Genomic DNA, 115343 nt, shown 5'->3' with positions numbered 1-115343 from the left:
GTCAAACGCCGTCTTATGACATTAATCCGCGTTGTTACAAGCTTTAATTTGATTCTCACCCTTTAACACATCTTTTCCGATGAATTGATCTATTCTATGAATCAAGTTACGTAAATGTCCATAGAATAGGATTATCCATATGTATAAATGACTAAAACCGCAGAAATACCGCATCTCTTCAATACGAGTAACCCCCGTTACCTATGGCAAGCGGGGGTTAGGATACGTATGAACTCGAATTATCTTGTGGTAGGCGGAGGGTTGCCGATTACACCTGGATATTGATACGTAAGCGGCTCATCGAATACGACGTAATCAAGATTTACCATGAGCAGGATAATGCGACGCCCTGTCGACCGTTCGCTGATAATGATATGGTCGCGTCCGGCGGCTTCAATGACACCCGTGAACACTTTTGCATTCCACTGTGAATTGTTTTCGTATGTCATGTAGAAGGTTCCTTGTTTCCCCAGGTTCAAACGAAGAATATTCTCGACATAGGATTGCTCGAATTGGGGAGCGGGAACCACGGTACCTCCTTGCGTCATCGGACTCCCACTTGGTACTTGCGGGGGAACGTTTGCGGTATAGCCTGCTGTCCCGCGAGCGGGTATTCCCGGATAACGCACACCATTCATAAAGTTCACAGGCGGCACACCTTGATTGTACATAAGTATTTTTCCTCCTTTAATGTATAACTCCCGCATATGCGGCTGTAACACGTAATCAATAGACTCCCGGGCAATCCTCATAGGTTGGTGTGAAGAAGCAATGTGCTTTGAAACGACCTGTGTTTTGTTGATCGTACCAGGTTGGGGGGCAATCTCCCGCTGGACGGAAAAACCATAGCGCGTTGCTGGCCGGCCATATGCGTTCCCCGTTAATTACCCTTTGGGCAAGCCGACGATCTCGATCCCTGGCCCGCTGATAAAAGTAGCCTTTCTGTGTTGCTTCGAACCCCCCCGGGCTCTGGAACACCATATCATTCATATTGCGGATGTTGCGAAAATCCAGGCAGTTGCCTAAAATGCGATTTACACCGACATTCCCTACCATGAGCATGCCCTGCTCGCCTTCCCCTTCTGCCTCTGCGCGTATTAATCTTGCCAGAAGATCCACATCACTCGAATTCGTTCTGATGACTGCCACAGAGTTTCCCCTCGCTTCCTTAAGATCACGTTGTATCGTATGTGCATTAGCCCAGAAATGTGACTGATGATATTAAAAAAATTCAAAAAAAAAAGATCCCGCCGGTTAACCAGCAAGGATCTTTAACTCAAGTAGATATTTAAACCGCAGTGACCGAGAACATCAGCCCACAATAGATCAAGACAACGCTGCCTAGCCCGCTTAAGAGCGCACCTGCCGCAGCTCGGTTCCTCCGAAATACATGTACTACATTCCAGAGAAGAACCAGTCCAAGACACAGACTGAGGATGCCAATCCAACTCCATGTGAATGTCAGTTCACCAATTGTAAATCCGGGATGGAACCATACAAAGGTTGTTGCAGGACCGTAAATAGCCAAAGAATCCGTCACTTCATGCGGGGCCGGTTGCTGGTTCATGTAACCAGTGAAAACATAAATCAACCAGATCAGAACACCTTCCATTCGAGCCCATGCTGCAGGATGATACAGGTCATCTCGCTGAAGCTTACGCTTGATTAGAAAGCCGTTAACAAAAGCAAATACCAACAGCGGCAGAATTAAAATATGCTTTACTAGCAGCGCTTGCCCGTAGGACAATGTCCAGCTGTTCACCGGTTCAGGCGTTACCGCCGTCATCAGGAGCAGGCCTGAACCAATCACCACGATGACACAGGCAACGGCCACGGGGTGGAACCATCTTAGAAACGCCCCCCAATTCACCTGATTAATACTGAACCATCCAGTAAGCAGCAAAGTACCCGTCCAGACTGCCATCGCTGTGAAATGACCGATGAATGCAAGTTGCCCCACGCCATCTAACAAAGAAGCTGCGTGATTAAACGAGGACATTGCTACCGCAATGCCTAATAGCGCAATAGGCATAATCCAGCGTAATACGGAGTTAGGCTTTCGGCGAACGATCACAGTCAAGATGGCGAGCAATATCGAAAGCACCAGAACCCAGGCATACCGTTCGCCTTCGCTGAATTTGAACATCACGCTCTGAAAAGACTGCCAGAACCCGATATCATTCTTAAAAAACATAATGATCTTCAGCAAGGGAACAAATCCAGCTACGATGATGACCACTGCCGCCAACGGTCCAAGCCAGGCCGGAACGGAAATGGAAGGTTTCTTGGATTTCGGCACCATAGACAACACCGTGATACCTGCCAAATAGGCATAGGCTAAATAAAGAAACGGCTCACTTAACCAGTAGAAGGACATTATTTTTTCTTCCGCGATGCTTTAATACCAAAATAACTTGCAACAAAAGCTACGACTACAATGATGATAATCCACACGATTGTCCCGCTACCCGGGGATTCTTCGTTTGTTGAAGATTTTTCCTCCTGCTGGTTCTGATCAGTCTTCTGATCCGTGTTGTCCGCAGTGTTATCATCCGCAGGGGCCGTTTCTTCCTGAGCATTTCCTGTATCTGCAGGCGTTTCCTCATTATCGGCAGGTGTTTCAGCTGGTGTCTCCGGGACTGTCTCTGCTTCAGGTGCATCAACCTCGAAGTTGTATGTACCGTCTACGGGATGTCCATCACCGCCTACGATTTTCCATTCAACGGTGTAAGAACCGGTAGGAAGTGGTGCCGCCAGCGTACCTACCATATTGTTCTCGGTTACGTTGACCTCGGATACTTCAACTGCTTCACCTTGTTCGTTCTTAATTTTAATCGTACTCAAATTCTCGTCGATATTCTCATTAAATGACAAACTGACTTCTTTCACATTTTCCGTCAGCTTGGCATCAGCGGCAGGCGTACTGGTCTCCAGCTTTGAATGGGCCCAAGTTGCTGTGGGGAACGCCAGCACTAGCAGCATAATCAAGGCCAGAAAAACTGAACTCTTCACATGTTTCAACACGAAAATCTCCTCCAAACCAATTATCTCAAATTTGAATCTTCCTCATCATAACAAAGACATTCTGACAATGCTAATGAGATTATTGTGAACAATGCTCTTCTAGCATTTTACACAAAATAAGGGAAGCTGCATAGCATGCAGCCTCCCTTATATATCTCGTTTATCCCAGTCTACTACTCTCGCTCATACCAGTAGCCGGGCACTCCTTTTGACAGACGCAGCAAGGCTTCGAGGTAATAATAATCCCCCCAGATCATATAATCATCTGGTCCAATCCCGCCTCGGACGAAATAGGATCCATGCTTAATCAAGCCTTCCTCGTCGTCCTCACCTATAGTAGAATATTGGTTTACAAGAGAAATCATGGATTTCTCGACGGTCTCTGTCAATAGCCCTTTATTGTCATCTTCCGCATCCAGATGCTCAAGAATCTCCAGCATGCCGCATATGGCGATCGCAGAAGCAGAGCTGTCGCGTGGCGTGTCCTCTTCGATTGTGACATCAAAGTCCCAATAGGCCACATGATCCTCCGGCAGTTGTTCAATGAAGAACCGCGAAGCTCGAATCGCTGTCTCCAAATATTTAGGATCACGAGTATATCGGTAGGATAGTGCAAAACCATAGATTGCCCACGCTTGTCCACGTGACCAGGTGGAGCCATCATGATATCCTTGATGCGTACCTCCTGAGATGGGCTTTCCATCCTCAGGATTGAAGTAGAAAGTATGGTAAGAGGAGTCATCGCCGCGCATCAAATAACGGCGGCTTTTATCGGCATGTGCAATCGCTGCTATCCGATATCGCTCATCACCGGTTTGATCGTAGGCCCAGTACAGCAGTGGAATGTTCATCATACAATCAATAATGATGCGCCCGCCATTCTGCTCATCATCCTTTGGTCCCCACGCCTGGATATACTGACCTTCCTCACGCCAGCGCAGCATCAGATGGTCTGCTGCTTGCAGTGCAAGCTGTTTACCATCTTCATTCTGATCTACAATCCACGCTGCAAGAGCAGAGGGCAAGTAGAGGAATCCGATGTCATGATGATCCAGTTCCCGCTTCTCCTCAAGCCGCTGTTTATAATCCTCTAAATGGGCCATTGCCGTTTCCTTAAACAAAGGCTCCTTTGTATATTCATAGCATAGCCAGATCATCCCCGTATAGAACCCTTCAATCCAATCAACACTGTCCCCCCACTCGTAACGCTTCTCTTCCGTAATGTGTGGAAAAAGATTTGGGAATTGTTCGATATTTCTCTTTGTCTTGGCTACTGCATCCATAATTGCTCGTTCCCACATGATCAAATAACCCTCCTAGTCTTTGTTAGCAGTGATCATAACTTCTCTCATGAATGTTGCATGATTCATTTGATTCGCCAGCCATCATAAGATCTCCTTTGCATTCCGAATACTCGACGTAAAAATACAACACGATCGGAAAAGTGCAAAAACAACGCAATAGCCTGTAGAATTGCTGAACAATAAAGTATGCGAAAATGACGAACAACAGCTCTACATTTGCTCGATTATAAACTATAAGAAAGAGCATCTCCCTTAGTGAAGACGCTCTTTCTCCAACCTTTATCTGATCTATTTACAGGCTTCTTATTTATTTGGCGGGGCCTGCCCCGTCTCTTTATTCAGAATGGTCATAACCTTGGACTACGCGCAGATGTGCTCTGGGATGCCTGGCAAATCCATAATACCGGGTGCCCTGAAAACGCAATATTCCCTCGTCTCCTTCCGCACACATGCCAAACTCCTCTCCATTCACTACAAATTCCATGCGATCTCCACTTTCAACTTCGAATGTAAGATAATAGGTGGTACGTGTGCGGCTTGACATCGTATCATCTGTCTGTTGAATATGTTTTACTTCCGTTCGCTTACTTACAATCTTGGAATCAACCGCTAGCAATGGCTGCCGATTATTTCGACTCCACTGCAGGAATCCTTTCCCGACCGACAGCAATATGATCCCGATGACGACGATGAAAAACACGGGCATAACACTGCCGAAAAAATCGAACATCCAAACTGATCCCGATCCCATACGGCTCCCCCCTCCACCTTGTCTTGAAATATGTATATGCTTTATGTCGGACAATTTAACTCCTACAATGCGAAAAGTTTATAGAAATTTTGAAGTACTTGTCCTTTTTTGAACACCAAAAAACCGATGTCTGTACTTTGACAGTCATCGGTTTTATGGGGAGCTGGATACCACGGATGTTCCCTTACCCATTCCTATTTTCATGTTAAGCGTGAACCATTCTCAACCATTTCGTTGTTTCATCTTCCCCTGCCAGTTCATGATCCTGTGGTGTTTCTTCCTGTTCCTTCCAGCATGCCAGGCATTGCTCTTCCGTGTCACATAAACAAGCATCATCGCAATGGTAGCACAAGCGGAGGAAATTAATAGTCGTTTGATCCGTAAACATGATTATCGTCCCCTTCAGGTCATTTTGAGTTATCTTTATTACATCTTCATAGTAGCATATATAATCGATAATTATTGTGATTTATTTCACAATATTGTGTCTAAAAAGACTTTATCGATCCTGATGCCCTCAATCGATAAAGTCTTTGCACAAATCATCTCCACATTATGCTGCCATTAGGCGCATTCTTTCTTTAAATACCTTGCCAGGTTCTTCCGCCGTCACTGCTCTTCATGAGGCGCGAGCGTTTTTTGTCTGTCGTTTCAATTAGCATCCAACCCACTTTGGGTGATGTAAATTGCAGTTTTACCACATTTGGATATTTGGCTAGGTTATTGGTCAACAGCTTGCTCTTAGGGAAAGGCGTCCAAGTCTTCCCCATATCCTTGGAATGATAGACAATGCCATTCACCATTCTAAACCCGTCATGGATCCGGTAAAAAACAGGCTGTATGGTCCCTTTACCAGGATTACCTTTCATAGGAAAGGAGACCAGATTCCATGACTTCCCTGTATCTGTCGTAAAGTAACCCATATAGCTCGCCTGATCATCTTTTATACAGCTAACAGGGATATAGACTTCTTTACCCTTACTGCCATTTCCGAGGAACTTAGGGGCTCCGGCGAATACCGATCCACATTGATCTAAAAGTTTACTTTTAAATACTTGTCCGGAAGACTTCCACTTTTGGCCACCGTCACGGGTAATATATAATTTGGAATATTGCATTTCTCGAATCGTCGCAAAACCGACGAGCGTGTCCGTAAATGTTAAACCAATGATTGAGCCTGTTCGTGGGATAACACTGCCTGGAATACGAGAAGCCGGATAATCGGTGTTCTGCATGATCTCGTCCCACATTTCTCCATTGTTGCTGGTATGGAATAGCGTTTTCTCTTCAGCACCAAGTGAAAGATCCCCCTTTGCCATAATCCATCCTTGTTGGGATGATACAAAAGACATCGCTGAGACGATCCCTGTTTTGGGCAACGATGACAGCTTCCAGGTATCTCCCCCATTCGTCGTATTGAGCAGAATCGTCTCGGCAGATCTCTGTTTGTTTCGAATGATCCAGCCATGATCTTTATCCGTAAACACGATATCTTTTCCATACTCCAGCTTATCAACAAATTGAACGTTGGAGGAAGGCGAAATATCAACCCACGTCTCCCCATAGTCTTCGGTTATATATAGACGCAGTGCAGTATCCGTTATCCCCCACGCAATTCCTGTCGATTCGCTTAAGAGATGGAAATCCGTCAGCCGTGTATGTATCTGATACTTGCTTTTTTCTTCAGGTGCTTTCTTGGCTGTGTCAGGCGTTACAATTGTTATGGTTTGACCTTCTTCTACATCTTCAACCGTTTGGGGAGGGGCTTCTGCAGGAGCCGTCTGCTGTTGTTTTACCGGTTCTGAAGTACAGGCAGCTAATATCAATGTCAACATCATTAGCATACCAAGCCGGAATATAAAACGACTTGATCTCAAGAATTCTTCCTCCTCATTATCATATCAACATCAATGCTTTTCATTTACTATTTCGACATTATACCACATTCCCTCTAACGGATTTGTAAAGAACTGACTTGTAGAATTTACAATAATGTATCTTTTTTGCACGTTTTAATTATTTATGCATAAGGAAGATACCATTATGGAAAACTTTGAGATGTGAATTGATTAGCTAATTAATTAAGAATGAAGGAGGTGAAAATTACGTGGCTAAACCCGATAATCGCAAAGACAATGTAGAACATTTGCAACAAGCAGTTCATAATACCATTGAAAACTACCGCGAAGCAGAAGATTATCTCGAAGAGTTCGGAGATGAGATCCCTGCAAGTGAGAAGGAACAAATTCAAGATCGTAACGCTCGTCGCGAACACAGTATTTCCGGCTTCCGGGAAGAAATCAAAGACGAGGCAGCTCATCAGCAAGGAGAATAATTCACGAATAGCAAAATAACAGGGAGGAGCTTCATAGCCCCTCCCTGTTATTTTGTCATGTGAAAGCAGTGCTTCCATTATGGACTCTGTCTGACAATGACGCCTACATAATCCTTTAATTCCTGGGGCGCATCCGTAATAAAGTGTCTGATCGCCTTCACCCTTGACTCCAATTCCATCATATCGTTTGGACCTAGCTGCACAACCGATGAAGATGCTGTCGTTATAACATCCAGGCATCCCACATGAATCGCTTTAAAGTCTTGTATAACGTCTAATTCTACTTCTGACGGCAGCTGCCAAGCAGGTATGGATCTTGAAAATATCGGGTAGTCCTCATATTTACCTTCGTCTTCAAAAAAAACCGGAACTTGACGTTGAACCGCCAATGCTCGCGTATAGGCATCGATAAGCCCCGATTCACCGCAAATGCATGCTGAACTATTTGAGATATTGATGATATATACGTTATCAACAAGAACATGGCGTTTCATGACGGCGTGCCCGGAGATAACGGAACGAGCGGGGTGGTCAGCAGAGATTCAGCAGGAGTGTCATAGATGGAGCTACTATTAATGACCCGGGTATCACCGATCAACAGCACGGATGAGCTTGAGATCGCCGTGATGCGGATTGATCCCACCCGGAGCTCTTTATTAATGACTGTTAATTTCATTAGTAATCCTCTTTCCTTGTTGTAATTGATCAAGGTGTTGTTCAACTGCCTTATCGATTTCTTTTTTCATTTGATTGGCGATCGTTTGCTCAACTTCAACAGGATTCATGGCTGAACTGTTATTATGGTATTCCTGCAGATAAATGTTGATTCGATCTCCAAGTTGTTTGCGAATATCTTCTATCATCACTGTAGCATACGGATCTCCAAGTACAAGGTTGGACTGGGGGACCATTCGCTCGATCAGCGCTGGTACTGCATGTTCCAAGTGGCGAGAAACCTGCTGATGTATATTCGAATAGAGCTCTCCTCCGGCGGCTTCAGTCTGGAGTTGTTCTACCGACTGGCCATTGACGGAGATATTCTCTAATGGCTTGCCATCCGAAGGTGTCAGCCCGATGTTTAAGGTCCCTTCCAATTTTTCGATTTTCAATAAATCAAAATTATATTCGACGTGATCCGTCGTCTTTTGATTGCCTTGCTGTAATTGATTTATTTCTTTACGCATTTCCTTTAGCATTTGTTCCATTCTGGTAAGCTGCTCTGACTGGGATTGAAGGCAACAGAACAATTGCTGTATATGGTGCTGGTACATAGAAATCCCCCCTCCCCTCCCTAATAATTGTATGCGCATGATATAAACCTCATTCTTGTCAATAGAGACCTTCAATCGGAGCAGGTAAAGGAACCAGAGGTGTCGTATTGTTCGGGGGTTCAAATTCTGGAGCAGGGCCCGTAAAACCACCCGTGTTATATACATTGGATAGTGCACGGATCTCACCGGCGGTTCCAATTTGAAGTACCGAGGAGTTGGTCACCGCGTTAATCCTAAGCTGTTGAATATTAATGCATTGATGTACCGTAAGATTCAATGTCACTCACAACCTTAATTAAGCATTAGGCGAATCAATAAGATCCGGATCAAATGTATTCGTACTGCTGGCTTGGTTGTTTGTAATATTTATACCAATCGTGTCTCCGGTGGTGAACGAGTTGGCTCCAGCATAAGCTTTTGAAGTGCTGTTTAAATCAACTACTCCTGTATTTCCAACCAATACCGTAGAACTGGGGCCCACATTTACGATTTTCATATTACCGATAATTGAAACCACAATTCCACCTCTTTATTCAAAATCTCCGTTTGGATATATTCTATGTAGTCGGATGCCCAGATGTCACTTCAATAATCCTTCGCCCATACAATGGATATATAGAAGGTAGGAGGGATTATCGTGAGCTCAAGATCCAAAAAGCCAGACTGGTTGACACAGGATTCTTTCTTTAGCAACAATTCTTTTCCATTTAAAGACCTGAATCATCTTAATGAGGATTATCAGCTGGATCCAACGATCATTGAGGAGTATGTCAAGGATACGATACGACGAGCGTCAGCCGGAAATGAAAATCTGCCTGATCCGAACACACTTCGTTATGAAACGTTAGATACTCATAACTTTCTTGTCGTGAAATGTTATGTACCCAAACGCATACATCCGGAAAAGTTATGGATTCAACTGAACCGGACGCAGATCAAAATCAATGGCTTGCCAAAAGAGCAACACCAGACCATAGTATTACCCGTTCCCATTTTGCCAGCAAAAGCCATTGCAACTTATAGACAGCCTACGCTTCAAATTAAAATGCCGAAAATGTCGCCAGGTCGACTTCATGATATTAATATTCGTTTCTTGTGATATCATACTAATATTAACAAAGACATCAACCAGAAGTACCATTCATATCAACCTGCATGCAACGGATCGAATGTTGTATGCAGGAAATTTTGGACTCTATTTGATTAACTATATACAGATGCCAAAGGTTGCGATATTAAAAAATAAGAGGCTCCCCTCATTTAGACCTTTTTAGTAGTTTCTATGTGAGTGGTTGGGTTGTGTATAGTGAAATGTGAGTAGATGTGGACAAAGGTTTTCCTATTGTGAATTTTTCATATGTTGAAATAATCATATTGTTCAGATACAAATAGATATTCCTTGGCACTAGTGTCAAAGTGAAATCTCTCAACGTTAACTACACTTCATGTAAAATGGAGGAACGATATGTCTGCTCTGTTGTGGAATTTTATATTTTCTGAAGTGTGACATTAATTGGTCAGTTATACACCTAAATATAACAACGAATAGGCAAGTCAAACAGGTGACGAATCGTCCCCTCTTGACTTGCCTATTCGTTGGATTTGCCGTTCTTATGATTAACCTTTGACGGCTCCTTCTGTCAGACCTTTCTGGATATACTTCGAAATGAACAGATAAACAATCAGCACAGGAATAACGGTCAACGCTACTGCCGTAGCCATCAAACCAAAGTCCGTTCCATACTGAGAGCTGATCTCATTCAGTAATGCCACGATCGGTCGGACGTTCTCTTTGTTAACGAAAATCAACGCGGAGAACAAGTCGTTGTATGACCACATAAACACGAAAATACTTGCCGAAGCGAACACCGGCTGCGAGATGGGCACAAAGATTTTCACAAACATCTGCCAACGGTTACAACCATCCATAAATGCAGCTTCTTCCAGTTCCTTCGGAATGGTTGCCATGTAACCAGCAATAACTAAAGTCGCAAATGTTAGGTTCCCTGCAGTCTGAGGAAATATTAACCCCCAATACGTATTAACCATGCTGGTTTTAATGAGAATTTCGTAAACCGGAACTACTGTAGCAAAAGCCGGAATCAGCAAGGTTGCATACAGGATGGAATAAATCGTTCTTCTGCCTCTAAAATTGAATCTGGAGAGCACATAAGCTGCAAGTCCTCCAAGTAATAATACCAAGAACACAGTTCCAAAGGACATTACCAAACTATTGATATAACTTCGACCGATGTTAATGCGGTCAAATGCATTTACATAATTTGAGAATACCGGTTCCCATGCAATGCCAAATGAATTGTTCATGACATCACGAGAAACCTTAAACGAATTGTTCACAATCCAAAACATAGGATAGATGGTTGTTAAGGACCACGCTGTCAAAATCACGTACATCAACGTGGTGCCTAAACTAAACCGACTTTTCCTAACGCGCTGAGTTTTGTGTTCAACGACGATGGTTGGCTCCATAACAGTACACCCCTATAATGCTTAGTATGTAATCTCCTCTTTTTTCAATAAACGATTAGCAAACATTGCAAGCAGTACACCAAAGACTACCATGTATATTGCAACCGTCGATCCATATCCAAAGTTCTGATCTACCATAGCTTTTTTGTACATATAAGTACCCAATACTTCCGTACCATTCTGGCCGCTTGTAATCAGCCACACGAAATCAAATACCTTCATTGTACCTGTTATCGCTAGGGTAATAACTACTTTGACATCACTCATAATCAGCGGAATAGTAAGCATTGTGGTTTTCTTGAACCCTGTGATTCCTTCTAATTTGGCCGCTTCATAATAATCTTGAGGGATCTTGGACATGGCCGTCAGGAACAGGACGAAATAGAAGCCCACATAGTGCCAAACCGTTGGAATCGATACTGCTTTGAGTGCATTTTTCGCATCGAGCCACAGAATTTTCTCTATATTGAAGCTTGCGAGCAAGTTGTTCAACAGACCAAAGTTGTAGTTGTAGAACAACACGAACAACAAGGATATAGCTGTTCCTGAGATAACAACCGGGAAGAAAAATACTGTTCGATAAAAACCTTTTAACTTGGAAATGTTATCCACCATGACGGCGAGCAAAAGTGCTATTCCCACCTGGAATACGATAACATATAACATAATTTCTAATGTATGCAGCGTTGCAGCTCCCAACAGCTTATCCGTAAAAAGTCTCTCATAGTTAGCCCATCCCACAAACTTTTTGTCAAAGAATCCTGAGGTGCGATAAAAACTCAGATACAAGCTTTTAAAGAATGGATAATATAAAAAGACTGTCATGATGGCGGCTGTGGGTAATAAAAACAGCAATATATACTTGCGATCACCCTTCATATTAATCACCCTTGATGTTTATTTTATCGTCCATGTCCAAATGACTACGCCGCCCGAAAGGAAACTGAAGGGCGGCGTACGTCACTTTTAATCTACGGTTACTGATGAAAACTATTTTTTATTATCGTCTTCAGTTTTCTTCGCTTCTTCGATTGCTTGTGTAGGAGTTTTCTTGCCTTCCACTACAGGCTGAACGTTAGCACGAAGATTACCGAATGTTTCCTGCGAAACTTTGCTGTCAACAGGTGCAACGATGGCATCTGCTTTGGCAGCCATAGAGAAACCGTCAAGCGCAACTTGAGCCAATCCAGTCACTTCTACATCAGCTGCAGGTGTACCACCGTTCGCAGAAGCGATTTTTTGGATCGAAGCCGGAGAAGTCAGATGTTTCAACAATGCGATAGCAGCATCTTTCTTGCCTGCATCGTCATAAGTAGCTTTGGAAAGATAGAATCCGGAACCGAATCCACCAATGATTTCGTTACCTGTACCAGCGCCGCCAGGAACCGTAGGGAACGGAATAACCGTGGAGTTGTTACGAGTATCTTCGTTCCAACCACCTACTGCCCAAGATCCTTCGAGCGTCATCGCAGCCAGTCCTTCGCTGTAGTAGTTACCGGACATGCTGAGATCAATTGTTGCTGCATCTTTAGGGAATGCACCCAGATCATACAATTCTTTCATAGCGGTGTAAGCTTTTTCCCAGTTTGGATCAATGCCATCAAGTAGACCTTTGCTCTGGCCAGCCTGACCTGCAGCAGACAAGATCGTATGCTCGATCAGGTAGTGAGATTGGTCAAATGGGACAGACAATGGAATGATACCCTTTGCAGAGAGCGTTTTCACAGCAGTGGTCAATTTATCCCAGTCTGTTGGAAGCTCAAGACCATTCTCTTCGAAAATCTTTTTGTTAACGAACAATCCTTCATAATAACCAGTTAAAGGAGCAGCATAGATATTGCCATCTTTTTGCTTGGCAAGCTCAAGCGCATCTGGAATAAATCCATTTTTCCACTCAGCATCGCCATCAACAATTTCGTTCAGAGGTACAACTTTACCAGCATTTACGAAGCCTTCAGCATCAGCACCGATGAAGTAGAACAGCAAGTCGGGCTCATTGCCGCTGTTCATGTCCGTGTTAACTTTGGTTCTGAAACCATCATCGTTTGCAGACATGGTATCGTTATCAATTTTTACATTCGGATGAGCTGCTGTAAACTCATCCAGCACGGATTTGAACGCTTCACGAGCTGCGTCAGTTCCGCCGAATGTCGAGAACACACGGAGTGAAGTCGGAGGGAAATCTTTTTCCTCTTCTGGTTGAGCCGTTTCCGTTGGCTTTGTTTCTCCTCCTGGAGCAGGCTCAGATGTGCCGCTTTTACCGCCGCCGCATGCCGCGAGCAGCATGGAAAGCAACAGCATGACACTCATGAGTAACATGGAAGTTCTTTTCATTTGTAATCCCCCTAAGTATTTTTTAGAACCTATGTAAATCTTGATGTCTACCAAAATTTTATTCCAACCCCTACCGGTTTCAAAGGGGGACATTCATATTTGGGAGGGGTAAATTCCTCCAAGCTACTTACTATATGCCCATTTCAACCAAAAAATACCAAAATGATTGCCGGGAGAACTGAATGAAGGGTAAAGTGCGAAATGGCTAAGCAAGACGGATCAATTTTTCTATTGTGAATTTTTCATATGATGAATTAAGCTAATATGTAATCTCTCCTTTCCTTAAACAAGCAAGGCCCATCCATGGCAATATGGATGGGCCTTGCTTGTTTAATTATATCGCTCTCATGATTAGCGCTGTTCTAAAAATCGGCTCGTTCCAAGCCTCTTCAAGAATTAAAAAATTGCGACGGGTTATTACGAACCGGATCTATAAATTCATCATAACGGCCACCGGTATACGATTCGATCACTTTGCGCCAAAAGGCTTGGGCGGGTATATTATTGCTTACTTGGGTAACCTTCCAGCGCCCCCGATATTGATCGAATAAATGAGTAGCCGCCCAAGTTCCCAGGCCCGTTCGCCGATATTTCCGCATCACGAAAAATTCCGTCATATAATAGTCCGCTTCCGCTGCATTTTCCATCCTTTCGATCAAAGCAAATCCTGCCGGCCGTTGATCGAATGTAATTAAATGAGGGTATTTTCGTTCGCGCTTTTTCCAGAATTCATCCAGATCGGGATAAGGTAAGAACAAGCCCTGATCCGTTACCGATATATCGAGATACTCCGTAAAATCATAGAGATACAACTGCATGAGATTTACGATAACCGCTTGCTTTCTCTTGGGAACCAGTTCAATTCCCATACGTTTTAATGGGTCTAAGACCATGCTGCTGCCTCCCTTGGGGACATCCATTGTCGATTTGAGCGTAGTGCGTGCATTCACTCATTACAAAAAGCCAATTGCAAGTTACGGTTTCTCAGCATGCAGGCACGATGGTCATTCCATATGTTACACTAGAATATAATTATGCCGATCATGACAATCATTGAGGTGAAACATGAATATACAAAAAGATATAGACCGTACCAGACTCGATGAAAAATCACCATCCATGCCATGGTTCGTACAACAATTTATAGACTATAAGCTTCCGGATCTCTCTCCCTCAACACTACTTGAATATGTAAGAGATTATGAGACATTCTTTAATTGGCTTCGCTCAGAGGGGTTATCACAAGCCGCCTCAAACCGTGAAGTGTCATTGCTGGAGCTGGAAACACTGCGCATGGAGAGCATCACCAGTTATAGATTATATCTCACGACGCGGCGCGAAGGGACTAACTCCAGAATTACGGTATCCCGCAAACTGTCATCGCTGCGCTCCTTATTCCATTATTTAAGCCAAATTGCGGAGGATGAAGATTTCTATCCGCTTCTGAAGCGCAATATTATGGCCAAAGTAGAAATCAAGCGAATTCATAAGCCCAAGGATACGGCAGCCAAATTAAAAGGAAAAATACTGGAGGAAGATGAACTCCAGGATTTTATTACTTACATTCACGAAGGATACGCGCTCGATGTAGAGAAGAATAAGCAGGCGCTCTATGCGCATGAGCAAAATAAAGTCCGTGATGCCTGTATCGCCAGCCTTATCCTAAACTCCGGTCTCCGCGTATCCGAGGTAGTCAATTTGAATCTTGCAGATATCGACCTCAACAACAAAATGCTGCATGTATACCGTAAGGGTAACAATGACGAAAGCTTCAAAACCCCCGTCTACTTTCGGGCGCAGGCCAAAGACGATCTGGAATATTACATGCAGATTCGGCAGGCTCGATATAAGGTACCAAAAAAAGAAAAGGCTCTCTTCGTCGCGCTGCGAAACGGACAAAGTGAAGGACAGCGAATGACCAAGCGGGCGATTCAGGCAATGATCATCAAGTATGCCAAACGTTTCGGCAAACCTTCCCTGACTGTACATAAGCTACGCCACTCATTTGCAACCGATTACTACCTGCAGAACGATATTTACAAAACCAAGGAACAATTGGGCCACGCTTCGACCGAAACGACAGAAGTCTATGCGCATTTGACGGACAAAACCATGTCCGAAGCCATTGAACGCCGTGCCGATGAATGAGACTAAACATCTATCTATAATGACAGTAGCAGCGAAGTAATTGGCTCCGTGTCATTCCAGGTAAACAAGGGAACCGCTGTCCGCAGCTGTATGGGATGCAGGGCAGACGGTTCCTTTAGCATGTCAGGACGTACCACAAGTCCTCTGATTTCCTCGACTTGATCCACTAGCTCGATATCCTCGGGTCCGCGCAGCAGTACGAGCTTCGGATATGACTGCATCTTATAGCCTTCGACGATAACCAGATCATAGTCACTGTATAACTGGATCAGAGACGCCAGTTCCATCTCCGTTTCCCGCAGCATCGCTGTCCGTCCTGGTGAAGCGATCGCGATGCCCTCCGCGCCAGCTTCACGAAATTTGTACGTATCTGTTCCTTCGTGATCCATCTCAAACCCGTGCCTATCATGCTTGATGACGGCAACCCGAAGGCCTTGCTGTTTCAATAAGGGGATCAATGCGGTTATCAACGTGGTCTTGCCGCTATTCTTATACCCGCATAACTGGATAATCTTCATATCCATGCTCCAGGCAGTACAAGCACCTGCACATTTTGACCTTTGATTGCCCCTCTAAGCTCAGGCGGTATCACGATCAAACAATCGCTGTCTTTAATCGTAATCATAACACTTGATTCATCAAGAGATGCAGGCGTAGCTACAAGTTTACCATTTTGAACATCAAGACTCCCTCTAACATAACGAGTGAAGTTATTCACCTTGGAATAATCAGCGCCGAGCTCTGCCGTCCATTCAGTTAAATATAGCCGTTCCATACCGAGCATCTTTCGAATGGCAGGTCTGACAAACTGCAAAAACCCTATAAAACATGCCCCTGGATTGCCCGATAACGCGAAGAGCAGCTTCCCCTCTTTGACCGCAGCCGTTGTGACACTGCCCGGACGCATCGTCACTTTGTTAAACAGCATGTCCAGTCCGCCGGATGTCACCAATTCCCCCATAATATCGTAATCGCCAACAGAGACACCGCCTGTAGTGACGACCATATCGTAGAGCTGCAGAGCTTCCTCCACCTTCTCCCCGGCAAGCTGTACATCATCCGGGATTGCCTCCATTATCATCGGTATTCCGCCGGCTTCCCGGATTTGGGATGCCAGCATATAGGTATTGCTGTTCCGGATCTTGCCTGGCTCAAGCGGCTCGGTAATGTCCAATAATTCGGTTCCCGTTGAGAAGATGCCCACCACAGGCTGACGATATACTTCTACTGTATGTATACCGAACGTGGCCAGAACTGAGATTTCTCCCGGTCCAATCACTGTGCCGCGGCGAAGAATCAAATCGCCTTCCTGCAGCTCGAAGCCGAGCGGCGTGATATTCTTTCCCTTCTCAATCGGTTTCTTCAAGCCGACATAAGTCGTGCCATTCTCAGTACGCAGTTCTGTAGCTTCGAGCATAACGACGGCGTCTGCGCCTTCAGGTACTTGGGCACCTGTCATGATACGAGAAGCCTTTCCCTGCTCAATTGGGATGGACGATACATACCCGCAAGGAATATGGTCGACAACTTCCAGCCAGAGTGGCTTTTCCGGATCGCATGCTGTGGTGTCTACTGACCGCACAGCATAACCATCCATACCCGAACGTGCAAAAGCCGGAAACGGGTGGGGCGCAATGACGTCTGAAGCCAGTACCCGGCCATCACTGTTCTGCAGCGCAATAGACTCCTCATGAACACGTTCTACGTACGATATGGACAACGTTTGTGCATCTGAAACTTGTAATGCTCGTCTGTTAAATGTATCACGGCGGCTCTCGGCCGAAATCGGATCTCTATCTTTCACAGCAAGTCCTCTCCTTCTGACAAAATGCCTTTGACATTCTTACTGTACTACATTCTGGAGGTACGTTAAACCTGACTCTCCTTCCTTCACTTCCATGGACTATATTAAATTGCAGGATAACCGGCCTCATCCGTCAATCGATTCATTACATCTGTTTTTTTGGCCAAAAAAAGCGTACGGTTTCAAAACCGTACGCTGTTTTATGCTTACCTTCGCCCTCTACGGGTTATTTTCCCGGAACCCCTTCGTGTTTTCGGCTTGGTGTATGATTTCTTAGGAGAATCAAACAATCCTCCGTCACTCTCTCCACGCTTGATGGTGCCGCGGTCCCCACTGGAAGACGGATTGCGTTGAAATAGGCCTCCGCCCTTGCCAACTGAGTCCTGGCCCCGTCTCGTAATCTTACCACTTCGATCCACTGTCAGTGGTGGGGCAACCTTTTTATCACGGCTTGTTGGCTTTTTGTAATTACCCTGAGCCGGTTTGTATACATCTTTACTCGTATAACCCCGATAGCTGCCGCCACCCATTGAATCAAATAAGTTCCCAATCAGGACGGCTGTTAAGTATCCCTGCAGAAAACTGGAGTCATAATTGCGCTGAACATACTCCTTCGAGTCGATTTCAATCAGTGTATCCCCAGGCTTTTGCGGATCTTGCTGCAAATGATAGTAATCATCTCCATACACCAAGAACATCCGCTCGGCATTCTCTGGAGATGATTGGTCCGGCGTTTGAGCTGCTATTAATTCGTCTGCAACTTCGGGAACGCTTTTACCCTCCGCCCGATAAACATAAGAGGTCGCATTGCCGTCCCGGTTAACGGATTCAAGCGGATACGTATCTTTAATATTCGGAGCGCCGCATCCACTCAATAAAGATACGAATAAACTCAGTACCAGTATGATTTTGATTGATAAAAAAGAGCGTTCCTTCATGCCACCACTCCTAAGTCGCCCGGATAACTCGAACGTCCCCCGGTATCACTTTCTCGCCTTCATATAACATAAACCGTCCATTCTGCCATTCGATCCGTAGCAGCTTGTAATCATCCGATTGATATTGCCAGACATGCTGCTCGCCGCTTTGGGTAAATGCCGTGCGTCCGGTTATTGAGACATGCCCGCCATATTCCTCCTCCAAATGAAAAACATGATCGTCCAGCTCAAGGATGGATGGTACCTCATCCAGGGAATCCAGCCGGCCGTCGATTGGAGTATATAATGCGTATTGAATGTTTTCTCGCTCTTCGATATGAAGATACGCGATGGTGCTTCCATCTTGGAGCGTTAAGACTACCGCATTGCGACCGCGATTATGTACACGGCCCGTCACTTCATACGTAACCAAAGACACTTCGCATATATCGCCGGGAGCCAGCTGGAGCATACTTTTCTCTGCTTTAGGCGGCTCGGGTTTGCTAAACAAATTGCTGATCCTTTTCCACATACTCATCTTTCCTGTCCCCTATCTTCATTATGCGTTCTATAGGCAAGCGGTAATAATTAACGCTCCGACTACGTGCAGCGAGCCTGCGAACAGTCCGTAGCCTGTCTTGCCTTCGCGGGTTCCTTTATCCAGATTCAGCTTCCCGAAATTTCGCAGCATCAGTTCAGTCAGTGCCTCAAGAGCGAGCAAGATGATGAACGAAACGACCGACACCACGATCGCTTCAAGCAGATGATACGAAGTACTGATCGACACGGATAAAATATAACCCTGAGCGAACAGCTTCAGAATCAGTCTAGTGGTGACTGCCATATTTCCCGCTTTAACTTCCTCAAGATCGTTATATTTAGTAAAGAGGGAATCCACAAACATTAGAACAAACAACAGCAATCCCCCGACAGCTGTCCATAGTAAAACACGTAAGATCATATCAAAATCCATCTTCTTAAGCCTCCACATTCAACATTCAAACTTTACTCATATCCTGCTGCTCCAATAGAAGCCAGACCCCAAAATATTCCTTACGTCCTCTTGATGTTCCTTATCAAACAAAAGCGAAGGAGATGCACAGCTTAGGTACTAACCTGCTGCTTTCTCCCTCGCCCATCAAACCGATTTGCCTGTCAGATTTCGAAAATCATTACTTGTTTTCGTATTGCTTCATCAAAGCTGCAAGCTCATCCTCAACCACTTTGTCTTTCCCAAGACTCTCAAACTCTTCATCCAGGGATTTTTCACGCGACGACATTTCATTGCTTGCCTCGGCGCGGGCTTCCATTGCCAACATTTTCTCTTCCATCCGCTTTAATCCGGCGGAAGCTGTGTCGGATCCAAAGCCGCTCATCGCTTTGTTGATTTCGGTCTGTGCTTTAGCTGCATTATAACGAGCAACCAAAGTTTCACGTTTATTCTTCATCGCTGTGAGCTGCTTGCGCATTTCTTCCAGCTTGCTGCGAAGATTGTCAGCTGCCAGTTTATTCTGGTCATAGCTTGCTTTGTATTCATCACGTTTTGCTTCAGCAGCCTTCTTCTCTTCCAATGCACGGCGGGCAAGGTCAACATTTTGTGCTTGAGCAGCTGTATGTGCTTGCTGCATACGTTTCTCCACCAGTGCTTCCTGCTCTTCGTAAAGGGCTTTAAAGCGCTTCTCGATGGCAATTTGGGAAGCTACAGCCTTCTCAGCATCCTCGAGATCCTCGGTCATATCCCGAATGTATTGATCCGTCATTTTAATTGGGTCTTCGGCCTTGTCGATAATGGCGTTAATGTTGGACATGGTTAAATCGCGCAGTCTTTTAAATATGGACATCGTTCTCTTCCTCTCGCTTTCACTATTAATTACGGTATATGAAATATATTTACGTTACATGATCCAAGACGGTTTCATTTTTTTTAATATCCTCGTTCATATGGCTTGGGTACCTTCTGTTCCCCATCAAGAGCCTTGGATGCATGTACGGCCCAATACGGATCACGCAGCATGCCTCTGCCAATCGAGACCATATCTGCTTTGCCTGACAAAATCACCTCTTGAGCTTCATGGTAATCGTCCAGCAGTCCGACAGCAATCACAGGCACCTTAAGCAGCTGTTTGAACTCTGCTGCCAGATCCACTTGATATCCAGGCTTTGCTTCAGGCCCGCCGTTCGAGCCGACCTGCCCTTCTCCACCGGAGGAGATATGAAAAATATCTACACCGGCATCCCGATATCGTTTGCAGACCTCTGCGCAGTATTGAACATCATAACCGCCGTCCACATATTCTTTGGCAGATACACGCATGATGATCGGCATGCCTTCAGGCAGCACTTCCTTCACGGCTTGGACAACCCGCTCGCCAAACAGGGGGAGGTCCTGACCATATTCATCGTTGCGTTGGTTTGTTAAAGGCGAATGGAACTGATGAATCAGATAGCCATGGGCCCCATGAATCTCCACTGTGTCAAATCCGGCTTCTACCGCACGGCGGGCGCCTTCCCTGAAGGCATGAATGAGCTCTTCCACTTCGGGACCTGAAAGCGCCCTCGGCATTTTGTAATGAGAGCTGAACGGAATCGGTGAAGGTGCTACCGAAGGCTCTGCATCCTGAGCTTTTCTTCCTGCATGTCCAAGCTGGATGCCAATCTTCGTTCCGTATGCATGTACGCTGTCCACAATACGGCGATATGCCGGGATTTGATTATCGTCCCATATCCCTGTATCCTGATTCGTTATGCGGCCGTCAGGGTGAACGCCTGTCATCTCTACAATAATTAAGCCGGTACCTCCTACGGCACGGCTGACATAATGGACAAAATGCCAATCATTCGGAACTCCGTCCTCAGCTTTCACGGAATATTGACACATCGGTGGCATAACAATCCGGTTCTTGAGAGTCAAATTCTTGAAATTGTAAGGTGTAAACAAGTCAGCCAAGCGATTATCTCCTTCCATATCCAAATGATCCAGATGTAATAAAATCCGTTACGGGTTATTATACACCTTTCCAAAGAAAAACTAAAAATCATTGCTTTCCCAGATTGAGGATAATTGATGACTCAGTGGGGTATACCATACTTAAATGCGAAAGGGGCTGATCGTGATATTCAATCGATTCCACACAGGAAGCTGCTTTCTGTGGATCATGTTATTCCTTCTCATGGTGCCGGGCATGCCGGCAAACGCATCCGATCTACATAACCAAGCAGGTCAACCATATGATACCTCTACCTCCGTCATATCGGAAGCTGATCAAATCCGGGATCTGTCCAAACATAACCATGACCGATCAAGCCGGAAACCGCTAAGCTTAAGCCAATTGCTGAGAAAATACCCCGATACCTTTCGTTCCAGCGGTCCCAAGATCAAACAGGTGGCTCTCACCTTCGATGATGTTCCTGATCCGCGGTTTACCGGTAAGGTATTGGATATCCTCAAGCAGCATCAGGTAAAAGCAACCTTTTTTGCTGTTGGAGAACGCGCCAAGAAACACCCCGATCTGATGAAGCGAATCCATGAAGAAGGGCATGCCATTGGTAATCACTCCTATAACCATGCACAACTGAATAAGCTGAGTCTCGAGAAGTTCAAAGGTCAAATCGTAAGAACCGACACAATTTTGAAGTCTTTGACCGGAGTCAATCCTCGCGTAATTCGTCCACCCTATGGGGATATTAATGAAGAAGAACTTCAATGGGCGCGAAAAAATGGCTATAAAGTTGTCAACTGGAATGTCGACTCTCTCGATTGGAAAGGGCTCAAAAAGGAAGAGGTCGAGCATAACATTTTGTCAACGGTCGGGCCTGGCTCCATTGTGCTCCAGCATGCTGGGGGCGGTGTAGGCTCCGATTTAACGGGGACGATTGAAGCACTGCCAGATATCATTGCCGAGCTGCAGAGGAAAGGATTCAGCCTCGTCACACTGCCGGATATGCTGGGGGTTTCTGAGTCGCGTTAGTGTGGAATAGAAAAGACGGCCAGCTGGAATAACTCCACGCTAGCCGTCTTATTGAATTATGATGGGTACGGATTAATCAATGATATACAATTTAATATCCTGAATGCCAAATTGTTTCACAGAAGCTTGGGAACCAGGGATATAAATATCGATTCTACTTCCTTTAATGGCACTGCCGATATCGCGAGCCACTGCCACAAATGCTTTCTTCGGTAGCCCTGGGTGTTCATGGCCGGTTACCAGCACCTTCGTGCCCAGCGGGATGACCTTGGGATCTACGGCAATGGTGCCGAGCTCCAAGGAATTACCGAAGTAATCGACAGCTCCCCATTTGCCATTCTCACTGACAGCAGATGAATAGGCAGTAGCTTTTACCGAAACCGTTTTGCTGTAATTGAATGTTTTACCCCATGCTTCCACCACTTTGTTTTGCGGGAACACATTCAGGCTAGGTGTAAAAACAGATTTTCCTGAGGTGATAGGCGCGGCTGATGCCGTTGAATTTATTGATACCGAACCGGGAATGGTAATTTTGAGCCCCGGATATATATTCGTCGCTTCAATTGAGGGATTAGCCTTCATCAGCTTGTCCAAGTTAACGCCATACTGCTTGGATAAGCGGTAAAAGGTGTCACCGTCCTTTGCGGTATGCAGGGAGCTTGCATGAGCTGTCATGCCTCCACCGGCGAAAGTCAGACCGAGCGTTACCGCTGTAATGGTCAACCATTTTGCTGCTTTTCCAGCGCGTTTAAAGTTTTGATAATATTCACGATTTTTTGTCCAGGATTTCATTTGTTGTAACATCTAAGATGCCTCCTTATATGTACATGGATGATTTCGGATGAATGTCGTATGTCAACGAACATGAATATATCACAACTTTGTAACCTTTACTGCAAGCAATTGTTACCAATAGCCAATACAAAAAGCGTCTAAACCTGATAACACTAAGGTTTAGACGCTTTTTCGTCCGCTTTATTGCATGGTATAAAAGTTACGATTACAGAACTTTACTTAGGAATTCACGTGTGCGTGGATGAGTCGGGTTACCAAATACTTGCTCTGGCGTCCCCTCCTCTACGATATTGCCGCCATCCATGAACAGGATTCGATCACCTACTTCACGAGCAAATCCCATCTCGTGAGTCACAATGATCATCGTCATCCCACCTTCAGCAAGCTTCTTCATTACTTCCAGCACTTCACCCACCATCTCGGGGTCAAGCGCAGAAGTAGGTTCATCAAACAGCATAACATGGGGACGCATGGCGAGTGCCCGGGCGATAGCTATTCTTTGCTTCTGTCCGCCAGACAGATGAGACGGATAAGCATCCTTCTTGTCCAATAGTCCAACCGATTTCAACAATTCATCGGCAGCCGCTTCTGCTTCCTTGGCCTGCATTCCTTTTACCTGAATAGGAGCCAGAGTGATATTATCGATCACCTTTTTGTGGGGGAACAGATTAAACTGCTGAAACACCATGCCCATCTTCTCCCGAGTGGCATTGATATTATGGTTTTTGGCAGTGATCAGCTCACCCTCGAACGAAATTTCGCCGCTGGTGGGCACTTCGAGCAAATTAAGACAGCGCAAGAAAGTACTCTTTCCGGAGCCGCTCGGTCCGATGACCACCACAACTTCCCCTTTGGCGATTTCAACGTTGATGCCTTTCAAGATGTCCAGCTTGCCAAATGATTTATGAAGATCCTTAACGGTTATCACTTGCACTCAACTTCCTTTCCCAGACACCCAGAAGCTTCGAAAGAACGAATGTCAAAATAAAGTAAATCAATGCTGCCACCAGCAGCGGATTCAGGGGTGCGAAGGTAGACCCCCGCAAAATTTGGGCTTGGTACATGATATCGTATACCCCGATGAACGACACGATGGAGGATTCCTTAATAATGACGACAAATTCATTACCGATGGCTGGAAGAACTCCTTTAAACGCCTGCGGCAAAATAATGTGGCGCATCGCTTTGCTCTTCGTCATTCCGAGTGAACGTGCTGCTTCCAATTGTCCACGGTCTACGCCCTGGATTCCTGCACGGAATATCTCGGCCAGATAAGCCGCACTATTAATGGACAGCGTGAGAATACCCGACTGGATTGGAGAGAATTTGATATCAAACGCCGCTAAACTGTAATGAATAATGAACAACTGGACCAACATCGGCGTACCCCGAATGATCTCAATATAAGTGGTCGCCAAAAATTTCAGAATTTTTACACCCGACAACCGCAGCAGAGCAATGATTAAACCGAGAAGGAATCCAAAAAGTACACCCAGAGCAGAGATCAGCAGCGTAAACTGTATTCCTTTAGCATAATAATCACGATACTTCCAAAAAAATTGAAATGTATTCAAATTTTCGCTTTTCCGCCCTGCAGCCAAGTCACTTGCCTCGTCAACAAACTTCTGAATTTGTTCATTTTCCTTCAAACGGGAAAGCGTAGCATTGATATGGTTTAGCAACTCTACGTTTCCTTTGCGAACTCCAATGGCATAGGCATCTACCTCTGCCTCAGGCTTCGCGTCCGTAATGACCATGGTTGCCTCATCCATATTGGTCTTGGCAATCGGATATTCGGCCAGCACAGCATCTACGCGCTCGGAATCCAGTTGCATCAACAGATCCGGTATTTTATCAAGCGATATCACACTGGCCCCTGGAATCGTTTTAGCGATGGTCTCCTGGATGGAGCTCTTCTGAACCCCGATCCGGGCTCCCTCAAGGCTTTCGAATGTATTAAATTTGAGCGCATCTTCCTTGCGGACAACAACGGACTGTTCCGCAGCATAATAAGGATCGGAAAAATCGATACTTTTTCGGCGCTCCTCCGTCGGATTCATTCCTGATATTACGAAATCTACCCGGCCACTTGTCAACTCAGGTAATAACGCATCAAAAGAAGTATCCTTGATTACGAGCTCTGCACCCATATCCTTGGCGATTTCTTTTGCAATCTCGATATCAAAACCGACAATGGTATCCACACCATCAATCGTTTTGTGGAATTCATAAGGCGCATAATCGGCACTTGTGCCGAGTATTACCGTTTTCTTCTCACCTTCTGCATGGACGAGACTGCCAAATGCCAACACAATCACCATGAACAAGGTCATCCACGCCGTTATTTTATGTTTCATACGTCTTGTTTCTCCCCTTACTGTTACGAGTCAATAATAATTGGAATGATGCAACTGAGTCATTATAAAACAGGATGCATGAATATGCAATGAAAAAGTATGGATTTTCATATCGCATAATTGAAGTTGATTTTATTAGACATCTCGGGATTTTTTAATACAACGGTCAATAAGGATTAAACTTGAACCAAATAGACACTACCCAGAACTTACTTTAAAACAATCAAATTTGAAATATTAAGAGATTAGCACAGGAACCACCGTAAAAATTATGGTAAATATATACTCCTCCTTTTCATCATTCGATGTCTACATATAAATGTAGGTCTAGGTCTTAAGAAATATACATAAGCATTCGAATGAAAGCAAGGTATGTATTTTTCACCATATATTCAGTGTACATGCATAAACTTCTCGGTCCCGTCCCATCATAAAATAGGGCACCCTAAGAATTGGGCTGTTCCTGAGACTATTGCAGGCCAAGAAGACAATGATTCATGCAAGCCAGCAGCTGGTTATTAATTAGCTATAGCTTTACTCATATAGGAGGTGTAACCATGCTGTTAGAAGCACTGTATCATGTTCCCCGCGATAAATGGGCTTATGCATACGATACTAATACCATTCATTTAAGAATCCGAACCAAAAAGAATGACATTGATTCCGTTGTTGCCATGACAGGCGACAAATATGACTGGGACCGGACGTACTTCGAGATCACCATGGAAAAAGCCGCCTCTGACGACATGTTTGATTATTGGGAGTGCGGGGTCAAACCTAAATACAAAAGATTATCTTACGGATTCCGTATTCATGCTGGAGATGAGACAGTATATATGGTAGACAGCGGGATCGGTTGGGATTATCCTTATCCGCCAGCAGGATATTTCGAATTTCCGTATATACATGAAGTCGATGTCTTCAAAGTACCGGAATGGGCAAAAGAGGCTGTATTCTATCAAATTATGACCGAACGGTTTGCAAACGGGAACTCGGCCATCAATCCCGTAGGAACTGAAGCTTGGGGCGGTAAGCCCTCAGTGGATAATTTCTTCGGCGGTGATCTGCAGGGTGTGCTGGATCATCTGGATGATCTCGTTGACCTGGGCATAAACGCCATTTATTTCACCCCTCTGTTCCTCTCCCCTTCCAACCATAAATATGACACCGTTGATTATAAACAAGTAGATCCGCAATTTGGTGATAATGAGCTGTTAAAAAAGGTAGTGGATACCTGTCACTCCAAGGGTATAAGAGTCATTCTTGATGCGGTATTCAACCACTGCAGTGAGCAATTCCCGCCTTTTCAGGATGTGCTGAAACATGGCGAGAAATCCAAATATGCGAGCTGGTTTCATGTGAACCAGTTTCCTTGCGAGGTCAAGGACGGCATCCCAAGTTACGATACTTTCGGATTCTTCGGAAATATGCCGAAATTTAATACCGCCAATCCCGAGGTTAAAGCCTATTTGCTGGGTGTAGCGGAGTACTGGATTAAGGAAATCAAGTTGGATGGCTGGCGACTGGATGTGGCCAATGAGATCGATCATCATTTCTGGAGGGATTTCAGACAGGTCGTGAAGAAAGCCAACCCGGAAGCCTATATCGTTGGTGAAGTATGGTCTGACTCCTTAATTTGGCTGCAAGGTGATCAATTTGATTCCGTCATGAATTACCCTTTTGCTGATAAGGTGTTGGAGTTCTTTAACGGCAATATGGACGGGCTGACTTTCGCCAACCACATCGGGTCGATTCTCATGCGGTATCCACAGCAGACGAACGAAGTGGTTTTCAATCTGCTATGCAGCCATGACACACCGAGGCTTCTGACCCGTGTAGGAGGAGATACACGACGCATGAAACTCACCGTAGCCTTCCTCTTTACCTTCATGGGAACGCCTTGCATCTTTTACGGGGACGAAATCGGCTTAGCCGGAGAGGGAGACCCGGATTGTCGCCAATGTATGGAGTGGGACCCTGAAAAACGGAACCAGGACCTGTATTTTTTCTATAAAAGAATGATCGCACTTCGTAAAAAGCATAAGGCATTACGCCAGGGACGCTTCCGCTTCCTGCAGGCGAATTTCCATGATCCATGCATTGTATATGAACGTGCGGATGAAAGGATGCATTTTATCATGTGGATGAACAATAGTGACTCACCTCGAACGCTCTCGCATCCAATCGTGACCACCGACTGGCATGACTGCGAAACGGGTGAGCCTGTAAAGCCGGTTAACGGTACGATGCATATCAATTTGGAGCCTTACGAATTCCGGATGTTGTGCCGCCAATTGAAGCATTAATTTCGCTTGCAAGCCTTTATGATCAAGAAACAGCTACAGGGGTGCAAACGAAAGCAAGTCATTCTTTGCTTTCGCTGCACCCCTGTTTATTGTTAGTGATATGTTGTTAAACAGAAGCTGTACTTTAGTGTACTTCGCTTTCTTGATTCGTAATTTTCCGGTAAATCTCCTGATATGCTTTCGCGGAAACATTCCAGCTGTAATCTCCGCCAAGTGCGTTCTTGCTCACTTTACGCCAATGCCCTGGCATCCGATAAATGGAAGTCGCTCGTCGAATTGTATTCATCATATCATGTGCATTGAAGTCCTTAAAAGAAAACCCGTTTCCTTCTCCGGTAAACTCATTATATGCATGAACCGTATCATTCAAACCACCGGTTTCACGGACAATCGGTACACTTCCATAACGCATGGCGATTAATTGACTGATGCCGCAAGGTTCGAATTTGGAAGGCATCAGAAACAGATCGCTGCCGGCGTAAATGCGCCGCGACAAGGGCTCATTGAACCAGATCTGAGCCGACATTTTACGCGAGTTCCGATTGGCTGCTTCCCGAAACCAATGCTCATAAGACGGATCCCCTGTCCCCAGGACGACGAATTGGATCTCATCATAATAGAGCAGCTCATCCAAAATTCGAATGACCAAATCAAGTCCTTTTGAATCTACCAATCGCGTAACCATCGACATTAACGGGATTTGCGGTGCAACGGGAAGATTTAGTTCTTCTTGGAGAGCTATTTTATTTTGCGTTTTTTTGGTGAGGCCGCTCCGGTACTTCATCGCAATATGCGGGTCAGTCGCCGGATTATAGCTTTTGGTATCGATGCCGTTCACTATTCCGCTCAGTCTTGATCCTTGGGCTGACAACAGCCCATCAAGTCCGTACCCGTAATAACCCGTCTGTATTTCCGTGGCATAGGTTGGACTCACTGTCGTTACATGATCAGCATAAACGATCCCTGCTTTCATGAAGTTCACGTTACCGTAGTACTCCACACCTTCCGTCGTGAAATGCCGGCTGTGGATGCCAAGCAAGTCCACCAGCACCTCGTATGGATATACGCCCTGATACAACAGATTATGGATTGTGAAAACCGTTCGAATCCCGGAATAAAACGAATCATAACGATAAACGTCTTCAAGAAGAAGCGGAATCATGGCGGTATGCCAATCGTGGCAATGAAGCACATCCGGCTTGAATCCGATCACCGGCAGGATTTCTAATACGGCGCGATTAAAAAAGGAGAATCGCTCGCCATCATCCATGTAACCATAAATACCGTCACGGCCGAAATAGTATTCGTTATCCACAAAATAAATCGTTACTCCGTCCTCTTGCAGCGATTCAATTCCGCAGTATTGCTCACGCCAGCCTACCCTTACCCGTGTTTCTCCAATGTGTTCCATACGTTCCTTGTATTCGTCGGGGATGCCGCGATATTTCGGAAGCACAACTCGAATATCCTCTCCCATGCCATTCAGCGATTTGGGCAGCGCTGCAATTACGTCCGCCAATCCGCCTGTTTTGATGTATGGAACGCATTCTGAAGCTGCGAATAGTAATCTCAATCCTGCTTCCCCCTTTTGCTGCGTTTGGTTATCCGTTTGGATGACGCTTTTGACTCTGCTTCCTTCATCTCCAAGCTCTGGTAATCTGCCGATTTTCTGGAACGGGGCGGTTTTTTCTTCAAAACTACCATGCTAAGTGGAGGCAGCTTAATATCCAGGCTGTGGGTTTGCCCATGCCAAGCGATCTTTTCTGCCTTCATCTCTGGCGCATTTAGCAGTCCCGAGCCGCCGTAATCGACATGATCGGAATTCAATATTTCTACATACTGCCCGGCTCTTGGCAAACCGATCCGATAACGATCATATGCCTGCGGCTTAAAGTTAATCACGATGATCAGGGTATCACCTGGCTTTTTACCCATTCTCATATAAGAAATGACACTCTGCTCATGGTCATCGGCACTGAGCCACTGGAAGCCTTCGAATCGGTGATCTTGTTCCCATAGTGCTTTCTCTTCCACATACATATGGTTTAAAGCTGCCGTGTAGGCCAGCTGTTTGCGGTGACTATCATAGTCTAGGAGCAGCCAATCCAGTTGCTCTTCGTCCTTCCATTCAATGAACTGGCCAAATTCTCCCCCCATAAACAGCAGGTTTTTGCCTGGCTGCGTGATTTGATATCCTAACAAAGTTCGCAAACCGGCAAACTTCTGCTCATAAATTCCCGGCATTTTATTAAGCAGCGACCTCTTGCCGTGGACAACTTCATCGTGGGACAGAGGTAATGCAAAATTTTCCGAATAGGCATAACAAATGGGAAAAGTCAGTAAATTATGATGGGTGGGCCGTTCATGGAACTCCTTTTCCACATAGGACAGCGTGTCATTCATCCAGCCCATGTTCCACTTATAGTTAAACCCCAGTCCCCCTTCATGAACAGAGGCGGTGACCCCTGGCCATGCACTGCTCTCCTCAGCCATCATCAGCGCATTCGGGTAATAATGAAATACTGCTTTATTTAATTCCTGCAGAAAGGATATCGCCTCAAGATTCTCCAAACCGCCATATTTATTCGGGCTGAATTGGTTATGGCGTTTCTCAAAATCGAGCCGGATCATACTCGTCACCGCATCGACACGAAGACCGTCAATATGATACACATCCATCCAAAATAAAGCATTGGAGATTAAGAATGAAATCACTTCGGGTTTGGCATAATCGAAAGATAAAGTTCCCCATCCTGGTCGCTCCGCTTTTTGCGGGTCAGCATACTCGAATAGGGGTGTTCCATCAAACTGACGGAGCCCGTGGGCATCCTTGGCAAAATGTGCGGGCACCCAGTCAAGCAGAACACCGATGCCGGCCTGATGCAGCTGATCAACAAGATACATAAAATCATGGGGGCTGCCGTATCTGCTCGTAAGCGCATAAAATCCTGTTCCTTGATATCCCCATGAGAGATCATAAGGATGCTCAGCCAAAGGCATAAATTCCACATGCGTATAACTCATTTCCTGCAAATAAGGAATAAGCAGTTCCGCCAGCTCGCGGTATGTAAAGAAAGTCCCATCCTCTTTTTGCCGCCAGGTTCCGACATGCATTTCATATACGTTCATCGGCTTGGTGTAAGGTGACTTGTTCTTCCTTCTCCATGCAGCATCCTGCCAATGATAACCGGACAGATCGGTAACCACCGATGCGGTAGCAGGCCGTACTTCCGCCTGAAACGCATATGGATCTGCCTTTAAAAAGGTTTCTCCAAAAGGCCCGGTGATCTGATATTTATAAAGAGTTCCAGTTTTTAACCCAGGGAAAAAACGACTCCAAATTCCCGAATCGGGTATCCTATATAACGTATCCCGGGTGCCATCCCAATCATTCCAATCTCCGGCAAGACCAACTTGCCTTGCATTCGGGGCCCACACGGTAAACCGCACGCCGTCTTTCCCATCTTCCAGCGCGGGGTGTGCACCCATACTGTGGTAACTGTGAAACCAGGTTCCTTCATGAAATAAATACATTTGTTCCGGGGTCATATTTCCTTCCCTAACTGCGTGGTTCAATCATCGTCACCTGCTTTATCATAAAAATGCAATATTATTAATGCTATTACCCCATTCTAACCATCATGAAAATAAAAAATGTACCTGAAAAATAATTTTGTAATTTTCATTACACTTTTTCAATATAATCGTTTCAAACCCCGGGAATGTCGTTTATGTAATGAACAACGTGAAAATACATTGGGAGGGAAACGTGATGAAGAAAAAAGACTGTATTGCTATGCTTTTGGCCGGTGGTGAGGGTAAAAGATTAGCCCCGCTCACGTCCAAGCTGGCAAAACCCGCCGTTCCATTTGGCGGCCATTATCGTATAATCGATTTTCCTCTCAGCAATTGTGTGAATTCCGGAATCGATACCGTCGGAGTTCTTACACAATATGAGGCAAAATCATTACACGAACATATCGGCCAAGGTGAACCCTGGGGATTTACACATAGATCAGGATCTGAAGGCATCTCGCTGCTTCCATCCTACAATACGGAACAGGAAGGATACTTAGGTACAGCCGATGCCATTTATAAAAATATCCAGTATATAGATGACCAAAATCCCGAGCATGTGTTGATTTTATCCGGTGACCACATTTATCATATGGACTATCGCCAAATGCTTGAGGCGCATATGGAGCAAGGTGCCGCTGCAACCATCTCGGTAATGGAAGTTCCTTGGGAAGATGCCAGTCGCTTTGGCGTCATGAGCGTTGATGAAAATCTGATTATTACCGAGTTTGCAGAGAAACCGGCGCAGCCTGAAAGTAACCTGGCCTCCATGGGCATTTATTTGTTCCGATGGGACTATTTGAAACAACACTTAATCGAGGATGCTGCTGATCCGAACTCCAGCCACGACTTCGGTAAAGATGTAATTCCGAAGATGCTGTCTGGAGATGAGTCTTTGCTCGCGTTCCGGTTCCAGGGCTACTGGCGAGACGTGGGTACTGTAGAAAGCTTATGGGAAGCCCATATGGATGTGCTTAGCCAAACTGAACTTGTTCTGGAGAGAACGGACTGGCCGATGTATACTCGTGCCTGGAAGACGAAACCTGCAGCTGCACGAGCCCGTCATGCGGAGCATACGGACAGCTTGATCCACGACCAATGCGCCTTTGAAGGAAAAGCCAAAAACTCCGTCATCTTCTGCGGCGCAGAGATTGGCAAATATTCCATCGTGAAGGATAGCGTGATTATGCCGAATGCCAAAGTCGGCAAAGGATCTCATATTGAACATGCGATCATTGGTGAAGGTGCCATTATTAAAGATGGAGCCATTGTAAAAGGCACTCCAGGTAACGTCGTGGTGGTAGGACCTTACGAGACGGTGCTTCCAAAACCAACCGTTCGTACCCAGCCTGCCCGACTGCTGCAGGATGTGTATGAAAAAGGACGTCTACGCGCCAATGTTTCTTCTTCTTAAATCCGAGGTAGTATTGCATAGCTTAGATATACAAAAAGCGATCCGCAAGCGGATCGCTTTTTTCTCATGGATGCCCTACTGTTATGTCTCAAAGCGCATGCACCGTCGGTATGTTTATTGTGAAGGAAACGTCTTCTCATATAAATTCACTTTACGTCCACCCATATCCTGCTCCGCCACGAACTGAAAACCATGGCGCTGGTAATAGTCATTTAGTGTGGGCAAATGAGATACACAGTCCAAACGGAAACCTTTGGCGCCTTTGGATAACAGATAGGCTTCTGTAAACGAAAGCATCTTCTCTCCAAGCCCAAGGCCTCGATAGGAGAAGCGAACGGTTAATCTGTGCAAATATCCAAACCCGGGGTCGTCGCGCTCTCCCCAGTAGGCAGGATCCCCATATTGAAGTGTGAACATGCCTGCGGCCTTCTCTTCATGCCAGAGGATATACACTTCACGCTCTGCCAAGTATTGATTCATCAATTCCAAAGTAAAGAGGGATGGGTGCCACTGTTTGAGACCCTGTTGCTCCATGACTACAGCCGCCTCTGTAAGAAGATGTAACATCTCCTCCGCCTGTTCTGCCCCCGCTTTTCTCAGTTCAAATCTTCCCTGTGGTATCGAAAACGTAGCTGCCGCATCTTTCACTTCCGCTCTCCCCTCTCTTGCCTAAGAATGCTTCCCTTAGAGTTTGTATTGTTTCAAAAGAGAAAGCTTTGCCGTTATCCGGCAAAGCTTAGGCTATCGGCCCTACGCCCTCATCTTCACCGCTCTCCAAGCCGCCGGCCATTGGAATCTTGCCCTCTGGCAGCGGCAGCGTGACGATGACGGCTGTTCCATGCCCCAGCTCGCTGTGCATCTCCATCGTACCTCCATGAAGCTCTACCAGCTGCTGTGTAATCGCAAGACCCAGGCCCGTACCACCGTTTAGTGGATTGACCTGAAAGAACCGGTCTTTTACCCGCCGCAGGTGTTCATCTGATATGCCAATGCCGTGATCTTGGACAGTTATAGCAACAAATTTACCTTCCAGCTTAAAGGATAAATTAATCACACCGTTCTCATGCGAGAATTTGACCGCATTATCGACAATGTTCAGGAATACCTGCTTCAATCTGTTGACATCCCCATAAATAATAGGTTTTTCATCGGATTCCAATTTAATTTGGACGCCTTTCTTCTCAGCCTTGGTCCATAGGTTAAGCATGATCTCCTGCAAAAGCTCCCGGACATTAACAATGCCTTTTACAAGCTTCATCTCGTTCTGCTGCAGCTTCGAGAAATCCAGCAGTTCTTCTACGAGTCCGATTAACCGATCGGTTTCTTTCGAGATGATCTGCATGCCGATCTTGGTTTCTTCCGGATCATATCCGCCAGAATCCAAGGTTTCGCTCCAGCCTTTGATGCTTGTGAGCGGCGTTCGCAGCTCGTGCGATATGGACGAGATGAAATCATCCTTCACTTGATTGCTCCGCACAATTTCCTGAGCCATATAGTTCAGAGTGGATGACAGCTCACCGAGCTCATATTTATAGTCCCCCTTGATACGGACATTAAATTTACCTTTGGCCATTTGGGCCGATACGGTTGTAATATTGTTCAGCGGCTTCACGATCGAGTTCGCCAGCCCAATGCTGAACGCAAGCACGATGGCCAATACCGCCGCACCGATACTAACGGCAAACAGCGTCATTTTCATGAGTTTTTCGTTAATAAACTCAAGAGAGGTCACATAACGAAGAATGTAGGTATTTTCAAATCCGTTAGAAAGCGTCTGAGAGACTGCCATTACAATCTGCCCCGTGCCCTGCTGCTTGCCAATCCATCGGCTTGAATTCCCTGCAAGTGCTTGTGTCACATCGCTGGTCTTGATCGTCTGCTCGATTTCGAATCCGGTTGATGTTGATAATACTTGACCAGCCGGATTCAATATTTGAAGTTCGGTATTATACAGTTCAAAATGGCGAATCATCTCGCTCAATTGATTGGCATTTTCCGAAGCGGACAATCGAAAAGGCTCGTAGAAAGGATTGGCTGTACGGAAATGATTCGTTATATGATTGTAAACCGTATCGTAATAATACGTTCGTAATGCGATTAGAAATATAACCTCGATTAGCAGCAAAGCGATGAACACTACCAAAAAATAGTGCAGTACGATTTGCCGCCGAATGCCTTTTTTGATGATCATTGTCCCTGACCCTTCCACTTATAGCCGTGTCCCCATACCGTCTGGAGGTATTCCGGCTCGGAAGGATTGCCTTCGATTTTTTGGCGCAGTCTCCGAATATTCACATCCACGATTTTGGGATCGCCCATATATTCCTTGCCCCATACATGATCAAGCAGCACATCACGACTAAGCGGCGTATTCTCCTTCTCCAGGAAAAACTGCACCAGAGAAAATTCAGTCGGTGTCAACTCAACAGGTTGTCCGTTCTTCTTGAATTGTTTGGAGATCAAGTCCAGTGTAAACGGCCCCGATTGAAATGAAACCTTGGCAGCTCCCGCACGCTGGACATTCACTCTGCGCAAAAGGGACTGCAGCCTTGCGATTAACTCCGTAGGACTGAAAGGCTTACTTACATGGTCGTCCGCCCCCACGGAGAGAGCATATACTTTGTCCTGTTCCTGGACTTTGGCTGTTAGAAAAATAATGCCAATCCTCTCGTTCGTCTCCCGAATTCTGCGGCACACTTCAAAGCCATCAATGCCTGGAACCATGACATCCAGCAAGGCAATATCGATATCCGGGGTCGTTTGCAGCAATCGAAGCGCCTCGTTCCCGTTTTCTGTCTCCAGAACCTCAAAACCATTGCGTTTTAGGTTGATCACGATAAAACTGCGAATGGATTCTTCATCTTCTAATATAAGTACTTTACTCAAGATCTAGTTCCCCTTTCTTTCGATAGGAGCCACATTATTGTTGATTGGCTTTTTATCTTTTTTACTTAATTTCAGATCGCCATGACTGCGGTAAGCTATGACGCGGCTCTTCTCCTTCACCAACACTTCCCAATCGGATTCAGCTTTTACCCACTGGGCTGATGAGAAGAATTTAATCTCCGCGACGGATTCTCCCGTATCAGTCATTACAAAATTCAGATAGGAATTCTTGTTGGATTCCGGAGTAATGGTAATCTTATTATACATCTCTGGCGGAAAATCCAAATAGAAGCGATTCTTCAGATCGTAGTATCTCTGAAGCACAAATTGAAGCCCTTCTCTTTCGTTGTTCTCGCGTATTTCTCCGTCCCACTGAAAATATGTGGTAAAGAATGGGATCTCATCAATAATAAGTCGATCTTCCCACCCGCTTGGTCTCGTAAGAACACCGATTTCTAATATCCCGTCATCATTGACATCTTCACTCTCGACAGGCAATTCCTTGTAAGTGAGCAGTTCATCCTGAAGCACGTCAATGAACTTGTTATCCTCCATGATGATCAGTTTGGAGTAAGAAGAGTTTGATACAACCGAAGCATCCAAGATGATACCTTCTTTGTCTTTAGCTACTTTACCTGCGACAACATTGTAATAACTTTCAATATTCGGCCCCAAGTCCAGCTTGCTTACCTCTACGAAGGCATTCTCAAATTTATCGTACTGATAGGTGCTGATATACGATAGCTCTTTCTGCTGTAGATAGACAACTGTAATGTCCTTGATCTTGTCTCCATTCATGTCTCCGATATTAAAGTGGGTATAGGGCAGCGCAGGAACTTTTTCCAGCGTATCTCCTGAGAATGAATAGACGGCCAGCAAGTTCTGAAGATTCTCTTCTCCGCGCGAGAAACCTGCTACAATTTCAACGCTGCCATCATTCGTAAAGTCAACAAAATCAAACGACTCCAGCACCGTCCCTTCTCCATCGAAGTCGAGCTTCTTCACCCAAGTATCACCCTGCTGCTGCATGATCATGCCATGGATCTTCACATCCTCATCGGGCGTCTGGTAGAATACGACAGCCTCCATAACTCCGTCATTATCCAGGTCATGAATTCGGATGGAACTGCTATCCACGTCACTTCTTGGACGGATAATGGACCCATTTTCCTTCTGGAGCGCAGACTGAATTGCGCCATTGAGCGTCGCCTTATCTGTCGGCAGATCGGGTTTCTTCATTAGTGAAACCGGATCTTGGATAAAGGAGCATCCGCTTATAATAAATAGTAACAAGCCCGACAACAGGGCTTGTAATATTCTATATTTCAATAAGAATCCACTCATTTCTATTCACTCACCTTCAGCGGGTGATCGATATTTACAGTCTTGACTTCTCGCCATGAGTTAAACGTCTTCCGGTCACATCGACTGCCAGCTGTCCACCGGAAAGTCCCATTATGCGGGTACAATATTTCTCGGCAAGCTCTAATGGAATGACGGTAAATACCGTTAAACGCTCTTCTTCGCACAAGGTTTTAAGCGTCTTTAGCACATTCTCGGCTGAGGCGGGGTCAAGTCCTGTCACCGGCTCATCAGCCAATATCACCTTCGCGCCATGAACGAGCGCACGGGCAATGGCGATCCGCTGCTTCTCTCCGCCGCTTAACTCACTCGCTTTGCGTTTGGCCTTGTCCAACAAGCCGAGATGTTCAATCGTATCCATAGCCCCCATATAATCATCAGATCGGACCATCCCGGTTACCATCCGCCACCAGGGCGTTTGGCTGGATTGCCCAACCAATACATTCTTTAAAGCCGTACGATTTACATTCAAAGCCGGGTTCTGCTCAAGATAGGCCCACTCTCGGCGTATTCTCCGTTTGCCCGCGGGATTCATCATATCTTCGCCATCAATCGTTAACTTGCCGCCGTCCCACTTTTGCTGCATCGACAGGCAGCTCATCAGCAAGCTTTTTCCGCTTCCGCTCGCACCGATCAGACCGATCATTTCCCCGTGCTCCATCTGGAACGTGATATCCTTTAATACCGGAATCCGGTCAGGACCCATCGTTTTCTTTAGCCGATCCACTTTAATCATGTTATCGTCTCTCCCGTCAAGTGCATATTCCTACTCTCTAGTTTAGAAGAAAGCGAAAGCAATTGCCATGAGAACAAATGTTTCTATCGGCCCTGGGATTCTGTTTTGACTTTGAACCATAAACCCGTGCTGACAAACAGAATATATAAACCTCCAAGCAGGATGAAAAAGCCCCCGTTCCACCCGGTTTCCATAATAGCGCCCCCGACATTTGGTCCTGCGATACTGCCCGCATTGAAATGAAAGGAAGCTACGACGTTGGCTGCTGACAGCAGCAGCCTCGGAAGGATGTCTGCCGCGTAGGCCAATCCCAGCGAGAAGAAGGAACCTACCATACCACCGGCTATGGTCAGCAATACCAGAACTGCCCAGAAATTTGTTCCTGCCGCCGGAACAAGCAAGAAACAGCTGCCACCCACAATTCCGGCAATGCTCAGTACCCGTTTGCGTCCCAATTTGTCACTCCATATGCCTAGAGGAAGCTGCAGAAGAAGTCCCCCGATTCCGACAAAGGGCAGCAGCGCTGATATTTCCCCCAATGTGAATCCGCTTCGCAATCCATAAACAGGGAAGTTGCTGTTAATGCCCGCTTCCATATATCCATAGAGAAAAGCAGGGAGCAGGGCAAACCAAGCCAGCCGATAGCTTGTAAGATAACGGCCAGACGGCTGGGTAGACCCACTCTCACTTTTTTCCGGCTTCAGGTTAGGAAGTTTGAACCATACAACCAGCAATATCACCAAAAACAGCACGGCCAGCACCGCAAACGGGACAGCCTCTCCATAATGCAGCAAAGGGATGCCTAGCGGCCCTATACTGAATCCCAGACCATAAGACATGCCGTAAAGCGAGATGCTGCGTCCCCGGTTTTGAGACGTAGACATCATAAGCACCCATAACTGGGCTGCATAATGAAGGGCGCTGTCCCCAATCCCTACAAGCACACGCAGTACGAACCAGATTGCCACGCTCGGGATTAAGGGAAAGGCAACCAGCGACAGCATTACCAGCACCAAGCCGGATACGATCAGTTTTTTGAAGCCGATCCAGCCAAGAAGCCTCTCCGCGACAAGTGTCATAGCAAATGAGCCTACATATAAAGCCGCTGCGTTCAATCCATTCATGGACGAAGAAATGCCCATCCGTTCCAAAAATATGGCCAGCACCGGGAGCAGCAGTCCTTGGCTTAAACCTGCCGCAACCACGACGGCAATAAGTATGAAATAATGTGTTCTCCCTTGACGGGGATTTGCATCTTCTGTCACTGAAATATGGTCCTCCTCTTATATGAATAAACGATGAATTTATTTAGCCAGATGAACATTATAGTGGACAAGCCCAATCGATACAAGCCATAATAATAACAATGCCATCAATTAGGAGGGTATACCTGTAATGAAATATAAAGTTAGCATTGATGTATCCACTGTGTACGAGCTGCTGGGCAGCTTCATGATATATGCAACGAGAAAATGGACCGATAACCTAGACATCGGAAAACAGCTGATCATGGAGATGGACGAACGATTGCCCGAGCAGGTGCGAGTCCAGCTTAGCAAAGCCCGTTCCTGGCCGCTGGCGGATTACGACGTCCTCTATGCCTTGATTATGTTGAGAAAAGAACATAATGCGATCCCCGATTTTCTGAATTGGATCGAATCATCGCCAGCTGAAGAACTTCTGACCCTGCTTCAGCCTCATATACCGTCCCTAACACTGGATGAAATCTCACGCATTCGAGAAAGCTATACTCCTCTTCTCAAACTTTGGCATGCGCACTATTTTTCCAAAGTGGAACAAGACCTGTCCCAGCTGCTGGAAGAAGATGCCGAGGAGAAACGTATGCTTCTCCCAAAAATGGACGACGAGAACTTAATTGAATATGCATCAAGCGGCGTCATACTGGATGATGTGCCACAGGAGAAAGTGGTGTTGTTTCCGGGCACGCATTTTCGCCCGATCAATACCTATTGCTTCTATGATAATGTACTTCTTCTCCAGTATCCGATCGATATACCGGAAGAAAATGAAGATGAGCCGCCTGTTGTTCTCCTGCGCATGACGGAAGCGCTCGCGGACCCCGAACGATTGCGGCTGCTGCGATATATTGCGGATGAGCCAAAGGCTGTATCTGAAATGGCCGCTGAGTTGAATCAGCCTTATGAGGAATTAATGCATCATCTGATGATATTAAGAGCAGCCGGTTTGCTCCGCTCCCATCTGAAGTCTGAGAATAACGAGAGATTCAGCATGCGGCCGGACGGAGCTGCTGAGCTTCAGATGTTCCTGGAGACCTACATTAGAATTTCATAGTAAGAAGGAGCGTATCATGAGTAAAATTTCACAGCAGATTATCTTTGACATGGACGACACTTTAATCCATTGCAATAAATATTTTGACCTCATCCTCGGTGATTATTTTGAATGGATGACCGAATGGTTTCAACAATATGGCGTTACTACGGAAGAAGTTCGAACCAAGCAGATGGAAATCGATGTAGCGGGCGTAAACAAGTTTGGATTCGCAAGTGCCAATTTTCCGCAATCCTTGATAGACACATACCATTACTTTGCTCGTACTCATGGCAGAGACAGCTCACGCAAGGAAGAAGAGCTTCTCCTCCAGCTTGGTCTTAGCGTATATGACCAAGAGATTGAAGCCTATCCCGGCATGGTGGAGACGCTTGAGCAGCTCCGGGAAGAAGGTCATTCCCTTCATCTGTATACGGGAGGCGAAGCGAGAATTCAGAAGCGCAAAATCGAACAGATGAAGCTGACGGAATATTTTGAAGACCGGATTTACATCCGCCAACATAAGAACATCACAGCCCTAGAGGGTATTCTTAAGGATGGATCCTTCTCCCGCTCCGATACGTGGATGATTGGGAACTCCCTTCGTACCGATGTTGTCCCAGCCCTCACTGCTGGGATTAACAGCATATATATCAAGCAACAGCGCGAATGGCAATACAATCTGGTAGAACTCAAACAAGAGCCGCATAACGTGCTGTATACCGTTTCTGCCTTAACTGAAGTGCCAGAAATCATTGATGATCATGTCAATTAACCACAAACAAACCGAGCCGATTCAGGAGTCTTTTCCTTCATTTCGGCTCGGTTTGTATCTTATAGGGCAATGTTATGATTTCAAGGCAGCACCGCTCTCCTCCGTTTGAACGGCAAGCTTTCCATTGCCCTCGGGTAGCAGGATTATCCGGCCTTTATTGGTGCTGCCATCATCTTGTTTAAATGATAATAACTGCGTCTTCCCCTGAGTCAGCAAGGATTTCAGCATCGCATGAGAAATATTCTTGCCGGCAAACTCCTTCCAGATCACAAACTGACAGCCGGATTTGAAATTCGCACAGCCATACCCTTTTCGACCTTCGATAATATGGCCTCCACAACCAGGTCTTGGACAGCGTCCTAGCGAAGAACGTGCAGAAGGAGGCTGTGCTTCGGTTGAGGTGCTGGCTCCAGTTTGGGTGCTTCTCTTCTCTGTACGGCCTTCCTTGTTGCTTTGAGCAGAGGCTGCTTTTCCGGTGCTTCGTTTTCCTTTGCCCTTTTGCTTATCCTCTTCTCCACCGAATAACGACGAAGGTGCTTGTCTCTGCGAAGAAACCTTGTTAATAATCGAAATGGTAAATTTCTGCACGTTTTGCATGAATACGTCCGCAGAAGCCTCTCCCTTGGATATTTGGTGCAAACGACGTTCCCATTGGCCAGTCATCTCTGGCGAAGCAAGCAGCTCAACTCCGGCATGCCGGATTAACTCTACCGCCGTTCTACCTTTTTGGGTTACCGTAATTTTCTTGCCTTGCATTGTAATATAGCCGACCTTTTTCAAGCGCTCGATGGTAGCCGCCCGTGTTGCTGGCGTTCCCAGCCCGCTGTCTTTCATGGCATCCCGAAGGGCTTCATCCTCGATCGACTTTCCTGCACTCTCCATCGCCTTTAGCAAGGTACCTTCTGTATAGCTTTTTGGCGGCTGGGTTGCCTTCTCTTTCACTTCCGAGGTTTTGCAGTGCACAGACTTATCGGGAGAGAGGTCAAATGAACGGTCATTCCATTCCTGACTCTCCTCTTCTTCATCCTCTTTCCCTTTCTTGGAAGACTTGGCCTTCTTCTGTTCTTTGTCCTGCGTGATCAGCACCTTCCAGCCCAGAGACAGCAGCTCCTTGATCCCGGTTTTGAACGTTTCTCCCTCTACCTCGGTAAGCACTGTATGCTGCTTATACATCGCCGGAGGGTAAAAATGCGACAGAAACCGAAGAATCACCAGATCGTAAATATGCTGCTCTTCCTTGCTGAGCGTGCCCGGCCGCTTTAGTGTCGGCAGTATCGCATGGTGATCCTCAACCCGCTGAGGATTGCATACCGCTTTATTGTTGATATGCACCCGTCTGGGATCTGCTCCTTCGGCCTTTGCCGCATACGAAGTCGATTTCAGCATATGCAGCGCCTTATGCATGCCCTCGATATTCTGTTCGTTCACATAGTTGGAGTTGGTCCGCGGATATGAGATCACCTTGTGGCGCTCATACAGTGCTTGGGCAAGGTCCAGCGTTTTCTTGGCAGAATACCCATACTTGGCGTTGGCCTCACGTTGTAAAAGTGTCAGATCATATAATTTAAAGGGGTATTCCTTCGTTTCTTTCACTTCGTACTTGGCGATGATACCATCCTTACCCTTGATCTTTGAAGCGATAACCTCTGCCTGTTCCTGCGAGGTTAATCGCTCCCCTTGCCATGTCCCCATATATTCCAGCTGCTCTTGTTTGAACACTGCCTTGACATCGTAGAACGTCTGCGATTCAAATGCTTCGATCTCCTTCTGCCGGTCATAGATCAGAGCCAGAACCGGCGTCTGTACCCGCCCAACGGACAATAACGTTTGATGACGGGTTGTAAAAGCACGTGAAGCATTCATACCGATCAGCCAATCAGCTTCGCTGCGAGCACGTGCAGCATGCGTCAAATTTTCGAAATCCTCGCCATCCTTAAGCTCAGCGAAGCCTCGCGCAATACTTTCTGCTGTTAAGTCGGAAATCCATAATCTTTTTACAGGTTGTTTCAGTTTTAATTGCTGTTGGATGAGAGCAAAGATATATTGCCCTTCTCTTCCTGCGTCACAAGCATTCACAATATGGCTGCAGCGCTTGGCAACCTCTCCAATGACCTTCAGCTGATCTTTGGTCTTTGGATTCGGGATGATTTTGAATTGTTCTGGAATAATGGGCAAGTCCCTTAAATTCCAGCGTTTATATTTCGGATCATATGCATCTGGCTCCGCCAACCCAACCAGATGTCCGATAGCCCAAGTTATGATGTATTGCTCACCTTCAAGATATGTACGGTTATTCTTGGCCCGCGGCTCAATGACCGCAGCAATGTTCCGTCCCATATCCGGCTTTTCGGCAATGACCAATGTTTTCAAGTGACATTCTCCTCCCCGATTGAGCTGCCCCATATGCAAAGTGGCTAACTCCAAAAAGGACTTCGCTCTCGCGAAGTCCTTTAAACTACTATTATGATAGCATATTTGGAAGAAGGATTAAACCAGTACGGTAGCACCCATCAAATATTTGTCTACCTCGCGCGCAACCTCGCGGCCTTCGTTAATGGCCCATACCACGAGGCTTTGTCCGCGACGCATATCTCCAGCGGCAAATACTTTATCCACATTGGTCGTATATTTGCCATACGGTGCTTTTACATTCGATCGACGATCCGTCTCAAGTTCAAGCTGCTCGATCAGTGTTCGCTCCGGTCCGTCAAAGCCGATTGCAATGAAAGCCATTTGAGCCGGGAAGGCTTTTTCCGTGCCGGGAATAGGGCGGTACACTTTACGTCCTGTTTCATCTACAATCCGCTCGATTTGAACCGTCTGAAGCTCCTTGAGATTGCCTTCCTTATCCCCAATGAATTTCGTTGTCATGATCGAGAATTCACGTGGATCACGGCCAAACAATGCTTTGGCTTCCTGTTGTGCGTAATCGAGTGTATACACGTTCGGGAATTGAGGCCACGGGTTAGAAGCAGGGTCGCGCTGCAGCGGAGCCTGTTTATGCGTACCGAATTGAGTCACACTGCGACAGCCGTGACGCAAGGCTGTGGCAACGCAGTCGGAGCCGGTATCACCGCCGCCAATGACGATGACATCCTTGTCTTTGGATGATATATATTGACCATCTTCCAAGCCCGAATCCAGCAGGCTTTTGATCGTTCCATTCAAATAATCCATCGCATAATGAATTCCTTTAAGATCGCTGCCCTCAATCGCAAACTCGCGGGGTTTGGTTGCGCCGCCGCACAGTACAACAGCGTCATAATCCTCCATCAGCTGCTGGGCTGGAATGTCTTTGCCGATCTCCGTGTTTACAACGAATTCGACGCCCTCAGCCATAAGCAGATCTACCCGGCGCTGAACAATACCCTTGTCCAGCTTCATCGATGGGATCCCATAAGTCAACAGCCCGCCGATGCGGTCCGCACGTTCGAAGACGGTAACGGAATGGCCTGCTTTATTTAATTGAGCTGCAGCCGCCAATCCTGCCGGACCTGAACCCACAACAGCGACGCGACGTCCTGTGCGCTTCTCTGGTGGTTCGGGAACAACCCAGCCTTCTTCAAACCCTTTGTCGATTATCGCTTGCTCGATCGATTTGATCGCGACCGGTTCACCAATCAAGCCAACTGTACAAGAACCCTCGCATGGCGCAGGACATACGCGTCCGGTAAACTCAGGAAAGTTATTCGTTTTATGAAGACGTTCCAGCGCCTCTCTCCATAATCCACGGTATACCAGATGATTCCATTCGGGAATCAAATTATGGATCGGACAGCCTGATGTTCCTCCGAGCATATCGATGCCAGTGTGGCAGTATGGCGTACCGCAATCCATGCAGCGTGCTCCCTGCGTCTGAAGCTCCTCTTCTGCTAAATGCTTATGAAACTCTTCCCAATCTTTAACTCGTTCAAGCGGGCTTCGGTCTCCCGGAAGCCGGCGCTGATATTCCATAAATCCTGTTGGTGTAGACATAATGTTGTACCCCCGTCCGTTTCGTCCATGCCGTTCATCATTAGAAATATAGTAGCATCTCGCTTTTCATCTGATAAATGGAGTATATGCATGATCATTTGTACTATCATGCTGTTTACATCTATGCGATCATGGATAAAACAGAGGTTACAGGAAGATACAACCCTATAGGGGAGCCCCTTAACTACTTTCGTTCATAAATAACAAAGCGGTAGGAGTATGGATTTTTTTCATCAGTAATGCCGGGTATTTCCTCGATGATTTTCCATTCATCCCAATTGACAGTAGGGAAAAACGTATCCCCTTCGAAGGTTTCATCAATAAATGTGCAATACAGTCGATCCGCTTTAGGCAGCAATAATTCGTAGATTTGCGATCCACCAATGACCATCAGCTCTTCATTCTCCGCATAAACGAGCGAATCCTCGATATCGTGAATGACAATACCTTGGTCCTCTGGCAGCTTAAAGTTCTCGTCTCGTGTGAGTACGATATTCTTGCGATGAGGCAGCGGCTTACTGCCAAAAGAATCCCATGTCTTACGCCCCATAAGAATTGGTTTATTCAGAGTCTTCTCCCTAAAAAAAGCCATATCCCGCGGTAACCGCCAAGGCATCGTTCCGTTCAGACCAATTACTTGATCCTTGCCCATAGCCCATATCATAGATATCATGTAAATCGCCTCCCCTTTCCTTGATTTATTATTTGTTAGGAACCCAAGTGGAGAGAAACCTATTTAAACTGCAACCGTTGCTTTAATGGTTGGATGATACTGATAGCCCTCAAATTCAAAGTCTTCAAACGTGTAATCAAAAATACTATCCGGCTTCCGCTTAATAACCAGCTTCGGAAGTTCATACGGCTCGCGTTCGAGCTGTGTTCGTACCTGCTCCATATGATTGGAATAGATATGCACGTCGCCCCCAGACCAGATAAATTCACCAGGTTCCAGGTCGCATTGCTGAGCAACCATATGGGTTAGAAGAGCGTAACTGGCGATGTTAAACGGCAATCCGAGGAAGGAATCCACCGAACGCATCGTAAGCATGCAGGACAGTTTGCCTCCCGCTACATAGAATTGGAATACAAAATGACATGGCGGGAGCTTCATATTCTCGATCTCAGCCACGTTCCAGGCGCTGACGATATGTCGGCGGGAGTCGGGGTTGTTCTTAATTGAATCGATCACCTGGGCGATCTGATCGATGTGGCGCCCGTCCGGCGTTTCCCATGCCCGCCACTGCGAGCCATAGACAGGGCCCAAATCTCCATTCTCATCTGCCCACTCATCCCATATTCTAACGCCATTTTCTTTTAAGTACCTTATATTCGTTTCTCCGCTCAAAAACCACAATAGCTCATGGATTACCGATTTTAAATGAATTCGCTTCGTTGTCATAAGCGGGAATCCTTTGGACAAATCAAAACGCAATTGTCTTCCGAAAACAGATAACGTCCCCGTCCCCGTACGATCGCCTTTCTCTACACCATGATCTAGTATATCCTGCAGCAGCTCCAAATATTGTTTCATCTATAGTCACCTCACTAGAATCTCATACTAACAGTCTACCATGTTCATGGAATGATTGGGATGCTTAAAATCCCCCTGTCGAAAAATGTCGGATTTCACGTCGTTTATCCTCACAAAAACAGGGGACCGAGAGCGCCACTTGCACTCTCAGTCCCCTGACCAAATTATAATGCCCTGAATATGCGTCGTTTAGATTAACGAGCAATGATGTGGATCGGATGACCCATAACCAGTTCCGCAGCTTCCATAACGATCTCACCCAGCGTTGGATGCGCATGAATTGTCAATGCTACATCTTCAAGAGTTGCACCCATTTCAATCGCAAGACCAAGCTCAGCGATCAGGTTGGAAGCTTCCAGACCTACGATTTGCGCTCCGAGAATAAGTCCTGTTCCTTCTTCAGCCACGATTTTCACGAAGCCTTCCGGATGGTTCAAGGATACGGAACGTCCGTTACCTGCGTAAGGGAATTTGCCAGCTTTTACTTTATGGCCTTTTTCCTTCGCTTGAGCTTCAGTATAACCTACGCTGGAGCATTCAGGATCTGTAAACACAACAGCCGGGATACACTTGTAATCCACGACAGATGGCATTCCGGAAATAGCCTCAGCTGCCACTTTACCTTCATAAGAAGCTTTGTGTGCAAGAGCCAGACCAGACACGATGTCCCCAATTGCGAAGATATGAGGAATGCTGGTGCGTCCTTGATGGTCGACTTTCACGAATCCGCGCTCATCCATATCGAGGCCGATCAGGTCCAGACCGAGCTCTCCGTCAGTATTCGGGCGACGGCCAACTGTAACCAGCAGGTAATCTGCTGTTACTTCTTTGGTTTCACCGTTCACGGAGTATTTCACGGTAACTTCTTTATCGTTCTGCTCAGCACTTTCAGCTTTTGCACCTGTGATAATTTCGATACCGGTTTTCTTCATGTTTTTCGTAACGAGGCTTGTCATGTCTTTGTCAAAGCCAGCCAGAACGCTGTCCAGACCTTCAATGATTGTAACTTTGGAACCGAATTTGGAGTACATTTGGCCAAGCTCGGCACCGATGTAGCCGCCACCGATAACGATCATGCTCTTCGGTACTTCAGGCAGATTCAATGCTTCTGTAGAAGACAAGATGCGTCCGCCAAATGGGAATGGCTTCAATTCAATTGGACGGGAGCCTGTAGCAATGATGCAGTTTTTGAAACGGTAACGCGGAGACTCATGATCATTGAATACGCGAGCTTCGTTTTCGTTGATGAACATGCACTCGCCGTTGAATACTTCCACTTTGTTGCCTTTCAGCAAACCAGCTACACCGCCGGTCATTTTCTTGACAACACCGTTTTTGAATTCTTGAGTTTTTGCAAAATCAACGGTTACGTTCTCCACGGAAATACCGAATGCATCGGCATGTTTCGCGGATTCGAACTGATGAGCTGCAGCAATCAAAGCTTTGGATGGAATACAACCACGATTCAAGCAAACACCGCCGAGTTCCGATTTATCAACGATCAGAACCTTTTGACCCAGTTGGGCGGCACGAATCGCCGCCACATAACCACCAGGACCAGCACCAATGACTAGAGTATCAATATCTAAAGAAGCATCTCCAACTACCATTAGTTACACCTCCATAACAAGCAGCTCAGGGTTAGCGAGCAGCTGTTTAATATAGTTCATAAAGTTTTGAGCAGTTGCGCCGTCGATGATACGGTGGTCAAAGCTCAAGGACAATGCCATCACAGGTGCTGCTACAATCTCGCCGTTCTTAACAACCGCTTTTTCGCTGATGCGGCCGGTACCGAGAATAGCAACCTCTGGGAAGTTAATGATTGGTGTAAAGAACATACCGCCTGCAGATCCGATGTTCGTGATGGAAATCGTGCTGCCCTTCATTTCGTTAGGGGACAGTTTACCTTCACGGCCGCGAGCAGCCAGGTCACGAATGCTGTCAGCGATCATCCAGATGCTCTTACGATCTGCATCTTTGATAACCGGTACGATCAGACCGTTGTCCGTATCTGTAGCGATACCGATGTTGTAGTACTTCTTGTACACAATTTCGTTCGCTTCTTCGTCGATCATCGCATTGAGCGCAGGGAATTGGCGACTAGCCGCAACCAGTGCTTTAACGATGAATGGCAGATACGTAACTTTCGTACCTTTCTTCTCGGCGATTGGTTTCATACGAGTACGGAACGCTACCAGTTCAGTTACATCAACTTCGTCCATGATCGTAACGTGCGGAGCTGTGTAAGCCGACTTAACCATAGCATTCGAGATCGCTTTGCGAATACCTTTGAATGGTACGCGCTCTTCTTCTGCACGAGTGTCCACTGCTGCGGATGCTGCTGCAGGAGCTACTTTTGCTTCGGATGCAGCTTCTTGTGCCGGAGCAGCTGCTTGGCCGCCACCGTTCTTGAAGGCTTCAACATCTTCGCGAGTCACTTTACCATTGTTGCCGGAGCCCTGAACTTGAGCGATGTCCACGCCTTGTTCGCGAGCAAATTTGCGCACGCTTGGCGTAGCCAGAACTTCACGGTTAGGTGCTGCTGGTGCTGCTGCCTCACCGTTTCCGCCTTGTTTAGCATCAGCTGGTGCATCTTTAGCCGGGGAAGAAGTCGTATCAGCACTTCCCTTAGCAGCGTCAGCTTCTTGAGAAGACTGCTCTTCAGCAGGTACCTCCTGCTCAGGAATGTCACCTTCTGCATCAATGACAGCAACCACTTCACCGACACGGCATACTTGACCGTCCTTGGCAAAAACTTCTTGAACCGTACCGTTCACGGGACAAGGAACTTCCACGACTGCCTTGTCATTCTGCACTTCCATGATGATGTCGTCGTCTGTTACTTTGTCGCCTGGCTTAATATGCATTTTGATGATTTCACCTTCATGCAAACCTTCACCCAGCTCTGGAAAACGATATTCAAATTTTGCCAACTGTAAAACCTCCCTAGATATTGCTGCTATTAGAAATTCAATACTTTATTTACGGCGTCAATGATACGTGCTGGCGTAGGCAACCAAGTATCCTCAATTTGAGCGAATGGATACACAGTGTCGGGCGGAGTCACGCGAAGCACTGGGGCTTCCAAGTGGAGAATCGCTTTTTCGTTAATTTGAGCGATAACCTCAGCGGCTACACCCGCAGATTTTTGTGCTTCTTGGACCACGATCGCACGGTTGGTTTTCTTAACCGAAGCCAGTACGGTGTCGATATCGATTGGAGCAATGGTGCGCAGGTCGATAATTTCCGCTTTGATTCCGTTTTTCTCGAGCTCATCAGCCGCTTTCGTAGCTGTGTGAACCATCAGCCCGTAAGCGATGATCGTAACGTCAGTTCCTTCGCGGACAACGTTAGCTTTGCCAAGTTCAACGGTGTAGTCACCTTCAGGAACTTCGGCGCGGAACGCATGATACAGGTTCAAGTGCTCCATGAAGAATACAGGATCATTGTCGCGGATCGCTGCGATCATAAGACCTTTTGCATCATAAGGATTGGAAGGCACTACAACTTTAATACCCGGTGTTTGAGCGATCAAACCTTCAAGTGCATCCGTGTGAAGCTCAGCTGCTTTAACCCCTCCACCAAATGGTGTACGGAATACAATTGGAGAGTTATAGCGTCCGCCGGAACGGTAACGCATACGAGCGGCTTGAACAACGATTTGGTCAAGCGCCTCAAAGATAAATCCTACGAATTGAATTTCAGCAATCGGACGGAATCCTTGAATACCAAGACCAACAGCCATACCGCCAATAGCGGATTCAGCCAGTGGTGTATCAAATACGCGCTCTTCCCCGAATTCTTTCTGAAGGCCTTCCGTTACACGGAAAACACCGCCGACATTACCTACGTCTTCACCGAAGATGACAACGTTAGGGTCACGGCTCAATTCAACGCGCATGGCGTCGCGAATCGCTTCTTTCATGTTCATTTGTGCCATTGCTTCATTTCCTCCTTAAGAAATACAGTAAACTTCCAGTGTTATGCCTTATTCGGCTATATGTTCATATGAATAAGCGTCCTTGGAGCCATGAGAAGACCGGATGATTATCGAAAAATACAACTAACGATAATCATCGGTCCGTCATGCTTATTGGAAATCCGCTTTTTGCTCTTCCAAATGCTTAGGCGTTTGTTCGAACATGCTGTCGATCAAACCAGGCACCGTCATTTTTTCCGTTTGCTCGGCTTTTTTGATCTGTTCGTTGACTTTCGCTTTCGCTTCTTCCTTCACGCGAGCTGTATCCTCTTCTGTCCACAACCCTTTGGATTCAAGGTACTTCGCAAGACGCGCGATTGGATCCTTCTCGTTCCACTCGCCCTCTTCTTCCTTCGTACGATATTTTGTAGCGTCATCGGAAAGGGAGTGTGGACGGAAACGGTAAGTTACTGCCTCAATAAGTGTTGCACCTTCGCCATTGCGGCCGCGTTCAGCTGCGTCACGAACTGCTTTAATTACCGCAAGCACGTCCATACCGTCAACCTTAACTCCCTTGATTCCAGCTGCAACAGCTTTATGAGCGATAGACAATGCTGCTGTCTGCTTGGAGAACGGAGTTGTGATCGCATAACCATTGTTTTGAACAAAGAAAATCACTGGTAATTTATATACGCCGGCATAGTTCAAGCCTTCGTAGAAGTCACCTTCGGAGGAACCGCCATCACCGGTATACGTAATAACAACTTGTTTTTGTTTTTTCAATTTGTAACCCATAGCAATACCCATGGCATGCAGAATTTGCGCACCAATGATAATCTGAGGCATCAATACGTTAACACCCTCTGGAATTTGTCCGCCATGCTGATGTCCGCGGGAATAAAGGAATGCTTGATAAAGCGGAAGACCATGCCACACGATTTGCGGCATATCGCGGTAGCCCGGGCAAACAAAATCGTCTTTCTCAAGTGCAAACTCACTGCCTACCATTGTAGCTTCTTGTCCGGATACAGGCGCATAGAAGCCGAGACGTCCTTGACGGCCCAGATTTACGGCACGATCATCCCAAGTACGGGTAAATACCATGCGGTACATAATTTCTTTCAGTTGATCGTCTGACAATTCCGGCAAAAGATCTTTGTTTACGATTTTGCCATCCGGGGAAAGTACTGATAGAGTACCTACTTCCTCGGTATATACTTCATAAGGAACCTTGGTCATTTTTTTCACCTCAATAAATATTTGAATATCAAGTTCCGCTGTTATAGAATTATTATACACCTGTTTCACTCCATTCGTCAAAGAAATACGGGATAAAATTTCACATTTCTCGACGTTTGTATGTATAACAGATCGCAAACAATACTATAACAGAATGACAAACATCATAGAACAACAGACATCTTAGATAGGTCAGGGTAATTTTAACTTATTGTTTACCGCATTTCAAAAACTAACCCGAAAAAGGTGACGATTTATGACGAATGAACGTTTATTGAAGCGAACCATCGTAAAAGAAGTGATTGAAAGCAAGTTTTTGCAAGAGAATCGAACGCTCCGCATCTATCTCCCACCCGGCTACAATGAAATCCTCAGCTATCCTGTCGTTTATTGTCAGGACGGAGAAGAATTTTTCAACTTCGGCCGGATCGCGACGTGGGCCAACCAGCTCATTCTCGAAGAAGGCGTAGATCCTTTCATTATTGTAGGCGTTGAAGTTAATACAAAGATACGCACCGAGGAGTATGCGCCTTTTGGAAATCGTTTCGATGCTTATCTGTCCTGTTTCGCCGAAGAGATTATTCCCTTCATTGAACAGAAATATCCTGTTCGCAAAGAGCCAGCCGAGCGCGTTCTCGCTGGTGATTCCCTTGGCGGAAGCGTCTCTGTCCATCTAGCCCTGCGTTATCCGCATCTCTTCTCACGAATCATTAGCTTGTCCGGTGCTTTCTATGAGAAATCCCAGGATATGATCCGGGAAGAGCAGGATTTGTCCTGGCTCGACATCTATATGATTGTAGGTCTTCAAGAAGACAACTATGCAACCGATACAGGTGTCTATAACTTCGTTGAATTGAATCGTTCAACCAAGGCTTTACTGGAAGAACGAGGTGCCACCATTACTTATTATGAAAAAGACGGACGTCACCTTTGGGGATTCTGGCAAAAAGAGCTCCCTGCTGCCCTTATGTACTTCCTGGGTTAATTCATTACACACAGCAACAACTGATCTGTTATTGGATTAACCTGTTACTATAATTTTCGCCATCTGTCCCACCTGGCCTGGTGGCGTGACATGTGAGCAGTTGGCAAAGCGCATACTCATAATGAGATAAGAGGGGTGAACGGATTCCCTCTTTGTCTCCACTTCAAAAAAAAGATGAACAACCGCGCATTTTTTTAATGGAATGTGCATTGTTCATCTTTTCTGTTTCAACAGCCCGTTCATCTTGGTATCGCTTTCAATTTCCTTCGTCAAAAAAGCGGCTGACTCACCGCTTGTTCGACTCGATTATAGCTTTTCCCGAATGATTTTGTCCAGTAGAATGTCACACCCTGCATTGATAAGCTGATACACCTCTTCAAAATTTCCGGTGAAATAAGGATCAGGCACCTCGCGCAGCTTCTCATCCGGCAGAAGATCCATAAACTTTAGAATCTTGGCTTCATCGTACCCGGCCAATTTGCGCATATTCTCAACATTGGAATTATCCATGCCGATGACATAATCAAAATCCTTGAAGTCTTTGTCTAGCACTTGTCGAGCTACCATGCCTTCATAACTAATTTGCCAATGATCCAACATTTTCCGTGTACCTTCGTGAGGTATGCTTCCAACATGCCAATCCCCTGTGCCAGCGGAATCCACGTGTATCTGATCCTGCAGCCCCCGCTGCATAATTTTATGTCTTAACACCGCTTCTGCCATAGGCGATCGGCAGATATTCCCCAGACATACAAACAAAACGGATATCATGAACTTATCTCCTTTAACGTTTAATAACAATTACATTTACGTCATGTATAAATCTGAATGACTCTCAACCTTCCACTATCACGAGCTGATCTCATTTCCCTGGGAAGGAGAAGGTCTTCCATCGTGCAATGACCTTCTAGGTAATTTCCATTTATAGAGAACGGACAACATTCTGAATACGATCACTACAACGAACAGAGTCAGCAGCTGCCATGTCTTGGTAGCGATGCCCAGCCCAATGGCAAGCCCCGCTGCCATCGCCCAGACAGCATAAATCTCGTCGCGCAGCACAAGCGGTTTTCGTCCGGCTAATAGATCCCGTACCATTCCACCGCCGCTGCCTGTAAGCACGGCAGCTACAATTACCGCACTCATGGGATGATTCATTTGTGTAGCATATAACGCCCCTTGAATGGCAAACGCCGACAAGCCGATCGCATCAAATAATGCTTCTGTCTTCTTCCAGTGCTGTATGAAGCGGAGAGGCAGCACAAATGCGACGAATACCGAAATCATCGCCAGCATGATTAAATCTCCCTGACTCCACAGCGTGGTCACTGGCACACCGATCAATACGTTTCTTATAATACCGCCGCCGAAAGCAGTAACCAATCCGAGAACCACGACACCCAGAATATCATATTCCTCTTCCATTGCTACAAAAGCTCCCGACATCGCGAACGCGATAGTGCCAATTATACTGAATACATCAAACATATGCATGTCCAAAGCATAGTTCCCCCGCTCCCCATCGATTTACATCTTACATTGTAGACGTGGCTGTTTAAATTGTGCAAGCATGAAAACTGCTTTATACTAGAATTCAATGACAATTCGCTCGAAAAAGGAGGAATTTATGATGAATCACACTCGCGTCCTGATATATACAGGCGGGGAGTTGTCACCCACATTTTTGGACGAAATTCAAGAAGGGGACTTCATTATAGGCGCTGATCGCGGGTCCCTGTTCTTGATTGACCATGGCATCAGGCCGGATCTGTCCGTGGGGGATTTCGACTCGATTCCATCCGATCAGTTGGAACATATCCGAGCCATGAGCGGGAAAGTCATCGCTTGCGATCCGATCGACAAAAATCTGACCGACACCGAACTCGCCTTCGAATTAGCACTTGAGCAATCACCCTCCTCCATCATGATTCTAGGAGCGACAGGTACACGTTTGGACCACACGCTAGCCAATATTCATATGTTGATTCGCGGACTTCAGCATCATATACCATGTTCCATACTTGATATGAACAATTATATTATGCTCACAGGTTCAAACTGCCTAGTTGAGGACAGAGGATTTACATACGTCTCACTTCTGCCGCTTACAACCGAAGTTACTGGGATCTATCTAGAAGGATTTCAGTATCCGCTCCAAAATGCCACGCTGCGTTTGGGACAATCACTAGGAATCAGCAATAAGCTTTCCGAGGAGAAAGGTACCGTTCGGATTGAGGGAGGTTTGCTGCTCATCATACAGAGCAAAGATCGCTAATCATGACTATTTTGTCATCTTTAGACCCACAGTTTAACCTTTCATTAACATCTTAGAAAACCCTTGTATTTCAAGGGTTTTTTCTTTTTTCTATCACTGCTCATACGTTTAATTCTTAATTTTTTGTTACTTTTAATGATATTTTAATAATTCGCTTTCATTCCATGCGGCCCAAGGAATTGCGCTGATTATCCAAATTATAGACGGTTTCAAATCTGATATACTCGGTTCATCGCCAAAACAAAAACTACATGGAGGTAATTACAACATGAATCGACAACAATGGATTAAGAAAGCCGTAGTAATCAGCTTAAGCGCAACTTTGGGTGTTGGGGCAGTACTTGCTGTGACACCACCAACTCCTGTAGAAGCAGCAGCAGTTAGCAAAGGCGCTCAAGTCGTTAATTATGGTAAACAATATATGGGAACACCTTATAAATTCGGAGCTTCCACCTCTACAACCAGAGTCTTTGATTGCTCATCGTTCATGAAGCATATCTTTAAGAAATACGGTGTGAATTTGCCCCGTACGTCTGCCGCTCAATCCAAAGTAGGAGTAGCTGTATCGAAATCGAACTTGAAAGCTGGCGATTTGATCTTCTTCTCCAGCGGAAGCCGTGCAAATGGTAGAAATGTAACTCACGTAGCTGTATATATGGGCAACAATAAAATTCTGCACACTTACGGGAAGCCTGGTGTGACGATCTCCACTCTGACTGGCAACTGGAGCAAGACATATCTGAAAGCTCGTCGCGTACTGTAGTCATTAATTCGTTTATTCCATAAGGATTAAATATTATAAGACCGTCTGCCTCTTTAGGGCAGGCGGTCTTTTGGGTTTACATGGATGTCCTTCTGTGACAACAGCTTATAACCGGTCCCCCGAATCGTACGCACCAGTTTCTGTTTGTGTCCTTTATCGATCTTCTCTCGTAAATGAAGAATATAAACATCCACCACATTCGTGCCCGTATGGAAATCATAATCCCACACTTGTCGTAAAATATCTTCACGCGTGCATACCCGCCCTTGCCTCCTGGCTAAAAACAGCAATAAATCATACTCTCGCTGCGTCAATTCGATGGGCATATCTCCTCTGAACACTGTACGGCCCAATGGATCTATCACCAGATCCCCAATTCGGATTATCTCTTCCTCTTCCAAGGGACCTGTCTGAAAGAGTCTCAGTAGATTAGCAATGCGAGCGGCCAGTTCTCTAGGATCTCGATCGTTAGAGATGTAGTCATGGGCCCCGGCCTCCAATGCTGCTACAGCCTCATCTGTACCTTCACTACCAATTACGATGATGGGGATCTGTTCCTTTTTTCCTGCCAGCCGTTCTACGAGATTAAATTGGTCCATCCCCTCTAATCTGCTGTCGATCAGCAGCAAATCTACCTGGGAGTGCTGCATGTAACCGACAACCTCCGAATAACTCGTAACATGCGTAACCTGATACCCCGTTTGCTCTAACATATCGATGAGCATCTGTAGGTGGTCTGTTTTGTCTGCCGCGATTAAAATTGCTTTCTCCACGGGCTCACCCCGCTTTCAGCGCTTAATAATGTAAGTATGTCTGATTCAGCCTGCTTTCACTCCTGCTCTTAGATGATTAACCGCCAGAACTTGATTCCTTTTAATAATTTCAACACAAGGCAAAAGATGCTCGGATCACATACGATTTGCGTAGAATTGCATCTTATCACCATCGTGAGGCCATTTTTATAATGGGATATAGGATGAAGGAAAGGGGGATTTATCACCGGTACAGCTTATTAACAATAATGATCGAGGAGGAATAATAACATGCGCAGCAAGCTCATGGCATGGCCTCTTGTCGTAGCCATGCTGATATCCATTGTGGTCACGGCCGCCGGGCCTCCCGCTCGGGTTTCGGCTGCAGACGGAATCAATCTCTCGCTTGGCAAAGTCGTAACAGCAAGCGGCCAAACCCAGAACTACGGACCGGCTAACGTGAATGATGGTAATCCCGATTCGTATTGGGAAAGCACCAATCATGCGTTTCCTCAGTGGATTCAAATTGATCTCGGGACTGACACAAGCATTAACCGGATCGTTCTTAAACTTCCTACGGGCTGGGAGTCGCGGACTCAATCGCTGATCGTGCAAGGCAGCTCGAACGGTTCAACATTCACAAATATCGTGGATTCAGCAGCGTATGAATTCAACCCAGCCGAAGGAAATTCGGTGACGATCAGCTTTGACGAAGCAAGCACCCGATATGTTCGCCTGAGCCTAACAAACAATACGGTTTGGCCGGCAGCCCAGCTGTCCGAATTCGAAATATACGGACCATCGGCATCCCCGCCAACGTCTCCTGTGGGAACCAATATTGCGGTCGGCAAACCGATCACAGCCTCCTCAAGCACATTCACGTATGTAGCGGCCAATGCAAATGACAACGATATTCATACCTACTGGGAAGGTGGAAGCAATCCAAGTACGTTGACCCTCGACCTCGGATCCGATCACGATATCACTTCCATCCTACTTAAGCTGAATCCGGCTCCGGAATGGAGTGCTCGTACCCAAACCATTCAAGTGCTGGGACATGACCAGAACACCACGCACTTCAGCAATTTGGTATCGGCACAGCCTTATACCTTCAATCCCGTTTCCGGCAACTTTGTGACAATTCCTGTAACCGCAACCGTAAAACGTCTGCAATTAAACATAACGTCCAATTCAGGCGCACCGGCAGGACAGATTGCGGAATTCGAAGTGTATGGCACAGCCGCGCAGAATCCGGATCTGACCATTACAGGTTTGTCCTGGTCACCGTCCTCTCCGATCGAAAACGATGACATTACATTGCATACTACGGTTAAAAACATAGGCAGCGCAGATGCGGGAGCTACGACGGTCAATTTTTACCTGAATGACATTAAGGTTGGCTCCTCCCCAGTAGGTCCGCTTGCCGCGGGCGCTTCCACTACAGTATCGCTGCAAGCCGGAGCCAAAGCGGCTGCATCATATACAGTCAGTGCCAAGGTTAACGAAGAAAAACAAATCATCGAACAGAATAATGAAAATAACAGCTACACGCATACATCCCCTCTTGTAATCGGTGCCATTGAAAGTTCCGATTTGGTCGGATCGGTACAATGGACGCCTGTCACGCCAGTCGCCGGTAATACCGTAGCTTTTACCGTGAATCTTAAGAACCAAGGCAACAAAGCCACGGCAAACGGACCTCATGCGATTTCCGTCGAGCTGAAGAATCCGGCCGGCTCAACGATCCAAACCTTTACAGGAAGCTATCCTGGAACTCTTGCCGCAGGTGCATCCACCAGCGTCAATATGTCCGGCACATGGACAGCGGCAAACGGCAGCTATGTCTTAACAACATCCGTGGCAGCGGATGCCAACGAAGCGCCTATCAAACGGGAGAACAATGTCAGCCATGCCAATCTCACCGTGTATTCCTCGCGCGGCGCCAGCATGCCGTATACCCGATATGATACGGATGACGCAGTACGCGGAGGCGGCGCATTGCTTAAAACGGCACCGACATTCGATCAAGCGCTCACAGCATCGGAAGCCTCCGGCCAACGTTACGTGGCTCTTCCTTCAAATGGCTCCAACCTGGAATGGACGGTTAGAGAAGGTGAAGGTGGGGCTGGCATCACCATGCGTTATACAATGCCGGATTCATCGGACGGCATGGGCTTGACAGGCTCGCTCGACGTTTATGTAAATGGCACGAAGAAAAAGACCGTTCCATTGACTTCGTATTACAGCTGGCAATATTTTTCAAGCGATCATCCTGCAGATGCGCCTGGAAGTGGACGCCCTCTTTTCCGGTTTGATGAAGTACACTTGAAACTGGATGCGCCGCTCCAGCCTGGAGACAAGATCCGTATTCAGAAGTCCAATGCGGATAACCTGGAATATGGCGTAGATTTCATCGAAATCGAGCCGGTGCCAACGGCTATCGCTCGTCCGGCGAACTCGGTATCTGTGACTGACTTCGGCGCAACGCCGAACGACGGCCAAGATGACCTACCGGCTTTTGAAGCTGCCGTTAAGGCTGCCGCTTCTTCCGGCAAAACCCTTTACATCCCTGAAGGGACATTCCATCTAGGTAACATGTGGAAGATCGGCTCGGTCGGAGATATGATTGATGACATCAAAATCATGGGGGCAGGCATCTGGCATACAAATCTTCAATTTACAAACCCGAATGCGGCTTCCGGCGGGATCTCGCTCCGGGTTACGGGCCAACTGGATTTTAGCCATGTCTACCTCAACTCAAATTTACGGTCGCGATATAATCAAAATGCGGTATACAAAGGATTCATGGACAATTTCGGGACCAACTCCAAAATCCACAATGTGTGGGTTGAGCATTTCGAGTGCGGATTCTGGGTAGGTGATTATGCACATACTCCAGCCATTATCGCTGAAGGACTGATTATAGAGAACAGCCGGATCCGTAATAACCTGGCGGATGGAGTCAATTTTGCCCAGGGAACCAGCCATTCAACCGTTCGAAACAGCAGCATTCGTAATAACGGTGACGATGGTCTCGCCGTCTGGACGAGTAATGTGAACGGAGCACCTGCAGGAGTTAACAACACCTTCTCCTATAACACCATTGAAAACAATTGGCGTGCGGCAGCCATCGCTTTCTTTGGGGGAAGCGGTCACAAGGCCACTCATAATCTGATCGTTGACACCGTAGGCGGTTCGGGCATTCGAATGAATACCGTATTCCCGGGATACCATTTTGAAAACAACACCGGTATTCTGTTCTCTGACACAACTATCATTGGCAGCGGAACGAGTAAGGACCTGTACGATGGGGAGCGCGGTGCAATCGATCTGGAAGCATCGAATGATGCCATCCGCAATGTCACCTTCACCAACATCGATATTCTGAACACCCAGCGAAGTGCCGTACAGTTTGGATATAGCGGCGGTTTTCAGAACATCGTATTCAACAATATCAATATTGACGGTACGGGTCTTGACGGAGTAACGTCATCCAGGTTCTCGTCCCCTCATCCAGGTGCGGCGATCTACACGTATACGGGCAACGGGTCCGCAACATTTAACAATCTGACCACGCGCAATATCGCTCATCCTGATTTGTATTTCATTCAGAACGGATTCAACTTGATTTTGCAATAATCACGGCATAACCATGAAAAGGAGGAGTCCGATGTGGACTCCTCTTTTTGAATCTGTGCAACGTTAGACGGATACTTCTTCATTGCCTTCGATTAACCACCGACGTATTGATTGTACAGCGACCTGGCCTTGGCGATATCCGATGTGCCATGTACCAAAGTTCTGCCGTCCCGGAAAATAACTAACCGATGCGGTTTTACCTGATAGATGATCATGTAGGGGGTTACGGTCGCTTTTCCGTAAGGGAGCTTATTCAGTCGGTCAGCCATTTCATCGAGGTCAATGTTCATCGTTCTGGCCGGTCTGATCTGCACCGTATCCCTCCCACATAAAACTTCACTTTTTCCGGCATTTGTCGCAGTTAAGTATGGATATTCCGGATGCTCGCCACAAGTCGGGCATCCCTGTTTCTTAGCACGCTCAACGCCGAATTCTACTCGTTCATTACGCCATAAATCAAAGGTCAGCATTTTTTTTCGAAGAGCTTGCCGGTTTCCGGACAAAAGCTTCATTGCTTCCATCGTTTGATGTGCGGCAACCATCTGTACAGCCTGAGGAAGAATCCCGTTAATGTCACATGTATCTCCACCCATAGGTATCGTTCCAAGCAAACAGTTCAAACAAGGCGTTTCTCCCGGCAAGAAGGTATAGCTCATGCCTGAGCTTCCGACACACCCGCCATATATCCACGGAATCCCTAATTTGAACCCGACATCATTCATAATCAGACGGGTCTCGAAATTATCTGTAGCATCCATCATCAAATCAACGCCCGCGCTGAGTGTCGTTAGTTCTCCGGCGCGAACATCCATCACGATACCATTCACCAAACAATCCGAATTCATCTCAGATAAACGCTTAGCAGCTGCTACAGCCTTCGGCAGTCGATCAATTGCATCCTGTTCGGTGAACAGCTGTTGACGCTGCAAATTGCTCCATTCCACATAATCCCGATCCACGATCGTAACACGTCCGACGCCAGCGCGAACCAAGGTTTCTGCAGAGGCACTTCCCAGCGCTCCAGCACCAAGCACCAGAACGTGACAATGACGGAGGCGCTGCTGGCCCTCTTCTCCAAAGGGAGTAAATCTCTCTTGCCTGGAATATCGATGCTTGCGTTCCACATCAACTTCTTCATGATCGTCCGAAGGCTTAGAAACTGACTCGAAGGATGGCTCATTAATGGTACTTGCCCTATTATCACTTCTATCTGACATGACTTCTCCTCCCATCCTTTGATCGTAAAAGGAGGACGAGCATCCTTAGCCCATCCTCCTTATCTTTATAGAATTTATGCATCTCGCAAGATCAATGGGTTTAGGAATTCTGGTGCGACCAATCCTCAACGTTCCAGATCTTTGTTACCCAATCCTCATAGAACTCAGGTTCGTGGGAAACCAGTAATATAGTACCTTTATATTCTTTTAATGCACGCTTCAGTTCCTCTTTGGCGACAACGTCCAGATGGTTTGTTGGTTCGTCAAACAGAATCCAGTTACTCTCGCGCATGAGCAGTTTGCATAGGCGGACTTTTGCCTGCTCTCCACCGCTAAGTGCTTTCATCGGACGAGTGATATGCTCGTTTTTGAGTCCGCAGCGAGCTAGCGCCGCGCGCACCTCATGCTGGTTCAAATGAGAGAATTCATTCCACACATCATCAATCGGTGTCAAATTGCCTGGACGAACTTCCTGTTCGAAATAAGCAGGCACCAGGAAGTCCCCTTGATATGTTTTGCCTGAGAACGCAGGAATTTTGCCCAATATGGTCTTAAGCAGTGTTGATTTACCTACGCCATTACAGCCTACTATGGCAATCTTCTCTCCGCGTTCGATTAGAATATTCATTTTGGGGAGCAATGGCCGGTCGTATCCGATCTCAAAATCAATTCCCTCAAATACGGTTTTCCCGCTAGCGCGCGATTCCTTAAAGTTGAATACAGGTTTTGCCGCTTCCTCGGGGCGGTCAATCCGGTCCAAACGGTCCAACTGCTTCTCCCGGCTTTTCGCTCGGCCTGACGTCGAGTAACGCGCTTTATTCCGTTGAATGAAGTCCTCTTGCTTCTTGATGAATTCCTGCTGCTTCTCGTAAGCATCAATGTGCTGATTTTTATTAATATCAGCCATTTCCAGGAACTTATCGTAGTTTGCTGTATAACGAGTAAGTTTCGCAAACTCCAGATGATAGATAACATCTACCACCTGATTCATAAATTCTGTATCGTGGGAAATCAGCATGAACGCATAAGGGTACTGCTTCAAATATTGAGTGAGCCATTCGATATGCTCAACATCCAGATAGTTGGTCGGCTCGTCCAGCAAAAGTACATTCGGCTTTTCCAAAAGCAGCTTGGCAAGCAGCACCTTGGTACGCTGTCCCCCGCTTAACGTTGCGACATCACGATCAAGGCCAATAACCGATAAACCAAGTCCATTTGCCATCTCTTCAACCTTGACGTCCAGCATGTAGAAATCACCGATATCCAGCTGTTCCTGAATCTCGCCCATCTGCTCAAGCAGCAGCTCCAGCTCATCGGGATCAGCATCACTCATCTTATTGGTGATCTCCATCATTTCCTTTTCCAGTTCAAGCAGTGGCAGGAACGCATCCTTCAGCACATCGCGAACTGTTTTGCCGGGTGTCAACTTGGTATGCTGATCCAAATATCCATATCGGATTTTTGGCGTCCACTCTACCTTGCCGCTGTCCTTCAACAGCTGCCCTGTCAAAATATTCATTAGCGTTGATTTGCCTACACCGTTTGCTCCAACCAAACCAACATGTTCGCCGGCCAGCAAACGAAATGATACATTCTTAAATAGAGTACGATCTCCGAAATTATGTGATACGTTCTCTACAGTCAATAAACTCATGGCTATAGTAACTCCTGTCTTTATAAAATGAACTTATTTCATGTTAATTTAGCGAAATATGCACAGTCAAGAGTTTATTGTATCACATCACAGAGTCTGGCCGAAACTCCAAGTTTCAAGTTTTACAGGACACCGGGATTAAAACAGCTCTTCTCTTGGTACCCGGCTGCTGCCGCTTCTTTGGCACTTTGAAACACTTCATCAACTCCAACGCTATTATTGCAAACATCTCGATAATAATATTTGATTCCCCTGTTATCCGTCCCTCCGAAATAGACCGGCGCTTTTACAAGCCTCCCGCCCCCGAGCGCATAATTGTTAAAGTATTGATTGCCTATAGGGATGCCTTGTATAAAGGCCATCATCCCGATATCGTCAATCGTATTTACCCACTCTTCCTGGGATATTAGCGGTAGTGTGAACGTGTAGGAGACTCCGTTCCGCAGCGCCATTTGATTATGCCGCTGTATATAATAGGCGAGCTGTTCTTGAACCGTATTTACAATGGTAATTCGCCGGACTTGTTCAAACATATCCTGATTACCCAGCAATGCCACTCCCGTTTTGCCGCTCAGATCCTCCCGAAATCCAGAGTGCCATCGAGAGGCACCTGAATCATACACATGAACGAAGGAATCCAACGTAAATTGGATGCTGTTGCCTGCACCATCACTCCAAGCATAAGGGATTTTGGCTGTCCAGCGGTGTCCCATGAGCTCCTCACCCTTATCATTGGTAAAGGTCTGCGAAACGTACATATAGTAGCCGTCATAATCAAGCACGACGATAGCAGGAATATACCACCACAGGGCAGCCTGTGCAGCAGAATCATCGGCGATTCCCATATTCATATACAACGTCCGGGAGAAGGCCTCCAACGCTTTTTCTTTATCGGCATGCATAAATTTCAATGAATCATACACCGACTCCTTGGCCTGGGTCTCATTCTCATTGAGCATCATCCCGCCGTCTTGAACCGCTGTGCGCAGTGCAGCTGAATATTTCATCTCCACATACCGGACATCCTCCAAGCTCTCGGCACGCATGCCCAGAAGAAAAAAAATGGGAAAGAACACAGCGGTAAATACAATCGCAAGGTCAGTTATCTTCATTCAGAACCAAACCTCCGTAAGGGAATGCGATAGCTGCTTTACCACCTGAATCTGATCCTGTCAAAGCATCAAACATCAGCATTGCGGGAGTGCGATTCAAGCTGCGGACACTTACCTGAAATAAATCTCCAGTCGTTAATCGGTATCGTCGGCTGTCATCTTCCTTGCCCACAGTCGAATCGGGGAACAAGTAACTCATAATATCATCTTGATAATATGCATCATATACGATGGAATAGCGATTCAGAAATGTGCCGGCATCGTTATATTCCGGATGATATTTCTTATGTTGATGCTCCATTTCCACGTTGTAGACATTACCTGTTGCGGCCAACTCTTGTTGGAAGTCATTATACATGGTTGGCGTCACATATCCCTTCGTTCGGACACTGTCAACGAATTTCGTGACGGACTGATAAACAATGAGTCGTGACAAATCATCCTGCCTGCGGGCCATTTCACCTGCCGGAACTAAATAAAGCAGTAAAAGCGCCAAAAATGCTGCAAACCATTTCGATACTGAGTTTGACATGGCTGTTACCTCTCTTTAACAAACTGGATGCTCTCCATTTCCCCATCGTATCTTCGAATATACTCCGTTATATAACGGGCATTTGTGTCAATGATCGAAAGATCCAACTCCTCTGGATTACTGCCTGATCTAAATTCTCTGCCATCTACAAATATATGAAATCCGCCCGTTTGAACTTCTCGTAAGGTGAATAACACTTCGCTCCCCTTATAAGTTAGCTTCATGTTAACATTAGTCATCTCTATCGTGTTGATACCGGCATGCTGATCTTGAGTCATTCGTCCTGCGGCCGTTAGACCGCCGTCTATTGCCGTCTGAATATGGAATGCATACAAGCTGGCGGCAAGGAATATTGCCACTCCCGCCGCCAGTTCAAGCATGCTTACGGTTTGTTCACGCAAGAGCATATCACCCTTCTTTTTATGGACTTCAATTTGCTACCCATATCATTATTGATAGAATTTGATGCCCCTGATCACATTGGAGTCATCCTTTACGATGCTTGCTCTGAATTTTCCGCTTGGATTGACATACTCTGCGCTTTTTTCATTCAAGACATCTTGGATATTCCCTTGTCTTGAGTCCGGATTAGGGATTGAACCATCAGTCTCCAGTACATTACCGTACCATTGCCCTGTTTTATTTTTCCCTGTGGCAATGAAAACCCCGAATTGGTCCTTGTCCTTATATTTGCGCAGCGCATTGGTAACCTGAGAACCACTGATCGTCGTCCCGTCATATACGGTAAATGCAGCCTGAGACAGTTCTGTTTGAATGTCTGAAAAGTTGTTCTGCGCAGTTTTAGTGGCTTCCTGTGCAGAAATAAACAAGATAACTACAATCGTGATCAGTGCGATGGTCAAAAATATTCCTGCCGCGACCTTTAAAGCAGATGATGCATTATTCATTTAAATCTTCCTCTCATTCTATTATTTATATTTTTTAATAGCTGTAATATTTTATAATCGTTGTATCTGCTCGTAATACGTCTCCATCTGTGAGAAGCTCATGCCGATCAGCGGGATCACAAGGTACATAAAGATCAGAGCATACATGGGAGTAAAACCGATCATTCGTGCCCACGCCGCCTTCGTGTCAATCATGGCTTCATATTCTTGCTTGCGCTGCTCAAAGCTAAATATCATCTCGCCATCGAGATCATCGAACACATCCTTGATCGGCACCTTGTCTACCGCAAGAAGCAGCTTGTCCACCAAACGTTGGAATTCCGGAAACCAGACATCATCCTTCAGCTCCAGCAGGGCTGACTCTGCCCCATGCTCATAATGGAGCAAGCTTTTTTGGATAGGAATCTTGAAGATCACCGCGAAGCGGTTAAGCCATTCCAGAATGGATTCTACCGAAATGCGCTCCACTCCGCGCAATATCGATATGACGGTTTGAAATTGGTAGATTTCATGCCGCATTTCCATATTCCGCACTTTTCGGTGAAAATACAGCAGCCACAACGGGGCACTATATGCTGCCAAACCTGCCAGGATGGATAATAACAACTCCCACCATCTCAGGTATTCGCCATTATACAGCTGCAATTTGCCTATCAGTCGGTCGATTGTGCTTTCGATCTGTTCTTGAGCCATTCCAAGCGAATCCGCATCGTTAACTACCTGTCTGACCTGCTCCCGAGTGATGTCCGGTGACATCTCTAAATGCTCCATAAACATCCGGTCCTGCTTTACGGTATCCTCTGCCTGCCGGCGCTCGACTTCATTCATTTGACCGAATAGAGAGTTATTTAAGGAAACAGGAACATACAAGATATGATGCTTGGCCTGTACATGCAGCCCAACTGCCAACGACAGCGATAGGAAAAAGGTAAGGAGAAAGAACATCAGCCTTCTGATATAGAGCCACTCGAATTTGATTCTTGCGTTGCTTTCCTTTAACAATCGGATCTGCCTGTCATATTTCAGGGACCCAGGTGACGGAGACAGCATGCGTACAAGCAAACGGACCGCAGGTAATCTGTACAGTCTTTCTTCCCAGGTCAATTTCTGAATCTCAGAGCGATAATCTGTTTCTCGATTTTGCTGCAGTTTCTGAAGCAGGAGGTAAGCGATTAGGATAATGACATATATCGATATCTTGGTTATAATCCCGAGCTTGCTCATATAGAAATCGTCCATTGATGGGAAACTACTTCTGGCCCAGCGCTCAATCGGCCTAGTGAAGAAGACAGGTGCCAGCGCAATGATGTTTAAGCCCTTCATTAGATAATCCAGCTTGTCTCTTCGCAAAATTTCCAATTGAATTTCCTTCGTTAAGCCGCTTAGCCCATGCAGGTAGATGGACCCTTTTTTTCTTGCATGATCTCCGAACTCCATCACGAGATGTGATATACCTGCGAATGCTTTTAGATAACGATTAGGCGCTACCTCATAGTACTGCTCCAACTCCTCATCCGGATCCTCCGAAACCAAGGCGTTGTATATCCGATGAGCATGTATAGAAATTTCATGTCCAGAAGCTTCCGCTCCCTCATACAAAGCCTCTTCTACCATTCCATGCTGTTGATAATGATGACGAACAAGTGAAAACAGCTCAACTGATTGGACAAGAACTTTACGCTCCAGACGGTTTATGAACATCTCTACGAGCATATTGTTAATCACTGCCGCAGCCAGAATGACTATAACAATAAACCCCAAATCCGGTTGACTCCATATCAGCAGCAAAGCGGTCAAGCCGATAGTTCCGGTAATCGCAATGGTTAGTTTCACTGTCTCATATCGGAGTGCTATCTCATCATAAGGGTGAATAATTGCGATTCGTTGACGGATCCGACGCAGATACGATTTGACAACCGGAATCTTGATGCCATACCTATAAAAGATTTGAAACAACTGCCGGTGAACCCCACGCCATGATCTGCCTCCCATTTCTGCCTGAACGCCAGCTGCCTCGCGATACCCCCGTCTTCGTGACATCCATGATACGATGCCAAAGGTAATGGTAAACAAAATTAAAGACACGATAAGAACGACAATCAATATATCTTTAGAGGTCACCTCGTCCCCCCCAACCCGCTGCCAGAAATCCCTTAAATTCCTCCACGTCTTCCGGGTGCATCTGTTCCATCATCTCTTGAATACTGCGGTCTGATAACTTGGCAGCTGCCAAATACTTTCCATCCCGATATTCGATTACATTGCGGGAAATGTAGTAACTCTCTTCATTCAATCTCCGCATATGCTCCGAACTTAACTCAAAAAACTCACCCATACTTCTTTTCAAGCGGTCCCCTTCGGTTCCATGAAATTCTGGCAATTCTCCCTTCTCGACGGGAATGCACTCTGTAATACGTTCTATGTAACGGTTGCCATAAGCATCTCTTCTTAAGTGGATATCAAAGTTAATGACACTGACAACCTGCTGCTCAGCTATATGTTCTTGTCTGAAAACACCGCTCTTTAGCAGGGAATTGCGGAGGGATTGAACAAGATCCCTGAAAGTTTTGGCATGATGCGTAAATACGGTGAATAGACTTGCCACTTGAGACATTTGTATCATCCATGAAGCTACCTCATCACTTGCAACCTCACCAAGAATATTGACAGTACCATCTGTTTTTTTCTGAAGGTCCAGGCCAGCCTGACCACTAATGTGCTCCGTTTCCTTGAAGCTTAAAATGTTTCTGCGACTGTAAATTTTTCTGAGGTGTAACTCAAAGGCCATCTCCTGAACCCGAAGGGTATAGGTCGCGTATATGTGACCTACCATAGCCATAAGCAGCGTTGTTTTTCCGGATCCCTGCGCACCCGTAATCGCTGTAATTCTGCTGCCTTTCATAAGATATTTCAACATGCCTATTGCCAGTTCCGAACCGCTTCCAGTTATTAACTGATTCAGCGATGCCTTAGGAAGATCGAATTTGCGGACAAAGAAAGCCCAGGATTCAGCAAATGGCGGCCTGACAACAACGACCCTGGAGCCGTCCTTCATCTCATTCACTTTGTAGCCGCTGGCTTCCGATAGCTGCCCCGGATGATTGTATTTGTATATGTTTTGGCATACCCTCTTAAGTTCCTGCATCGTCCCGAAAGAGAGGAAGGCTAGATGCAGCGAGACTCCACGGTAAAAAACCCACACGCTCTCACAACCGGTTGCAGGAGATTCGGTCCCCTTCAAACTGCCTAATCCCAAGAAGTCATTCGGAAAGTGATCGTTCACTTGCTCGCCATCACGCTCAACATGGATTCCGCTAACCCCGCCGCTTATCCCGTCAATCCGTTGGTCCCTGATTTCATCGACGATAGAAAAGCCTTTGTACTGCTGGTATATGCGCTGCACGACAATGTCCAGCTTCTCGGTAAATAACAGCGGCCTTTGCTCGGATTCATAAATATAAGCGATGTCTTCGGCAGTTACCGCATATACACTTCCCTCACCGTAGCCGGGAATCACGCGTGGCCGTGCAAGATCGTAAGTCTCCAGAAGAACCGACAAAGCATCTTCCCCATGTCTCTGTTTATAGAGGTATAAAACAATTTCAAATTGATCCTGGGCAGTTAAACGAGTCAGATTTTCAAAAGGAATGGCTGCATCGATGTTAGACTCATTCAGTCCGAGATCCCTAACAAGGAGTTGTTTCAAGAAATCCTTAACATATGCCTTATCCAGCACATCGCCCGACACGCAGCCCTTCAGCGCACGTCGCAGTTCACTTCGCTTATTCAATCTGCGGCGATATTCTTCCTCATGCAGGCCTAAATCTGACAGCTGGCTATGCGTCAACTGATGAAGACTATTTTTGACAAACGAAGTCATGGAAGTCAGCGAATAGGGATCGGCTCCACGAGTGCTCGTAATCGTTAGTTTTCGGGTATCCAGATAGCGTAGATACAAAAACAGCATCACAAACAAAACGATGACGAAAATCCAAACCGTATTCAATGAGTTACCCCAAAGCATGCAGGCCCCCCGCTTTCGAACCGCCGGTAGGAAGGCCAAGTTGTTCAGCCGCAACATCCGCCACATTACGGATTGCATAATACAATGAATTCACGCGTTTGGCGTCGGTGCCCCCACGACTTCGCTGGATATAGGCCAAAACTGAACGCGTATTCCAAGCATCTGTCATGCCAGAGCTGTAAGGAACACCAAGCACCATCGTCTTCAATCCAAACCGGCGTTTAATATTTTGCAAAGTGCAGTTGCTCTCCCGATCGTATTTTCCAATCATATATAAACATTGCTTATCCCTTAGTTCAGGAGGTAATCGCTGCTGCTCAAGCTCTTCTTCAAGCTTATGCAAATTCTGACTTAAACCCACGACGACCAAATCCGCGGCTTGAAGTATGGCCCGGTCGACGGCTCCAGGTAACCCATTGCCTGCATCAGCTACCGTCACATCATAACTTCGCTTGGAAGATTCCAGGACACTGGACATCAGGTTCGCGCGTGCCTCTTTCTCCTTCATCCTCTCAGTATCGTTTTCTTGAGCACTATATAATTTAGGACCACGTAAAAGATCAAGCCGATCCGATAAGAGCGGCAAAGTATAATTACGCACATTCTCGGGATTCAGTCTCCCGCTAACCTTAAGCCGTTCCAGAGCATCCATCCCGGTATCCTGAAAGGCTGTTATATAATCCAGTGAATCCTTCTTAAACACAAAGGCTTGCTCCAGTCGTTCTCCAGCGCAGCCACCATGGGCCATAAGTACCTTGACTTGATATTCCATTGCCAATATGATCGGTAAACTCGAAGCCAACATCGTACTGCCGCTGCCACTGCTAAGCGGACTCCATACCGCAATCAGGCTCATGCATGCCTCCTCCCCGCTTGTCTGAGAGCACGGCGAATATGCCGCTGTTCCATTTCCGTCAACATACGGATAAGCTCAGTAAGCGATCTTTTGTACTGCCTCGACAAAGATTTGATGCCCAGTCTTCCTGCATGTTCATTTTTAATTTTCAAGGCAAAGAAAAGTTCGTCCCAAGGCATTTTTACCGGAGGGCCCAGCCATTGAATGCGGCTGTCTTCCAAATATCCTTCGATATAAGCTTCATCCGTTAAGTCATCAATGACCTGGACATAGACCCGATAAAAAGGGGGAAGGGAGTCATCGGCTCTCGCAGCCCTCAGCTCATCAAGTAAAGCTGCACTCTTTCGTAGTCCGGTTACTTCAAAGCCGCTAACCCATACATGGGCATCGGCTGTATCCCACTCATGCTTGTTTAGAAACTCTGGCTTCTCCACGTCCATTACGATGTAGTCGTAGTTCTTCTCCTCCATTGCCTCAAGATACTCCGCCAACGCCTGGTAGTTATCAAATCCGGTTGCTACGTCAAATCCAGCAAACTCTTTAACCGGCAGCTGCGGATGCATGACGCTAATGCAATGTTTATACTTGGCGTCAATTGCGCCATCCACAAGTAGAACCCTCTTGTCGCCTGAGGCTAATATCTTGCACATGTACAAGAGCATGTCGCTCTTGTCACATATACCCGTAAATATCCATGTCTTCACATTGATTCCACTCCTTCGTTAATTCCTGTTATACCAATCAACCTCTCCCTACCACCTATGGGCTCGAGAATATGAAATCCGGATCAAGTGATTCTGTATCATCACCCGACTGGGCATCTGATAAATCGGATGATCCCAAAATCTGTTCAGCTTCTGAATCCCGTTCCTCACGGAACGGAGTTCCTATGTATTCCTCATCGTCGGGCGGCGTGTTTGGAGACTCAGCGGTAGAAGAAGCGATTACAGAAGGACCAGCACTATAAGCAGAACTCCATGCATCCGGGCTTCTAGTCTCCGCAGTGGAAGATTCAAACTGCATATCAGATACCTGGATTTGCTGATCTGGAGAAAGCTTGCTTAAGTCGTCTTCCAGAGTGCTGCGAAGCGTAATCTCCAAATGCTTCTCGGCTGTCTTTACGATATTCGGATTGCTTGCGATCAGCTTCGTTACTTCCGCATTCGGAGGATAGTTCGGAATCGCTTTCTCTTGCAACTGAGGCTCAACGTAGGTAAGTGCATAGATCGTAGCTTCATGAAGATAAGCATCGACCAATGCGCTCGAGAGCAATAATATTTCTTGTTCACTGAGCGTTGTCCAGAATGCTGAATTTTGAAGCTTGTCGATGTTTTTCTTGGATAAAATGATGTAATCCTGTCCGGTTGGAAACTGGACCCTTACATCAATAACATCCCCTTGGCGCAAGTTGCTTGGCAAATATACCGCCTTCATCTCCCGATGCCGGAGATCCGACGGTGTCGGCATCTCTTCAAAAAGCATGGTTCGACTTATGGGTGTTCCCTTAAGCAATTCGATCTTCACGCCCTTCCCTGCAATCTCTTCCTTACCGGAGAGAAGATTACCAGAGGACCCGTCATACGGAATACGCACTTCCTTGATGTCCTTCGCCTCTAAGAAATGACCGGGCGGAATATCTCTGACCGGAACCCAAGCAACCTTCATTGAGTTAAGCTGCCGTAGCTGCTCCTCTTCGAGCTCCGTGATCCTCTGCTCATATTGGGTTCGCTCTAAACTCCGCTGCTCTTTATAACCATGCATATAGTACAGCATGGCACCGGCGCACACGGCTCCTGTTACGGCTGCGCCAGCAAGTCCCGCGATGATCAACTTGCGGCTTCGCCTCCTGATTATTGGCATTGCTTCAACTCCTTCGGATCAGATGCATTCAACTCTTGCGAAACCTGAATTTTCTCTTTCTCTCCACCGCTGGCAGGTATTCCCGAAATAATCGGGAGAATGCCTCTCGGCTGCTGTCTTGCACTTCAAAAGGGTCCAATTGCAGCGGCAATGAATGAACATTATTTGTTCCCAGCAATTTCTTCATCTCCTGAATCGTCTCTTCTCCAGCAAGCGGCATGGCATAAACCCGGCCTGGCTGGGGATGTCTGGATAGCATTCGTGCCAGAGTCACCACATCATGCTGCCGCCACTCCGCACCAGAACCGATGACTATCGGCAAATCGGCCCGCAAAAATTCCTCTATACGCTCACTGTCTCGGTATGCTCCCAGATCCAATACAACCGCGTCATAGCTCCCACCCAATAGTGAAATCACTTCGGTTCTAGCTGTTTGGCGCCAAAAATGGATCCCGTTAATTTCGAACTTTCGGATTGATCCCAATCTTCCCCCCTCTGCAATTTCCTGAATACGAGTAAACGCTGAGGATTTGGCGCTCATTTCAACTACTGCCACACGTCCGTAAATAGCAGCAAGGAAATGTCCAAATGCGATACAACTGTGGGTTGTTCCTACACCGGAAGATGCCCCAAGCACAGCGGCGACAAGTGTCCCTGCTACCTTACTTGGCTGACTTCCTGTCCTGTTTGCGGATATTGGCTGCTGCCTGCTAAGCGCTGAGCGTACCTCTGCAGCCGATTGGTATCGATGCTCCGGGGCATATTGCAGAAGCTTACGAATGACAGGTACAAGCTCCCTAGGCAAGTCGCCGCGAATATGACGCTCCACACCGGTTATCCATTCGCTGAATTTGCCGCTGGTCGAGAGATATAGTAAAAGGGCCCCCAGTCCATACAAATCTGATCTGGCATCGCTTTGTCTCCCCCCATACTGTTCCGGCGCCGCGAATCCGACTGTGCCGAGCTTGACCGTATCCTCGCCGCTCTCCTGCTTGTAGCTTCTAGCAATGCCAAAGTCGATGAGCCGTACCTCCAATTGATCGGTCAGCATAATATTGGATGGCTTGAGATCCCTGAAGATGACCTGTGGCTCATGATTATGGAGATATTCCAGTACATCCAATAGCTGCTCCGTCAATTCCATGATGAATTCAGGGTTCACGTTTCCACGAAATCCATGGAAATATTTCTCCAGGGTCATGCCCTGAATGAAATCCATGACCAAATAGATATAACCGGTAGACTGAACGTGGAAATAATCGACTATCCGCGGCAGCCGCGGATGACTGAGTTTAATCAGAAGCTGAGCTTCATCTTGGACAGCACGCTGTGTCCCGGGCTCAGCTAGGCTCTCCTTAACAGCCCACTTCTTCCCGGGGAGCTTCAAATCCTCAGCCAGGTAAACACAGCTCATGCCTCCCTCACCGATCACCCTATCGATAACATAACGTTCGCCTAAAACTTCCCCATGCACCAATCTGCAAGGCTGATTCATGTTTGCGCTCTCTCCTCTTACTTACAAACAACACAACAAAAAAGGGAAAGCAAGCCGCCTTATCATCACAGAATAATGATGAATAGCGGGATGCTTTCCCTATGGTTGTCGTTGGTTAATTTTGGAATCATTATAGAACAACTTACATTAACTTGTAAAGCCTTTTTTAATACTTAATCATATATAGAGTAATCTCGTCCCGATTATGGAACAGCTGCTTGGCTCCCTGGATCTGCATTCGGGATTCTTCGAACGCCTCCATGATCTCCTTCACCAAAGCCATGGGTTTCTTCGTCAGCAGCTTGACTGTAATAACAGCTGTGCCTCCTGCCTGTAAGCTGTACAGCAGCCCTTTGACCATTCGAGCCATAAGTTTAGGGCTCCAGCTCATATCGCACACGATTAGATCAAATTCATTTTCTCTAAACGATACATCCGCTGCATTTTTGTGAATCACTCGAAGATTTTTGTTTCCAGCTAACGAAGGATGCATTTTTGCCGGATCAACCGCTGTAACCTGCAAGCCTCGCTCAAGCAGAAACGAAGTCCATCCTCCAGGCGCAGCGCCAATATCCAGAGCATTGCGGAATGAATGAAACGGGATCCCGAACTGCTTCTCGGCTTCAAGCAGCTTAAATTTAGCCCTTGAGATTTGCCCCTCCTCACGCTGAAAACGAACAGCCCCGCCGTTCCAATCTGACAGATTGTCCTCCGGACGAGACACGCCTACATACCAGACATGATCAGCAGCAAATAAGGAAATGATCCATTCCGGAGAATGAACCGTATACTCAAGCTCAAGCGGTGCCAGCCTACGCTGCAATTCATCACGAAGCGCCGCCGGATTTTCCTTCCATGAGCTATTCTCTGTTTTTCGGATCTGGATAGCTACAGCACTACCGCCTATTTCTTCCCGTTTCAGCACATACTCTTCGACTGCAGGTAATGCGTCAAGATAGGTATCCGCCGCAATCTCCAGATGGACCGGAAACAGATGCCGCAAAAAAATGGGCGCCCTGCTAGTAATAAGACGGTTTGCCTCATATTCCGAGCTGTCGATCGTGACTAAAAACACTTCGCCAGGGATCATCATGGTGCTTTTTAGGCTGCCAAACATCCGCCGCAGCTCTTCCTGTGCATAAGGAGCAAAACCATGATTTGCCGTACACACCCATTTGCTGTGATAATCCCGTTCATTCTGATTTTCTTCCTCAAGCTCTTGCTTTACATTTAATTCGTCCAAACGGATTAACCTCCAGAAATAACTATGATCCAAGGACGTCTGCCATCCTTTTTCAGATGAGCGCCATTATCATAAGTTTGTTAGATGAGTTCTTGATTTCCTTTTTCATTTTCTTGCTGTTTTAGATAAAATCAGAGCTTTGCGCTCCTAAGAAAAGTTATAATATCCTGTACAGAACCCATCCGGTACAGTACCTGCGGTACACTGCGGGGATTCGATGAGACAACCAGCAGCGCAGGAACACTCCGAATTTGATAACGTTCAACGATGCTTGGCAGGAAATTCACATCCGCACTGAGCAAATTCATATCCTGCTCGATATGCTCTACAATATCGATCATCTTCCGCGCAGCAGCACAAGTACCGCATAATGGCGTATGCAAAAATACAATGAGCGGATCGGCCTTCATGTTACGTTTAGCCATACGTTCCTGCCATTCCAGCCGCTCCATCAGTTCACGCTGCGTTACCTCGATCATTTATCTTAACCCCTGCGCGACATCTCGCATAACGGATTCTGACATCGGTCCATTATGGATCTTCACGTCCTCGGGCATATGCGCATAAAGCAGCTCGTACATTTTCCTGCGGCCGGCCGGACTGGAGGTATGCAGGAATATTTCTCTAGCACGCAGCCCTTCCGCAATCATGGAGGCGACTACATCGCCCCCGTTCATTTGATCATAACCTAATTCAAAATCCAGAGATAAAATGTCCACTTCGCATTCACGAAGCATCAATAAACACTCTTCCCCACTTCGTGCCAGCGCAAATCCTTTCGGATTGGGACGCCAGTCATCCAAATACAGATGTATCATCGTACCCTCCCCTTAAACGGACCAGGATAACACCAAGGCAATATCTTCCTGATGGGTGCCGTCCGCTCCCTTTTCACTTTCCAGAATAAAGGCCTTGCCTGCAAGCTCTGGTGCTAAAGCGAAACGCTTTAGCGCGTCTGATCCTATCATACCTTGCCCGATGCGTGCGTGGCGATCTTTTCTTGAACCGGCCCCATGCTTCGAATCGTTCAGATGGACCGCAACGGTGGATTCCCAATAGCCAAGCTCCTGTCCTCTGGCAAGAAGTTCAGCTGTATTCGAAATATCCCATCCGCCCGCCGCAAACAGGTGACAGGTATCCAGACAAAAACCTATTTTTTCGGGATAATCAGCAAGCTGTCTAACCTTCACGCTCTCCTCGAGAGTCATTCCCATGGGGCCATGGTCACCTGCCTGATTCTCAATTAATAGCTTGGCCCTCCCCGTCCAGTCTGACAACACATCATTCAGGCAACGAATGATATTCTGATAGCCTTCAAGCATGTCAGAGCTTTTGAGATGTCCAAAATGGACCACAATCCCCAGCGATCCGCATGCTTCCGCGATGAGGAGGTCATTTTTGAGGGAGTCCACCGTCAGCCGGTAAAACTCTTCTCCTCGAGTGAAGCCCACTGCCATATTCGTTGGATACGGAGTATGCGCAATCGACACCAGTCCTTGTTCCTGGCAGAACTTCGAGCATGCGGCAGCATTTCGCATGTCAGGCGTCTTCAAGTGGAGACTGCGCGGATTTTTCGGAAAATACTGATACGCCGAGGAACCGATCCCGGCTGCATGCTGGGCAGCTGCAAGAAATCCGCCTCTTGTGCTAACATGACCTCCGATTCGGATATCAGGCTTCATGCTGGCAGTTCGGACAAAAGAAAATTTTGCGCGAAGCATGCTCGGCTTTCACGATCGGCGTACCGCAGCGTACGCAGGGTTCTCCTTCACGATCGTAGACTTTGCATTCGTCGTTATAGGCTCCGGTAAGTTCGTCGCCTTCCTGAAACGGCATTTCCATATATCCTCCGCCATCAGTCGCTTCATGCAGCACTTTAACGGTACTGTCATACACCTGTTCCAAAGACTGCTCAGACAAATCCTGAATTTTGGACAGTGGGTGAATTTGGGCATCAAAAGCGATCTCATCAGCATAACAATTCCCGATGCCTGCGATAACCTGCTGATTCACCAGTGTAGTTTTTAAGGCACCCCGCCGTTTACCGAGCAGCTGGATGAAACGCGCTTTGTTCATGCGACGATCCAAGATTTCAGGACCCAGGTCTTTTAAAGTATTTTCCGTTTCCTTAGCCGTTAAGAAATGCAAATAACCGAGCCGCAAACCGATAAAATACAGCACATGGTCACCAAAGGTAATCTCGATCTGGGTCGATCGAGAAGGCCGCTCTTCTCCAACACGTCCAAGATACAGAATGCCGCCCAGCATCAGATGCAGCAGCAGTCTGCCTCCGTTATGCAGATGAAATACGAGATGTTTGCCTCGTCTTTCCACATAGATAACCTTGCTGCCCAATAAAGCAGATGTGAACTCGTCAACCGAAACATTCAGCGATTTCTCACGGTTTACGACGACATTCATAATAGGCACATTCACAATGGTCTGTGATAATAATCTCCGATAATTCTCCATTTCCGGTAGTTCCGGCATGATTCATCTTCCCTTCTGTCAACCCAATAAGTAAAGTTCAGCTGTCGCTCACATTAACATATCAGGTCGATTACTTCGTTTAAATCCTGGCAGACAAAGTCAGGTGTGATACCCGTCTCCCTCATATGAGCTTCCATATTGAGCTTGGTCGTAATTCCGGTCATAACAAGCACTGTCTTACAGCCAGCATGCACACCAGCAGCAATATCTGTACGTATATTATCTCCAACTACATAGGTTTCTTCCGGAGCCAATCCAAGTCGATCCGAAGCGAACTTCATCAAAATGGAGGATGGCTTTCCGATAATCGTCGGTTTTACCCCCGAAGCAGCCTCGATTGCTGCGCCAAGAGAGCCTGCACCGGGCATTAAGCCACCATCCGATGGAAGCAGCAGATCCGGATTGGTCAGGATAGATACCGCTCCTTCCTGTATCCAGCGGACGGCGTGTGTTAACTTATCGTAATGAAAAGCACGGTCAATGCCTTGAACAACATATTCAGGATTATGTTCCACAATGCTCAGTCCTGCAGACAACAACGCTTCCCGCAATCCCTCTTCACCGAGCATAGCCACTTTGGCGCCAGGAGATTCCTCAGAAATATATTTAGCTGCTGCAAGTGAGGAGGTACACACTTCTTCCGGCTTGGCGGGAATTCCCATCTCCATCAAATGCGCAGCCACCTGCTCTGGTGTTCGAGATGAATTATTTGTTACAAACAGGTATGGGGTCTGAAGCGCCATTAGCCGCTTGATAAGTAGATCCGCTCCCTCGATTCGTTGACGGCCGTGATACAAGGTCCCGTCTAAATCGATCAGCAGCCCTTTTGGTTTTTCCATGAATGAATAGCACCTTCTTTATGTTCTTTCATTTATGCCATAAATGATTCATTGGCTGAAGCATTGGCCTTCTCATTCTCTTATAAACAACTATAAATTATTAAATCTATGTATTACCACGGTCTCCACACTTTCAAAGATCATGGGAAAAGGCAGAAACCTCGGCAGTTTAATTGTAAAGAAGAGCTCTTCCGGTTGCAAGATTCAGGTTATAGATGATACATTCGTGCTTAGACGTCGAATGAAATCGAAGCCTGTCCAAGCAGGAACGAAAAATTCACCGCTTTGTCATTTCCTGCGCTTTCCCGGAAAATAATTTGCTAACCCACATATAATTTCCCTTACGTCTCCCTTGATAAGATTAAGCTCTCCTGTTGATGGGATACAAGCCGAAATCCTCTGCCAAACGGGTAGGTTCGAAAACCTCCTGCGCTTCCTTAAGGAGAGGCTGCAAATGCTCAATATCTTTATAACGAGAGCTGAAATGGGTAAGGAACAGGGCTTGCACACCGTTACGCTTAGCTGCTTCAGCCGCTTGTTTAGCTGTGCTGTGGTAATATTCATGTGCAAGATCGCTTAGGTCCTCCATAAATGTGGCTTCGTGCACCAGAACATCTGCATCCTTTGCGAGCAATTTCACACCTTCGCAAGGCCGCGTATCTCCCAGAATCGTAACCACTCTGCCTTTCTTGGGCGTCAGAAGTACATCGGAGGCATGGATCCATTGTCCGTCCTCAAGCTCCACACTCTCTCCTCTTTTCAGCTTGCCATAGAGTGGACCAGGCTTGAGCCCAAATGCCTCCAACCGCTTCAAATCCAAGCTGCCGGGAAGGTCCTTCTCGACAATACGATAGCCATAGCTTTCAGCTCTGTGATCCAGCTTAGCCGATTCCACCTGAAAGCTGCTATCCTCAAACAGCATGCCGCCGGTATGCTCGATAATTTCCATATTGTAAGGAACACGTGATTGGCTGATGTGCAGGGTGGTTTCGATGAAAGTTTTGATGCCTGGAGGGCCATAGATCGTAACCGGCGAAGTTACGCCTTGAGCTCCACGGCTGGACAGCAGCCCTGGCAAGCCGAAAATATGATCACCATGCATATGGGTAATGAAAATCTTATCGAGTTTGGACAGCTTTAGGGGTGATTTTAATATTTGATGCTGCGTGCCTTCTCCGCAATCAAACAGCCACAAGCTTCTACGTTCCTCCAACATACGCAGGGCAATCGAGGTAACGTTACGCTGAAGCGTCGGAACCCCCGCATTCGTTCCTAAAAAATAGAGTTCCATGCCTTTTCTCCCCTTTCGGTTGTAAACCGGAGAAATCCTCCGAAACATCCGGAGGATTTCAAACCGGTCGGACCGGTATTCTAAATGTTATGCTTTATCTACATTAAAATAATGGGCCTCCGGATGGCTGAATACCATCGCGGATACCGATGCCTCGGGTTCCATCATGAAGCCTTCGGTTAGATGAACACCGATATCCTCAGGCTGCATCAATTTAAATAACGGCTCTTGGTCTTCCAAATCCGGGCAAGCCGGATAGCCAAAGGACACCCGAATTCCTTGGTACCGTGCGCCTAATCGCTGTTTCATCGTCATATCTGCTGGATCAGGATATCCCCATGTATCCCGCATCATATGATGAATTCGTTCCGCCAGTCCTTCAGCTGTCTCCAGAGCAACCGACTGAAGAGCATGAGACCTCAGATAGTCTCCCTTCTCCTTCCACTCAGCTGACAATTTGCTGACTCCCCGTCCTGCCGTAACGACCAGGAATCCAACGTAATCCATCACGCCGCTGTCTACGGATTTCAGGAAATCCGCCAGGCACATATAGGGCTCAACCTGCTGTCTCGGGAATGAGAACGTATGCAGCACTTTTGTATGATCATTTGGATCATAGATGATGATATCATTACCTCGAGACTGCGCCGGGAAGAATCGGTATACCGCATTCGCCTGAATGATTCCGGATTCAATTGCTTCATGGAAGATACCATCTACCGTTTCCTTAAGGGAGACGGCTTTAGGATCATTAGCCTTCAACAGCTGTTCCACGGAGCCTTTGAGTCCTAGATGGTGGCCAAGCAGCATCTGCATGTTAATATATGGAAGAATGTGGGAAATCGGATAATTTCGAAGCACATGTCGTTCCATATCTGGCGGCAAATACACCGGTGCATCCGTCGATATTTTGGACCGCAGTCCTTCAGACAGTTTCGGCATCTCTTTGACGGCTTGAGGGGCAGCGCTCTCGGCTTCTTGTTCTGCTTTGATGGCTTCCTCCATTATGCTCCGCTGTTGCGGATCGCTGAGCTGGTTCGCCAATGCGAGACCATCCATGGCATCCTTCGCATACAGCACCATGCCGTCATATTCTGGACGAATACGCGTTTTTGTAAATTTACGTGTAAGGGCAGCACCGCCCACCATGATAGGTACTGCAATACCCGCGTTTTTCAAATCCTGAGCTGTTGAGACCATTTGCTGAGCAGATTTAACGAGCAAACCGGATAAACCGATCGCATCTGGCTGCTCACGACGATAAGCCTCAATAATTTGCTCCGGTGGTACTTTTATACCCAAATTAATGATTTGATAACCATTGTTGGACAAGATGATCTCCACCAGATTTTTACCGATATCATGGACGTCTCCCTTAACGGTAGCAAGCATGATTTTCCCTTTAACAGACGTCTCGTTTTTCTCCATGAACGTTTCTAAATATGCTACGGAGGCCTTCATAACTTCGGCACTTTGCAGTACCTCTGCCACAATCAGCTCATTGTTGTTGAACAAACGTCCAACCTCAGTCATCCCGGCCATCAAGGGACCATTAATGATCTCTAGTGCACCATATTTGGTTAACGCTTGATCCAAATCAGGTATCAGACCCTCTTTAGATCCTTCCACAACATAGGATGCCAATCTTTCCTCCAATGTCATGTTGGATACCTTTTCCTTCTTCTCTACCTTTTTATCCCGAAAAGCTGCAACAAAGGCGGCCAACGTCTCGTCATTGGTTCGATAAATCAAGTCTTCTGCCAAACGTCGCTCTTCTTCCGGAATGGAGGCATACCGCTCCAATTTCTCCGTATTGACAATCGCATAATCCAATCCGGCTTTCGTACATTCGTATAAGTAGACGGAATTCAGCACTTCACGGCCTGCTTCCGGTAATCCGAAGGAAACATTACTGATACCAAGGATCGTATGGACCTTAGGCATTGCTTCTTTGATCAAGCGTATGCCTTCAATCGTTTCCTTGGCAGATCCGATGTACTGCTCGTCCCCTGTACCAACCGGGAATACAAGGGTGTCGAATATAATATCTTCCGGCGGAATGCCATATTTATTCACAAGCAGATCATAAGAGCGCTGAGCCACCTTCAGTTTGTCCTCACGAGTAATCGCTTGACCGCTCTCATCAATAGTACCTACGACGACCGCTGCACCATATTTATGGACAAGCGGAGTTACATGCTCAAATTTTTCTTCACCATCTTCAAGATTAATGGAGTTAATGATTGCTTTCCCTTGGGAGTATTGAAGGGATAAATCAATAACAGCCGGATCAGTTGTATCAATCATCAACGGTACTTTCACTTTTTTGACCACTAGTTCGAGGAACTTTGCCATGTCTATTGCTTCATCACGATCCGGATCCTGCACACAAACATCGATGATATGTGCCCCATTCTTCACCTGAGCCCGTGCAATCTCAGAGGCCTCTTCATATTTCCCTTCAACAATCAACCGCTTGAACTTACGCGATCCGAGCACGTTTGTGCGTTCGCCCACCATGTATGGACGATTATCCTGTTCGATATAGACAGGCTCGATTCCAGACAATGCCGGCAAATGCGTACCACTCAGCGGTCGAGGCTCGAAGGTATCCATCGTATTTTTCAATGCGCGAATATGCTCAGGTGTCGTCCCGCAGCATCCACCCGCAATATTGAGCCAGCCTTTTTCAGCAAAAGCCCCCATCTTTAAAGCGAGTGATTCAGGTGACTCATGATATTGGCCGTTTTCATCAGGCAGGCCGGCATTAGGATAACAACTAATCGCGCTTCTGGACATTTCAGACAAAGAGCGTATATGGTCACGCATAAATTCCGGTCCCGTTGCACAGTTGAGCCCGATTGAGATCGGATTCAAGTGTTCGAGAGAAACATAGAAAGCTTCAATATTCTGTCCGGCAAGCGTGGTGCCCATTGGTTCAATCGTACCGGAGATCATAATAGGCAGTGTTATGCCTGTCTTCTCAAATGCCTGACGTATACCGATACTTCCAGCTTTAACGTTCAAAGTGTCCTGCGATGTTTCGAGCAGAAGTGCATCTACCTCTCCTTCGATCAAGGCGATAGCCTGCTCCTCGTAGCTTTCAATCAATTCTGCAAATGTCACACCGCCAGTAACCGAAAGGGTCTTGGTTGTAGGCCCCATTGCACCTACTACGTAGCGGGGATGATCTGGGGTATTATACTTCTCAACTGCCGCACGGGCTAATTGAGCCGCTTTCAAGTTAATTTCACGGGCAAGCTCGGGTATATCGTATTCAGCAAGCACAACCGAGGTTGCGCCGAATGTATTGGTTTCAATCAGGTCGGCACCTGCTTCAAGATATTGTTCATGGATGCTCTGTATCACATCCGGCCGATGAATAACCAGCATCTCATTACATCCGTCAAGTTCCGGACCGCCAAAATCCTCAGCCGAGAGGTCCACTTGCTGGATCATCGTGCCCATTGCACCATCAAGTATTAATATTCGTTCCTTCAGTACTTCGTGTAAGCTAGGCTTGTTCAACTCTTAAACCTCCCCCGAAAACGTTAAATCTTAGTGTATCAGAATCTATTTCAATAGAAAAGGCGAAATATTGCGTCATAATAGGCATTCATCAACATTTTCAGATGACAAATGCGGTGGAGGCGGCTATAATACATATTAATCCAACGGGAGAAAGAGGGTTAATGCAATGGCAGAGATTGTGATTCGCAACACGAACGAACGTATTACCGGGGAAGAGAATGTACGGGAATTCCTGAATGGCCAAGAGGTTGTTTATGAGCATTGGAATATGGAAAAACTCCCGACCACGCTTCAAGAGAACTTTCAGTTAAGTGATGATGATAAGAAGCGCATTTTGGAAATCTTTGATGAAGAAATTCGCGACTTGGCTGCAAGACGCGGCTACAAAATTTGGGATGTCATCACACTTTCCGAGTCCACGCCCAATATTGAGGACTTATTGAAAAAATTCGAAGAGGTTCATACCCACTCGGAAGATGAAATTCGGGCAATTGTTGGCGGTAAAGGTATCTTCATTATTAAAGGCTCTGATGATGTTGGATACTTCAATGTTGAACTTGAGCCAGGCGATGTCATTTCCGTTCCGGAAAACACACCTCATTTCTTCACCTTGATGGAGAACAAGCAAATCATTGCAGTTCGCCTATTCATTGAAGAAAATGGCTGGGTGGCTACTCCGGTAGAGGATCCTCAATTTCAATAAACTGAAATTATAGTATTGAGTTAATATGGAACAAGGCAGCGTACGCATCCGGTTACGGAGCATGCGCTGCCTTATTATTTGATGTCAGACTTATTCGGTAACAGTCAGTTCCTTTAACGGCATGGAATGCATGCCTCTTGCTGTCACATGCGAAACGATACGATAGGTTCCGGCCTCATCGAAGGTCTTTTCCATTTTGTAAACCCCGTCTTGGTCATGCTTGACCGGTACTTTCGCTTGCACGCCCCCACCTTCTAATGTCACTTCAAACTGCACTTCATTCGCATCTTCCACCGGGGAACCAGATTGGGTCACCTTCGCTTCAATCAGCACTTTCTCACCAGCCTTAATATGGTCTGGCGTAAGGGACAGCTCAACAATAATCGGTTCTGCCATTACGTCATCATTGGGATCTGCCTTGCTGTCATTGCAAGCAGCGAGAGCAACCGCCATCAACACCATCGCCGCAAACAGCGCTATCTTTTTCCTTCTCACGTTATACACCTCTTTACGAGTGCAATGTATGGTTCAGCCACATGATCTATGTCTGTGTTAGTTTCTTATACATTATATCTCAGCAACCTTTTTTTTCGATCTCATTCAGCTTACAATTGTGTGACGTTTATCACCCCTTAAGAAAATCCGGTTGTAGAGCGCATTATCTTGAAGTCTGACAAAAAAAACAGCCAACCAACAATTTCTGCTGTGAAGGCTGTTCGCTATGTAAGTGCATTTACCATCTCATCACGTGCGGTATATCTTTTTTACAAGTCAGCAATAATTGCATGCAGCTCTGATAAATGCTGAATTTCAAACTTCGGCTGAATGGCAGGATCATGCGGCCGATCTACCCGATTAATCCAAACCGTATGCAGACCAGCTGCATTTCCACCCTTAATATCCGTGGTCAGCTTGTCTCCTACCATCAAAGCTTGATCCGCTTCGACCTCTAGCAGTTCAAGTGCATGTTTGAAGATGGAGACATCCGGCTTACCTTTTCCAAAATCACCCGAGATAATGATATGATCAAAATAAGATACCAGCTCTGGAACGCCGTCCAGCTTTTCCTGCTGCAAATCAGGACTTCCATTCGTGAGCAGGAGAAGCTTCACATTCCCATGCAGTTGCTTCAGAACTTCGAAAGTTTCTTCATACACATAAGGTCTGTTTCTGCGCTCAGCCGCGAACTGGTTTGCCAGGGTTTCAGCTAGAGCCTCATGATCAACGCCTAAGCGAAGTAGTCCGCGCCGCCATGATTCCTTCCGATAGACGGGTGCCAGTTCCTCTAACCTTCTAAACTCAGGCTGCGAGCCCTCCGTAAAGTTTGCCCACAAGCCTTCGAAGGGATTAATCCCTATCATCTTAGTGAAAGCGAAGGTGTCATATGACTCATATAATGCTCTGGCCTCTTCCCGAACTGCGCTTAGCAGTTCTATTGCATCAACACCCGTTTCTGCAGTCCCCGCCTGGCATGTCACTTCAAATGCTTCTTCTACACTTCGCTCATCCCACAACAAAGTATCATCAAGATCAAACAAAACTGCTGATATTGGCATACTCTCCCACTCCCCCATACCCATTAATAATCTTTTTATGATTTACCTCTCATTCTCAGTCATGTTCAACCGGAATATGATGAGCCTTTGCAAACTCTTCCATTCGATCTCCCATGGCTTTCGTATCATATAGATTCATCATACGCGAGAAAACCCAGTTACCTGCTTTCCCCTTGCCTTGAATTACTACTGAACCTGTGGCTATTTTTATCTTCTCAATGTCGGATGCAGCCAGCCTGCGTTCCCGGTTGAATTTCATTGTGGACACAGACGCTCGTTCAACTTTCAAGTAAGGTTTGCGAAAGAATATCATGACCGCGAGCAAAATGTATAAACCGACTCCAATCAAATTCAACGTATTGTTACTGCCGCCTGATGCTTCAGATGTGGCACTTCCTAGAAGTGCGTACAAGCCCCCTAAAGCTACAAGCACTAAGGGAAGTACATATTTACGACCTTTAAACACGTCATTATTGTCAGACACAGCCGTTCCTTGATACGATGTTAGCCCTTGCTTCTTGCGCTGCTTGTTGAGTTGAGACATATTCTTGCTGACTTTTCTTTCCCATGAACGTGACATTTGCTTCCCCCTGGAATTATGATCAAAATGATGGCACAACATATAAACTTGGGGCATCCGATGATATAAGTCGTGCGTTTATCGATTCGGTACCCCAAGTATAAAAAATCTATCCTTTTCTCCATTCAAGCGTCCGTTTAATCATCAATGGACTGCTCGGCCGGTCGGCCAGTTAATGCTTTAATCGCGGGCCGCCCTTTTGGTCGTTTTCATCAACCCACTCAATCGATTCAAGCTGATGTCTGAAGTTACTGCGAATATTATTAAGGTATATTTCCCGAAGCTCGGCTCGTTCTATAAGCTCCTCCTCGGTCAACCCTTCACTCTTGTGTTTACGTGCAAGTACATTAATGCGTTCAACCAAAGTATCGATGTCCATTACTTCTCCTCCAATTCCGATATCAATTATAACTTAAACATGTGAAAAAGAGCTTGTCAAGGCAACTGCGCCTCGCAAACTCTTATTGGGAACAAATATGAACTTATGGTGTTCACGAATAGATTCTTACCAACCAAAGAAATCAATGATTATCTATACTACTACAGAGTAAATACGCTAATTACTCTGAAATTGGTCCATAGGAATGGGGTTATCATAAACCATCTCCATAAATGAGTGGCGTGCCAGCAGCCTGATCACCAGACTGGTAAGGATAATACTTCTCCTGCCTGGATATCCGGTCCTCTCAATCCATTGATTCTTCTAATACTATCCATATATACACGCGTATCCATATCCTCTGGCTTATGTAAGGAAGCAATACGCCACAAACTATCTCCATATTGCACAATAACCTGCTTCTCACCCGTTGGCTTATCCATTCCACCGGCAAAAACGGAGAATGCTCCTGTCCAGAAGGAAGCTGCGATAAATAAAATAATGACAAGTCTAAATAAAGGAATAGAATTTATGGCAGATTTCAATGATTGGATCGTCGTTCTTGTAGGTTTCTCCGTTAACACTGGAGCATTTTCATAAATACTGCGGTATGTACTGTATCTCAACATGGAAACATCATCTCCCAAACAAGTGTTCTGTTATGCAGTCATATTAACACGAACATTTGTTTGATTCAATACCCAAAAGAACATTTGTTCTGTTTAATTTAGAACTTATGTTTGTACGAACGGAAGTTCTATGTTATAATTTTCCCAAACGTTACTAAATGGGGTTGATACGGTATGTCGAAAATATCCAGCCGCCAGCTGGCGATCTTAGAGTTTATCCGCAACGAAGTTCGTAGCAAGGGTTATCCCCCTTCTGTCCGGGAAATCGGCGAGGCTGTCGGACTAGCTTCCAGTTCAACGGTCCATGGTCATCTGGATCGGTTAGAGAAGAAAGGGCTTATCCGTCGCGACCCTACCAAACCAAGAGCAATCGAATTGCTTGGCCAGGAAGAATCCGAGAGTACCAGCCTCTTTACCCACACCATTGCCAGAGTACCGGTTGTTGGTAAGGTTACCGCAGGCGTACCGATTACTGCCATGGAGAATATTGAGGATTACTTCCCACTGCCACAGCATTATGTAGGGGACGATAAGGTGTTCATGCTGTCTGTTGTAGGCGACAGTATGATTGAAGCAGGAATTCATAGCGGGGATTACGTCATTGTTCGCCAACAGCAAACGGCTGACAATGGGGACATTGTCGTGGCAATGACCGAGGAAGACGAAGCAACGGTTAAAACCTTCTATAAAGAGAAGGATCACGTAAGATTGCAACCAGAGAATCCTACATATGAGCCCTTGCGCCTGAATCACGTTACGATCCTCGGCAAAGTGATCGGTCTCTTCCGAGACGTACACTAAATCTCAGTTTTTCTACAAATAAGAGGTTACCTCCATAAATGGATGGTAACCTCTTCGCTTATTCATATACAAATGGTTAATTCGCCAATACCATAACTGCATTCTCTATGTCTAATTGATACAGACGTATCGGCTTATATTCAGGTGAACCTTCCCCTCCTGGTCCCTCCGCGGACTCCAGAGCCAGTCTATTGTTTTTTACCAGAGGGATACTTCCAGGTCTGTAATAAGACCTGTTGGAGATTAAGGACTCATCCTGGAATTGAAGCTGGACGGCATGTCCCGTTTCTTGATCAACGGCAAAGGCATAGATTTCGATTCCATGACAGTCTTTATATTCCGGAGCAAGTATAAAAACATCTGCTTCTTGAAAAGACAACCGAATCATTTGGACAGGATCATTCGTCGGTTGAATAAAGGTCATGTCCTTTAGAGTAGCTATTTCATTCGTATCGTCCTTGGAACGGTACTGCACGATATAATCTCCGGTAATGGACAGATCTGTATCCAGACCGAAGCAGCTAGGTGCGCCAAGCTGTTTCATGTTTTCCTTCTCTAATGGAATAACACTTAACTTTCCCTCTTCAGTTATACCTTGAGCCCGAATAGTCTCTGTGGCTGGCTCCATTCCCCCTGCCGCTTGTTGTTTCTCATCGCCTAATGGGAACTGGGCAGCAATAAGTACGAGTAGAAGCAGCAGTCCGCCTGCCGCCCTGAGTCGCACAGTCCCTCGACGTTTCAAGCTTCTCTCTCTTCGGAATACCAATAGCCCCTTTCTATGTTTCATCTCGCAATCATAATTTGCGTCCGAACAAGCGGATTTATGAGAGTTATTGGAATCCTCCGTTTTATTCTGTTTCATCACATTTCTCCTTCACGGGGTTATATATGATAAACGCTTTCGGTCACGTATTTGTTGCTTTTAATATACAATTTTATAACTGAAATAATAGCAAGCTGACAAGGGGGACCATAAACCACTTTCCTATAGACGAGACAAAATCAATCTCAATAACACTCTTATATTTTCGCCTCATGGATTGATTGTTTGGTATAATCTTGTTGAGGTGAAAATCATGAACGGAAAGAAATTTGTTATTATCCTGACCATTGTTCTGCTCATCATCGGAGCATGTTCACTATTCGCCATGAAGTATATCAGTTGAGCTGGCGACCATAGGAAATCTGAAGGCTACATAAAGTTTTCGATAAATTAATATTTTACAGGTGATGCTTTTAACAGCATAAGAAAATGGACATTGTTTTTCCTGATTAAGAATATTGTTATTCAATACTTTGTTATCCCTAATCCGTATAACAGTATTCTGCAAATCATAAGCTTGTTTATCATCATTTTTTTGTCTTTTCTTTTTTCAGCTTTATTGCTTATGCCAACCGCAACAAACGAATGACTGTAGAGACAGACAGATTTTTCTTTACAATCACAAGGAAATTTGAAGCAATCGGAATTTATCTCAATCAGTTCTTCGAGCTGGTGGTTATCCGTAATTAATCCATTTATCCCAAATAATAACCCCCCCCCCACGCCTTACTGGTCAAGACCCCATTTAGTGGACATTGAAAAAAACACCTAGGCTGCGAACTGGCGTCGGTACTCTACCGGCGTCAGTTTATTTAATTTGCGCTGTGGTCGTCTTCGGTTGTAAAATCTTCTGTATTTCTCAATTCGCCTTTGTGCCTCCGTCAAATTTCGGATATCATAGGGATAGAGCCCTTCCGTTTTGAGATGCGAGAAGAAGCTCTCCATGGAGGCGTTGTCTAGGCAATTGCCCCGGCGAGACATGCTGATTTGGGCGCCAACCTTTGGCAGCATGTCGTGATAAGCGTATGACGTGTACTGGAACCCTTGGTCGCTGTGAACGATCAATCCGGTCACGTCTTTTTGCTTGGCAAACGCTTTTGCGAACGTCCGTAGAACCAATTCATTATCGTTACGTTGGCTGAGTTGGTAAGCTACAATCTCATTGTTGAATAAGTCTTTGACTGCCGAAAGATAAAGCCAACGCTCGCCCACCCGGTATTGGGTCACATCCGTCACCCATTTCTGGTTAGGTTTTTCGGCCGTGAAATTACGGTTAAGCAAATTCTCCGCCACACGCTCTGCTGCCTGATACGTCATATTAAACCGGCGTTTTCGGCGAATGCTGGCTTGAAGACCAAGCTTTTGCATGAGGCGCAGTACCTTCTTGTGATTCATCCACACGCCGTCATCCTGCCACAAAAACAATTGGAGCTGACGGTAGCCATACTTTCCATCGTAGCGTTTATAGGCTCTACGGATCAGACGTTTCGCCTCGGCATCCCGGTCGTTCCCTTTTCGCTTCACATACGCGTAGTATCCACTTCTAGAGACACCGAAGAGCTGGCAAAGTTCAGCTACTTGCCCTCGTTTCGCTGCTTGTTCGATAAGTACGAAGCGTTCTTCCTTACCTCCTTCATCCAGATTTCTAAGCACTTTTTTAGCATTTCGTTCTCCCGTTTGAGCTTCTGGACATACCGATCTTGATCCATATATTCTTTTCGTCGTCCTCGCTGATCCAACCATCCAAACTCGCCTTGTTCCCGATATTTTCGCATCCAACGCTTCATCCGGTCTTTGTCTTGAATACCAAGGTGTTCGTTGATTTGCCGATAAGTCCACTTCTCTTCGACATGAAGTCGAATCGCTTCTAACTTGAGTTCTTTTGAATATTGCTTTAACTTTGGTCCCTTCATTACCATAAAAATACACCCCCTAGAATTCATCGGAATAACCAGGGGTTTTTCCAATTTCTATTCTAAGGGGTGCACTTCACATTAACCGGTAGGGTCTTTGCTTAAACTGGAGAAATTAAACCCAAAAAGAACCTAAAATGATGACCAACAAGATAAAAAGAACTAGAACCGCTCCGACTGAGTTTTTAACGCCGTATCCTCCATCGTAACCAACTTCACCCATGATGTCCCCTCCTTTTCTACGTTATCGATACAAAATATTCAAAATCTCATCCAATGCCAGGGCCAATGTGCTTGTTAACAAAAAAAAGACCCCACCAGCCTAAGCCAGCGAAGTTCTTTTTCTGTGTGAAATCGTCATAAATCAAGTCATCTTGGCGAGAAATTATATCCAACCACAGAAAGCACTAGTGATAATAACCAAAAGGATAAATAGAACCAATATTGCTCCAACTGGATTATGGTAACCGTGATGACAATGATGACCGTGTCTTACTTCACTCAAGACGTTTCCTCCTTTATTGGGTTATGCCATAAGGTATTCAGGTTCTTGACTATTGACAAGGCTAATGTCTATATAAATTAAAAAAAAGATCCTGTCAGCATATAAGCCAATGGAGTTTGCTTTAAGATTCTTTGTCTCAATACTGTTAGCCTGGATATTGTTCACATCCAGATTACCATTCACAAGGAACTCTAAATCCTTCTCCATCTTTGCAACCGTATTAGCCAAGTCTTTCACATACCCGAGTATCACGCCGATGTCTTGGGTATCTGGCGGCCCGCTTATCCGTGGAGTATCGGCCCAAATCGACACGCTAACAACCTCCTAATATAGCGGCAGCTGCCGCGATTGTCTTGTGAATTCATGAATCCTTGCCCAGCCGGATTATTCGGCAGCACGCCGCCTCCGTATTCGAAGATTCCGACCTTGTGTAAGAAGCGCATAAAACCCTCTTGGGTGACGGCGCTCTTATGGTTGGAAACGCCCATGTAGTCAGACCACTGGCCAGCGTAGTCCAAGACCCTCCGTTTCAAACCAATCTACTCACAAAAATAAAATCCCCCACGCCTTACGGCGCAAGGGATTTCTCTATTAATACATGGTGATGTACTGATCGCGCTCCCATTGGTGGACTTGCGTGCGGTACATATCCCATTCGATTTCTTTCAACTCGTAGAAGTGAGTCAGCGCATGGTCTCCAAGCGCTTCGCAAATGACTTCGCTGCGAACCATCTCGTTGATGGCTTCCTTTAGGTTAGCTGGCAAACTAGGAATACCTTCCTCAATTCGCTCTTCCTCGCTCATCACGTAGATGTTGCGATCGATTGGAGCCGGCAGTGAAAGCTCACGCTTGATGCCGTCCAGACCTGCCTTCAGTAAAACTGCCAGAGTCAAGTAAGGATTAGCCGCCGGGTCCGGATTCCGCACCTCAATACGAGTGCTGAGACCGCGCGAAGCAGGAATACGAATCATGGGACTACGATTACTTGCAGACCAAGCCACGTAGCATGGTGCTTCGTAACCAGGCACGAGACGTTTGTACGAGTTAACCGTAGGGTTCGTGATCGCAGCAAACGCGCGTGCATGTTTAAGAATACCTGCCATATAATGACGAGCGGTATTGCTCAAGCCAAGTTCATCCTTTTCATCGACAAATGCATTCTCACTGCCTTTGAATAGGGATTGGTTGCAGTGCATACCCGAGCCGTTCACACCGAACAGCGGTTTGGGCATAAAGGTAGCAATCAGACCATGTTGACGAGCGATTGTCTTAACTACTAATTTAAACGTTTGAATCTGGTCAGCTGCTTTGATTGCATTCGCATATTTGAAGTCGATTTCATGCTGCCCGGGAGCAACTTCATGGTGAGATGCTTCGATCTCAAAACCCATCTCTTCCAGCGTCAGTACGATATCGCGGCGGCAGTTCTCGCCGAGATCGGTAGGCGCAAGGTCAAAGTATCCGCCTTGGTCATTAAGTTCCATGGTCGGATTGCCTTTTTCATCCGTTTTGAACAGGAAGAACTCAGGCTCGGGACCAACGTTCATCGAAGTGTAACCCATCTCTTCGGCTACTTTCAGCGCTCTCTTCAAAATACCTCGCGGATCACCGGCAAATGGAGTACCGTCAGGCATATAAACATCACAGATCAAACGAGCTACGCGGTCTTCGGATACCCACGGAAAGATCATAAAGGTATCGAGGTCTGGATACAGGTACATATCGGATTCTTCGATACGCACATAACCTTCAATGGAAGAACCATCAAACATCATCTTGTTATCAAGTGCTTTGGGAAGTTGGCTTACCGGAATCTCGACATTTTTAATCGTTCCAAGCAAGTCGGTAAATTGCAAACGGATGAATCGAACATTTTCTTCTTTGGCAATGCGCAGAATGTCTTCTCTCGTATAACTCACTATATCCTCTCCTTTTTAAATAACACCGATTTTGATGAATTGCAGTATGGCATTCCTTATTTATTAAAAAACCGGGACAGTTCCCCCTGAATTAATGAAACCTGCCCCGGTCTCTTAGCGGTGATCAATTCCTGCTTCAGCAAACGGCGCAGCTGAGATTCAGACATTTCACGACGTCTGTTTTCTGTATCTGGAGTCATAACTGTTGCTTCTTCCGATTCTTTTGTGACAGGGTTCATCACTTGCTTAATGCCAGCAATGTTAACACCTTTTTCGATCAATGCTTTTATCTCTAGCAAACGCTCCACATCATTGAAGGAAAACAGGCGTTGGTTGCCCGAAGTGCGAGCAGGGACAATTAAATTATGTTGTTCATAATAACGAATTTGTCTGGCAGATAGATCCGTAAGCTTCATCACAATGCCTATCGGAAACAAAGCCATATTCCTCCGAATCTCATCACCCATATCTCATCAACCTTCCAAGTGGTCTATTCTGATCCTATTGTACATTTCCTGATCAGCGACGTCAACCACATGTTAGGATAACTCACAACAACTTGCGATCTTTCATATTTTGAAGAGCCATTAGTACCCCATATTTAACATGAGAGTAAGTTAACCCACCTTGCATATAACCAATATAAGGAGAGCGGATAGGCGCGTCTGCTGACAACTCCAAGCTTCCTCCTTGAATAAAGGTACCTGCAGCCATGATCACTGGATGTTCGTAACCGGGCATTTCCCACGGTTCAGGTACCACATGACTGTCTACAGCAGCGGCACGTTGAATGCCCTGGACAAATGCAATTAAATGCTCAGCACCACTAAAAGAAACTGCCTGGATCAAATCGGTTCGTTCATCCTGCCAGCCCGGCTTAGTCGTAAATCCAACAGCCTCGAACATCGCGGATGCGTAAATACTTCCCTTCACCGCTTGACCTACCGTTGATGGGGCGAGAAACAGGCCTTGATATATTCCTCTGGTCGTTCCCAGCATAGCCCCGACTTCGCGTCCAATCCCCGGTGCAGTCAGCCGATTGGCAGCCAGATCCACATATTCTGTCTTGCCACATATATAACCGCCAGTTTCGGCAATGCCTCCTCCAGGATTCTTAATAAGGGATCCTGCCATCAGATCCACGCCTACCTCTGTCGGTTCCAATTGCTCTGTAAATTCACCATAACAGTTATCAACGAAAATAATTAAATCTTCGCGTATAGCGCGGATTCGTCTTACCATTTCCCCAATTTGCGATACCGTAAAGGAAGATCGCCAATCATATCCCCGGGAACGCTGGATACCGATAACTTTAGTAGAAGACTTGATGGCCTCCGTCACTCGTTCCCAATCTATATCCCCCTGTTCTGTCAAGGCAACCTCATGGTAACCAATCCCGAAATCCCGCAGTGAACCCGATCCATCCTTCGTTTCACCAATCACCTTGTGAAGGGTATCATAGGGACGCCCAGAAATGTATAGCAGTTCATCTCCTGGTCTTAGTACACCAAACAGCGCCGTGGATATCGTATGGGTCCCGGAGGCAAAATGAGGTCTTACCAAGGCGGATTCTGCTCCAAAAATGTCTGCGTAGACTTCATCCAGCACTTCACGACCACGATCATTGTAAGCATAACCGGTGGATGCCGCGAAATGAAAATCACTCACCTGATGTTTCTGGAAGGCATCAATCACTTTCCACTGATTAAAATCAACGATAGCGTCTATTTCACGTAATCGTTGACCTATCTTTAATTCGATCTCATTGCTTAATTCAACTATATCTTGCGAAAATCTGGCCATGATAACCTGCTCTCTCCTCTATTACACGTAATGTTTCATATCTTAACACATCAGCTTGCATTGATGTAATTCCAACAAATGAATCAATTCACGCCAAACACGCAATAGAAGCCCCTCTTTGGGGGCTTCTATTGCATCCTATCGATGGCCTGCATCAATTCTGAACATATTCTTGGAGCATATACCCGATCTTTTCATAGTCTGTTTTATGAATTTGGACCGTATAAAGAATATCACTCTCATCAAAAGACTGCTCAAGCACATCACCTACGCGGTATACAAGCGAGTTCAGATCACCGCGATCTGCCGGGATTCGGAATGTTACATTTCCTCCCGAGAGCTGTTCCTGGATCGCTTCGCGTACCGCTTCCAAATCCTGATCATTATACGCGCTAACTTTCAAGTGTCCTTCTCCGTTAGGCAGCATCTCTAACTGCTCAGGCTCGCAGATATCTATCTTGTTGTACAGCACGATCTGAGGCTTATCCGCTGCCCCTAAATCCTGTAGTATGCTCTGTACAACGGCCATCTGGTCGTCACGCATAGGTGAAGAAGCGTCTACTACATGAAGGATCAGATCCGCCTCGTTGGCCTCTTCCAGCGTCGCTCGGAATGCTGCGACCAGATCATGAGGAAGATTCTGAATAAATCCTACCGTATCTGTAAGCACGACTTCTTTGCCGCTAGGCAGTTCAAGCACTCGCGAAGTTGGGTCTAGAGTGGCGAACAATTGATTTTCGATATATACATCAGCAGCCGTTAATCGATTCAACAATGTCGACTTCCCTGCATTGGTATATCCGACAAGAGCAACTTGCACAGCTCCGCTCTTCTTGCGGCGTTCCCGATGAAGCGTACGATGGCGTGTGACTTCATCCAGCTGTCGTTTTAGATCGCTGATTCTATCGCGAATATGTCTGCGATCAGTTTCAAGCTTGCTCTCCCCTGGTCCACGGGTTCCGATCCCGGCTCCCAGCCTGGACAGATTCTTACCATGGCCTGATAGTCGGGGGAGCAGATAAGTAAGCTGAGCCAGCTCCACTTGAATAATCCCCTCGCGCGTTTTGGCTCTCTGGGCAAAAATATCTAAAATCAACTGAGTTCTGTCAATGATCTTCACATCCAGAGATTCTTCCAGATTGCGGACTTGCGCGCCTGACAGCTCCTGATCAAATATGGCTGTTGTAGCCCCTAAACCATCTATCGCCATGCGCAGCTCTTCCACTTTCCCTTTTCCAATAAACCACCTGGAATCCGGCACTTCCCGATTCTGCGTGATAACATCGAGCACTTCAACACCCGCAGTTTCTGCTAACTGAACCAACTCCTGCAGCGAGTGTTCCGGATTGATACCGGAGCGCTTAACCGCATCTGTCACCAAACTGACCAAAACTGCTCGATCATCGATTTCCGTTCGGGTATCATGTGTTATATTTGTCATGTAGCCAACTCCTTCTAACGATTCCGTTTCCTTATTGAACTAAACTGCTGCTGCCTGCAATAAACATTATGATCCAAAGAAGGCAGCGCTACCCTCCATTATGTTCGAAGTTACATTCAATCTCATTGTAATTTTTCGTTTAGCATAAAGTTTTCCGGTGCGCAAACATCGATACGAGTTCCGCTTCGCCCTTCCGCTCTATGTAGATCCATGTTTCCGGGAAACCAATGGTTCCCTTATTATATCTCATAATATGGTCATTCGTCACAACATGACTCCTGCAGCACATCCCCCTACATACTCGATGCAATATTCAAAGCGGATATCCCTGTCTTTTTTCTCTCAATTGATTATTTTGTTCTTTCATTATTAATATCAGGAACGCGTTGCCCACTTACGTGCGCAAAAAACCAATGAATGTTATTCCAAGACCCTCATACAGGCATGAAATTGATTCTTCCGATCTATTGAATGAGATTAACCTTTATTGTAAGTTTTGATTACGGATATAGATTTACTTAAAATGTTAATATTAACAATTTTATGGAATATTTTATCCCTGCTTTAGCAGATTTTCCCCCTACCTTCACCATATTTTGATAACGCTTTCACAATGTAAGATCTTACATATACTTTTCTGAAAGGAGGTGGTCTTGTTTTACGCAGGATAGACGACGGTCTAATTCATTATCATTGAGGAGGGATTTATTGTGAAAACGCAAGTATTCAAAGCACTTGGTCAAAAGCGAATGATGTTGTTGCCTTTACTGGTCGTCATGTCTATGTTAATGAGCTTTTTTCCTCTTGAGGTTTCAGCTGCTGACCGTGGCCCTTGGGCACCCAATGTTTCTTATGCTGTAAACGACACCGCCACGTATAGCGGAAATACGTATAAAGTCATTCAACCTCATACCTCGTTAACCGGTTGGGAACCGCCTAATGTTCCTGCCTTGTGGCAGTTGGTACAAGGTGGTGGCGGTGGTACTGACACTACGGCTCCTACGGCTCCAGCTAACCTAACGGTCAGTGGTGTCACGTCTTCAAGCGTAACTTTGTCCTGGCAAGCATCTACGGACAATGTAGGTGTGACAGGATATGATGTATACCAGGGTTCTTCCCTGGCTGTTTCGGTTACTGGTCTATCAGCTACCATATCAGGACTTACTCCGAGCACAACGTATTCGTTTAAAGTCGTTGCTAAAGACGCTGCGGGAAATCTCTCTCCTGCAAGTGCTACCGTGAATGCAACCACTTCTGGAACAGGCGGTGGTACTGACACTACGGCTCCTACGGCTCCATCCAATCTAACAGTCAGTGGCGTCACGTCTTCAAGCGTAACTTTGTCCTGGCAAGCATCTACCGACAATGTAGGTGTGACAGGATATGATGTATACCAAGGCTCTTCCCTGGCTGTTTCGGTTACCGGTCTATCGGCTACCATATCAGGACTTACACCGAGCACGACATATTCGTTTAAAGTCGTTGCTAAAGATGCTGCCGGGAATCTCTCTCCTGCAAGTAGCACCGTGAATGCAACAACTTCTGGCACAGGTGGAGGTGGCCAGCCTACAACGAAGCATCTTTTGACAGGGTATTGGCAGAACTTCGTTAACGGTGCCACCAAATTAAAAGTAAGAGATATACCGAATCAGTATGACATCATTGTATTGTCATTTGCCGATATGGACCCTGCCAATCCTGGTGGCGTCACTTTTACTGTAGATTCTGCGCTATCCGCTGCTCTTGGCGGTTATACAGATGCCGATCTGATCGCGGATATTCAGGCTAAACGTGCCCAAGGCAAGAAAGTTATTATCTCCATTGGCGGGGAAAAGGGCAACATCAATTTGAATAGTGCTTCACCAAATGTAACGAACTTTGTGAACAGCATGTATGGGGTCATCACTCGATTTGGACTCGATGGAATTGATGTTGATCTGGAGCATGGCATGAATGTACCTAACCTGACGAATGCAATCCGTCAACTGAAGCAAAAAGTAGGCAATGATTTTGTACTTACGATGGCTCCTCAAACCATTGACATGCAAAATCCAAATACTACTTATATGCAGCTGTACAATAATCTGAAAGATATTACAACTGTGATCAATGTACAGTATTACAACTCTGGATGTATGCTGGGCCGCGACGGTAAATGTTATTCCCAGGGAACGGTAGATTTCCTTACTGCGCTCTCGGATTTGACGCTGCAGTGGGTATCGCCTTCCCAATTGGGAATTGGAGTACCAGCTACCTCTGCAGCAGCAGGGGGCGGTTATGTTTCTCCAACGGTCGTGAATAATGCCCTGAATTGTTTGGCAACTGGCAACAGCTGTGGAAGTTATAAGCCCGTTGCTAAATATCCTGATATCCGGGGAGCGATGACTTGGTCCATCAACTGGGATGCGACCACGAATTATGCTCTTGCAAATACGGTAAAACCATTTCTGAACACACTCCCTTAACGGGAAAGCCCCTCCGAAGGACAATTCCTTCTGAGGGGCATTTTTTTACGAAATAATGCTTTCAGACTTAATGCCGTTCTCTATGGAAGACATCATATCGTTAGGAAGAATCAGCATTAAATCCTGTTTTGACAATTTTGTATGGCGGCTCATTAAACGAACGGCCTGATTACGAATTGATTTTTCAATAAGGTTCCGGACAAGTCTGGCATTGCTAAATACCGGTTCGCTAATCTTTTCATCAAGAATGATTTCCCTAAGTCTCCTGCTTGCTGCATCACTCAGCGTATATTCTCTCTCATTTACCATCTTGTTGGCGATCAGAATCAATTCATCGAGCGTATAGTCACGGAACACAATTTTGATTGGAAAGCGCGAAGGCAGCCCTGTGTTCGTTTCCAGGAAGTCCATCATCTCGTCAGGGTACCCGGCAAGAATGATAATGAGATCATCCTTTTTGTCTTCCATCACTTTGACAAGGCAATCTATCGCCTCTTTACCAAAGTCCTTCTCTCCCCCGCGAGCCAGGCTGTAAGCTTCATCAATGAATAATATGCCCCCCATTGCCTTCTTAACCAATTCTCTCGTCTTCTGCGCTGTATGGCCTATATATTCTCCAACGAGATCAGCTCTTTCAACTTCCACCAGATGACCTTTGCTCAACAAGCCCATTTTTTGAAAAAGTTTCGCGACAAGACGAGCAACAGTGGTCTTCCCTGTTCCCGGGTTCCCTTTAAACAACATATGGAATGACTGGGAACCTATTTTCAAACCGGCTTCGCTGCGCATTTTTTCAATTTGAAGAAACGCATAGATCTCATAAATAAGATCCTTAACATTCTCTAGGCCGATCATAGAGTTTAGCTCGTGAAAGATATGATTGATGGATTCATGCTCTGGGTGAACAGGTGATTCCTTGATTTCCTCTACTGCCCGTTTTTCCTCCTCCTGTGCTTTAAAAGTAATATTCATACGGGAATCGTTAATGGTTATTTGTCTAAGGCTCCCGCCCAAAGAAATCACCTCGCAACAACAAGTTTGTGATTGCTCAAGCTCTGAAGGTGGGCTTCGTTTACCTTACCTCCGAAATTGTTCGATTTGCCCGTTTAACAAGTTCATATTATCGCGAATGAATGAGTCACCTTCTTCCTTGGTAGAAACACTTCTTTCAGGGTATAAATCGGTATACTTAAAGGATATTCCGTGCAGCGCCCTTGCGACCGAAGTTCACCTTAGTAACCTGTCTCCAGATCGTCGCTTTGCGGCCGTCAGGCGCCTCTCCTTGCTTCTCGCCTGTTTCAAAAGAATGAACAGTCTATTCCAATATATTCTATTTACTGCCTGCTTATTAGAAGTTTCTTCTCATAGGACACCTATTGCGATTAATACCCGGTCTGCTGTCCATTTCGTATAGGCCAGCACTTCCCTGCTCTTGTGTTTGATCATGGGCAGAACAGTAGATTTCGTCAGTGAAATTGTAGGTTGATTGTAACCAAGCGTTTTTGCTACTTCCAATGCTCTCGTCCCGTGATAATCATGAGTTATGATAATGGCTGTGTTCCATCCGTGCTTTTCCATAATATCTTGGCTATATAGCAAATTTTCATATGTGCTCGTGGCTGCATTCTCCAGAACTATCCGCTCCTCAGGAACGCCTTCGGCGACAAGAAAGTTTCTCATTCCTTCCGCTTCGGTATATGTATATCCGGGCTTATCCAAGCCGCCTGATACGATGAAAGTGTCAAAACGACCTTCATGATATTCCTTCAATGCATGCTCAAGCCGTTCACGAAGGCCGGGGCTAGGATAATCTCCCCACATGGAAGCTCCCAGAATTATGCCAACATCGGCACGATCCGCAGGATTGCTGACCGGGTGTTCGATTTTCCAATACACATAACCCACCCATAGAACTCCGATTACAACAAGAGAGAGCAGGGTATAGATCCCTCGTCGATACCATGCTCTCTTCTGTGTGCCTGCTTGAGGCAGACTCTTATGTATTACTTGTTTTTGACGCATGATTACTTCCTCCTGAATTCTCCGTTATGAAATAACTGGTCACGATGCTTCAGAGACATCATAAAGTAAGGGAATTCATGCGCGTCGATAGCCCTAAGCAAATTTCGTGCAGTCACCTTGGCAAGCCTGTAATCATCCCTGGTAATATCATGTCGGTGCAAGGCATCCTCAAGCTCATCTTCATCCAGCAGGAACACTTCTCCATTCTTAACCACCACCACGTCCAGATACAGATCATCAAACCATGGAACGCCTTGGTCCGTTACCCCTTGTTTCTTGCAAATATCGATGTACCATTGCACGATATTTCGCTTGTCGTCAAACATGGCCGTAACGATAAAGTGGCTGTCCTTTGGATAATACTGCAGCCATGAGTACCCCTTGTCCGCAATTCGGTAAGTATGATGGCCATACGTCTTCCACAAAGGTTCCTTTAGACCATAAATGGTATATAACGTTAAATAGCCAGTAAATTGCTCACCTTCCACATAACGGGAAGTGAAGTGTCTGCGGGTGATACGGCGCCAATTCGCCCGGTCTCCGAATTTACGTTTCATGGAACTTTTCCTCCCCATTCGTATTCCCAGCTTACCACATTTAAGTTTCACACTCAAAACAAAGAAGCCTCCGCATGTATGCGGAGGCTCTGATTCATTATGGGCTCTCTTGAGACCCTTCAGATTCGTTCGGGGTATCAGGCGGCACTACAATCGTTCCCGGTACTGTAGTAACATTGCCAGAATCCGAGCTGTCGTCCCCGGCTCCAGCGTCACCATTGTCAGATCCATCTCCTGATCCATCGGATCCATTGCCAGCACCTTGATTACCATGGCCATTTTCGGCTCCGTTCCCCTGTTCAGGTGGATTTGCTCCATTGCCATTGCCATTGCCGTTACCATTGCCATGATTCCCGGAATTCTCACCATTCCCGTTACCTTGATCGCCAGGACCATTGCCGTTTTCATTCCCTTGATCTAATCCAGGAGGAAGCTCACCTTGCTCGTTATTGTCTTCACCCAACGGAGGTTGCTCCTCCATATCTCCCGGATCCGGTTCTAGGTCTTCAGGCGGCAGTTCCTCCGAGACGGCCACGATCTGAATGATGTTCGAAGGTTCCGATTCCTCATTCGTTGACGGATCTATCGCGGTCACATAGTAATTATAAGCTAAGCCTTCCATAGCACTCATATCCTCAATGGAAGTACCGCTGAGGGCATCCAGAATCGGTGTATATCCCTGCTCCGACGTTTCCTTACGGTATATACGGTATTGAATGTTATTGCCTTGTACAGCATTCCAGCTCAGCGATACCGTTTGAGACTGCCCATTATAGGAACCGGTCAATCCGCTGACTGCGCCTAATTCGGTTTCTACAACGGGTGGTGGCGTCGGCTCCGCATTCGGGAAGCTCTTGGCTGCGTAGCCCTGAACAGCCTTCTCCATCACTTTACCCCAAAGGGAAGCCGAAATAGAGCTGCTTCGTTTCAGCAGATGCTGCCGGTCAGGATTATCGTAGCCCATCCACACGGCCGCCGTCAGCTCAGGCGTATATCCGACAAACCATACGTCACGGTTCGAGTTGACGCCCTTGAATCCACTTTGTGTGGTCCCCGTCTTACCAGCAACCGGGCGGCTGATTCGAGCATTCTTACCCGTTCCTTCCTCTACAACGCGGCGCATCATATCTGTCATTTGTGAAGCTGTCGCAGCGCTCATTACACGCTTTCCTTTACTTCCTTTGTTCTCATACACAATCTTGCCTTTGCTGTCCTTGATCTGTTTGATGGCAAACGCCTCTTTGAATTCCCCGCCATTGGCAAAGGCGCTGAAAGCTTGTGCCATCTCAAAGGTGTTCGTACCCGTATTCATGCCGCCAAGGGCCAAGGACAAGTTCGCATCTCCTTCGGTCATCTTGATGCCAAGGCTTTGAGCGAAGTCAAAACCGGTTTTTACACCGATTTCATTGAGCAGCCATACGGCCGGAATGTTCTCGGATCGCTGTATCGCTTCCGGCATACCGATCGTCTCGGAATATCCATGCAAATTGTTTGGACAATAATTATTTCCAAAGCACTGTTTCTTGTTGCTAAGTCTTGAATCTTTCGTAAATTTGCCAGACTCCAGCGCTGGTGCATAAGATACGATCGGCTTCAAGGAGGAACCCGGCTGACGACGGCTGTCGGTAGCCCGGCTAAATCCGCCGCGCGTATACTCCCGACCTCCGACCATGGCGACAATGCCACCAGTTTCCTGGTTCATGATGACCATAGAGCCCTCTACTGGCACATCATCTGGGCTTTCCTCAAAGTTGGCCGGATTATTGAATTCTTCTTCCATTGCCTTTTGGGCGTTGACGTCCATTGTTGTGTAAATCTGATAGCCACCAATGTTGATATCATCTTCAGTTAGGCCAAGTGTCTCCTCAGCCTCTTCCATAACATAGTCAATAAACGCCGTATACTTCTGTTGTCTTTCAGGCGGCGTATAGGTATAGTCTACTTTCTTGGCTTTAGCTGCCTCTTCTGCCGTAATATAACCCTGCTGCTCCATCAAGGTCAGCACAACCGCCCGGCGTTCTTTGGAAAGCTCAGGGTTCTTAAGCGGATTATAACGGGACGGCCCCTTCGGCATGGCCGCGAGTGTTGCGATTTCCCATAAGTCCAGGTCTTTCAGATCCGATTTACCGAAATAACGCTGAGATGCAGCCTTGATGCCGTAATACGGCCCTCCAAAGTTAATCCGGTTCAAATACATCCCCATGATTTCTTCCTTGGAATGCTGACGTTCGAGCGCCAGTGCAATGGACATTTCTGTCGCTTTACGGAAGAATGTTTTATCCCTTGTCAGGAATATATTCTTCGCCAGCTGCTGCGTGATCGTACTTCCGCCCTCCACCATGGAACGCGCCATGATATCTTTTACAGCAGCACGGCCGATCGACCACATATCCACACCGTTATGCTCCATAAATCGTCTATCTTCTGTAGCTATAAATGCCTGTACTAATTTCTCAGGAATATCCTCGTAGTCCACCGGTTCGCTCTTCTGAAGGGAAAGTTCGCCCATTAGCGTGCCGTTGCGATCATACACTTTGGAAGTTCCATAAGCGCTAAGCTTATCCTGATTCTGGTCCAGCAGCTTCTCACCACTGATCAGGATGAATAAATATCCTGCGAGTGCGCAGAAGATCGCAATGACGGCCGTGAAAAACAATGCCCATGCTATGCGCTTCCCCCTGCCTTTTTTCTTCTTTGTATTCGGCTTCGTCTTTTTCGATGTCTTAGATTCATCTTTATTTTTATTCAATCGCGACATCTGATTATCTTTTCCAGCCATATGTCCCCCTCCTTACTCCCTCTCGGGATAAAGCTTCTTACTCAAGTCCAGCATCCGGAAAGAAAAGAACAACCTTCTCAGGTTGCTCTCTGCACTCCTATAAACACTTAACGAATTATAAACAAAAAAGTTTCAAAATAATCAGCTTGCTCTCTATGAGTCCATTCCAATGTCTATTGATCGCTGTTGTTATCCTGCATCAGGGACACATTACGCTGCGGCATGAACGTGGAGATCGCATGCTTGTACACCATTTGCTGACGGCCGTCGCTGTCAATTACGATGGTAAAATTGTCAAAAGCTTTGATGGTTCCACGGATTTGAAAGCCGTTTGTAAGGTATACCGTGGCCGGAATGTTCTCTTTACGCAGTTGGTTCAAGAACGTGTCTTGGATGTTAATGGACTTGTTCATTAGCCGTACCCCCAATGGTTCAATTAGATTGTTTTGAAAATATATTCAAGATTTCAGTGAAACTTTCCTGCTATTATAGCACGGATTTTTTGATAGTTTGCAGAAAAGTTTCCAGAGTCGGTGACATCAACCCACTCAATGTCTTTCATGTGACGAAACCAAGACAGCTGCCGCTTAGCGAATCGGCGTGTATCGCGTTTGAGGAGCACAACAGCCTCTTCGTAGCTGCACTCGCCTGAGAGGTACGATACAATTTCCTTGTAGCCCAGCCCTTGCATGGATACTAGTCCCGGAGCAAACCCTTTGTCCATGAGTGCTGCCACCTCATCAACAAGTCCTTGGTTCAGCATAAGATCAATTCGCTCTTCAATACGGTTATATAGCATTTGCCTGTCCATTGTCAAACCGACCAAGCACAAGTCGTAAGCAGATTGCTTCGTTTGGGGCGCCAGCTGGGCCGAAAGTGGGATGCCCGTCAGATGGAATATTTCCAAAGCACGAACGACGCGGCGTAGGTCATTAGGATGAAGCCGCTCGGCACTCTCAGGATCAACAGTCACGAGTTTCCTATGGAGGGCTTCAGCTCCGTACTCATTGGCGAATCGAAACTGCTCCTCCCGGAATGCCTCGTCTGCTCCGCTCTCACTGAACTGATAGCCATAGCACACAGACTCCACGTAAAGCCCGGTTCCCCCGACAATAAAAGGAAGTTTTCCCCGATCCTGAATCTCCTTAATCAACTTCTGGCTTTGTTCCTGAAATTCTGCCACTGAATATGGATGATCGGGATCATGGATATCAATGAGATGGTGAGGAATACCTTCCATTTCTTCCCGAGAAATCTTGGCCGTGCCAATATCCATGCCCCGGTATACCTGCATTGAGTCGCCGGAAATGATTTCACATCCGAATTCTTTTGCCAGCTCGATACTCATTTTCGTTTTACCTACTGCTGTTGGCCCGATAAGAACAAGCAGTTTCGGTTTGGTTTCATCTGTCAATGGAAATCACTCCGTACGTTATTTTCGATTTTCCCCGTTCAGGCATGGTAAAGCCAAGCCGCTCAAACTCTCCGCTGGACCTGGCTTCCTTCATAACAACCGTTTTACGGGCAACCCGGACCGCTTCCCTCACACTTTCCGTATCCAGCGGTTCTCCATTTGCATAATGTCTAAGCGGATTAATGGATGCCGAATCCGTGATCGGTTCACGGAACATGGGGTCAAAATAGACAATGTCTACGCTTTTATCGGGAAGTGATTTCAAATATTCCAAATGGTTGCTGTGCCTCACATCGATTCGTCTCATCGCTTGATCACTAGCCTCCAAATGGCTTTCATAGGTCCGAAGTCCTTCTTTCAAAAGCGCATATAAAGGCAGTGAGCTTTCCAGCGCAGTGATTTGGCTGTTCTCCCCGCCCTTGCCCGAAAATACCAGGGAATCGGCTCCAAGTCCTGCTGTGCAATCGAGTACGGAATCACCCTTTTCCATGCCGGAAGCCTCCAGCATGGGGTCAGGTTTACCACTAAGCACGCGTTTCAATCGGACAAAACCCATACTTGGATGAAATTCCATGACCGATCCGTCCGGTCCGCTTAGACGTACATGCCCGTTTAATACGACCAGCACGTCGTCATCTCCATATCTGCGGGCTAATTTTCGCAATGAATGACCGCTGCGCTGGACATAACGGCAGCCGGTTTCCTGGGCTAAATTCTGCGCGCGCTCCACAATATCCGGCGCTTCCGCTTCTCCAGTTGTAATAATCATGAAGGTCCTCCTTGCTGTTACATGACGCGCTTAAACATTTTCTCCAAATCATAAGCCGAGAATGATACCACAATCGGTCTTCCATGCGGACATGTATAGGGCTGACGGCAGGCGCCCAAACGCTGAATCAGCGTCATCGCCTCCTGCTCCGTCAGCTTCTGATTGGCTTTGATGGAAGCCTTGCAAGAGCACATAATCGACGAGGATTCTCTCAGCTTGGCGATATCAATATTGCGTTCATTCAGAACCCATTCAGCCATCTCCTCGATAATGGCCTTCTCTTCCCCCTTAGGGAACCAGAATGGATGGGAACGCACTAGGAAGGTATTCCCCCCAAAGGACTCCATATATACGCCAACCTTTTCGAACCAGTGCAGCCGTTCCTTCACCTTCTCCGACTCTGAAGACGTAAATTCCAGCGTAATCGGCAGGAGCAGCTCCTGGGAAGCGTCTGCCGGGTTGCCAAACTGTTCATAGTAATACTCATAATTAATCCGTTCATGCGCTGCGTGCTGATCAATCAGATACAGACCAGTATCATTCTGCGCAATCAGATAAGTACCGTGATGCTGACCGATGAACGCAAGCTCCGGGAAGGGCGGTATTTCGGGAACCGGCCCCGAGGCTGCTTGAAGCCATTCTCTGGTGACGGCGGGAATCCCCGCATTCTCCCTCGCTTCCTTGCGGTAATCGCTCCGGTAGGTAGAAGCAGCAGCCGTTTCCCGCATTTGCGAATTGGATCCAGCAGGTCGATCCACATAGGAACGAGTCTCCCCATTCGCAGGCCATGTGTCGGCTTTGCCCTGCGATAAGGATGCAGATGACATCGGGAAGGTTGTATTTCCTGTAGCGGATCGTTCACTGTTTCCAGCTTCCTGTATGCCGCGGACTTCATCATTGCGGGACACAGGAGCTTGTACCCTCGCGCTCGGAAACTGCAGCTGCTCCTGAATAAAAGCATTGTCGCTTTGGCCAATATTCTGTTTGGCCGGGCGTGGAATGAGCACTTCCTGTTGTAATACCTTGCGAATTTCTTCCTCAACCAAAGCGAAGAGCTCCTGCTCTTTGCTAAATCGGACCTCAAGCTTCGAAGGATGGACATTCACATCAATCAACGAGGGGTGCATGGACAGATGCAAAACGACGAGCGGAAACCGGTTTATCGGCAGCAGCGTGTGATATCCCCTCAGCACCGCCTGCGCCAAACCGTAATTCCGGATATATCTCCCGTTAATGATAAGTGACATCCCGTTCCGGTTGGCTCGTGTATAGTCAGGGCGGCTGATATATCCGCTCAGTGTGTAATCCATATTCTCTGCAGCTATGGGAAGCATCGATTTGGCTGATTGGGTACCGTATATAGCTGCGATTACCTGTAGGATATCGCCGTTTCCCAAGGTCTGGAGCAGCGAGTTTCCATTATGCCGAAGCGTAAATGCAATATCCGGACGGGAAAGCGCCAAACGGTACATGTAATCCGAAATATGTCCCAGCTCAGTCTGAATCGTCTTCATATATTTCAGCCTTGCCGGCGTATTGTAAAACAATTCCCTTACGAGAAAATCGGTTCCTCTCGGGGCGGCAGTCTCTTCGTTCACACGCAGATGACCGCCCTCGATTTCGATCTTCCGTCCGCGGCCATCCTGAGCATTTGAAGTTACAAGACGCACCTTCGAGACAGCGGCTATGGATGGCAGCGCCTCGCCTCTAAATCCGAGACTGGTAATTTGAAACAAATCACGTCCCTCAGCAATTTTACTCGTTGCATGGCGGTAAAAAGCCGTCTCGCAGTCTTCCGGATCCATACCCGCGCCATTATCCGTAACGCGAATACTGTCCAGTCCGCCTTCTTCAACGGATACATCGATCTTGGTACTTCCCGCATCAATGGCGTTCTCAACAAGCTCCTTGACAACGGAGGCAGGCCGTTCCACCACTTCTCCGGCAGCAATCTGGTTCGCGATATGCTCGTCCAAAATCCGTATAATTCCCATCGTTCCTACCTCCGTTCTATTCCCTAAAATTTACATATCCTTCGCTTGAATCTTCAGCTCATTCAGAAATTGCATGGCCTGAAGCGGCGTCATATTCATGACATCGGCACCTTTAACGGCCTCAATTATGCTCCTTACGGCAGGGTCCTGGACGTTTTCTTGCGGTATGGCATGCTGATCCTTGCCAATCTTGGCATTTCTAGGTTCAGGCTCCTCCTCACCGAATATAGAGAGCTGCACCACCCCGCCTCTCCCGTCAGGCGTATCCAAGCCGCCGCCAGAAGAGAGCAGACCTTGTTGGCGCTCATGGACGGATTCCACACTTTTTTGGCCCTCTGCAAGTTGCACAGACGAACCTCGATGCTCTTCCTGCATGGCAGAGGAGCCTTGTTCTGAAGCCACTGCGGCCAGCGAAGCCATTTCCAAGCCCTGCAGCAGGCCATAAGCACGTTCAATAATGCTTCCAGGCAAACCCGCCAATCTTGCGCAATAGATACCATAACTGCTGTCAGCCGCACCAGGCATCAGCTTCCGAAGAAAATGCACCTTGTCCCCACTTTCCTGAACAGCCATGGAGTAATTCTTCAGACCGCCAAGACTCTCCTGCAGATGGGCAAGCTCATGAAAATGCGTGGAGACCAGCGCTTTGCAGCCGATATGATCGTGTACGTATTCAATAACGGCTTGGGCAATAGCCATGCCTTCACTTGTAGAGGTACCGCGTCCAAGTTCATCGATGATGATCAGGCTGCGCGGCGTGGCCTTTTCGGTCATAACCTGGATATCGGCCATTTCTACCATAAAGGTGCTCTGGCCGCCAATTAGGTCATCCGCCGCCCCTATGCGCGTGAAAATACGGTCCACGATCGGAATTACCGCTCGTTCTGCCGGAACAAAGCAGCCGATCTGGGCTAAAATCGATAACAAAGCGACCTGCCGCATGTACGTGCTTTTTCCGGCCATATTAGGTCCGGTTATCAGCAGAATGGACGAGCCATCCTTGCATAAATCCGTTCCGTTTGCAATAAACGTAGAATCTTTCATGACCGCCTCAACGACAGGATGACGGCCGTTTTCCACGATATAGTCGTAACCGTCGCTCAATTCAGGCTTCACAAAACGGTATTCCGCACTAACCGCAGCCAATGATTGATAGACGTCAATCTCTGCTATGCGCTCTGCGAGCTTCTGCAGCCGGCTTACCTCCATGTTCAGCTTGTCCCGAAGCTCCGTAAACAGAGCATATTCCAAGTCAACCATCTTTTCCTGCGCTTCCAGGATCAGACCTTCTTTTTCTTTCAGTTCAGGTGTAACATAACGCTCTGCATTGGCTAAGGTCTGCTTGCGCTCATAGCGGCCTTCCGGCAGGGACGACAGATTCGACTTGGTCACCTCAATATAATAGCCGAACACTTTGTTATAACCGATCTTCAGAGACTTGATCCCGGTAACCGCGCGTTCCTTGGCCTCGAGTTCCGCGATCCAGCGTTTGCCGCTGGTGCTCGCTTCCCGAAATTCATCCAGCCGTTCATGGTATCCAGGCTTGATGATGCCCCCGTCACGCACAGACACCGGCGGCTCATCCACAATTGCATTCTCGATCAGTTCGCACAGATCGTCACAAATATCGGTATCCGCAGCCACACGCCGCAGCGTCTCAGAAGAGGACTGCGCACAAAGCTCTTTCAATGATGGGATCTGCCTCAGCGAGAGCTTGAGCGCATTCAAATCCCGGCCATTTGCACTGCCAAACGCAATCCGGCCAACCAGTCTTTCGAGATCGTAAATCTCCTTAAGCGCCATCCGCAAATCTTCACGCAGTATGTACTGGTTATATAAATGCTCAACAGCCTCCAGCCGCTCCTCGATCCGGCTTCGTGACAACAGCGGTTTATCGATTCTACGCCGCAGGAGTCTGGCTCCCATGGATGTTTCCGTACGGTCTAGAAGCCACAAGAGCGAACCTTTCTTCGAGCGCTCACGCACCGTCTCAACCAGCTCCAGATTGCGTCTTGTAAACGGATCAAGGACCATGTATTGCCCAGGTTCGTAAGAAGCAATCTGGGTCAATTGTCCAAGTGACCGCTTCTGCGTCTCGCTTAAATATGAGATTAGCAGGGAAATGCAGGCTCTACGTTCTTCATCCAGGCGAGCCCAGGCCGGTTCTCCGAATTGACTACGAACCAGCTGGTCCTCTCTGCGATCCCAAGCCGTGTACACGATGTTCCGGCTGCCCGGGAGCGCCTGTGACGAGATGATATCGAGAAGCGAGGCATCTCCGATGATCTCGGAAGGCTCATAGATACCAATCTCATCCCGGAGCCATTCCTCAGACGCCGGAACCGAGGTTACATAAAGCTCGCCCGTCGACAGGTCGCATGCCGAGAGAGACATTAACCCCCCAGCCTCTGTGACGCACACCATGTAGTTATTAGCTTTATCCTGGACGGATTTGCCGTCCATGATGGTTCCCGGTGTTACGACTCTGACAATTTCGCGCCGCACCATGCCTTTGGTAACGGATGCGTCCTCCATCTGCTCACAAATCGCAACCTTATAGCCTTTTTCGATTAACCGCTGTATATAACCTTCTGCGGAATGATAGGGCACACCGCACATCGGTATTTTCTCGGATGCGCCGCCCTCGCGGCCAGTCAACGTAATCTCCAGTTCCTTCGATGCCAGGATTGCATCGTCAAAAAACATTTCGTAAAAATCACCCAAACGGAAAAAAAGAAACGCATCGCGCGCTTGTTCTTTAACGTTCAAATATTGTTCAATCATCGGCGTATATTTAGCCATGACGTACCTCCAATACCAATCTAGCTTGACCTCCATTATAACAGAAATCAACCCCAGGCATCATGGCTTCACGGGAATATTCCACAAGGGTCTGATATCCCTACTTTCATCCCAGGTTCTCCCTGCCTCCATATGCGATAACGCCAGCTCGATCTCGCGTGCGTAATCCGCATATTCGGGCAGTGCGGTCAGGTCCCGATGCCAGCCTGCAATACACTCCTTGAGCACTGGTTTATCGCCTTCATAATACGCTCTGTGATACCGCTCGGAATTCAGGGGTCTCGCCGGCAGTCGGTCACTATAGCGGGCTATCAAGTAGGCAAGATAGAGTGACACCTTCGCCACGAGGGGCGACACCAGAAAGCTGGGAAGTGTCCGATATTCAAAACCTCCATACGCCTGCCGCCGGAAATCACCAAGATAACCATAACGGGGTCTGCGAGACCGCCCTTTGGGGTCTTCCAACAATACCATTGGCAAAGCCAGGTAATTATCCAGGGCTTGAAGAAGAGGCACGGATAACCGTACGCCGCTGAAATGAATATGACCACCTAACGGAAAATCTACGTAAGGCAGAGCACCAGCTCTCCAGCTTAAGGAATGATCCTGAATCTGGCTGTGAGCTTCATGCAAAGCTTTTTGCATTTCAAGCAGCAGCGCCTTCGGGTTCGGCTTGGGTGAGGGCCTTAGCTCGGCGATCGGATAAATAACCTCACCGTGGAATCGAACGGCATCACTGCCGGCGACTCCGCCGCGTTCCATAAAATCCGATGCATGTACAATTTCCCCATTATCCTTCATTAGCACGAACTCTGGGTCCATTCCCATGGTTAATGATATAGCGGAGGTAGAATCTTGTGCCTCATTATTCGCCCTGTCCCCTTCGGTCCCCTGCCCTTTTGCACTCATAACGGTTTTGTTATTGCCAGCGATCATACGAACTCCCTCTACCAGATATCTGCGACCAGAACGAGCCGCGATGAGAACCTGGCCTTCATCCACACCCAGCGTATACAGGGATCGCACCGCTGCTTTCTCCAGTCTTCGGAGCAGGCCATCTTCATACCTTCCATTCTCGGGATCAGGTTGATATCCCGCTTCGCTGCCCCCCAGCAGACCACGGCTGATCCACGTTGCCGCCAGCTCCTTCACATGGACGGTGTAACGGGCCGTGTAATTTTTGTCTTCATCTGAACCCAGGCTCATGCGGCATGGGATGCCCGACCTGATTAATCGTGACTGCACCAGGAGTCGATCCGTCCCCATCGCTGCATACTCGTTTGCAGCCTTTGCTTTTACCGTAAATCCGCCCATATTCCCGCCCCCTGCGAAAAAAAATAAAAAAGAGGGCATCCGCCCTCCGCAAAGCTGCCCCCGCTGCATATGCTAAGATTATAATCATTCCTACAGGAGGGTTAACTTACAGCTCATCCTCCAGACCTTCGTAATCAAGGTCTTCGTAATCATCGACTTCGTCTCCAAGGGCGTATTCGAATTCCTTGTCTTCGTAGTCGCCGTGATGGTCCGTGCATACTTTAACGACCACCTTGGTCTCGGCAACCAGCTCCACCGCATACTCTCTTTCTACCCGTAGAATAACACTTTTGCCGTTCGAGGATACGCTGGCCTCCACGCAGCTCGGCTCCTGTGTCGCTTCAGCCGACACTTCCACCGTGGATGCACGATGCTTCGGATCCAGATAGGAAAGAGGCACGCGTTCTACATAGGATACCGTTTCTTTCGCCACATCGGTCTGCGAATTTTTGTCATAGGAATACCAGATGTTTACATCGTAAGTACCAATAACTTCAATTCCGTCTCCGGCGGCAACCGCCTCGTATTGATGGTTTATAATCCAGGCCCCCAGGATACTGGTCGGATTATTAGGCGGAGTCACGGTATGTGTTACGGTAGAGAATTTACGACCCTTGCCGCAGATCGCCTTCGTGATGATTTCTCTACATTGGTGTTTATGACTCAATGACATCTTCGAACCTCCTCCATACAATCATTCCATACATGTGTATGCAAGACATGGGCGAATGTTGAATGAAGTGGTCCAAATAAATTCATATGATGCCAAAAAATATGAGTTTTATTTCTGCCGATCCCTCAGGGATACGGCCGAATCCGCGCTCTTCCGGGCTTTTTTCGCTGTGGGCGCCTTGTATTTCTTCGAAATATTCAAGTAGTATTCCAGCTCTCGGCATAACTGCAAGATCGCAGCCCGAACCTCAAATTCCTCACGTGTGGTCGGGAGCTCCATCTCCTTAAACCGTTCCTCCAACTCAATCAGAAGACCCTCGGACTTTCCCGTATATTCCTCTGCAACCACATCGTGGCTTAGCTGCTCGAATATTTCGGCAGTCAATACGCCAGTTGGTAGCCGCTCATACACCTGGGATATTTGGTGGATCATGCTCTGAATATTCTCCATCTGCTCTTTTCGCATATAAAAATATATGTTCCAGGCGCCATCCGGATGAATCATCTGGTTCTCTGAAGCACGCTTCGCTTCTTCTATTCCCTTTTCGATCTCCCGGTTGGCCTCGATCAGTTCTTTGCCATCCCATATATGCTCCGGGTCTCTAAGCGTATGTGAGAAGTGACTGAAAATGACAGAGAACAGCCCGTCCACCTTCCGGCGGATGTCCATCATCGCCCCTTCGCTGTTTGGCATATAGACCAAATTCACAAGCATGGCCGAACCCAGGCCGATGATCAGCAATTCGAATTGAGTAATCAGAACACCCACGCCAAGTGCCTCGCCCTGGAATACACGGAATACCACGACCGAGCTTGTAACGATGCCTTCTTTGAAGTTAGCTCTCGAGATGAGCGGGAACGCAAGCAAGATATACAATGCCAATACCCAATAATGAAAGCCGAGAAAATAAAACAGAATACATGCCAGCAGCAGACCCAATAAAGAAGCAAAGAGTCTTGAGGATATGGAGCGCACACTCCGCTTTCGCGTAACGTCAACACCCAGGATAGCAAGAAGACCGGCGGACGTTGCCCCCGGTATATTCAATGCGTCTGTAATTAATATGGCAAGCAGACTTGCCGCAGCCGTTTTGATGACACGAAATCCCATGTGATGAAGAGCCTCCAGGCAGGTTGATGAACGATATAGTTGAATAATGATTCATTGCATATATAAGGTAACTTCATCCTAGCTTATTTTTACGCCATAAACAACTGTACTTGACTGTATTAGCAGGCCCCTTTAACGGTGGGTTAACAACTTCCTCTCTATATACACCACGATCTGATACATAGCGGTAGCTACGACTGCGATAATGAGCAGACTTGATAATACTAGTGTAAAGTTGAACACCTGAAATCCATACATAATCAGATACCCGAGCCCCGACTTAGCGACAAGGAATTCGCCGACGATGACACCAACCCATGCCATGCCCACATTGACTTTGAGCGTAGAGACAATCGCCGGATAAGATGCCGGGAGTACAACCCTTTGGAATACCTGCCGCTTGCTCCCGCCGAAGGTCCGGACCACCTTGATCAGATTGGAATCCACTTCATTAAAGCTGTTGTAGACGACAAGGGTAGTCACGATCACCGTAATGGATAATGTGGTAACGACAATAGCGGTAAAGCCAGCTCCGAACATCACGATAAATATCGGACCCAGCGCCACTTTTGGCATGCTGTTAAATACGACCATGTACGGGTCCAGCACCTTGTTGAGAAACGGTGACCACCAGATGAGTACGGCCAGAAGCGTGCCTACCAGTGTGCCGAGCAGAAAGCCGACAACCGTCTCGCCAACTGTGATTCCCAAATGTCCCCATAACTCGCCCCTCACCGCCTGCTTCCCGATGTTGGCGAAGATTTTGGAGGGGTAGCTGAACAGCAGCACGTCGATCCATTTGAACCTGCCTGCCGCTTCCCACCATACAAAGAACAGCAGCAGCAGGCTTAGCTGAACGGTCAGCACTCGGCTTCGGCTCCGCCTTTTCAATTTCATATGCTCAACATAAAGATCCTGCAGCCAGCCCTTAGACGGAACCGCGGAAGGCTCTTCTCGTGACGTCATAGACTCCCCTCCTTCCCAATCGCTTGCATTTCCTCCCATATCTCATGAAATAATTCATTGAAACCCGGCTCCTTGCGGGCATAAAAAGGCTGTGTTGCCCGAATGTTCCCGGGGATATCGAACAAGCGATGAACTCGACCGGGATTACGGTTAAGCAAAATGACCCGATCGCTCATTGCAATCGCCTCGGATAAATCATGTGTCACCAAAATGGCGGTTTTTCCACGTTCCTTTAATGTCTCAACGATCAGATCCTCCAGCTGCAGCTTCGTCTGATAATCCAACGCAGAGAATGGTTCATCCAACAGCAGAAGCCCCGGGTCTGTGGCCAAGGTCCTTACAAGCGCGACCCGCTGCCGCATTCCGCCTGACAACTGCGAGGGATATAGGCTACCGCTTTCTCCAAGCCCCATTTCCTTGAGCAGGTTCTCTACAATGCTGCGACTTTCC

General features: G+C 46.7%; 109 protein-coding genes (1 of these 109 only partly in view). 15 read left to right on the top strand and 94 right to left on the bottom strand.

Translation table 11 applies throughout. From position 1 onward, the window contains the following. Positions 1–239: 239 nt before the first annotated feature. The 8 genes from gerQ to ABEQ74_RS14185 all read right to left on the bottom strand — a co-directional run bounded on the left by gerQ (position 240) and on the right by ABEQ74_RS14185 (position 6956). Positions 240–638, bottom strand: coding sequence for a spore coat protein GerQ (gene gerQ / locus ABEQ74_RS14220; protein ID WP_430122919.1), 399 nt, complete (start codon positions 636–638; stop codon positions 240–242). Between the two features lie 88 nt (positions 639–726). Beyond that, positions 727–1149 (bottom strand): cell wall hydrolase, encoded by a 423-nt coding sequence (locus tag ABEQ74_RS14215; protein WP_430122820.1) that lies wholly within the window; start codon positions 1147–1149, stop codon positions 727–729. A gap of 139 nt (positions 1150–1288) precedes the next feature. After that, positions 1289–2377, bottom strand: a complete 1089-nt coding sequence (locus ABEQ74_RS14210) for a copper resistance D family protein (protein WP_430122819.1) — start codon at positions 2375–2377, stop codon at positions 1289–1291. Continuing rightward, positions 2377–3024, bottom strand: a complete 648-nt coding sequence (locus ABEQ74_RS14205; protein WP_430122818.1) for a copper resistance protein CopC — start codon at positions 3022–3024, stop codon at positions 2377–2379. The genes ABEQ74_RS14210 and ABEQ74_RS14205 overlap by 1 nt, the downstream gene beginning before the upstream one ends. Positions 3025–3197: 173 nt before the next feature. Next, positions 3198–4325 carry a glycoside hydrolase family 88 protein gene (locus tag ABEQ74_RS14200; RefSeq protein WP_430122817.1) on the bottom strand — a complete coding sequence of 376 codons (1128 nt, stop codon included), beginning with the start codon at positions 4323–4325 and terminating at the stop codon, positions 3198–3200. A 337-nt stretch (positions 4326–4662) separates the two neighbouring features. Then, positions 4663–5079, bottom strand: a complete 417-nt coding sequence (locus tag ABEQ74_RS14195) for a DUF2500 domain-containing protein (RefSeq protein WP_430122816.1) — start codon at positions 5077–5079, stop codon at positions 4663–4665. A gap of 205 nt (positions 5080–5284) precedes the next feature. Next, positions 5285–5467 (bottom strand): hypothetical protein, encoded by a 183-nt coding sequence (locus ABEQ74_RS14190; protein WP_430122815.1) that lies wholly within the window; start codon positions 5465–5467, stop codon positions 5285–5287. A gap of 193 nt (positions 5468–5660) precedes the next feature. Then, positions 5661–6956, bottom strand: a complete 1296-nt coding sequence (locus tag ABEQ74_RS14185; protein WP_430122814.1) for a VPS10 domain-containing protein — start codon at positions 6954–6956, stop codon at positions 5661–5663. A 230-nt stretch (positions 6957–7186) separates the two neighbouring features. On the opposite strand from ABEQ74_RS14185, the gene tlp reads away from it, so the two are divergent. Beyond that, positions 7187–7414, top strand: a complete 228-nt coding sequence (tlp, locus tag ABEQ74_RS14180; protein WP_430122813.1) for a small acid-soluble spore protein Tlp — start codon at positions 7187–7189, stop codon at positions 7412–7414. Between the two features lie 77 nt (positions 7415–7491). Here tlp and ABEQ74_RS14175 read toward each other — a convergent pair whose 3' ends face one another. From ABEQ74_RS14175 to ABEQ74_RS14155, 5 genes are read right to left on the bottom strand one after another with little or no spacing between them, the layout of a single operon-like run. Next, positions 7492–7908 (bottom strand): spore germination protein GerPE, encoded by a 417-nt coding sequence (locus ABEQ74_RS14175; RefSeq protein WP_430122812.1) that lies wholly within the window; start codon positions 7906–7908, stop codon positions 7492–7494. Next, complete coding sequence (locus tag ABEQ74_RS14170) at positions 7905–8090, bottom strand: spore gernimation protein GerPD (RefSeq protein ID WP_430122811.1); 186 nt, start codon at positions 8088–8090, stop codon at positions 7905–7907. Before ABEQ74_RS14170 ends, ABEQ74_RS14175 begins: the two co-directional genes overlap by 4 nt. Then, positions 8071–8685: a spore germination protein GerPC gene (gene gerPC, locus ABEQ74_RS14165; RefSeq protein ID WP_430122810.1), complete on the bottom strand. Its 615-nt coding sequence runs from the start codon at positions 8683–8685 to the stop codon at positions 8071–8073. Before gerPC ends, ABEQ74_RS14170 begins: the two co-directional genes overlap by 20 nt. A gap of 58 nt (positions 8686–8743) precedes the next feature. Continuing rightward, positions 8744–8962: a spore germination protein GerPB gene (locus tag ABEQ74_RS14160; protein WP_430122809.1), complete on the bottom strand. Its 219-nt coding sequence runs from the start codon at positions 8960–8962 to the stop codon at positions 8744–8746. A gap of 18 nt (positions 8963–8980) precedes the next feature. Continuing rightward, positions 8981–9202, bottom strand: coding sequence for a spore germination protein (locus ABEQ74_RS14155; protein WP_430122808.1), 222 nt, complete (start codon positions 9200–9202; stop codon positions 8981–8983). A 120-nt stretch (positions 9203–9322) separates the two neighbouring features. Here ABEQ74_RS14155 and ABEQ74_RS14150 point away from each other — a divergent pair, with 120 nt between their 5' ends. Further along, a complete protein-coding gene (locus ABEQ74_RS14150; RefSeq protein WP_430122807.1) occupies positions 9323–9784 on the top strand; it encodes an Hsp20/alpha crystallin family protein in 462 nt (153 codons plus the stop codon). Positions 9785–10302: 518 nt separating this feature from the next. On the opposite strand, the gene ABEQ74_RS14145 is transcribed toward ABEQ74_RS14150, so the two are convergent. From ABEQ74_RS14145 to ABEQ74_RS14130, 4 genes are all read right to left on the bottom strand, one after another. Beyond that, a complete protein-coding gene (locus ABEQ74_RS14145) occupies positions 10303–11175 on the bottom strand; it encodes a carbohydrate ABC transporter permease (protein WP_430122806.1) in 873 nt (290 codons plus the stop codon). Positions 11176–11196: 21 nt separating this feature from the next. Then, a complete protein-coding gene (locus ABEQ74_RS14140; protein ID WP_430122805.1) occupies positions 11197–12054 on the bottom strand; it encodes a carbohydrate ABC transporter permease in 858 nt (285 codons plus the stop codon). A gap of 111 nt (positions 12055–12165) precedes the next feature. Beyond that, positions 12166–13509: an ABC transporter substrate-binding protein gene (locus ABEQ74_RS14135; protein ID WP_430122804.1), complete on the bottom strand. Its 1344-nt coding sequence runs from the start codon at positions 13507–13509 to the stop codon at positions 12166–12168. 389 nt (positions 13510–13898) lie between these two features. Then, a complete protein-coding gene (locus ABEQ74_RS14130; RefSeq protein ID WP_430122803.1) occupies positions 13899–14402 on the bottom strand; it encodes a GNAT family N-acetyltransferase in 504 nt (167 codons plus the stop codon). 172 nt (positions 14403–14574) lie between these two features. Here ABEQ74_RS14130 and xerS point away from each other — a divergent pair, with 172 nt between their 5' ends. After that, positions 14575–15657 carry a tyrosine recombinase XerS gene (xerS, locus tag ABEQ74_RS14125; protein WP_430122802.1) on the top strand — a complete coding sequence of 361 codons (1083 nt, stop codon included), beginning with the start codon at positions 14575–14577 and terminating at the stop codon, positions 15655–15657. Between the two features lie 14 nt (positions 15658–15671). Here xerS and mobB read toward each other — a convergent pair whose 3' ends face one another. From mobB to ABEQ74_RS14090, 7 genes are all read right to left on the bottom strand, one after another. Continuing rightward, the gene (gene mobB, locus ABEQ74_RS14120; protein ID WP_430122801.1) at positions 15672–16175 is read right to left on the bottom strand and encodes a molybdopterin-guanine dinucleotide biosynthesis protein B; all 504 of its coding nucleotides are present in this window, start codon (positions 16173–16175) and stop codon (positions 15672–15674) included. Further along, on the bottom strand, positions 16172–17461 hold the full coding sequence (locus ABEQ74_RS14115; RefSeq protein WP_430122800.1) for a molybdopterin molybdotransferase MoeA: 1290 nt from the start codon (positions 17459–17461) through the stop codon (positions 16172–16174). Before ABEQ74_RS14115 ends, mobB begins: the two co-directional genes overlap by 4 nt. A 206-nt stretch (positions 17462–17667) precedes the next feature. Beyond that, the gene (locus ABEQ74_RS14110; protein WP_430122799.1) at positions 17668–18399 is read right to left on the bottom strand and encodes a DUF4247 domain-containing protein; all 732 of its coding nucleotides are present in this window, start codon (positions 18397–18399) and stop codon (positions 17668–17670) included. Positions 18400–18409: 10 nt separating this feature from the next. Then, a complete protein-coding gene (locus tag ABEQ74_RS14105; RefSeq protein WP_430122798.1) occupies positions 18410–18916 on the bottom strand; it encodes a DUF4178 domain-containing protein in 507 nt (168 codons plus the stop codon). Between the two features lie 30 nt (positions 18917–18946). Further along, positions 18947–19351, bottom strand: a complete 405-nt coding sequence (locus ABEQ74_RS14100; protein WP_054401981.1) for a DUF350 domain-containing protein — start codon at positions 19349–19351, stop codon at positions 18947–18949. Positions 19352–19550: 199 nt separating this feature from the next. Next, a complete protein-coding gene (locus ABEQ74_RS14095; RefSeq protein WP_430122797.1) occupies positions 19551–20219 on the bottom strand; it encodes a PspA/IM30 family protein in 669 nt (222 codons plus the stop codon). 83 nt (positions 20220–20302) lie between these two features. Next, positions 20303–21325, bottom strand: coding sequence for an NADH:flavin oxidoreductase/NADH oxidase (locus tag ABEQ74_RS14090; protein ID WP_430122796.1), 1023 nt, complete (start codon positions 21323–21325; stop codon positions 20303–20305). A 166-nt stretch (positions 21326–21491) separates the two neighbouring features. Here ABEQ74_RS14090 and ABEQ74_RS14085 point away from each other — a divergent pair, with 166 nt between their 5' ends. Further along, positions 21492–22346: a polysaccharide deacetylase family protein gene (locus tag ABEQ74_RS14085; protein ID WP_430122918.1), complete on the top strand. Its 855-nt coding sequence runs from the start codon at positions 21492–21494 to the stop codon at positions 22344–22346. A gap of 72 nt (positions 22347–22418) precedes the next feature. Here ABEQ74_RS14085 and ABEQ74_RS14080 read toward each other — a convergent pair whose 3' ends face one another. From ABEQ74_RS14080 to ABEQ74_RS14070, 3 genes are all read right to left on the bottom strand, one after another. Further along, complete coding sequence (locus ABEQ74_RS14080; RefSeq protein ID WP_430122795.1) at positions 22419–23150, bottom strand: 3D domain-containing protein; 732 nt, start codon at positions 23148–23150, stop codon at positions 22419–22421. 196 nt (positions 23151–23346) lie between these two features. Continuing rightward, positions 23347–24069, bottom strand: coding sequence for an amino acid ABC transporter ATP-binding protein (locus tag ABEQ74_RS14075; protein ID WP_430122794.1), 723 nt, complete (start codon positions 24067–24069; stop codon positions 23347–23349). Then, positions 24056–25498 (bottom strand): ABC transporter substrate-binding protein/permease, encoded by a 1443-nt coding sequence (locus ABEQ74_RS14070; protein WP_430122793.1) that lies wholly within the window; start codon positions 25496–25498, stop codon positions 24056–24058. The genes ABEQ74_RS14075 and ABEQ74_RS14070 overlap by 14 nt, the downstream gene beginning before the upstream one ends. Before the next feature lie 557 nt (positions 25499–26055). Between ABEQ74_RS14070 and ABEQ74_RS14065 the strand changes: the two genes are divergently transcribed. Then, positions 26056–27804 (top strand): alpha-glycosidase, encoded by a 1749-nt coding sequence (locus ABEQ74_RS14065; protein ID WP_430122792.1) that lies wholly within the window; start codon positions 26056–26058, stop codon positions 27802–27804. Positions 27805–27928: 124 nt separating this feature from the next. On the opposite strand, the gene glgA is transcribed toward ABEQ74_RS14065, so the two are convergent. Both glgA and glgB read right to left on the bottom strand, forming a co-directional pair. Then, a complete protein-coding gene (gene glgA, locus ABEQ74_RS14060) occupies positions 27929–29377 on the bottom strand; it encodes a glycogen synthase GlgA (protein ID WP_430122791.1) in 1449 nt (482 codons plus the stop codon). Further along, positions 29374–31353 (bottom strand): 1,4-alpha-glucan branching protein GlgB, encoded by a 1980-nt coding sequence (gene glgB, locus ABEQ74_RS14055; RefSeq protein WP_430122917.1) that lies wholly within the window; start codon positions 31351–31353, stop codon positions 29374–29376. Before glgB ends, glgA begins: the two co-directional genes overlap by 4 nt. Positions 31354–31576: 223 nt before the next feature. Between glgB and ABEQ74_RS14050 the strand changes: the two genes are divergently transcribed. Continuing rightward, positions 31577–32794, top strand: coding sequence for a glucose-1-phosphate adenylyltransferase (locus ABEQ74_RS14050; protein ID WP_430122790.1), 1218 nt, complete (start codon positions 31577–31579; stop codon positions 32792–32794). 114 nt (positions 32795–32908) lie between these two features. On the opposite strand, the gene ABEQ74_RS14045 is transcribed toward ABEQ74_RS14050, so the two are convergent. The 6 genes from ABEQ74_RS14045 to ABEQ74_RS14020 all read right to left on the bottom strand — a co-directional run bounded on the left by ABEQ74_RS14045 (position 32909) and on the right by ABEQ74_RS14020 (position 39043). Beyond that, on the bottom strand, positions 32909–33442 hold the full coding sequence (locus ABEQ74_RS14045) for a GNAT family N-acetyltransferase (protein ID WP_430122789.1): 534 nt from the start codon (positions 33440–33442) through the stop codon (positions 32909–32911). An 88-nt stretch (positions 33443–33530) separates the two neighbouring features. Then, positions 33531–34985 carry a sensor histidine kinase gene (locus tag ABEQ74_RS14040; RefSeq protein WP_430122788.1) on the bottom strand — a complete coding sequence of 485 codons (1455 nt, stop codon included), beginning with the start codon at positions 34983–34985 and terminating at the stop codon, positions 33531–33533. Further along, on the bottom strand, positions 34982–35680 hold the full coding sequence (locus tag ABEQ74_RS14035) for a response regulator transcription factor (RefSeq protein ID WP_009589197.1): 699 nt from the start codon (positions 35678–35680) through the stop codon (positions 34982–34984). Before ABEQ74_RS14035 ends, ABEQ74_RS14040 begins: the two co-directional genes overlap by 4 nt. Before the next feature lie 3 nt (positions 35681–35683). Continuing rightward, positions 35684–37024, bottom strand: a complete 1341-nt coding sequence (locus tag ABEQ74_RS14030) for a hypothetical protein (protein ID WP_430122787.1) — start codon at positions 37022–37024, stop codon at positions 35684–35686. A gap of 34 nt (positions 37025–37058) precedes the next feature. Then, the gene (locus ABEQ74_RS14025) at positions 37059–37778 is read right to left on the bottom strand and encodes a phosphonate ABC transporter ATP-binding protein (protein ID WP_054401959.1); all 720 of its coding nucleotides are present in this window, start codon (positions 37776–37778) and stop codon (positions 37059–37061) included. An 83-nt stretch (positions 37779–37861) separates the two neighbouring features. Continuing rightward, positions 37862–39043 (bottom strand): MFS transporter, encoded by a 1182-nt coding sequence (locus ABEQ74_RS14020; protein ID WP_430122786.1) that lies wholly within the window; start codon positions 39041–39043, stop codon positions 37862–37864. 130 nt (positions 39044–39173) lie between these two features. Between ABEQ74_RS14020 and ABEQ74_RS14015 the strand changes: the two genes are divergently transcribed. Beyond that, on the top strand, positions 39174–40091 hold the full coding sequence (locus ABEQ74_RS14015; protein WP_430122785.1) for an ArsR/SmtB family transcription factor: 918 nt from the start codon (positions 39174–39176) through the stop codon (positions 40089–40091). A 16-nt stretch (positions 40092–40107) separates the two neighbouring features. Continuing rightward, a complete protein-coding gene (locus ABEQ74_RS14010) occupies positions 40108–40845 on the top strand; it encodes an HAD family hydrolase (protein ID WP_430122784.1) in 738 nt (245 codons plus the stop codon). Between the two features lie 72 nt (positions 40846–40917). Here ABEQ74_RS14010 and ABEQ74_RS14005 read toward each other — a convergent pair whose 3' ends face one another. The 8 genes from ABEQ74_RS14005 to pdhA form a co-directional block, all read right to left on the bottom strand. After that, positions 40918–43215, bottom strand: coding sequence for a DNA topoisomerase 3 (locus tag ABEQ74_RS14005; protein WP_430122783.1), 2298 nt, complete (start codon positions 43213–43215; stop codon positions 40918–40920). A gap of 117 nt (positions 43216–43332) precedes the next feature. After that, a complete protein-coding gene (locus tag ABEQ74_RS14000; protein ID WP_430122782.1) occupies positions 43333–44820 on the bottom strand; it encodes a glutamate synthase subunit beta in 1488 nt (495 codons plus the stop codon). Between the two features lie 184 nt (positions 44821–45004). After that, a complete protein-coding gene (locus tag ABEQ74_RS13995; protein WP_430122781.1) occupies positions 45005–45493 on the bottom strand; it encodes a dihydrofolate reductase in 489 nt (162 codons plus the stop codon). Positions 45494–45556: 63 nt separating this feature from the next. Beyond that, a complete protein-coding gene (gene thyA / locus ABEQ74_RS13990) occupies positions 45557–46351 on the bottom strand; it encodes a thymidylate synthase (protein WP_053493793.1) in 795 nt (264 codons plus the stop codon). A 194-nt stretch (positions 46352–46545) separates the two neighbouring features. Continuing rightward, complete coding sequence (lpdA, locus tag ABEQ74_RS13985; protein ID WP_009589200.1) at positions 46546–47961, bottom strand: dihydrolipoyl dehydrogenase; 1416 nt, start codon at positions 47959–47961, stop codon at positions 46546–46548. A gap of 3 nt (positions 47962–47964) precedes the next feature. Next, the gene (locus ABEQ74_RS13980; protein WP_430122780.1) at positions 47965–49284 is read right to left on the bottom strand and encodes a dihydrolipoamide acetyltransferase family protein; all 1320 of its coding nucleotides are present in this window, start codon (positions 49282–49284) and stop codon (positions 47965–47967) included. A gap of 29 nt (positions 49285–49313) precedes the next feature. After that, on the bottom strand, positions 49314–50291 hold the full coding sequence (locus tag ABEQ74_RS13975; protein ID WP_053493795.1) for an alpha-ketoacid dehydrogenase subunit beta: 978 nt from the start codon (positions 50289–50291) through the stop codon (positions 49314–49316). A 150-nt stretch (positions 50292–50441) separates the two neighbouring features. After that, positions 50442–51509, bottom strand: coding sequence for a pyruvate dehydrogenase (acetyl-transferring) E1 component subunit alpha (gene pdhA / locus ABEQ74_RS13970; RefSeq protein WP_053494274.1), 1068 nt, complete (start codon positions 51507–51509; stop codon positions 50442–50444). Between the two features lie 256 nt (positions 51510–51765). Here pdhA and ABEQ74_RS13965 point away from each other — a divergent pair, with 256 nt between their 5' ends. Then, positions 51766–52494 carry an alpha/beta hydrolase gene (locus tag ABEQ74_RS13965; RefSeq protein WP_430122779.1) on the top strand — a complete coding sequence of 243 codons (729 nt, stop codon included), beginning with the start codon at positions 51766–51768 and terminating at the stop codon, positions 52492–52494. 306 nt (positions 52495–52800) lie between these two features. Here ABEQ74_RS13965 and ABEQ74_RS13960 read toward each other — a convergent pair whose 3' ends face one another. Further along, positions 52801–53265: a low molecular weight protein-tyrosine-phosphatase gene (locus ABEQ74_RS13960; RefSeq protein WP_430122778.1), complete on the bottom strand. Its 465-nt coding sequence runs from the start codon at positions 53263–53265 to the stop codon at positions 52801–52803. A 78-nt stretch (positions 53266–53343) separates the two neighbouring features. Next, a complete protein-coding gene (locus ABEQ74_RS13955) occupies positions 53344–53988 on the bottom strand; it encodes a trimeric intracellular cation channel family protein (protein WP_430122916.1) in 645 nt (214 codons plus the stop codon). A gap of 136 nt (positions 53989–54124) precedes the next feature. Here ABEQ74_RS13955 and ABEQ74_RS13950 point away from each other — a divergent pair, with 136 nt between their 5' ends. Both ABEQ74_RS13950 and ABEQ74_RS13945 read left to right on the top strand, forming a co-directional pair. Beyond that, positions 54125–54769 carry a thiamine diphosphokinase gene (locus ABEQ74_RS13950; RefSeq protein WP_430122777.1) on the top strand — a complete coding sequence of 215 codons (645 nt, stop codon included), beginning with the start codon at positions 54125–54127 and terminating at the stop codon, positions 54767–54769. 268 nt (positions 54770–55037) lie between these two features. Then, entirely contained in the window at positions 55038–55532 is a 495-nt protein-coding gene (locus tag ABEQ74_RS13945) for a C40 family peptidase (RefSeq protein ID WP_430122776.1), read from the top strand. A 53-nt stretch (positions 55533–55585) separates the two neighbouring features. Here the strand turns inward: ABEQ74_RS13945 and ABEQ74_RS13940 are convergent, their stop codons facing one another. Next, positions 55586–56305 carry a response regulator transcription factor gene (locus tag ABEQ74_RS13940; protein ID WP_430122775.1) on the bottom strand — a complete coding sequence of 240 codons (720 nt, stop codon included), beginning with the start codon at positions 56303–56305 and terminating at the stop codon, positions 55586–55588. Between the two features lie 270 nt (positions 56306–56575). Here ABEQ74_RS13940 and ABEQ74_RS13935 point away from each other — a divergent pair, with 270 nt between their 5' ends. Next, on the top strand, positions 56576–59923 hold the full coding sequence (locus tag ABEQ74_RS13935; RefSeq protein ID WP_430122774.1) for a discoidin domain-containing protein: 3348 nt from the start codon (positions 56576–56578) through the stop codon (positions 59921–59923). A 92-nt stretch (positions 59924–60015) separates the two neighbouring features. Here ABEQ74_RS13935 and ABEQ74_RS13930 read toward each other — a convergent pair whose 3' ends face one another. From ABEQ74_RS13930 to metH, 20 genes are all read right to left on the bottom strand, one after another. Next, on the bottom strand, positions 60016–61140 hold the full coding sequence (locus tag ABEQ74_RS13930; protein WP_430122773.1) for a ThiF family adenylyltransferase: 1125 nt from the start codon (positions 61138–61140) through the stop codon (positions 60016–60018). A gap of 100 nt (positions 61141–61240) precedes the next feature. Beyond that, positions 61241–62794 carry an ABC-F family ATP-binding cassette domain-containing protein gene (locus tag ABEQ74_RS13925; RefSeq protein ID WP_430122772.1) on the bottom strand — a complete coding sequence of 518 codons (1554 nt, stop codon included), beginning with the start codon at positions 62792–62794 and terminating at the stop codon, positions 61241–61243. Between the two features lie 122 nt (positions 62795–62916). Beyond that, the gene (locus ABEQ74_RS13920) at positions 62917–63906 is read right to left on the bottom strand and encodes a hypothetical protein (protein WP_430122771.1); all 990 of its coding nucleotides are present in this window, start codon (positions 63904–63906) and stop codon (positions 62917–62919) included. Beyond that, complete coding sequence (locus ABEQ74_RS13915) at positions 63893–64438, bottom strand: hypothetical protein (protein WP_430122770.1); 546 nt, start codon at positions 64436–64438, stop codon at positions 63893–63895. Before ABEQ74_RS13915 ends, ABEQ74_RS13920 begins: the two co-directional genes overlap by 14 nt. A 5-nt stretch (positions 64439–64443) precedes the next feature. Next, positions 64444–64845 (bottom strand): hypothetical protein, encoded by a 402-nt coding sequence (locus ABEQ74_RS13910; RefSeq protein ID WP_430122769.1) that lies wholly within the window; start codon positions 64843–64845, stop codon positions 64444–64446. A gap of 42 nt (positions 64846–64887) precedes the next feature. Then, a complete protein-coding gene (locus tag ABEQ74_RS13905; RefSeq protein ID WP_430122768.1) occupies positions 64888–65346 on the bottom strand; it encodes an ABC transporter permease in 459 nt (152 codons plus the stop codon). A 51-nt stretch (positions 65347–65397) separates the two neighbouring features. Next, on the bottom strand, positions 65398–67467 hold the full coding sequence (locus ABEQ74_RS13900; protein ID WP_430122767.1) for a hypothetical protein: 2070 nt from the start codon (positions 67465–67467) through the stop codon (positions 65398–65400). After that, positions 67457–69370 (bottom strand): ATPase, T2SS/T4P/T4SS family, encoded by a 1914-nt coding sequence (locus ABEQ74_RS13895; protein WP_430122766.1) that lies wholly within the window; start codon positions 69368–69370, stop codon positions 67457–67459. The genes ABEQ74_RS13900 and ABEQ74_RS13895 overlap by 11 nt, the downstream gene beginning before the upstream one ends. Next, the gene (locus ABEQ74_RS13890; RefSeq protein WP_430122765.1) at positions 69357–70226 is read right to left on the bottom strand and encodes a hypothetical protein; all 870 of its coding nucleotides are present in this window, start codon (positions 70224–70226) and stop codon (positions 69357–69359) included. Before ABEQ74_RS13890 ends, ABEQ74_RS13895 begins: the two co-directional genes overlap by 14 nt. Next, complete coding sequence (locus ABEQ74_RS13885; RefSeq protein WP_430122764.1) at positions 70223–70930, bottom strand: hypothetical protein; 708 nt, start codon at positions 70928–70930, stop codon at positions 70223–70225. Before ABEQ74_RS13885 ends, ABEQ74_RS13890 begins: the two co-directional genes overlap by 4 nt. Before the next feature lie 55 nt (positions 70931–70985). Then, a complete protein-coding gene (locus tag ABEQ74_RS13880; RefSeq protein ID WP_430122763.1) occupies positions 70986–72086 on the bottom strand; it encodes an SAF domain-containing protein in 1101 nt (366 codons plus the stop codon). A 28-nt stretch (positions 72087–72114) separates the two neighbouring features. Beyond that, entirely contained in the window at positions 72115–73581 is a 1467-nt protein-coding gene (locus ABEQ74_RS13875) for a serine/threonine protein kinase (protein ID WP_430122762.1), read from the bottom strand. Positions 73582–73747: 166 nt separating this feature from the next. Then, positions 73748–74824, bottom strand: a complete 1077-nt coding sequence (locus tag ABEQ74_RS13870) for an SAM-dependent methyltransferase (protein WP_430122761.1) — start codon at positions 74822–74824, stop codon at positions 73748–73750. A 131-nt stretch (positions 74825–74955) separates the two neighbouring features. Then, entirely contained in the window at positions 74956–75303 is a 348-nt protein-coding gene (locus ABEQ74_RS13865) for a thioredoxin family protein (RefSeq protein ID WP_430122760.1), read from the bottom strand. Beyond that, positions 75304–75642 carry a cyclic-phosphate processing receiver domain-containing protein gene (locus ABEQ74_RS13860; protein ID WP_430122759.1) on the bottom strand — a complete coding sequence of 113 codons (339 nt, stop codon included), beginning with the start codon at positions 75640–75642 and terminating at the stop codon, positions 75304–75306. Positions 75643–75654: 12 nt separating this feature from the next. Beyond that, positions 75655–76506 carry a deoxyribonuclease IV gene (locus tag ABEQ74_RS13855; protein WP_430122914.1) on the bottom strand — a complete coding sequence of 284 codons (852 nt, stop codon included), beginning with the start codon at positions 76504–76506 and terminating at the stop codon, positions 75655–75657. Next, entirely contained in the window at positions 76496–77314 is an 819-nt protein-coding gene (locus ABEQ74_RS13850) for an Fpg/Nei family DNA glycosylase (RefSeq protein ID WP_430122758.1), read from the bottom strand. The genes ABEQ74_RS13855 and ABEQ74_RS13850 overlap by 11 nt, the downstream gene beginning before the upstream one ends. Before the next feature lie 53 nt (positions 77315–77367). Continuing rightward, positions 77368–78153 (bottom strand): TIGR01457 family HAD-type hydrolase, encoded by a 786-nt coding sequence (locus tag ABEQ74_RS13845; protein WP_430122757.1) that lies wholly within the window; start codon positions 78151–78153, stop codon positions 77368–77370. Positions 78154–78514: 361 nt separating this feature from the next. Further along, positions 78515–79444: a ribonuclease Z gene (rnz, locus tag ABEQ74_RS13840; protein ID WP_430122756.1), complete on the bottom strand. Its 930-nt coding sequence runs from the start codon at positions 79442–79444 to the stop codon at positions 78515–78517. Positions 79445–79531: 87 nt separating this feature from the next. Beyond that, complete coding sequence (gene metH, locus ABEQ74_RS13835; protein WP_430122755.1) at positions 79532–82972, bottom strand: methionine synthase; 3441 nt, start codon at positions 82970–82972, stop codon at positions 79532–79534. Positions 82973–83141: 169 nt separating this feature from the next. Here metH and ABEQ74_RS13830 point away from each other — a divergent pair, with 169 nt between their 5' ends. Then, positions 83142–83678: a cupin domain-containing protein gene (locus tag ABEQ74_RS13830; RefSeq protein WP_054401899.1), complete on the top strand. Its 537-nt coding sequence runs from the start codon at positions 83142–83144 to the stop codon at positions 83676–83678. A 90-nt stretch (positions 83679–83768) separates the two neighbouring features. On the opposite strand, the gene ABEQ74_RS13825 is transcribed toward ABEQ74_RS13830, so the two are convergent. The 5 genes from ABEQ74_RS13825 to ABEQ74_RS13805 form a co-directional block, all read right to left on the bottom strand. Further along, positions 83769–84173 carry a FixH family protein gene (locus ABEQ74_RS13825; RefSeq protein WP_430122753.1) on the bottom strand — a complete coding sequence of 135 codons (405 nt, stop codon included), beginning with the start codon at positions 84171–84173 and terminating at the stop codon, positions 83769–83771. A 269-nt stretch (positions 84174–84442) separates the two neighbouring features. Continuing rightward, on the bottom strand, positions 84443–85234 hold the full coding sequence (locus ABEQ74_RS13820; RefSeq protein ID WP_430122752.1) for an HAD family hydrolase: 792 nt from the start codon (positions 85232–85234) through the stop codon (positions 84443–84445). A gap of 55 nt (positions 85235–85289) precedes the next feature. Beyond that, complete coding sequence (locus tag ABEQ74_RS13815) at positions 85290–85814, bottom strand: hypothetical protein (RefSeq protein ID WP_430122751.1); 525 nt, start codon at positions 85812–85814, stop codon at positions 85290–85292. Positions 85815–85986: 172 nt separating this feature from the next. After that, on the bottom strand, positions 85987–86193 hold the full coding sequence (locus ABEQ74_RS13810) for a DUF896 domain-containing protein (protein ID WP_053493824.1): 207 nt from the start codon (positions 86191–86193) through the stop codon (positions 85987–85989). A 257-nt stretch (positions 86194–86450) separates the two neighbouring features. After that, the gene (locus ABEQ74_RS13805; RefSeq protein ID WP_430122749.1) at positions 86451–86822 is read right to left on the bottom strand and encodes a LysM peptidoglycan-binding domain-containing protein; all 372 of its coding nucleotides are present in this window, start codon (positions 86820–86822) and stop codon (positions 86451–86453) included. A gap of 174 nt (positions 86823–86996) precedes the next feature. On the opposite strand from ABEQ74_RS13805, the gene lexA reads away from it, so the two are divergent. Then, a complete protein-coding gene (lexA, locus tag ABEQ74_RS13800; protein ID WP_053493826.1) occupies positions 86997–87623 on the top strand; it encodes a transcriptional repressor LexA in 627 nt (208 codons plus the stop codon). 76 nt (positions 87624–87699) lie between these two features. Here lexA and ABEQ74_RS13795 read toward each other — a convergent pair whose 3' ends face one another. From ABEQ74_RS13795 to hflX, 9 genes are all read right to left on the bottom strand, one after another. Beyond that, on the bottom strand, positions 87700–88485 hold the full coding sequence (locus tag ABEQ74_RS13795; RefSeq protein ID WP_430122748.1) for a hypothetical protein: 786 nt from the start codon (positions 88483–88485) through the stop codon (positions 87700–87702). A 729-nt stretch (positions 88486–89214) separates the two neighbouring features. Further along, on the bottom strand, positions 89215–90099 hold the full coding sequence (locus ABEQ74_RS13790) for an IS3 family transposase (RefSeq protein WP_430122747.1): 885 nt from the start codon (positions 90097–90099) through the stop codon (positions 89215–89217). Next, entirely contained in the window at positions 90021–90365 is a 345-nt protein-coding gene (locus ABEQ74_RS13785) for a transposase (RefSeq protein WP_430122746.1), read from the bottom strand. Before ABEQ74_RS13785 ends, ABEQ74_RS13790 begins: the two co-directional genes overlap by 79 nt. Positions 90366–90474: 109 nt before the next feature. Beyond that, a complete protein-coding gene (locus ABEQ74_RS13780; RefSeq protein WP_430122745.1) occupies positions 90475–90582 on the bottom strand; it encodes a YjcZ family sporulation protein in 108 nt (35 codons plus the stop codon). Positions 90583–90885: 303 nt separating this feature from the next. Next, positions 90886–91176, bottom strand: a complete 291-nt coding sequence (locus ABEQ74_RS13775; RefSeq protein ID WP_430122744.1) for a hypothetical protein — start codon at positions 91174–91176, stop codon at positions 90886–90888. Between the two features lie 279 nt (positions 91177–91455). Beyond that, a complete protein-coding gene (gene glnA, locus ABEQ74_RS13770; protein ID WP_430122743.1) occupies positions 91456–92784 on the bottom strand; it encodes a type I glutamate--ammonia ligase in 1329 nt (442 codons plus the stop codon). Positions 92785–92840: 56 nt separating this feature from the next. Next, positions 92841–93251 (bottom strand): MerR family transcriptional regulator, encoded by a 411-nt coding sequence (locus tag ABEQ74_RS13765; protein WP_430122742.1) that lies wholly within the window; start codon positions 93249–93251, stop codon positions 92841–92843. Positions 93252–93333: 82 nt separating this feature from the next. Beyond that, a complete protein-coding gene (locus ABEQ74_RS13760; RefSeq protein WP_430122741.1) occupies positions 93334–94587 on the bottom strand; it encodes an aminotransferase class I/II-fold pyridoxal phosphate-dependent enzyme in 1254 nt (417 codons plus the stop codon). A gap of 154 nt (positions 94588–94741) precedes the next feature. Further along, a complete protein-coding gene (hflX, locus tag ABEQ74_RS13755; protein WP_430122740.1) occupies positions 94742–96028 on the bottom strand; it encodes a GTPase HflX in 1287 nt (428 codons plus the stop codon). Between the two features lie 749 nt (positions 96029–96777). Here hflX and ABEQ74_RS13750 point away from each other — a divergent pair. Continuing rightward, the gene (locus tag ABEQ74_RS13750; RefSeq protein ID WP_430122913.1) at positions 96778–98493 is read left to right on the top strand and encodes a fibronectin type III domain-containing protein; all 1716 of its coding nucleotides are present in this window, start codon (positions 96778–96780) and stop codon (positions 98491–98493) included. A gap of 45 nt (positions 98494–98538) precedes the next feature. On the opposite strand, the gene ABEQ74_RS13745 is transcribed toward ABEQ74_RS13750, so the two are convergent. From ABEQ74_RS13745 to ABEQ74_RS13680, 14 genes are all read right to left on the bottom strand, one after another. Continuing rightward, on the bottom strand, positions 98539–99507 hold the full coding sequence (locus ABEQ74_RS13745) for an AAA family ATPase (RefSeq protein ID WP_430122739.1): 969 nt from the start codon (positions 99505–99507) through the stop codon (positions 98539–98541). A gap of 348 nt (positions 99508–99855) precedes the next feature. Next, positions 99856–100515, bottom strand: a complete 660-nt coding sequence (locus tag ABEQ74_RS13740) for a YdcF family protein (protein WP_430122738.1) — start codon at positions 100513–100515, stop codon at positions 99856–99858. Between the two features lie 2 nt (positions 100516–100517). After that, complete coding sequence (locus tag ABEQ74_RS13735) at positions 100518–101072, bottom strand: DUF402 domain-containing protein (protein ID WP_430122737.1); 555 nt, start codon at positions 101070–101072, stop codon at positions 100518–100520. Positions 101073–101169: 97 nt separating this feature from the next. Next, on the bottom strand, positions 101170–103851 hold the full coding sequence (locus ABEQ74_RS13730; RefSeq protein ID WP_430122736.1) for a PBP1A family penicillin-binding protein: 2682 nt from the start codon (positions 103849–103851) through the stop codon (positions 101170–101172). Positions 103852–104024: 173 nt separating this feature from the next. Then, positions 104025–104264 carry an RNA chaperone Hfq gene (hfq, locus tag ABEQ74_RS13725; protein ID WP_053493835.1) on the bottom strand — a complete coding sequence of 80 codons (240 nt, stop codon included), beginning with the start codon at positions 104262–104264 and terminating at the stop codon, positions 104025–104027. 53 nt (positions 104265–104317) lie between these two features. Beyond that, entirely contained in the window at positions 104318–105265 is a 948-nt protein-coding gene (gene miaA, locus ABEQ74_RS13720; RefSeq protein ID WP_430122735.1) for a tRNA (adenosine(37)-N6)-dimethylallyltransferase MiaA, read from the bottom strand. Next, positions 105255–106034 (bottom strand): class I SAM-dependent methyltransferase, encoded by a 780-nt coding sequence (locus ABEQ74_RS13715; RefSeq protein ID WP_430122734.1) that lies wholly within the window; start codon positions 106032–106034, stop codon positions 105255–105257. The genes miaA and ABEQ74_RS13715 overlap by 11 nt, the downstream gene beginning before the upstream one ends. A gap of 17 nt (positions 106035–106051) precedes the next feature. Then, positions 106052–108028 (bottom strand): DNA mismatch repair endonuclease MutL, encoded by a 1977-nt coding sequence (gene mutL, locus ABEQ74_RS13710; RefSeq protein ID WP_430122733.1) that lies wholly within the window; start codon positions 108026–108028, stop codon positions 106052–106054. Positions 108029–108058: 30 nt separating this feature from the next. Further along, positions 108059–110830 carry a DNA mismatch repair protein MutS gene (gene mutS / locus ABEQ74_RS13705; RefSeq protein WP_430122732.1) on the bottom strand — a complete coding sequence of 924 codons (2772 nt, stop codon included), beginning with the start codon at positions 110828–110830 and terminating at the stop codon, positions 108059–108061. A 60-nt stretch (positions 110831–110890) separates the two neighbouring features. Continuing rightward, positions 110891–112144 (bottom strand): putative amidoligase domain-containing protein, encoded by a 1254-nt coding sequence (locus ABEQ74_RS13700; RefSeq protein ID WP_430122731.1) that lies wholly within the window; start codon positions 112142–112144, stop codon positions 110891–110893. Between the two features lie 106 nt (positions 112145–112250). After that, on the bottom strand, positions 112251–112817 hold the full coding sequence (locus ABEQ74_RS13695; protein ID WP_430122730.1) for an outer spore coat protein CotE: 567 nt from the start codon (positions 112815–112817) through the stop codon (positions 112251–112253). A 108-nt stretch (positions 112818–112925) separates the two neighbouring features. Continuing rightward, a complete protein-coding gene (locus ABEQ74_RS13690; RefSeq protein ID WP_430122729.1) occupies positions 112926–113927 on the bottom strand; it encodes an aromatic acid exporter family protein in 1002 nt (333 codons plus the stop codon). Positions 113928–114059: 132 nt separating this feature from the next. Further along, on the bottom strand, positions 114060–114893 hold the full coding sequence (locus ABEQ74_RS13685; protein ID WP_430122728.1) for an ABC transporter permease: 834 nt from the start codon (positions 114891–114893) through the stop codon (positions 114060–114062). Continuing rightward, positions 114890–115343, bottom strand: partial view of an ABC transporter ATP-binding protein gene (locus ABEQ74_RS13680; protein ID WP_430122727.1) — the 3' portion only. Its footprint extends 329 nt past the window's final position; the window shows 454 of its 783 coding nt (coding positions 330–783); its start codon lies beyond the right edge, outside the window — the gene reads right to left on this strand; it ends in the stop codon at positions 114890–114892. The genes ABEQ74_RS13685 and ABEQ74_RS13680 overlap by 4 nt, the downstream gene beginning before the upstream one ends.

Source organism: Paenibacillus solani (assembly GCF_050475945.1).
In the GTDB taxonomy this organism is placed as follows: domain Bacteria; phylum Bacillota; class Bacilli; order Paenibacillales; family Paenibacillaceae; genus Paenibacillus_AQ; species Paenibacillus_AQ solani_A.
Note: the sequence above shows the minus strand (reverse complement) of the source record. Positions and strands in the feature narration are given on the sequence as shown.

Bases quoted from the DNA above. Each gene is read 5' to 3' on its own strand.
- lexA (WP_053493826.1), top strand. From the start codon at position 86,997: ATGTCGAAAATATCCAGCCGCCAGCTGGCGATCTTAGAGTTTATCCGC.
- ABEQ74_RS14080 (WP_430122795.1), bottom strand. From the start codon at position 23,150: ATGTTACAACAAATGAAATCCTGGACAAAAAATCGTGAATATTATCAA.
- ABEQ74_RS14010 (WP_430122784.1), top strand. From the start codon at position 40,108: ATGAGTAAAATTTCACAGCAGATTATCTTTGACATGGACGACACTTTA.
- ABEQ74_RS14065 (WP_430122792.1), top strand. From the start codon at position 26,056: ATGCTGTTAGAAGCACTGTATCATGTTCCCCGCGATAAATGGGCTTAT.
- ABEQ74_RS14130 (WP_430122803.1), bottom strand. From the start codon at position 14,402: ATGGTCTTAGACCCATTAAAACGTATGGGAATTGAACTGGTTCCCAAG.
- ABEQ74_RS13830 (WP_054401899.1), top strand. From the start codon at position 83,142: ATGGCAGAGATTGTGATTCGCAACACGAACGAACGTATTACCGGGGAA.
- xerS (WP_430122802.1), top strand. From the start codon at position 14,575: ATGAATATACAAAAAGATATAGACCGTACCAGACTCGATGAAAAATCA.
- ABEQ74_RS14040 (WP_430122788.1), bottom strand. From the start codon at position 34,985: ATGATCATCAAAAAAGGCATTCGGCGGCAAATCGTACTGCACTATTTT.
- ABEQ74_RS13960 (WP_430122778.1), bottom strand. From the start codon at position 53,265: ATGATATCCGTTTTGTTTGTATGTCTGGGGAATATCTGCCGATCGCCT.
- ABEQ74_RS13875 (WP_430122762.1), bottom strand. From the start codon at position 73,581: ATGAATCAGCCTTGCAGATTGGTGCATGGGGAAGTTTTAGGCGAACGT.
- ABEQ74_RS13820 (WP_430122752.1), bottom strand. From the start codon at position 85,234: ATGCCAATATCAGCAGTTTTGTTTGATCTTGATGATACTTTGTTGTGG.
- ABEQ74_RS14190 (WP_430122815.1), bottom strand. From the start codon at position 5,467: ATGTTTACGGATCAAACGACTATTAATTTCCTCCGCTTGTGCTACCAT.
- mobB (WP_430122801.1), bottom strand. From the start codon at position 16,175: ATGAAGATTATCCAGTTATGCGGGTATAAGAATAGCGGCAAGACCACG.
- ABEQ74_RS13760 (WP_430122741.1), bottom strand. From the start codon at position 94,587: ATGGCCAGATTTTCGCAAGATATAGTTGAATTAAGCAATGAGATCGAA.
- ABEQ74_RS13785 (WP_430122746.1), bottom strand. From the start codon at position 90,365: ATGGTAATGAAGGGACCAAAGTTAAAGCAATATTCAAAAGAACTCAAG.
- ABEQ74_RS14015 (WP_430122785.1), top strand. From the start codon at position 39,174: ATGAAATATAAAGTTAGCATTGATGTATCCACTGTGTACGAGCTGCTG.
- ABEQ74_RS14000 (WP_430122782.1), bottom strand. From the start codon at position 44,820: ATGTCTACACCAACAGGATTTATGGAATATCAGCGCCGGCTTCCGGGA.
- lpdA (WP_009589200.1), bottom strand. From the start codon at position 47,961: ATGGTAGTTGGAGATGCTTCTTTAGATATTGATACTCTAGTCATTGGT.
- ABEQ74_RS14210 (WP_430122819.1), bottom strand. From the start codon at position 2,377: ATGTCCTTCTACTGGTTAAGTGAGCCGTTTCTTTATTTAGCCTATGCC.
- ABEQ74_RS14195 (WP_430122816.1), bottom strand. From the start codon at position 5,079: ATGGGATCGGGATCAGTTTGGATGTTCGATTTTTTCGGCAGTGTTATG.
- ABEQ74_RS13965 (WP_430122779.1), top strand. From the start codon at position 51,766: ATGACGAATGAACGTTTATTGAAGCGAACCATCGTAAAAGAAGTGATT.
- ABEQ74_RS14145 (WP_430122806.1), bottom strand. From the start codon at position 11,175: ATGGAGCCAACCATCGTCGTTGAACACAAAACTCAGCGCGTTAGGAAA.
- ABEQ74_RS13915 (WP_430122770.1), bottom strand. From the start codon at position 64,438: ATGTCAAACTCAGTATCGAAATGGTTTGCAGCATTTTTGGCGCTTTTA.
- ABEQ74_RS13730 (WP_430122736.1), bottom strand. From the start codon at position 103,851: ATGGCTGGAAAAGATAATCAGATGTCGCGATTGAATAAAAATAAAGAT.
- ABEQ74_RS13815 (WP_430122751.1), bottom strand. From the start codon at position 85,814: ATGTCACGTTCATGGGAAAGAAAAGTCAGCAAGAATATGTCTCAACTC.
- ABEQ74_RS13805 (WP_430122749.1), bottom strand. From the start codon at position 86,822: ATGTTGAGATACAGTACATACCGCAGTATTTATGAAAATGCTCCAGTG.
- ABEQ74_RS14170 (WP_430122811.1), bottom strand. From the start codon at position 8,090: ATGAAATTAACAGTCATTAATAAAGAGCTCCGGGTGGGATCAATCCGC.
- ABEQ74_RS14110 (WP_430122799.1), bottom strand. From the start codon at position 18,399: ATGAAGGAACGCTCTTTTTTATCAATCAAAATCATACTGGTACTGAGT.
- ABEQ74_RS14140 (WP_430122805.1), bottom strand. From the start codon at position 12,054: ATGAAGGGTGATCGCAAGTATATATTGCTGTTTTTATTACCCACAGCC.
- thyA (WP_053493793.1), bottom strand. From the start codon at position 46,351: ATGAAACAATATTTGGAGCTGCTGCAGGATATACTAGATCATGGTGTA.
- glgB (WP_430122917.1), bottom strand. From the start codon at position 31,353: ATGACCCCGGAACAAATGTATTTATTTCATGAAGGAACCTGGTTTCAC.
- ABEQ74_RS13690 (WP_430122729.1), bottom strand. From the start codon at position 113,927: ATGGGATTTCGTGTCATCAAAACGGCTGCGGCAAGTCTGCTTGCCATA.
- ABEQ74_RS14050 (WP_430122790.1), top strand. From the start codon at position 31,577: ATGAAGAAAAAAGACTGTATTGCTATGCTTTTGGCCGGTGGTGAGGGT.
- ABEQ74_RS13865 (WP_430122760.1), bottom strand. From the start codon at position 75,303: ATGATCGAGGTAACGCAGCGTGAACTGATGGAGCGGCTGGAATGGCAG.
- ABEQ74_RS13855 (WP_430122914.1), bottom strand. From the start codon at position 76,506: ATGAAGCCTGATATCCGAATCGGAGGTCATGTTAGCACAAGAGGCGGA.
- ABEQ74_RS13880 (WP_430122763.1), bottom strand. From the start codon at position 72,086: ATGCCAATAATCAGGAGGCGAAGCCGCAAGTTGATCATCGCGGGACTT.
- ABEQ74_RS13975 (WP_053493795.1), bottom strand. From the start codon at position 50,291: ATGGCACAAATGAACATGAAAGAAGCGATTCGCGACGCCATGCGCGTT.
- ABEQ74_RS13895 (WP_430122766.1), bottom strand. From the start codon at position 69,370: ATGCTTTGGGGTAACTCATTGAATACGGTTTGGATTTTCGTCATCGTT.
- ABEQ74_RS13950 (WP_430122777.1), top strand. From the start codon at position 54,125: ATGAATCACACTCGCGTCCTGATATATACAGGCGGGGAGTTGTCACCC.
- ABEQ74_RS13700 (WP_430122731.1), bottom strand. From the start codon at position 112,144: ATGGGCGGATTTACGGTAAAAGCAAAGGCTGCAAACGAGTATGCAGCG.
- ABEQ74_RS13920 (WP_430122771.1), bottom strand. From the start codon at position 63,906: ATGAAGATAACTGACCTTGCGATTGTATTTACCGCTGTGTTCTTTCCC.
- hflX (WP_430122740.1), bottom strand. From the start codon at position 96,028: ATGACAAATATAACACATGATACCCGAACGGAAATCGATGATCGAGCA.
- pdhA (WP_053494274.1), bottom strand. From the start codon at position 51,509: ATGACCAAGGTTCCTTATGAAGTATATACCGAGGAAGTAGGTACTCTA.
- ABEQ74_RS13845 (WP_430122757.1), bottom strand. From the start codon at position 78,153: ATGGAAAAACCAAAAGGGCTGCTGATCGATTTAGACGGGACCTTGTAT.
- ABEQ74_RS13910 (WP_430122769.1), bottom strand. From the start codon at position 64,845: ATGCTCTTGCGTGAACAAACCGTAAGCATGCTTGAACTGGCGGCGGGA.
- ABEQ74_RS14200 (WP_430122817.1), bottom strand. From the start codon at position 4,325: ATGTGGGAACGAGCAATTATGGATGCAGTAGCCAAGACAAAGAGAAAT.
- ABEQ74_RS13935 (WP_430122774.1), top strand. From the start codon at position 56,576: ATGCGCAGCAAGCTCATGGCATGGCCTCTTGTCGTAGCCATGCTGATA.
- ABEQ74_RS14135 (WP_430122804.1), bottom strand. From the start codon at position 13,509: ATGAAAAGAACTTCCATGTTACTCATGAGTGTCATGCTGTTGCTTTCC.
- ABEQ74_RS13765 (WP_430122742.1), bottom strand. From the start codon at position 93,251: ATGGGTGATGAGATTCGGAGGAATATGGCTTTGTTTCCGATAGGCATT.
- gerQ (WP_430122919.1), bottom strand. From the start codon at position 638: ATGAATGGTGTGCGTTATCCGGGAATACCCGCTCGCGGGACAGCAGGC.
- ABEQ74_RS13930 (WP_430122773.1), bottom strand. From the start codon at position 61,140: ATGTCAGATAGAAGTGATAATAGGGCAAGTACCATTAATGAGCCATCC.
- ABEQ74_RS14105 (WP_430122798.1), bottom strand. From the start codon at position 18,916: ATGAGTATGTGGAAAAGGATCAGCAATTTGTTTAGCAAACCCGAGCCG.
- ABEQ74_RS14175 (WP_430122812.1), bottom strand. From the start codon at position 7,908: ATGAAACGCCATGTTCTTGTTGATAACGTATATATCATCAATATCTCA.
- ABEQ74_RS14095 (WP_430122797.1), bottom strand. From the start codon at position 20,219: ATGTCCATATTTAAAAGACTGCGCGATTTAACCATGTCCAACATTAAC.
- ABEQ74_RS13780 (WP_430122745.1), bottom strand. From the start codon at position 90,582: ATGGGTGAAGTTGGTTACGATGGAGGATACGGCGTTAAAAACTCAGTC.
- ABEQ74_RS14025 (WP_054401959.1), bottom strand. From the start codon at position 37,778: ATGATTAAAGTGGATCGGCTAAAGAAAACGATGGGTCCTGACCGGATT.
- ABEQ74_RS13715 (WP_430122734.1), bottom strand. From the start codon at position 106,034: ATGATTATTACAACTGGAGAAGCGGAAGCGCCGGATATTGTGGAGCGC.
- ABEQ74_RS13735 (WP_430122737.1), bottom strand. From the start codon at position 101,072: ATGAAACGTAAATTCGGAGACCGGGCGAATTGGCGCCGTATCACCCGC.
- ABEQ74_RS13695 (WP_430122730.1), bottom strand. From the start codon at position 112,817: ATGTCATTGAGTCATAAACACCAATGTAGAGAAATCATCACGAAGGCG.
- ABEQ74_RS13860 (WP_430122759.1), bottom strand. From the start codon at position 75,642: ATGATACATCTGTATTTGGATGACTGGCGTCCCAATCCGAAAGGATTT.
- mutL (WP_430122733.1), bottom strand. From the start codon at position 108,028: ATGGGAATTATACGGATTTTGGACGAGCATATCGCGAACCAGATTGCT.
- ABEQ74_RS14070 (WP_430122793.1), bottom strand. From the start codon at position 25,498: ATGAAACATAAAATAACGGCGTGGATGACCTTGTTCATGGTGATTGTG.
- ABEQ74_RS13685 (WP_430122728.1), bottom strand. From the start codon at position 114,893: ATGACGTCACGAGAAGAGCCTTCCGCGGTTCCGTCTAAGGGCTGGCTG.
- ABEQ74_RS14100 (WP_054401981.1), bottom strand. From the start codon at position 19,351: ATGGATTTTGATATGATCTTACGTGTTTTACTATGGACAGCTGTCGGG.
- ABEQ74_RS13945 (WP_430122776.1), top strand. From the start codon at position 55,038: ATGAATCGACAACAATGGATTAAGAAAGCCGTAGTAATCAGCTTAAGC.
- ABEQ74_RS13740 (WP_430122738.1), bottom strand. From the start codon at position 100,515: ATGCGTCAAAAACAAGTAATACATAAGAGTCTGCCTCAAGCAGGCACA.
- ABEQ74_RS13955 (WP_430122916.1), bottom strand. From the start codon at position 53,988: ATGCATATGTTTGATGTATTCAGTATAATTGGCACTATCGCGTTCGCG.
- hfq (WP_053493835.1), bottom strand. From the start codon at position 104,264: ATGAACAAGTCCATTAACATCCAAGACACGTTCTTGAACCAACTGCGT.
- ABEQ74_RS13925 (WP_430122772.1), bottom strand. From the start codon at position 62,794: ATGAGTTTATTGACTGTAGAGAACGTATCACATAATTTCGGAGATCGT.
- ABEQ74_RS13810 (WP_053493824.1), bottom strand. From the start codon at position 86,193: ATGGACATCGATACTTTGGTTGAACGCATTAATGTACTTGCACGTAAA.
- ABEQ74_RS13905 (WP_430122768.1), bottom strand. From the start codon at position 65,346: ATGAATAATGCATCATCTGCTTTAAAGGTCGCGGCAGGAATATTTTTG.
- ABEQ74_RS13795 (WP_430122748.1), bottom strand. From the start codon at position 88,485: ATGAAACAGAATAAAACGGAGGATTCCAATAACTCTCATAAATCCGCT.
- ABEQ74_RS13850 (WP_430122758.1), bottom strand. From the start codon at position 77,314: ATGCCGGAACTACCGGAAATGGAGAATTATCGGAGATTATTATCACAG.
- ABEQ74_RS13995 (WP_430122781.1), bottom strand. From the start codon at position 45,493: ATGATATCTATGATATGGGCTATGGGCAAGGATCAAGTAATTGGTCTG.
- rnz (WP_430122756.1), bottom strand. From the start codon at position 79,444: ATGGAACTCTATTTTTTAGGAACGAATGCGGGGGTTCCGACGCTTCAG.
- ABEQ74_RS13890 (WP_430122765.1), bottom strand. From the start codon at position 70,226: ATGAGCCTGATTGCGGTATGGAGTCCGCTTAGCAGTGGCAGCGGCAGT.
- ABEQ74_RS14030 (WP_430122787.1), bottom strand. From the start codon at position 37,024: ATGAGTGGATTCTTATTGAAATATAGAATATTACAAGCCCTGTTGTCG.
- gerPC (WP_430122810.1), bottom strand. From the start codon at position 8,685: ATGTACCAGCACCATATACAGCAATTGTTCTGTTGCCTTCAATCCCAG.
- mutS (WP_430122732.1), bottom strand. From the start codon at position 110,830: ATGGCTAAATATACGCCGATGATTGAACAATATTTGAACGTTAAAGAA.
- ABEQ74_RS13750 (WP_430122913.1), top strand. From the start codon at position 96,778: ATGATGTTGTTGCCTTTACTGGTCGTCATGTCTATGTTAATGAGCTTT.